Raw genomic sequence first — 115,343 nt, 5'->3', positions numbered from 1 at the left:
GGGGTTGCGCGGGAACTCCTCGCGGCGGGGCCGGTTCTGCCCGCTCACCGCCGGTCCTGCCCGTCGTCGGCCGCATCGTCGAAGCGGGCACCCGGGGCGGGTCGGGTGCCCCTGGCCCAGTCCGCCCCGCTCATGGCCTTCTTGCCGAAGCCCTGGACGCGGACGAGTTCGAGCACGCCGTCGCCGGTGCCCGCCCACAGGTGCCGGGGGTCGGCCTCGATCCGGCCCGGGCCGAGGTCGCCGGGGTGCGGGCCCGGGGCCGCCGGATCGTCGACGCGGGCCGCCAGCACCTTGAACCGGCGGCCCTCGAACAGGGTCCAGGCGCCGGGGTGCGGGCTGGTGCCCCGGATGACCCGCACCAGCTGCTCGGCCGGCGCGGACCAGTCCAGGCGGGCGTCGCCGACCTCGACCTTGGGGGCCAGCGTGACGGCCTCGTCGTCCTGCTCGACGGCGGGCAGCCCGGCCTCGATGTCGGCCATGGTGTCGACGAGCACGTCGGCGCCGATGCGGGCCAGCCGGTCGAGCAGTTCGCCGGCGGTCTCGTCGTCGGCGACGGGCACGCGCAGTTGGCGGTGGACGGGGCCGGCGTCGAGTTCCGGGACGAGTCTGAAGGTGGTGACCCCGGTGACGGTGTCACCGTTCATGAGGGCCCGCTGGACGGGGGCGGCGCCGCGCCAGGCGGGCAGCAGCGAGAAGTGCAGGTTCACCCAGCCGTGTTCGGGGATCGCCAGGACGTTTTCGGGCACGAGCGCGCCGTAGGCGACGACCGCGCAGACGTCGGGCGCGAGCCGGCTGAGACGCTCGACGAACTCCGCGTCGCGCGGGTGCGCGGGCTTGAGCACCTCGATGCCCAGCTCCTGGGCCGCGACGGCCACCGGGGACGGGGTGAGTCTCTTGCCCCGCCCGGCCGACGCGTCCGGCCGGGTGAGGACCGCCACGACGTCGTGCCCGGACCCGGCCAGTGCCCGCAGGCTCGGGACCGCCGCCTCGGGGGTCCCGGCGAAGACGATGCGCATGGAGTGCTCCTTCACGTTGCTGCCCGCCACAGCCTACTGCCGCGGACCGGCTCGCCTCTCAGGACAGCTCGACCGGGTCGATGCGCACCCGCACCGCCCCGGGCTCCTTCCGCGCGCTGCGCACCGCGAGGGCCTTCTTCGCGGCCCCGGCCAGCGCCCCGCCCGCCGCCCGTGGGGCCCGCACGAGCAGGCGCCAGAGCCGGTCGGCTCCCGGCTCGTCGGGCGGCAGTTCGACCCGGCCGAGAACCTCGGCCTGTTCCGGCCAGTCGGCGAGCCGGGCGAAGCCGGTGACGACGCCCTCGGCTCCCTCGACGGCGCACAGGGCGACGGCCGGGGGGAACCCGGCCTCGGCGCGCTGGGCCAGCTCGCGGGCGGCGAAGCCCGCCGGGTCGAGCCTGACGAGGGCCTGCACCGAGGCGTCCCAGGCCGGGCCGACGAGGCACACCGAGCCGCCCTCGGACGCCGGGCGGACGAGGGCGACGGCGGCGAGCCAGCGGCGCAGCGCCTCCTCGCCAGCCCGCAGGTCGGCGCGGTCCAGCAGCAGCGCGGCGTCGAGCAGGACGGCGGCGGCGTACCCGGCCGACGCGACCGGTTCGGCGCCCGGGGTGGCGACGACCAGGGCGGGCGTGTCCCCGACGCTCTCGCGCGGGGTCTGGCCCGAGCTGTCGACGAGCAAGACCCCCGGGAACGCCCTGCCCAGTTCCTCGGCGGTGCGCCGCGAACCCACCATCGGGGCCCTCAGCCGGGACGAGCCGCACCGGGGGCACTGCCAGGACGTCATGACCCGCCCGCACCAGCGGCACGAGAGTCTGCGGCCGCCGTCGGGCATGCGGTCGGCCCGTACCGGGCCGTTGCAGGTACGGCACCTGACCGGGGCTCGGCAGTCCCCGCAGGACAGCGCCTCCAGGTAGCCCGAACGTGGCACCTGGACGAGGACCGGGCCCGAGGCCAGGCCGGCCCTGATCGTCTCGAACGCGCGTCTCGGGACGCGCACGGCGCTCGCCAGCGGGTCCCGCCGCAGCGCCTCGTCGGAGTCGGCGGCCACCCGCACCAGCGCGCAGCCGTGCCGGACGAGGCCCGGCGGGCAGGCGAGGGCGGCCAGCCAGCCGGACTCGACCCAGCGCTCGACCTCGCTGGACCGCGCGTGGGAGGCCAGGAGCAGGGCGCAGGGCTGGATGGAGGCGCGCAGGGCGGCGACGTCGCGGGCGTGCGGGTAGGGGGCGCGGGGCTCGGCGTGCAGATCGTCGCCGTCGTCCCACAGGCAGATGAGCCCCAGGTCGTGCAGGGGGGCGTAGGCGGCGCCCCGCGTACCCACGAGGACCCGGGCCACGCCCCGGCTGGCCGCCAGGTAGTTGCGGTAGCGGGCGGCCGGGCCGAGCTCGGAGTGCAGCTCGGCGACGCAGCCCTCGCCGAGGCTTCCGGTGAGGGCGTCCCGCACCCGCCGCACGTCGCGCACGTCGGGCACGAGGACGAGGGCGCTGTGCCCGCCCTCGAGGGCGGCCGCGCAGGCCTGGACGAAGCCACGGCGCCAGTCGACGGCGCCCGAGCCGTCGGTGACGAACCGCGGCGGCACCTGCCAGTGCGCCCGCAGGTGCCGGCCCTGGCGCAGGCCGGTGAGGAACCGGTCGCCGCCGGGCGCCTGGTCGAGCGCCCCGGCCGGGATGCTCGACAGGTCCGGCCGGGGCCAGGGGTGCTGCTCGGCGGACTCGGTCGCCGCGTGGCGGGGCGGCACGGCCAGCCGCATGACGTCGGCGAAGGTGCCGGCGTAGTGGTCGGCGACGGCCCGGATGAGCCTGACCTGGTGGGCGTCAAGCACGGGTTCGGCGGAGACCACCTTCGACAGGGGCGTGAGTTTGTCGACCTCGGAGTCGCAGGGCAGCTCGACGATGAACCCGTCGACGGCGCGCCCGGCGAAACGCGCCCTGACGCGGGCGCCGACCACTGCCTCATCGGCCATGGCCTCGGGCACCGAGTAGTCGAAGAAACGGTCGAGGTGGGGCAGGTGGACGTCGAGGGCGACGCGCGCGATGCGGCGCGACGGCACCGGATCCGGGGCTGACGCCGGTGCCGCGATGAGCGCGTCGGTGGTCGTCATGGTGCCGATCCTAGAAGGGGCAGCCGACGTTTTCACCGGCCCGGGCAGGCCGGCCGGCAGGCCCGGCGATCAGCCGCGGACGGCCGCGGCGAGGGCGTCGGCCCGGTCGGTGCGCTCCCAGGTCGCCTCGGGGATCTCGCGGCCGAAGTGGCCGTTGTTGGTGAACCGCGAGTAGACCGGGCGCAGCAGGTCGAGGGTGCCGATGATCGCTCTGGGACGCAGGTCGAAGACCTGCTGGACGGCCTCGACGAGCTGGGCGTCCGGGACGGCGCCGGTTCCGAAGGAGTCGACGTGGAGGCTGGTCGGGTGGGCGCGTCCGATGGCGTAGCTCACCTGCACCTCGCAGCGTGCGGCCAGGCCCGCCGCGACGATGTTCTTGGCGACCCAGCGCAGGGCGTAGGCGGCCGAGCGGTCCACCTTGGAGGGATCCTTGCCGCTGAAGGCCCCGCCGCCGTGACGGGCCATCCCGCCATAGGTGTCGACGATGATCTTGCGGCCGGTGACCCCGGCGTCGCCCTGGGGGCCGCCGATGACGAAGCGCCCCGACGGGTTGACGAGCACCTGCACGGCGTCGGAGGCGACCTCGTACTCGGCGAGCACGGGGTCGATGACCTCGCGGCGGATCTCGGGGGCCAGCACCGAGTCGAGGTCGATCCCCTCGGCGTGCTGGGTCGAGACGACGATGTTCGTGACGGCCGCTGGGGTGATGCCGTCGTAGTCGATGGTGACCTGGGTCTTGCCGTCCGGGCCGAGGTGGTCCAGGACGCCGTCGCGGCGGACGGCCGAGAGCCGCTCGGACAGGCGGTGGGCCATGTGGATCGGCATCGGCATCAGTTCGGGCGTCTCGGTGCAGGCGTAGCCGAACATGAGCCCCTGGTCGCCGGCGCCCTGCTGGTCAGCCTCGTCGACGGCCGCGCCGGAGCGCACCTCCCAGGAGTTCGCGACGCCTCCGGCGATGTCGGGCGACTGGTTGTTGAGGGCGACCATGACACCGCACGTGGCGCCGTCCAGGCCCTTGTCGAAGGAGTCGTAGCCGATGTCGAGCATGCGCGCGCGGGCCACATTGGCGATGTCGACGTAGGACTCGGTGGTGGCCTCGCCCGCGACGATGGCGACGCCGTTGCTGATGAGGACCTCGATGGCGGTGTGCGAGGTGGGGTCCTGCGTCATCATGTCGTCGACGACCGCATCGGCGATCGCGTCGGCGACCTTGTCGGGGTGGCCTTCGGTGACCGACTCCGAGGTGAACAACCTGCTCATGGGTGCTGTCTGCTTTCCGCCCGACGAAGAGTCGGGCACGGCGCCGCGGCAGCCGTCCGGGCGCTGGGTCGGGGGCCGGTCACGCAGCGGGTGCTGAACGTCCCGGCCGACTGGTTCAGGCCAGGTCGATCCCCGGGTCGGTCAGGGCGTCGAGGTCGGCCAGCGGATCGCCGAAGTCGAACTCCGGGTCCTTGGCCGCCTCGGCACGGGCCGCCGCCTCGGCCGCCGGGTCGATCTCCGTGTACTCGAGGACACCGGCGTCGATCTCGCGCATGGCGATGGACAGCGGTTTCTCCTGAGGGCCGGTGTCGACGAGCGGCCCGACGTTCTCGAGCAGGCCCTCACCGAGCTGGGAGTAGTAGGCGTTGATCTGACGCGCGCGCTTTGCGGCGACGAGCACGAGACGGTACTTCGAGTCGACGTGCTCAAGCAGGTCGTCAACGGACGGTCCGATCGAGCCCTCAGGCGTCATGCTGGTCAAAATGCAATCCTCGTCTCATCCCTCGTGGGGAGGTCTGTGTCGTGACGGGCGCTCGTGCGCCCCTGTGCCTCGCGGCCCGGGTGGGGCGGGACCCGCGAGAAGGAATCCATTGCGAGCCCAGAACTCACAATCGCATCAACTCTACCAGCTTGTGCACAGTCGGATCGAGTTCGCCGTTGACGATGATCTCGTCGAACTCGGAGGTGGCCTCGAGCTCGCGCGCGGCGGTCTGCAGTCGACGCGCCTGCTGCTCACTGGTCTCCGTGCCGCGGGTCTGCAGGCGGCGCACGAGTTCGTCCCAGCTCGGGGGCGCGAGGAAGATGTGGGTGGCCTGCGGGTAGGTGGTGCGCACCTGGCGGGCGCCCTGCAGGTCGATCTCGAGGATGACGGTCTTTCCGGCCGCGACGGCCTCCTCGACCGGGCGCCGGGGCGTGCCGTAGCGGTGCATCCCGTGGACGACGGCCCACTCGAGGAGCCCGTCGTCGGCGATCATCCGGTCGAACTCGTCATCGGTGACGAACCAGTAGGCGACGCCGTTGCCCTCGCCGGGGCGCGGGGGCCGCGTCGTCGCCGAGACGGATACGAAGATCTCCGGGTAGAGCACCTTCAGCCTGTTGCAGACGGTGCCCTTCCCCACGGCGGTGGGCCCGGAGAGGACGAAGACACCCGGCTTCGAGGAGCCGATGCGGCCGCCCTGGGTTTCTGGGGTGGTGCCGCGGGCGGCCGATCGCGTCTCGCCCATGAGTCAGTGGAACTCCTTCTTGAGCCCTGCCACCTGGTGGCGTCCCAGACCGCGCAGACGACGGTTGGGTGCGATGTCGAAGCGTTCCATGATGGCGGCGGCACGCTTCTCGCCGACGCGCGGAAGTGCCTTGAGCAGGTCGACGACCTTGACGTGCGCGAGCACGTCGTCCTTGGCGGCCTCGTCGAGCGCCTGACTCAGGGTCAGCTCACCCCTGCGCACCTTGTCCTTGAAGTCCGCGCGGGCACGGCGGGCCTTCGTCGCAGCCGAACGGGCGGATTGGAGCTGTTCAGGTGAAAGAGTCGGAATAGCCATGGATCCTCTCCCCAATCAAGACATGCCGGTGACCCTGTTGTCCGGCCTTGGGAACAAGGTACCGCCAATCGGCCCGTTCCCGCCCTTTCATGCCTAGTTATTCGCCAATTTCTGGGCTATTTCTCATGAAAACGGGCCTCCGCGACCCCTGAGCGCCGCTCTCAGGGTCATTCCTGATGATCCCCTGAGGCTCATCCCAGCAGTCCCGCCCCAGGACACGCACAGTCCGGAGTTGACTCTGAGCACTTGAGCATAAATGATGGTTTCATCAGTTTCGATATTGTCATCATCCTTGAGGGGTTCACGTCATGTCCTCCCGCCTGTACCGCCTCGGCCGTGCCGCCTTCAGACGACGCAGGGCCGTCGTCCTCGTCTGGCTGCTGATCCTCGTCACCGGGTTCGCCCTCATGGGCGCACTGTCGAAGGGCACGGACGACACGGTGCGCATCCCCGGCGCGTCCTCGCAGAGCGCGCTGGACACGCTGGACCGGGTCTTCCCGCAGGTCTCGGGGGCCTCCGGGAAGATCGTGGTGGTCGTACCCGACCGGGTCTCGGTGCGTTCGCAGCCGGTACAAGACGCGATCGGTGAAGCCGTCGACGAGATCGACGCGCTCGACCAGGTGGCGACGGTCGCCTCACCGTTCTCCCCGCTCGTGAACGGCGCCATCTCCGCCGATGACACGGCGGCGATCATCACCATCCAGTTCGACGGGCAGCGCAACACCATCACGCCTGCGACGCTGGACGCGGTCCGGCAGTCGGCCGCCGACCTGCAGTCCAGGCTCGGCGCCGGCGCCCAGGTGGACGTCGGGGGTACCGCTTTCGACAACGTGATCCCGACCATCTCCGTGGTCGAGGCCATCGGCGTCGTCCTGGCCCTGATCTTCCTCACCATCTTCCTGCGCAATGTCCTGGCCGCCTTCGTGCCGATCGTCATGGCACTGGTCGGCGTGGCGGTCACCGAGTCCCTCGTCTACGCCGCCACCGGGTTCATGACCATCATGAGCACCACCGTGCTGTTGTCGGTGATGATCGGACTGGCGGTCGGCATCGACTACTCGCTGTTCATCATCTCCCGCTACCGAGACAACCTCGCCCAGCGGCTCGAACCGGAGGAGGCGGCGGCCCGCTCCATCGCGACGGCCGGCACGGCGGTGGTCTTCGCCGGGGTGACCGTGATCATCGCGCTGGTGGGCCTGTTCGTGGCACGCATCCCCTTCCTGACGATCATGGGCGTCGCCTCGGCGTTCGGCGTCGGCACGGCGGTGTGCGTGGCCACGACGCTGCTCCCGGCCACCCTGGGGTTCTTCGGAGCCCGGATCACACCGCGGACGCGGCGCCGTCGCGACGGCAGCGACTCCTTCTTCGGCCACTGGGTGAGGCTCGTCACGGCGCGTCCGCTCATCACCATCGTCCTCGTCGTCGCCGCCGTGACCGTTCTCGCGCTGCCGGCCAGGGGCCTGCGACTGTCGCTGCCGATGGAGAGCGCCGCCAAGCCGGGCAGCGAGGTGCGCACCACCTACGACACGATCAGCGAGAAGTTCGGGCCCGGCTACAACGGCCCGCTCATCGTCGTGGTGAACGTCCTCGACAGCACCGACCCCGTCCAGGGCATGACCGATCTCGGCGACGACCTGGCCACGATCGACGGGGTCGCCCGCATCGCCATGGACACCCCGAACGAGGCCGGCACCTATGGCATCGTCCAGGTCATCCCCACAGGCTCCCCCGACTCGGCGGCGACGGCCGACCTCGTGCAGGCGCTGCGCGCCCAAGGGCCGGCCATGGCCGAGAAGTACGACTTCCGGGACTTCGCGGTGACCGGCATCACCGCCGTCGCCGTCGACGTCTCGGCGAAACTGACACGCGCCCTGCTGCCCTACGGCGTCTTCGTCGTGGGCCTGTCACTGGTCCTGCTCGTCATGGTCTTCGGCTCGGTCGCGGTGCCGATCAAGGCGACCGTCGGCTACCTGCTGTCGATCCTGGCGTCCTTCGGCGTGACGACGAGCATCTTCGTCGACGGGCACCTGGCCGGGCTGCTCGGCGCCGACTTCACGGGCTCGCTGATCTGCTTCCTGCCGATCATCGTCATGGGCGTCCTGTTCGGCCTGGCCATGGACTACGAGGTCTTCCTCGTCTCGCGCACCGCCGAGGAGTACGCGCACAGCGGTGACCCCGTGCAGGCCATCCACGAGGGCTTCTGCAAGGCGGCCCCGGTGGTCACCACCGCCGCCCTCATCATGCTGAGCGTCTTCGCCATGTTCATTCCCGAGGGCAGCTCCGGCATCATCAAGCCGATCGCCACGGCCCTGACGGTGGGGGTCTTCGTCGACGCCTTCTGCGTGCGCATGACCCTGGTGCCCGCCGTTCTCAAGCTGCTCGGCCACCGCGCCTGGTCGATGCCCGAGCGGCTTGCCAGGGTGCTCCCCCACTTCGACGTCGAGGGCGCCGCACTGTCCCGGCAGCTCTCGCTCGAGGGCTGGCCGGCCGACAGCAGCGAGGCCGTGGCCGCGCGAGGGATGACCGTCCGCGACCGCGACGGCAGGGCACTCACCCGTCCGATCGACCTCGACCTGTACCCCGGTCAGGTGGTCGTCCTCACCGGGCCGGAGGGCTCGGGCAAGTCCGAGCTGCTGCTCGGGCTCACGGGCCGCCTGACCGGCTTCGACGGTGACGCCCGCGTCGCCGGCTACCTGCTGCCCGAGCGCAACGCCGCCGTCCGCGCCCGCAGCGTGCTCACCTCGGGCCGCGGGGACGTCATCGCCGTCCTCGCCGAGGGCCTGCACCGCCATGCGGTACTGGCCGCGGTCGACGACGCGGACGCCGTCATCGGTGCGAACCGCACGGCCGAGGTCAAGGATCTCATCGGCGAGCTGGCGGCGAGCGGAACCTGCGTCCTGCTGACGGGCACGAACCCCGGCGCCGTGGCCCACGTCCTGCCCGGCGGCATCGCGCCCGTCGCGATCCCGATGACCCCGCCCGTCCCGGCGCGACTCGGCGCGGGCCATCACCAGGGGACGGACGAACCGTCCGCCCCGCTCAGCACCATTCTCGAGGAGGCCTCCCGATGAGGGAACGAACGATCGGACATCTGCGCGGACGCACCTCCTGGCGCACCTGGGCGGCGATGCTGTGCGTGCCGGCCCTGCTCATGGGTCTGCTCGTACTCGCCTTCCACGACCCCGACTCCGAGATGGGCCAGGTGCGGGCCGCGGTCGTCAACGACGACACACCGGTCACGATCGACGGGCAGACCCGTCCGATGGGGCGCCAGCTGGTCAAGGAACTCGTCAACTCGAACAACGACGACTACGACTGGGTGCTCACCACGGCCGGTGACGCCGCCGATGGGCTGAGGAACGGCGAGTACACGGTGGCCGTCGAGATTCCTTCGGACTTCTCGGCCAAGGCCACCTCGGTCGCGGGCGATGATGCCGGTGCCGCCAGCCAGGCCTCGGTGACGATCACCACGGCCGAGGACTCCCCGCTGCTCGACGCCCGGGTCGGCACCGCCCTCGCCGAGGCCGCCGAACGCTCACTGGGCCAGCAGATCACCCAGACCTACGTCGACACCGTTCTGACGAGCATGGGAACCCTGCACGACAACCTGGCGACAGCCTCCGACGGCGCCGACACCCTCGCCGAGTCGATCGGGACCGCCGATGACGGCGCGGCCCAGCTGGCCACCGGTGCGGACACCCTCGCCACCGGAACGGACACGCTGGCATCGGGCCAGCGCAGCCTCGCCGCGGGGCTGTCCGAGTTGAAGACCCAGACCGCCGACCTGCCAACCCAGACCCAGGCACTCGCCGACGGCGCCACCCAGCTCGCCACCGGCGCGCACCAGGTGTCCGACGGCACGACGAGCGTCGCCGACGGCGCCACCCAGCTGGCCGGAGCCACCCAGACGATCGGCGACGGCGCGGACACGCTGTCCGCCAGCGCCTCGCAACTGTCCGACGCCCTGGCGAACGCCCAGTCGCAGACCGCCGACCTGCCCACTCGGACCCAGGCGCTCGCCGATGGTGCGAACAGCGTGAGCGCCGGTGTCGACGCCCTGGCGACCCAGCTCCAACAGCTGTCCGGCGCCTGCGCGCAGAGCGCCGAGGCCTGCCAGGCGGCCTCTGCCGGTCTGGGTGAGTTGAGCACGCAGCTGGGTGCGCTCCAGCAGGGCGCCTCCCAGGTCGCCGCCGGGGCATCGACACTCAACGACAACGCCGCCGACCTGTCGGCTGGCATCGGCGCGGCGGCCGCCGGGGCCGGTCAGATCTCCGACGGTGCGGCCTCACTCGCCACTGGCGCCCACGAGGCCGCGACCGGAGCGAACGACCTGGCCACCGGGGCGACCAACCTGCGGTCCGGGGCCCAGCAGGTGGCCTCCGGTGCGGACGACCTGTCCAGCGCCACGGGTTCCCTGGCCTCGTCGGCCCCGACGCTCACCGAGGCGATCGCCTCGGCATCGAGCGGCGCCGACCAACTCGTCACCGGCACCGAGTCGGCCGCCGACGGGGCGCACGACCTGGCCGATGGCGCCACGACCCTGCACGAGGGCACGACCCGTCTCAAGGATGGTTCGGGCACCCTCGCGAGCGGCCTGCGCAGCGCAGCCGGCCAGGTACCGAGCTACACCGCTGACCAGCGTGACCAGATCTCCCAGGTCGTCACCACTCCCCTGGTCTCCGCGACCAGCGGCCTGGGCTCCTACGCCCGTTCGGCCGTCGCCCTGTTCGGCGTCCTCGCCCTGTGGGTGGCAGCCATCGCGTTCAGCGTGAACAGCCCGGCGATCACCCGGACCGCCTTCGCGTCGAATCTGCCCACCTGGCAGCTGGCACTGCGCTCGCTCGGACCGACGTTGCTGTTCTCGGCGGGGTGCGCCCTGGTCGTCAGCACCATCGCGACGGTCGCGCTGCGTCCCGGGGCAGGAGCCTTCTTCACGGTTCTGGCGGCGGCCTTCCTCATCGAACTCGTCTTCCTCGCGATCAACCAGGCCCTCGGTTCGATCCACCGCATCGGCGGCCGCGTCGTGGCGCTGGCCGTACTCGTCCTGGCCGTCGTCGGTGGGGTCTGGTCGGCGCAGCCGGCCTGGCTCCAGTCGGTCGCATCGTTCCTGCCGACCGACCCCGCAGTGGCTCTCATCCGGGTCATGGCGGTACCCACGAGCGCGGGGCTGGTCTCGGCACTGGCCGCACTGATCGCATGGTGGGCCGCGGCGCTGGTCGTGCTCATCGCGTTGACCGGCAGGGCCCGCACGACGACTCTTCTACCGGACCGGTTCACCGCCCGGAACGGTGGTGCGGGACAATGGGTGTGATGAACATCGCCAGGGCAGCCGAGGGCGTCGGCCGCGTGGGCCGCCACGGCCGACGCAGGGCGGCGACTCGCGCCGCCCTCATCCAGGCCGCCCAGCAGCTGATCGCCGAAGGCCGCACCGACGTCTCGATCGCAACGATCACGGAACGCGCGGACGTCGGCTTCGGCTCGTTCTACAACCACTTCGCGACGAAGGAGCAGTTGTTCTCGGAGGCCTTCGCCGAGGCGATGGATGGTTTCAGTCTGAGTCTCGGCAGGCTGATCGAGGACGTCGCCGACACGGCCCGGGCGGTCTCGATCGGTTTCCGCATCATCGGCCGCGTCGCGCAGATCGCTCCTGGGTTCGCCTCGCTCGTCACCCAGTCCGGCGTGGCGACGCTGCAGTTCGGCGGCTCGCTCCACCAGGCCTCGGTGGACCTCATCGAGAGGGGAATCAGAGCGGGCCGGTTCAGCCTTCCGAACGCCGACGTCGCCTATTCGGCGATCGGCGGTGCGCTGCTGGGAGTGGTCTCCTATCTCCTGTCCGAATCCGACGAGGACATGGGCGCCCAGATCGACGCCCTGGCGGTCGGGGCCCTGCGCCTGCTCGGCCTCGCCGACGAGGAGGCCCGGCTCATCGCTCACGAGGAGCTCCCCGAGTTCGTCCCCGACGAGTCCTTGGCAGCGCTGGCCGAACGGTTGAAGCAGCCCGGACCGGCGCAGGCCGAACCCGAGGGCTCAGCGTAGGACCGTGGCGGCCGCCGCCTCACGGAGCGCCGAGGCGTCCGGGCCGGCTCGCAGGACGCCGCGGGATGTGCTGGGCAGGACACGGCCGACGGCGTCGCCGAAAATGGCGGCCAGACCCTCCACGGTGCCGCCCTGGGCGCCGATACCCGGTGCCAGGACCCAGCCGGTGAAACCGGTCAGGTCGACACCTGCGTCCTCGTGGGTGGCGCCGATGACCAGGCCCACGTCGTCGAGCCCGGTCGCGGTGTTCTCGGCCTGGGCGGCGTCGAGCACCTGTTGAGCGATGGTGCGTCCGGCTGACGTGGCGAGCTGGACGGCGGCGCCCTCCGGATTGCTCGTCCGACACAGGACGAACAGGCCCCGGCCGCTCTCGTGCGCCAGATCGATGGCGGGCCGCAGCGCCTCGAAACCGAGGTAGGGGCTGACGGTGATCGCATCGGCGGCCATTGGTGCGCCCTCGGACAGATGGGCACGGGCGTAGGCGCCCATGGTCGAGCCGATGTCGCCGCGTTTGACGTCGAGGATCGAGAGCGCACCGGTCTGGGCGATGTCCGCCAGGACGCGCTGCAGGGCCGCGACACCGGCGGGGCCGAAGACCTCGAAGAAGGCGCTCTGCGGTTTGAAGACTGCCACCTGGTCCGCGAGGGCCGCGACGGTCTCGCGGGCCATCCGTTCGATTCCCGATGCGTCGTAGGCCAGCCCCCAGTCGGCGACGAGCTGTTCGTGCGGGTCGAGGCCGACGCACAGGCGCCCCCGTTCGGCCGTCACGGCACCCAGGCGAGCGCTGAACGACCCGGTCATCGTGCGGCCCTGTCCGGTCGGCACAGCCTGTTGATGCCCATGACGAGGGCCGGGCCCTCGAAGATGAAACCCGTGTAGACCTGCACGAGCACGGCTCCCGCGTCGAACATGGCCTGCGCATCGGCCGGGGACATGATGCCGCCGACACCCATGACCGGAAGCTCGGTGTGCCGGGTGATCCAGCGCACCCGCTCCAGCGCCATGGCGGTGAGGGGCCTTCCCGACAGGCCGCCGGCCTGGCTCGCAAGATGCTGGTCGGCCGGGGCCAGGTGCTCGCGGCCGACGGTGGTGTTCGTGGCGATGATGCCGCTGACCCCGGCGTTCTCGCAGGCCATGAGGATGTCATCGACCTGGCCGGCGGACAGGTCGGGGGCCATCTTCACGAAGACCGGTACCGGAGCGGCCGGGTCGAGTTCGCGGGCGCGGGCGACGAGGGCGCCGGTCAGTTCCTCGATCCGGCGCTGGTCCTGCAGGCTGCGCAGGCCCGGGGTGTTCGGGCTGGAGACGTTGATGGCGACATAGTCGGCGTACGGCGCCAGGGTCTCGAGGCTGAACAGGTAATCGGGCACGGCCTCGGCGAGCGGGGTCTTCTTCGTCTTGCCGATGGAGACACCGATCGGCGCGCCCAGGCGGTTGTTGCCGCGTCTGACGCCGGCGTTGTCGAGCTTGGCGGCCATGGCCTCCGCGCCGTTGTTGTTGAAACCCATCCGGTTGATGATCGCCTCCGACCGGATCAACCGGAACAGGCGGGGACGGGGATTGCCGGGCTGGGCGTGGCGGGTGACGGTGCCGAGTTCGGCGAAACCGAAGCCGAGCGGCCCCCACACGCTGGCGGCCACCGCGTCCTTGTCGAGACCGGCGGCGACCCCCACCCGGCCCGGGAAATGGATGCCGGCGACGTCCACCGGGTCGCGTCCGGTCCCGATGAGACGTTCGATGACGCCCAGCAGCGACTCGGGGAGGTGACCCATTGCGGAGATGAGCTGGCCATGGATCTTCTCCGGGTCCCCGCCGTGCATGCGGAACAGCACGGGGCGTACGACGCCCCTGTAGCCCTGGCGGACGGCTCGCACGGACAGCTCGTCGACACTCGGCATGGCCTCTCCTCGTCCTCGTCGGCCGCCCGCGCGGTGGGGCCGCCTGGATTGATTGTGTCAGTGCGCCCGGGCGGAGGCGAAGTGCTCGTCCATGTCGGCGCCCCAGGCCTGCAGGGAGCGCACCTGGATGTCCCCGCTGCGCGCGGCCTGGATCGCCTGAACGGCGGACTCGAGTGCCTGGACGGTGGTGATGGAGGGCACGCCGTGCCCGATCGCCGCAGTACGGATCTCGTAGCCGTCGCCACGCGGCCTGCCACCACGGGTCTCGCCGGTGGGCGTGTTGAAGATCAGCGCGATCCGGTCGTCCTCGATGAGGTCGACGATGGTCGGCTCACCATCGGGACCTCGGCCCTCGGTGTACTTGCGCACCGTGGTCACGTCGATGTCGTGCATCATGAGCACGCTCGCGGTGCCCGCCGTGGCGAGGATCCTGAAACCCATCTGGGACAGCTCCTTGACGGGCAGGACGATGTGTCGCTTGTCGCGGTTGGCGGCCGAGACGAACACGGTTCCGCCGGTGGGCAACGAACCGTAGACGGCGTCCTGCGCCTTGGCGAAGGCCACCCCGAAACTGCGGTCGATGCCCATGACCTCGCCCGTGGAGCGCATCTCGGGTCCGAGCAGGGTGTCGACGCTGCGGCCCTGCTCGGTGAGGAACCGGCTGAAGGGCATGACGGCCTCCTTGACCGCGATGGGCATGCCGGGCCAGCGGGCGGCTCCGTCGTCGACCGGGCGCAGCAGGCCGGATGCCCGCAGCTCGGCGATCGAGGAGCCGAGCATGATGAGGGTCGCGGCCTTGGCCAGCTGGGTGTTGGTGACCTTCGAGACGAACGGGACCGTGCGCGAGGCCCGCGGATTGGCCTCGATGACGTACAGCGTGTCGGCCGACAGGGCGTACTGGATGTTGATGAGGCCGCGCACGCCGACTCCCCTCGCGATGGCCTCGGTGCTGGTCCGGATGTGTTCGAGAACGGCGTCGCCGAGGGTGGCCGGCGGCAGGGAGCAGGCCGAGTCACCGGAGTGGATGCCGGCCTCCTCGATGTGCTCCATGATGCCGCCGACGTACAGCTCGGTGCCGTCGTAGAGCGCATCGACGTCGATCTCGATGGCGTCGTCGAGGAAGCGGTCGACGAGCACCGGTGAGTCCGGGCCGACGAGCGCAGAGTTCTCGATGTACGAGGCCAGTGAGGGCTCGTCGTAGACGATCTCCATGCCGCGCCCGCCGAGCACGTAGCTGGGACGCACGAGCACCGGGTAGCCGATGCCCTCGGCGACGGCCTTGGCCTGCTCGAAACTGGTCGCCATGCCGTACTTGGGCGCGGGCAGGCCCGCGTCGTCGAGCACCTTCTCGAAGGCCTCGCGGTCCTCGGCGAGGAAGATCGCCTCCGGCGTGGTGCCGACGATCTGGACACCGGCGTCCTTGAGTCGCTGGCTCAGCCGCAGCGGGGTCTGCCCGCCGAGCTGGACGATGACGCCGGCGACGGGGCCGGCCTGGCACTCGGCGTGGTAGATCTCCAGCACGTCCTCAAGCGTCAGCGGCTCGAAGTACAGGCGGTCGGAGGTGTCGTAGTCGGTGGAGACGGTCTCGGGATTGCAGTTGATCATGATCGACTCGTAGCCGCTGGCGCTGAGCACCTGGGCGGCGTGGACGCAGGAGTAGTCGAACTCGATCCCCTGCCCGATGCGGTTGGGCCCGGAGCCGAGGATGAGCACGGCGGGCCTCTCGCGCGCGGCGACCTCGGTCTCCTCGTCGTAGCTCGAGTAGTGGTAGGGGGTGCGGGCCTCGAACTCGGCGGCGCAGGTGTCGACCGTCTTGAAGACCGGGCGGACGCCCAGCTCCCACCGCCTGGCGCGCACGTCCGCCTCGTCGACGCCGCGCAGGACCGCGAGCTGCTTGTCGGAGATGCCGTGCCGCTTGGCCTTGCGCAGCAGGCGTTCGTCGAGTTCGTCCGCGTCCCGCACCTGCTCGCCGATCTCGTGGACGAGGGCCAGCTGGTCGAGGAACCAGGGATCGATGTCGGTGGCCTCGGCGATCTGCTCGACGGTGGCCCCGGCCCGCAGCGCCTCGCCGATCTCCAGGATGCGGCTGTCATGGGGGCGGGCCAGGGACGTCAGGATCGCGTCGACGTCACCGTCGAAGGAGTCCGAAAGCCAGAAGCCCGAGCCCTGCTCGGTGGAGCGCAGGGCCTTGCCGAGGGCCTCGGTGAAGTTGCGGCCGATCCCCATGACCTCACCGACCGACTTCATGTGGGTGGTCAGGGTGGAGTCGGCGTAGGGGAACTTCTCGAAGGCGAAGCGCGGCACCTTGACGATGACGTAGTCGAGCGTGGGCTCGAAACTCGCCGGCGTCTGCCGGGTGATGTCGTTGGGGATCTCGTCGAGCGTGTAGCCGACGGCCAGTTTGGCGGCGATCTTGGCGATCGGGAAACCAGTGGCCTTCGAGGCCAGCGCCGAGGACCGCGAGACGCGCGGGTTCATCTCGATGACCACCAGGCGCCCGTCCTCGGGGTTGATCGCGAACTGGATGTTGCAGCCACCGGTGTCGACGCCGACGGCCCGGATGATCTCGATACCGACGTCGCGCATGCGCTGGTACTCCCGATCGGTCAGCGTCATCGCGGGGGCGACCGTGATCGAGTCGCCGGTGTGGACACCCATCGGGTCGAAGTTCTCGATGGAGCACACGACGACGACGTTGTCCGTCTTGTCGCGCATGACCTCGAGCTCGAGCTCCTTCCAGCCGAGCACCGACTCCTCGACCAGGACCTCGGTGGCGGGGCTCGCGTCGAGACCGATGGTGGCCATCGCGACGAGTTCGTCGTGGTCGTGCGCGAAACCGGAGCCGACGCCGCCCATCGTGTAGCTGGGGCGCAGGACGAGCGGGTACCCGAGGTCCTCGGCCGCGGCCTCGATCTCGGCGAGGGAGTGGCAGATGTGGGAACGGGCGACCTCGGCGTCACCGACGTCGAGCCCCTGGACGACGCGTTTGAACTGCTCCCGGTCCTCGCCGCGCTGGATCGCCTCGACACTGGCGCCGATGATTTCGACGCCGTAGCGTGCGAGCACGCCGGACTCGTGCAGCGCGACGGCGGTGTTGAGGGCGGTCTGCCCGCCGAGGGTCGCCAGCAGGGCGTCGGGGCGTTCGGCGGCGATCACCTTCTCCACGAACTCCGGGGTGATCGGTTCGATGTAGGTGGCATCGGCGAACTCGGGGTCGGTCATGATCGTGGCCGGGTTGGAGTTGACCAGGATGACCCGGTAGCCCTCGTCGCGCAGGACGCGGCAGGCCTGGGTGCCGGAGTAGTCGAACTCGGCGGCCTGGCCGATGACGATGGGGCCGGAGCCGATGACGAGAATGGATGAGATGTCGGTGCGCTTGGGCATCAGGCCTGCTCCCCCGCCTTGGTCGTGCTGGTGTTGTCGGCCATCATCGCGACGAACTCGTCGAAGAGATAGGCGGCGTCGTGCGGGCCCGCCGCGGCCTCTGGGTGGTACTGCACTGAGAAGGCGGCGAGCCGGCCGTCGCGGGTCAGCCGCAGCCCCTCGACGACGTCATCGTTGAGGCAGACGTGTGAGACCTCGACCCGCCCGTAGGGCGTGTCGACGGGGCGGTCGGTCGGTGCATCGACGGCGAAGCCGTGGTTGTGAGCGGTGATCCCGATCCGGCCCGAGGCCCGGTCGAGGACGGGCTGGTTGATGCCGCGGTGGCCGTACTTGAGTTTGTAGGTGTCGAACCCGAGCGCCCGGCCGAGCACCTGGTTGCCCATGCAGATGCCGAACAGCGGTATCCCGGCGGCCAGCGCCCGGCGGCACAGGGCGGCGGCGTTCTCGGCGGTGGACGGGTCGCCCGGGCCGTTGGACAGGAACAGGCCGTCCGGGGCGAGGGCCTCCACCTGCTCCCAGCTGATGGAGGCGGGCAGGACGTGCACCTCGATGCCGCGCTCGGCCAGTTGATGCGGGGTCATGGACTTGATGCCCAGGTCGAGGGCTGCCACGGTGAACTTCCTGGCGCCCTGGGCCGCAATGACGTAGGGCTCGGCGGTGGTGACGTACCCGATGAGGTCGGCGCCGGCCATCGGGGGGACACGACGGACCCTGGCGAGCAGGGCGTCGGCGTCGGTGCTGACCGAGCTGATGCCCACGCGCATGGCGCCGCGGTCACGCAGGTGACGGGTCAGCGCGCGCGTGTCGATGCCGCTGATGCCGACGACCCCCTGCGCAACGAGTTCCGCGTCGAGGCTGCGTTTGCTGCGCCAGTTCGAGGGCACCCGGGACGGGTCGCGCACGACGTAGCCCGCGACCCAGATACGACTGGACTCGTCGTCCTCGTCGTTCCAGCCGGTGTTGCCGATGTGGGGCGCCGTGGCCACGACCACCTGGCCGTAGTAGCTCGGATCGGTGAGGGTCTCCTGGTAGCCGGACATGCCGGTGGAGAACACCGCCTCGCCGAATGTCTCACCGATGGCCCCGAATGCCTGGCCGCGGAAGACACGGCCGTCCTCGAGAACCAGGATCGCGTCTTGTTCGTGCGCGCTCATGACCATCCTTCCCTGCCCTGAGCAGCCTGCGAGTGCCAGACCGCGGCAGATCCCTGAGGAACGATATCAGCGCCCGCATCGGTGGTCGGTCAGGACCGGTACCCGCGAGATGAATCACCGGGCGGTTCACTGCCGGCGAGCGGGCCGGGTTTCCAGCGCCTTGTTCAGCACGCCGTTGAGGAAGGCGACGGATTCGTCGCTGCTCAGCTCGTCGGCGAGCCCGAGGGCCTCGCTGATGGCCACCTTCGGTGCGATGTCGGTGAAGTCGAGCTCCCACATGGCGATACGGGCCAGGTTGCGATCGACCCGGGGCATGCGCTCCAGCGTCCAGTCACCGCTCATGCACTCGGCGATGCGCTGATCGATCTGGGAGGCATGGTCCCAGTAGCCGTGCAGGATCGCCGCCGCGTACTCGCGCACGTCCGGTTCGCCCTGCTGGGCCCTTCGCCGCAGGACCGCGTCGACCGACTCATCGCGCAGCTCGGCCTGAAACAGGACGTCGAGCGCCTGCTTGCGGGCCTTCGTCCGCGTGGAGTGCCGGGCGCCCTCATAGTTGGTGCTGGCCACCTTCACCGCGCCTGGCACCGGGGGGTGCTCCCCCGGTGCCAACGCGATGATCTCCTCGTCGGTCATCAGCCCTGGGCTCGGCCGAGATAGGAGCCGTCGGCAGTGCTGACCTTGATGCGCTCGCCGTTGTCGATGAACAGCGGTACCTGCACCTGCTTGCCGGTCTCGATGGTGGCGGGCTTGCTGCCGCCTGTGGAGCGGTCGCCCTGCAGGCCCGGCTCGGTGTAGGTCACCTCGACCTCGATGGAGGCCGGCAGGTCGATGTACAGCGGGTTGCCCTCGTTGGTGGCGACGGTGACGGTCATGCCCTCGAGCAGGTACTCCTTGTCGTCGCCGATGATGTCGTCGGCGACGACGAGCTGCTCGTAGGTGTCGGTGTCCATGAAGACGTAGCCGCTGGTGTCGCTGTACAGGTACTGCATGTCCCGGCGGTCGACCTGGGCCATCTCGATCTTGGTGTCGGCCGGGAAGGTGCGGTCCACGACCTTGCCGTTCAGCACATTCTTGATCTTGGTGCGCACGACGGTGTTGCCCTTGCCCGGTTTGTGGTGCTGGAACCACAGAACCTGCCAGAGCTGACCGTCGAGGTTCAGCACGGTGCCGTTCTTGATGTCATTGGTCGTAGCCACTGGTGAAAGCCTTTCTGCAGTTGTCAGCGGGCCACGGCGGCGCACGGCCCGCTGCCGGGGCAGGAGGGCCCGCCGCCTGGCACCGGCGACCGGTCGGGCGGCTCGCGGCCGCAGTCAGCCATCCTAGCCGATGGTTCGCCCCGGCCTCCTCGTGGTGCGTGCCCGCTCGGCGGCCCGCTCGCGGGCCAGGGCGTGGTCGCGGGAGGGGCCGCGCAGGTATGCGACGGCCTCGGGTGACGGGCGCCGGTAGCGGGGCTCCTCGGCCTGGCCGCGGCGCGCCTCGAGCGCGTCGGCCAGGGCGTCGATGTCACGGCTGGGGCGATTCTGACTCATCTTGGCCTTGCCGGTGATCGACTCGATGCGCAGTTCGACACCGACGATCGCGGCGGTCATGCCCCGGAGCCGTTCGGGGCTCATCTCGTCGATGCTCCACTCGGTGGGCTGGGCGCCGACCAATTCGTCGAGCGAGGCGATGATCCACTCCGGGTCCTCGTGGGCGACGAGGGTTCCGCGCACGTGCATGGTGATGTAGTTCCAGGTGGGCACCTGCCCGGGCTCCGCGTGATCGGCCGGGTCGATGTAGTCGTCCGGGCCGTGCAGGATGACCATCGCGGGGCCCTCGTCGCGCCACTGCGGGTTGACACGCGCCACGTGGGTGCGCAGGGCCCCGTGCTCGCCGACCGCCGGGTTCAGGCTCCAGGGCAGGAAGGTGGCGTCGAGGCCATCCGGCCCGTTCGTGACCAGATCGCCGGCACCGACGCGCTGCAGGAGGGCTCCCAGCTGGGCGGCGTCGAAGGAGAAGTGCTCGGGAACGTACACGGTGCGGCCCTCAACCGGTCAGGGCGTCCCAGGCCTCGAGCAGCGCCTGCTCGGGCGGGTCGACGATCATCGTGACGTCACCGGGTGCACGCAGCCCGACGAAACGCAGGGTACTGCCGCGTGTCTTCTTGTCGCGGGCCATGAGTGCGCGGGCCCGTTCCCAGCCGATGCCCCGGTAGCTCGTGGGCAGGCCGACGAGTTCGAGCATGCGACGGTGCCGGTCCACGTGCTCGGCCGCCAGGCCGATGGTGCGGTGGGCGAGCTCGGCGGCGAAGATCATGCCGAGCCCCACGCACTCGCCGTGGCGGCGGGTGAAGTGCTCGCCGGCCTCGATGGCGTGGCCCAGCGTGTGGCCGTAGTTGAGTTGCTCGCGTCCCACGTCGTCGCCCACCGACATGGATTCGCGCAGGTCCGCGCTCACGACACGAGCCTTGACCTGCACCGACCGGGTGATGAGTTCGGTGAGGAGGGGGCTGGTCGGGTCGAGGGCCTCGGACGGGGAGGCCGCGATGAGATCGAGGGTGCGTCCATCGGCGATGAAACCGTGCTTGATGACCTCGCCGAGTCCGGCGCGCAACTCGCCGACCGGCAGGGTGCCGAGCAGGCCGGTGTCCGCCAGGACGGCCGAGGGCTCCCAGAACGCGCCGATGAGGTTCTTCCCCTCGGGCAGGTCTGCGCCGGTCTTGCCGCCGATGCCCGCGTCGACCATGGCCAGGACCGTGGTTGGTGCGCTCACCCATCTGATGCCGCGCATCCAGGTGGCGGCGATGAAACCGGCCAGGTCCGTGGTCGCTCCCCCGCCGATGCCGACGATGAGGTCGCCGCGGGTGAAGCCCGCGACGGCGAGTGCGCTCCAGGTGTCGGCGAGCACCCGGGGGGTCTTGGCGCTCTCGCCCTCGGGAAGCTCGATGAGGACCGGTTCGGCTCCGGCGGCCCGCACGGTGTCGGCGGCCCGCTGGGCGGCTCCGGACAGCGGCGGGGCGTGCAGGACGCCGACCTTCGTGGCGGCGCCGAGATACCGGCCCAGCTGGTCGAGGACGCCGGGGCCGATGACGGCTTGGTAGGGCTTCTCGGTGGCGAACTCGACGACGCTCATGTTCAGTCCTCCCCTTCCAGGTCCTGGCCCCACCCGAGTGCGGCGGCCAGTTCTGTGGCGACCCGGCCTGGATGCTTCCGGTCGGTGTCGATGCGGATGGTCGCGACCTGACGGTACAGGGGGTCCCGTCCGGCCTTGAGACGGCGCAGGGTGCCGGCGATATCGCTGCCGGCCATGAGGGGACGGTGCGTCGAACTCCCGATGCGCTCCACGCCCTGGCCGACCGATTGCGTGAGCCAGACGACGTCGCGTCCGGCGAGTGCGGCACGGATCGCCTCGTTCGTCACCGCTCCCCCGCCGAGTGCGATGACGCCAGGACGGGACAGCAGCTCGATGACCGTGGCCGTCTCGATGGCGCGGAAACCGGCCTCGCCGTCCGTCGCGAAGATCTCGCTGATCGAACGGCCCTGCTGCTCTTCGAGACAGTCGTCCGCATCGAAGAAATCCAGCCCGTATTTCCTGGCGAGTAGAGCTCCGACGGTGCTCTTGCCGACACCGGGCAGACCGACCAGGACGACCTGGCGGCCCCGCGGCGGCCGTGCCGTACTCATCACCGGGGCACCGACAGGCCCCTGCCCGCCAGGTCCGCGAGATAGGACTGGTAGTTGCGCCGGCACTCGCCGAGCGAGTCACCGCCGAACTTCTCCAGGCAGGCGTCGGCGAGCGTCAGGGCGACCATGGCCTCGGCGACGACCCCGGCCGCCGGGACCGCGCAGACGTCCGAGCGCTGGTGGTGGGCGGCGGCCGCCTCGCCGGTGCGGACATCGATGGTGCGCAGGGCGCGCGGAACGGTGGCGATCGGTTTCATGGCGGCCCGCACGCGCAGCACCTCGCCGGTCGTCATACCGGCCTCGGTGCCACCGGAATGGCCGGTGGCCCGCCGGATCCCGCCCGGCCCGCGGACGATCTCGTCGTGGGCCCTGGAGCCGCGCAGCCGGGCCAGCTCGAAGCCGTCGCCGACCTCGACACCCTTGATGGCCTGGATGCCCATGAGCGCCAGCGCGAGCCTGGCGTCCAGCCGGGTGTCGCCCTCGCGCATCGCGCCCAACCCGGGTGGGCAGCCCCAGGCGAGCACCTCGACGACGCCACCGAGCGTGTCGCCGTCCTTGCGGCAGTCCTCGATCTCGGCCTGCATCGCCGACGATGCCTGCGGGTCGAAGCAGCGCACCGGGTCGGCGTCTATGAGTTCGAGATCGGCCATGCGCGGTGGTTCGTCGATCCGGGCGGCGATCCCGCCGAGCTCGACGACATGGCTCAGGACGGTGATGCCGAAGCCCTGGGCGAGGAAGTTCTTGGCCACCTGGCCGATGGCGACGCGGGCCGCGGTCTCGCGGGCGCTGGCGCGTTCGAGCAGCGGGCGGGCCTCGTCCCAGTCGTACTTCTGCATGCCCGCCAGATCGGCGTGACCGGGGCGCGGGCGGGTGAGCGGCTCGTTGCGGGCGAGGCCCTCGAGCTCGGACGGGTCGACCTCGTCCGGGTTCATCACGGTCCGCCACTTGGGCCATTCGGTGTTGCCGATGATGATCGAGACCGGCGAGCCCAGGGTCTCGCCGTGGCGCAGGCCGGCGACCATCGTCACCTCGTCCGCCTCGAAGCTCATGCGCGCGCCACGGCCCGCCCCCAGCCGACGGCGGGCCAGTGCCCGGCGGATGTCGGTGGAACTGACACGGACGTGGGCGGGGACGCCGTCAAGGGTGGCGACGAGCGCCTGACCATGGGACTCCCCGGCGGTGAGATAGCGCAGCATGAGGTCAAGTATCCCAGCCGATCCGGGGTCTGGGCGGGATCGGCTCGGATGTGGGCACGGCCGGTGCCGGCTCACCGCGCGGAGGGGTCAGTCCTCCTCGTCGCACCGGTCCGCGTTGGCCCGGCACCACTCCTGGAACTCCTCCACGTTGGCCGCGTGCTCCTCCTCGGTGGCGGCGAACTTGGTCTCGCCGGTGTCGGGGTTGACGGCGACGAAGAACATGTCGTCGCCGGTTGTCGGGTTGAGCGCCGAGTGCAGCGCGTCCCGACCGGGGTTGGAGATGGCGCCCGGCGGCAGGCCGTCCGTGACGTAGGTGTTGTAGGGCGAGTCGATGGCGCGTTCCTCGTCGGTCGTCGTGATGCGCCCGCTCATGTTGTTGGCGTAGATGACCGTCGCGTCGGACTGCAGCTTCACGCCCTTGTCGAGCCGGTTGTAGAAGACCTCGGCGATCTGGGGGCCGTAGTCGAAGTTCGTCGTCTCCTTCTCGATGATCGACGCCACGACGACCACGTCGTGCGGTGAGCGGCCCAGGGCCGCGGCCTTGTCGACGAGGTCCTCCTGGGCGGCGACCTGCTTGAACTGGTCGACCATCTTCGCCAGCACGTCGGTGGCGCTGTCCGCCGGGTCGTAGGTGTACGTCTCGGGGAACAGGTAGCCCTCGACGTTGTCCTGCGCGTAGTCGGGCAGGCCGAGCGCATCGGTGTCCTTCGCGGCGGCCTCGAAGTCCGAGACGGGAAGACCGGTCATCTGGCTCAGCTGGGTGAAGACCTCCGAGTCGCGCAGCCCCTCGGGCACGGTGACGAGGTTCGTCGCCAGGTTCGCCGGATCGACGAGGACGTCGAGCGCGGCCTGGGCCGACATGTGCTGGCGCATCTGGTAGGTGCCCGAATGGATGCTGTTCGAGCGGCCGTCCCCGCTGGCGACGCGCACGAAGGCCCTCGAGGAGGCGACCACCTGGTTCGCGGCCAGCGTGTCGCCGATCTCAGTGATCGTCATGCCCTCACGGATGGTCACCAGCACCGAGGTGGACTCGTCACCGGCGCCGTCGTAGTCGACGCCCCGGAAGCTCGTCCAGGCCTGGGACGCCTTCTGGAAGCCGAAGTAGCCGCCACCGCCGATGATGGCGATCGACAGCAGCACGGCGATGACGGACTTCCACCGGGAGCCGGCACCGCGCTGGGACTGCTCGCCGAGGCCGAGGATCGAGTCCTCGTCATCGTCGTCCGGCTGCTCCTCCGCGTCGAGCGACCGGGTCGCCTCCGGGTCGTCGTCGGGGTCATCCTCCGCGGCCCGGGCTGCCACCCGCTCACCGGGTTCGGCATCGAAGTCGTCCTCGCCCAACTCGTCGTCGGGGCCAAAGCGCCGCGAGGCGTGCCCAGGGTCCGGCTCTGCGAAGAAGTCATCGAGATCGTCGCTGTCGGCAGCTCGTTTCGGTTTCACCGAGTCACCTCCCCTCGTTGGCCTGCACTGTAGCGGACTCAGGCCCTGTCGATGACCTCGCCCGGCGCTGTTCCGCTGCGTTTCTCCATGTCGATGGCCTGCTCCAGGATCGCCACGGCGGCGGCCTGGTCGATGATGGGCCGGCGCGCCCGGGCGTCCTTGCCGGTGGCGGCAAGCCGCTGGGCCGCCGTGACGGTGGTGAGCCGTTCGTCGAGCATCCGCACCGGCAGGTTGGTCTCGGAGTTGACCCGCCGCGCGTTCTTGCGCATGGCGCGGGCCGCCACACCGGCGCGGTCGCCCCGCAGATCGGTGGGCAGGCCCATGACGATCTCGAGGGGCTCGTACTCGGCCACGAGGGCCCTGATCGAGACCATCACGTCGTCGTCATTGCGCACCGTGGCGACCGGGTAGGCGAGCACGCCATCGGGGTCGCAGGCCGCCACCCCGATGCGGGCCCTGCCCCAGTCGAGGCACAGCCGGACTCCGGGTCGCCACCGCGCAGTGCCACGGCCCGACGGCCCCTCAGCCGAGGATGACATGGCCGACGGCGTACTCGACGGCCTGGAGCGCGTCGGCGGCCCTGGCGGCGTCCGAGCCGCCGCCCTGGGCCAGGTCGTCCTTGCCGCCGCCGCGGCCGCCGAGCGCGGTGGCTCCCTCGCGCAGGAGCTCGCCCGCCCTCAGCCCCCTGTCACGGGCGGCCTGGTTGGTGGCCACGACGATGGTGGGCTTGCTGTCGCTGCCACCGATGAGGGCGACGACGGCCGGGCGGTCGTTGAAGCGGTCCCGGACGTCACCGGCCAGGGTGCGAAGCGACCCGCCGTCGACCCCGGACAGCTGCCGTGCCGCGAAGGCGACCCCCCACATGTCCTTGGCCGAGTCGACGATGGTCGCGGCGCCGGCGAGCAGCTGCGCCTTCTTCATGTCCTCGATCTGCTTCTGGGCCGCCTTCAGGTCGGTGACCAGGGAGCCGACGCGTTCGGTGAGCTGCTCGGGCCGCACGTGGAGCATCCCGGTGAGCTGGCTGACGAGTGTGCGCTCGGCGGCCATGTGATCGAACGCATCGGTGCTGACCAGGGCCTCGATGCGGCGGGTCCCCGCGCCGACGGACTGCTCGGTGAGCAGGTTCAGCAGGCCGATCTGGCTGGAGTGCGCCACATGGGTGCCGGCGCAGAGCTCACGGCTCCACGCGCCATCCATCTCGACGACGCGGACGATGTCGGGGTACTTCTCGCCGAACATCGCCAGGGCGCCCATCGACCTGGCCTTCTCGAGCGGCATCTGGGTGGCGCGCACCTCCAGGTCGTCACGGATGGCCTCGTTGCACCGGGCCTCGATCTCGGCGACCAGCTGGTCCGACAGGCCGTGCGTGGCGCCGAAGTCGAACCGCAGGTAGCCGGGTTTGTTGTACGAGCCGGCCTGGGTCGCGGTCGGGCCGACGAGCTGACGGAGCGCGGCGTGCAGGATGTGCGTCGCCGAGTGCGCCTGGCAGGAGCCCTGGCGGTGGAAGGCGTCGACGACGGCCTGGACCTCGTCCCCGACGGCGAGTTCGCTGTCGGCCTTGACGGTGTGGACGATGAGGCCGGGCACCGGACGCTGGACGTCGATGACCTCGAACTCGCCGCTGGCCGCCCTGATGACGCCCGCGTCGGAGTCCTGGCCGCCCATCTCGGCGTAGAAGGGGGTCTCGTCAAGGACGATCTCGACGGTCTGGCCGGGGGCGACCCGGTCGACCACCTGGCCGTCGGCGATGAGACCGCGCACGGTCGTGGGGATGTCGAGTTCGGAGTACCCGACGAAACCGGTCTCGCCATCGGCGCGCAGTTTCGCGTAGGCCTCGGTGCCCGCCTGGATGGACTTCTTGGACCGGGCATCGGCCTTCGCCCGGGCGCGCTGGGCGTCCATGAGGGTGCGGAAGGACTCCTCGTCCACCTTCAGACCCTGTTCGGCGGCCATCTCGAGGGTCAGGTCGATGGGGAAGCCGTAGGTGTCGTGCAGCTGGAAGGCCTTGTCGCCGGGCAGGACGAGGGCGCCGGCCGCCTTCGTCTCGGCGACGGCGCTCTCGAACAGCTGGGTGCCGGAGTTCAGGGTGCGGGCGAACGAGGCCTCCTCGGCCGCGGCGACGTCCGCGATGCGGTCCCAGGCCTCGTCGATCTCGGGGTAGGTGGCGTGCATGCACGACCGCGAGATGTCGAGCAGTTCGACGACCGTGGGCTGCTGGACCCCCAGCAGGCGCATGGAGCGGATGGAGCGGCGCAGCAGGCGGCGCAGCACGTAGCCGCGGGCCTCGTTGCCGGGGCTCACCCCATCGGTCATGAGCATGAGGGAGCTGCGGATGTGGTCGCCGACGACGCGCAGGCGCACGTCGGTGGTGCGGTCCTGGCCGTAGGTCACCGAGGCCAGCTGGGCCGCGCGTTCGATGACGGGGAAGACCTCGTCGGTCTCGTACATGTTGTCGACACCCTGCATCAGGTAGGCGATGCGCTCCAGGCCCGCCCCGGTGTCGATGTTGCGCATCGTCATGGGGCCGGCGATGTCGAAGTCGTCCTTGGCGCGGACGGCGCTGAGCTCCTCGGTCTCGAACACGAGGTTCCAGATCTCGAGGAAGCGGTCCTCGTCGGCGATCGGGCCGCCGTCGGGGCCGTACTCGGGGCCGCGGTCGATGTAGATCTCGGAGCAGGGGCCGCCGGGACCGGGGACGCCCATGTGCCAGTAGTTGTCCTTGAGGCCGCGGCCCTGGATGTGGTCCGCGGGCACGCCGACCGCGAGCCAGGCCTCGCGGGCCTCGACGTCGCCGTCCGGGTAGTCCGGGTGGTGGCCGGGGCCGAGGACGGTGACCCAGACCGTGGCGGGGTCGAAACCGAAGCAGCCGTCGTCGAGCGAGCCGGTGACCAACTCCCAGGCGTACTCGATGGCCTCCTTCTTGAAGTAGTCGCCGAAGCTGAAGTTGCCCAGCATCTGGAAGAAGGTGCCGTGCCGGGTGGTCTTGCCGACCTCGTCGATGTCGAGGGTGCGCAGGCACTTCTGGATGCTCGTGGCACGCTTCCACGGCGAGGGCTCCTCGCCCATGAGGTATGGCTTGAAGGGCACCATGCCGGCGTTGACGAACAGCAGCGTGGGATCGTTGTACAGCAGCGAGGCGCTGGGCACGGCGGCATGTCCCTTGGCGACGAAGAAGTCCTGGAATCGACGGCCGATCTCAGCAGCTTTCATGGGTGCCTTTCCCTCGTGATGCTCAGGGGTGGGACCCGCACCGTGCGTGGTCCGCGGACAAGATTACCGCGAACAGGCGAACCGCCCTTGCCGCAGCCCTTTCCCCGCAGCGATCAGGCCGGCGACGGGCCGTCTGCTCACTGTTCTGGGGGGTCTGAGGCGAGGATCGAGCGGATCGTCTCGAGCCTGGTGGCGATCGACTCCTCGTTGCCGTGGTCGGTCGGTTCGTAGTAGCGAACACCCGCGAGGTCGTCGGGCAGGTACTGCTGGGGGGCCACGCCGTGCGGCCAGTCGTGGGCGTAGCGGTAGCCGACTCCGTGGCCGTAATCGGATGCCGTCGCGTAGTGGGCGTCGCGCAGGTGGGCCGGGACGGGTCCGGTCCGGCCGGCACTCACGTCGGCCAGGGCCCTGTCGACGGCCGTGACCACGGCGTTCGACTTGGGGGCGGTGGCCGCCGCGATGGTCGCCTGGGCCAGGTTGATGCGGGCCTCGGGCATGCCGATGAGCTGCACGGCCTGCGCCGCCGCCACGGCGGTCTGCAGGACGCTCGGCGCAGCCATGCCGACGTCCTCGCTGGCCAGGATGATGAGCCTGCGCGCGATGAAGCGCGGGTCCTCCCCCGCCTCGATCATGCGTGCCAGCCAGTGCAGTGCGGCGTCCGGGTCGGAGCCGCGCACCGACTTGATGAAGGCGCTGATGACGTCGTAGTGCTGGTCACCGTCCTTGTCGTAGCGCACGGCCGCCCTGTCGACCGAGGCGGCGAGGATCTGGGCGGTTATCTGCCCGGTGTCCCGGGCGGTGGCCCCGGCGGCGGCCTCCTCCAGGTAGGTGAGCACCCGGCGGGCGTCCCCACCGCTCAGGCGCAGCAGGTCCTCGCGCGCCTCCTCGGTGATCGTGTAGTGCCCGCCGTCGGGGGTGCGCAGCCCGCGCTCGGTGCTCAGCGCCCGGTCGACGAGTTCGTTGATGTCCTCGGCCGACAGCGGCGTGAGGGTCAGCAGCAGTGAGCGGGACAGCAGCGGCGAGATGACCGAGAAGGACGGGTTCTCGGTGGTCGCCGCGATGAGGGTGACGATGCGGTTCTCGACGGCCGGCAGCAGGACGTCCTGCTGGGCCCTGCTGAACCGGTGGACCTCGTCGACGAACAGAACGGTGGGCCTGCCGCGGGCCAGTTCCCGGCGCGCGACGTCGAGTTCGCGGCGCACGTCCTTGACACCGGCGGTGACCGCGGAGAGCTCGACGAACCGGCGGTTGGTGACGTGCGAGACGACCGAGGCGATCGTCGTCTTGCCGACACCGGGCGGCCCCCACAGGAAGACGCTCATCGATGCGGTGCCCTCGACCAGCCTGCGCAGCGGTGAGCCGGGGGCGAGCAGCTGCTTCTGGCCGACGATCTCGTCGAGGGTGCGGGGGCGCATGCGCACCGCCAGCGGCGCGTCGGGGTTGACGGCGTCGCCCAGCGAGCCGCCCAGACCGTGGGACTGGTCGGCGGGCGTCACCGTTCCGAACAGGTCCTCGCTCACACCCCGACCTTAGCGCCGGGGCGCGACGCCCCCGGAAGGAGCACGACCGCTCAGTCCCCGGGCGTCTTCTCCCCTGTCTTGCCGGCCGGCTTGGCGTCGACGCCGGCCTCGCGGCGCTGGGCCGGGGTGATCGGGGCCGGGGCGCCGGTCAGCGGGTCGTAGCCGTTGCCCGTCTTCGGGAAGGCGATGACGTCGCGGATCGAGTCGAAGCCGCCGAGCAGCATGACGAGACGGTCCCAGCCGAAGGCGATGCCGCCGTGCGGCGGGGCGCCGAACCGGAACGCGTCGAGCAGGAAGCCGAACTTGCGCTGGGACTCCTCCGGCGACAGGCCCATCACCTTGAAGACCCGCTCCTGGACGTCGCGGCGGTGGATACGGATCGAACCGCCGCCCACCTCGTTGCCGTTGCACACGAAGTCGTAGGCGTAGGCGAGCGCCTGGCCGGGGTCGGTGTCGAAGGTTTCCATGCACTCGGGCTTGGGGCTGGTGAAGGCGTGGTGCACGGCAGTCCACGCGCCCTCGCCGACCGCCACGTCACCCTCGGCCCGGGCCTGGGAGGCGGGTTTGAACAGCGGGGCGTCGACGACCCAGCAGAACGCCCAGTCGGCGGGGTCGTACAGCCGGCAGCGCCTGCCGATCTCGAGGCGGGCGGCGCCGAGCAGTTCCTGGGAGCTGGTGCGCTCGCCGGCGGCGAAGAAGATCGCGTCGCCGGGCCGGGCCCCGACGGCCTCGGCGATGCCGGCCTTCTCGTGCTCCGCGATGTTCTTGGCGACGGGGCCGCCGGGGGTGCCGTCGTCGGCGATCGTGATGTAGGCCAGGCCCTTGGCCCCGCGCTGCTTCGCCCACTCCTGCCAGGCGTCGAACTGGCGGCGCGGCAGCGAGGCCCCGCCGGGCATGACGACGGCGCCGACATAGGGCGCCTGGAAGACGCGGAAGGGCGTGTCGGCGAAGAACTCGGTGACCTCGGTGAGCTGCAGGTCGAACCGCAGGTCGGGCTTGTCGGAACCGTACTTGTCCATCGCCTCGTGCCAGCTGATGCGCGGCACCGGGGTGACCATCTCGTAGCCGATGAGCCGCCAGCAGGCCTTCATGACCTCCTCGCCGAGGGTCATGACGTCGTCCTGGTCGACGAAGCTCATCTCGATGTCGAGCTGGGTGAACTCCGGCTGGCGGTCGGCTCGGAAGTCCTCGTCCCGGTAGCAGCGGGCGATCTGGTAGTACCGCTCCATGCCGGCCACCATGAGCAGCTGCTTGAACAGCTGGGGGCTCTGCGGCAGGGCGTACCAGGACCCGGGCGCCAGGCGGGCGGGCACCAGGAAGTCGCGGGCCCCCTCCGGGGTCGACCGGGTCAGGGTCGGGGTCTCGATCTCGACGAAGTCGTGTTCGGCCAGCACCGAGCGGGCCGCCTGGTTCACCTTGGAGCGCAGGGCGAGGGCGTCGTGCATGCGGGGGCGGCGCAGGTCGAGGTAGCGGTACCTCAGGCGGGCGTCCTCGCCGACGGTGGAGTGCTCGTCCAGCGGGAATGGCAGCGGCGCAGAGGGGTTGAGGACCTCGAGCTCGCTGATGTTGACCTCGATCTCGCCGGTCGGCATGTCGGGGTTCTCATTGCCCTCGGGGCGGTGCTCGACGACACCGGTCACGGCGATGCAGAACTCGTTGCGCAGCTCGTGCGCCCCCGAGTTCGCCAGCACCTCGTCCCGGACGACGACCTGGGCGATGCCGCTGGCGTCACGCAGGTCGATGAACGCCACCCCGCCGTGGTCGCGCCGGTGGGCGACCCAGCCGGCCAGGGTGACGGTCTTGCCTTCGTCGGATGCGCGCAGGCTGCCCGCTTCACGAGTTCGGATCACGATGTATTCCCTTCTGCGCCGCCGCATGGACGGTACGGCGGCCGGGGCCATTCTTCCACGAATGAACCCGCGGCGGCCGACCCGACCGGTGGTTGGTTCAGAAGACCTCGGGGAACCAGTCCCGTACCTTCTCCTGGATGGCCTTGTTGCCCGCCGAGCGGGCGTGGTGGGTGAGGATCCAGTCGCGGATGGAGCCTCCGGAGGCCTCGTCGACCCTGGCCTGAGCGGCCTGCGGGTCGCGCAGCACCTCCTCGAGCATGTCGGCGGCCTCCTCCTCTGAGCCGTACAGGTACGGGTAGGCGTCCGGGACGACGCCCTTGACCCACTCGCGGCGCGGCAGGACGCCGACGACCCCGGCCAGCAGCGCCTCGAGGTACTCCAGCGAGTAGGCCTCCTCGCGGGCGGTCGACAGGAAGGCGGTCATCTGGGACAGCGACTCCCAGTAGTTCTCGCGCCGGCCGAAGACCGGACCGACATGGGTCCACGAGTGCGAGCTCATGCGCATCGCGGCCATCGAGACGAGTTCGCGCTCGGCCAGGCTGGCCTCCATCCGCAGCTCCATGCGGGTGGCGACCTCGGCGACGATCGCCATGAAGACCCTGGGCTGCTTGTCCTCGGAGACGTGAATCGTCGGGTACAGCACAGTGGGGATCTCGGCGCCTCGGTGCGGCTGGACGAGGTCGTCCCGGACCCCGGGGTAGAACCACGAGATGGGCGCCTTCTCCCGGATGGCGGGGCTGCCCCAGCGGTGGCACAACTCGGTGACCTCGCTGGCGGTGCGTTCGCCGGCGCACAGGGTCGGGAAGAGCGCATAGCTCAGGCCGAGAGCGGCGAAGTTGACCCTGTGGTGGTAGTGCCGCGGGGGCAGCCACTGCAGGTTCATGATCTTGGGTTCGGCGCCGTGCCGGTGCAGTATCTGGAAGCTGCCGACGCTGTCCATGACGTCGAGGTTGATGACCAGGTCGGAGACCGGGTCGAGGCTCGTGATGCGCTTGACCTCGAAACCCTTGGCCTTCATGTCCTCGTAGCCGACCAGGCAGGACTCGGGGAAGATCTTCAACAACCGTTCGACGAGGGCGCCCCCGCTGCCCCTCGCGGCAAGATTGCCCTCCTCGTCGACCAGTTTCTCGTCGACCAGCGCGCCGTACTTGATGGCGATCGTCATTGTTTCTGCACTCCGTTGTCGCGATGGCCCGAAGGCCCGGTGGATGGCGGAACGAGCCCCGCCCCGGAGAGGACGGGCCGCCTGTACCGCCTCGCGTGCCGACGCCCATTGGCGGCACGCGGTGACCAGACCCACTGTAGAGCCGACGGACAGTGACCTGCCAGCCGCCCCGGTCTACTCGTGGGTCTCGGTCGCCCTCACCTGGGCGTCCAGGTCATCGGGGGCCAGGTCGGCGTCGGCGAACTCCTCGGTGAGTGGCAACGCCACGTGCAGGTCGGTGCCGAGGCAGACCTCGACCAGGCCCCGGTCGAGGACGAAGTCCATGACGTGCCCGCCACGGCTGCGGGAATCGTCGACGAAGTGCACGTGGCACCCGGCGACGTTGATGCCCTGCTCGAACAACGGCGTCCGGAACCCCACCATCACGCCCCCGGTCCGCTCGTGCCGTACGACGGCCTCACCGGCCGTGGCCTCGGCCATGGGCCGGTAGGGGCGCTCCTGGCGCCGGACCGTGCGGGTGCTCACCCACTCGAACTCGCCGGTGATGCGCAGCGCGTACAGGTAGTTCGTCGAGATCATCAGCTGGTCGATGATCTCGTGCAGCTGGGCCCTGGTGGTCGCCCCGTTGATCTCGCGGGAGACGTTCGGGACGAAGTTGGTGACGGTGGCGAAGGGGGTGCGGTCCTCGAGGCGGGCCCGGCTGACGCCGCCGTCGGCCCGCATCCGCCAGGGAACCGAGTCGATGATGATCATCTCGCCGTCCAGCCCCTGGAAGGTGCCGATGCCGAAATTCCCGTGGCCGAGCAGCTCGGCCAGCGTCATCTCGCCCTCGTACACGCCGTCGAGCAGGGCGCTCATGAGGCTGGTCTGGAAGACCTCGTGGCGCACCACGTGGTGACGCAGGTCCTGTCCGCTGCTCATCGCCGGCACCTGATCCTGAGGGCTCACTCGGCCGGCAGGACGCGCGGGTGCAGGTCGGCCTCGTCCGGCATCCAGTCTCCGGCATCGGCCGGCTGCTGGTCGCCGGACCGGATGTCCTTGACCTCGCCGACGATCGGGCCGAACCAGACGAACGGGATGCCGCGGCGGTCGGCATGGCGGATCTGCTTGCCGTACTTGTCCGCCTTCGGCGCGACCTCGGTGGGGATGCCCCGGGCACGCAGGGCGGCCGCCACGTCGAGAGCCTGGTCGCGGGTCTGCTCGGAGTCGACGGCCACGAGCACGCAGGTGGGCACGGGGCGCGAGACGACGAACTGCTTCCTCGCCAGCAGGGGTCCGAGCAGCCGGGTGACGCCCAGCGAGATGCCGACGCCCGGGTAGCTGGTGCGGCCGTCGGAGGCGAGGGAGTCGTAGCGGCCGCCGGAACTGATCGACCCCATCTGTTCGAAGCCGACGAGTTCGGTCTCGTAGACGCAGCCGGTGTAGTAGTCCAGGCCGCGGGCGATGGACAGGTCGGCGCAGATGCGGCCGGGAACGCGCTTGTTCGCCTCGACCACGAGGGCGGCGAGTTCTGCCAGTCCCTCGTCGAGCAGGTCGCCGGTGACTCCCAGGGCACGGACCTGGCCGACGAAATCCGTGTCGTCGCTGCGGATGGTGGCCAGCTGCACGCACTTGTCGGCGACCTCGGCGCTCAGGCCCAGCTCGCTGACCAGCAGCTCGGCGGTGGCCTGCGCGCCGATCTTGCCGTACTTGTCGACGACCTGCAGGACGGCCAGTGTGTCCTCGATGCCGAGGCCGCGGTAGAAGCCCTCGGACAGTTTGCGGTTGTTGACGTGCATGAGGACGGGCGGCAGACCGATCCGCTCGTGCAGCGTCTCGAGGGCCTCGAGCATGACCAGTGGGGCCTCGACGTCATGGTGGGACGCGAGGGACCCCTGGCCGAGGATGTCGATGTCGGCCTGGGTGAACTCGCGGTATCGGCCCTCCTGCGGCCGCTCCCCCCGCCAGACCTTCTGGATCTGGTACCTGCGGAACGGGAACTGCAGGCTGCCCGAGTGCTCGAGCACCCAGCGGGCCAGCGGAACGGTCAGGTCGAAGTGCAGCCCCAGTTCGTCCTTGTCGGCCTCGTCTGCGTGCAGACGGCGCACGACGTAGACCTCCTTGGTGATCTCGCCCTTGCGGGACAGCTGCGTCAGGGGCTCGACGGCGCGGGTCTCGATGCTGCTGAACCCGTGCAGTTCGAAGGTCTCGCGCAGGGTGTCGAGGACGGTCTGCTCGACGATCCTCTCCTCGGGCAGGAACTCCGGGAATCCGGACAACGGCTTGGGACGTGCCATCAGTTGAGCGCCTCCAGGTAGGCATCGGTCAGGTATGGGTTGTCGGCCAGTTCGGTGGCCATCGTGCTGAACGGACCGTGGCCCGGCAGCACGTGGACCTGGGGCGGCAGGGCCCGGACGACGTCGCGCAGGCTCGCGCGCATCGTCGGGTCGTCACCGCCGGGCAGGTCCGTGCGACCGATGCTACCGGCGAAGAGCACGTCCCCGGTGAACGCGATCTCCTGCTCGCCGGTACTCGTGCGCAGCAGCACGGACCCGGGTGTGTGACCGGGCGCGGGCAGAACGGTGAAGGTGAGGCCGCCGATCAGCAGCGGGCGGCTGGGTTCGTACGTCTCGACGCGCCGTGGCTCGGACAGCGGTTCGGGGAGCAGGTCGGTGAGCTGACCGGCCAGCTCGGGCGACAGGGCCGCCTCGGGGCGGGTGAGCAGCATCCGGTCCGCGGCCCCGATGAGAACCGGTGCGTCGTGGTCATCGGCGAGCCCGGCCGCCTCGGCGCAGTGGTCGAGGTGCCCGTGGGTGAGGAGCACCGCGGCCAGCTCCAGGCCGTGCTCGTCGAGGGCGTGCTCGATGGTCGCGGCCGAGCCCACCGGCGCGTCGACCACGACCGCAGACGTACCCCGGTCCGGCGCGAGGAGGTAGCAGTTGTTGCCCAGCGGGCCGGCCACGAAGTAGGCGATGAACACAAACGCCAGCCTATCGGGCAAGATAAGAAGCATGAGCGAAACACCGAGTCCGACCGATCACGGCCGCGTCGATGCCGATGGGACCGTCTACGTGGTCACCTCAGCCGGTGAGCGCCGCGTCGGTCAAGTCCCCGATGTCGGCCCCGACGAGGCCATGGCGTTCTTCGTCCGCCGTTACGAGTCACTGGAGACTGAGGTGAACCTGCTCAAGCAGCGCGTCGCCTCCGGGTCGGTGAGTCCCGAAGAGGCACGCAAGCAGGTAGGGGCCTTGCGCACGAGCATCCTCGAGGCGAACGCGGTGGGTGATCTCGACGCCCTCGCCGCCAGCCTCGACGAGGTGACCCCTGTTCTCGAGACGAAGGCCGCCGAACGCCGTGAGGCCCGTGCCCGCCAGCACGAGGAGACGAAGGCGGCGAAGGAGCAGATGGTGGCCGAGGCCGAGGCCCTGGCCGCGGGGAATGACTGGCGCGGCGGCGTCAACCGCTTCCGCGCCCTGCTGGAGCAGTGGAAGACCCTGCCCCGCATCGACCGGGCGACCGACGACGAGCTGTGGCACCGTTTCAGCTCTGCCCGCACCACGTACACGCGCCGCCGCAAGGCACAGTTCGCGCAGCAGGCCGAACAGCGCGAGGCGGCGCGCCGCACCAAGGAGAAGATCATCGTCGAGGCCGAGAGGCTCTCGACGAGCACCGAGTGGGGTCCCACGGCTCGCGCCTTCCGCGACCTGATGGCCCAGTGGAAGGCCGCGGGGCCGGCCCCGCGCGATGTCGACGACGAGTTGTGGAAGCGGTTCAGGGGACTGCAGGACGTCTTCTTCGACGCCCGCAACGCGGTCTTCCGCGAGCAGGACGCCGAGTTCGCCCAGAACCTGGCCGCGAAGCAGGAACTGCTCGACGAGGCGGAGCGGACGATCCTGCCGGTCACCGATGTCGAGCGGGCCCGCGGCCAGCTCCGTGACTTCCTCGAACGGTTCAACGCCTACGGCAAGGTGCCGCGCGAGGCGATCCGCACCGTCGACAACCGGGTCCGCGCCCTTGAGCAGGCCGTCAAGCAGGCAGCCGACAAGGAGTGGAAGCGCACCGACCCGCAGGCCAGGGAGCGTGCCGCCGGCACGGTGGCGATGCTCGGCTCACAGATCGAGAAGCTGACCGCCCAGGCCGAGTCAGCCCAGGCCAGGGGCGAGGAGCGGAAGGCCGAGCAGCTGCGCGAGTCGATCACCACCTACCAGGGCTGGCTCGACCAGGCGCAGAAGACGCTCGACGAGTTCAGCGCCTGACCGCGCGGCGGCCTGTTCCGCCTCGGGCGGCGGTGCCGTCCGTGCCCGCGTGCGTCACTGCTTGAGGCGGTAGGCGTCGTAGACCCCCGATACCTTGCGGATCGTCGACATGACGTGGTGCAGGTGCACCGGGTCGCTCGACTCGAAGGTGAGCTTGATCCTGGCCAAGTGGTCCTTGGTGACGTTGACCGTCGCCGAGGTGATGTTGACCTGCTGGTCGGCCATGGCCCTGGTGATGTCGGCCAGGGTGCCGGGACGGTCGAGCGCCTCGACCTGGACACTGACCAGATAGCCGCTCGAGACGTCCGGGGCCCAGCTGACCTCGACGATGCGTTCGGGGTGAGTCAACAGGTTCGCGGCGTTCGTGCAGTCACGACGGTGCACCGACACGCCGTTCTCCCGGGTGATGAAGCCGAGGATCTCGTCGCCGGGCAGCGGCGTGCAGCACTTGGCGAGCTTGACCCACATGTCGGGGTCCCCCTCGACGACGACCCCGGTCGTGCCCTTGCCGACTCGGCGGCGCCGCCGCCCGTCGGCGTTGGGGATGATCGCCGCCTCCTCGAGGCTCTCCTGCACGGTCTCCTCGAGACCGCCCTCGGCCGCGATGAGACGGGCGACGACCCCGGGAGCCCCCACGTTGCCCTCGCCGATCGCCGCGTACAGCGAGTCGACGTCGGGCAGCCGGAAGCTGTCCGCGACCTCGGTGAGGTGCTCGATGGTGAGCAGCCGCTGCATCGGCACTCCGGCGCGGCGCAGCTGCTTGGCGAGCGCGTCCTTGCCCTGGTCGATGGCCTCCTCGCGCCGTTCGCGGGTGAAGTAGGCCCGGATCTTGCTCTTGGCCCGGGGGCTGACGACGAAGTTCAGCCAGTCCCGGCTCGGACCGGCGTTCTCGGCCTTCGACGTGAGGATCTCCACCAGGTCGCCGTTGGACAGTTTCGATTCCAACGGGGCCAGCTTGCCGTTGACGCGGGCGCCGATGCAGTGGTGACCCACCTCGGTGTGGATCGAGTAGGCCAGGTCGACGGGTGTGGAGCCCTGCGGCAGGGCCAGCACGTCGCCCTTCGGCGTGAAGACGTAGACCTCGGTCGTGGCCAGTTCGAAGCGGAGGGTGTCGAGGAACTCCTCCGGGTCCTTCTCCTCCCTCGTCCACTGGTTCAGCTGGTGCACCCAGGCCAGATCCGTGCCCTCGGGGTCGACGTCGCCGTTGCGCTTGTTCGGGTCCTCCTTGTACTTCCAGTGGGCGGCGACGCCGTACTCGGCCCGGCGGTGCATGTCGTGGGTGCGGATCTGGAACTCGACCGGGTGCATTCCCGGACCCATGACCGTCGTGTGCAGTGACTGGTACATGTTGAACTTCGGCATGGCGATGTAGTCCTTGAACCTGCCGGGCAGCGGGTTCCAGTGGGTGTGGATCACACCGAGCGCCGCATAGCAGTCGCGTACCGTGTCGACGAGAATGCGCAGGCCGACGAGGTCGTAGATGTCGTTGAAGTCCCGCCCCCGCACGACCATCTTCTGGTAGATCGAGTAGTAGTGCTTCGGCCGGCCGTAGACGACGGCCTCCAGCCCGGATTCGGTGAGATAGCCCTTGACCAGGTCGATGACCTCGCGCAGCTGTTGCTCGCGTCGGGGAGCCGCCTGGGCGACGAGACGGACGATCTCGTCGTACACCTTGGGCTGCAGGATCGAGAAGCACAGGTCCTCGAGCTCCCACTTGATGGCGTTCATGCCCAGCCGGTGGGCCAGCGGCGCATAGATCTCGAGCGTCTCGCGAGCGATGCGGTTCTGCTTGTCGGGGCGGAGGAAACCCAGGGTGCGCATGTTGTGCAGCCGATCCGCCAGCTTGATGACGAGGACGCGGATGTCGCGGCTCATCGCGATGACCATCTTCCGGATGGTCTCGGCCTTGGCCGAGGCGCCGTACTGGACCTTGTCGAGCTTGGTGACACCGTCGACCAGCGCGGCGATCGTCTCGCCGAAGTCGGCGGTGAGCTGGTCCAGCGTGTAGCTGGTGTCCTCGACGGTGTCGTGCAGCAGGGCCGCGCAGAGGGTGGGCTCGGTCATGCCCAGCTCGGCGAGGATCGTGGCGACGGCCAGCGGATGCGTGATGTACGGGTCGCCGCTCTTGCGCGTCTGGCCTCGGTGGTAGTGCTCGGCGGTGCGGTAGGCCTTCTCGAGGATGGCCAGGTCGGCCCGCGGATGGTTCGCCCGGACGACCGAGAACAGCGGATCGAGCACGGCCAGCTGCGGGTTCTTGGTGTTCGAGCCGAGACGTGCGATGCGCTGGCGCATCCGCCGCCTGGGCTGCTCCGGCCCCGAGTTGACGCGCGCCAGGGCAGCCGCCGAGGTGGGAGAGGCGGGCGCCCCGCCCTTGCCCGTGCCGTAGGGCCCGTAGACTCCATCATCCGTCATCGCGGTAAGCCCCTTCGCTGTCCTGGTGCGCCAATCTTAGTGCGGGCGCGCACGGTTCAAGCGCACCCACGCAACAGTGGGGGCGAGGTATCGCCCGCCGGGGCCATCGTGTCGGGCCGTCCCGGGGCGCGTCGCACGGGAAGGAGGCTTAGAAGGTCAGCAGCGAGGAGAACGACTCGACGCCCTGCCGCGCCAGGTGTTCGCGTCCTCCCAGACCACTGAGCTCCAGGACCGTCTCGGTGTGGGTCAGGACCGCCCCCTCGCGCAGCACGAGCCGGGCCGCCGCCCCGAGGGTGCCGCCGGTGGCCAGGAGGTCGTCGATGAGCAGGACGCGCTGGCCCGGCTCGAGGGCGTCCTGGTGGATGCTCAACGTGCTGGAGCCGTACTCGAGCTCGAAGCTCTCCTCGTAGACGGCCGCCGGCAGCTTGCCGGGCTTGCGGATCGGCACGAAACCGATCCCCAGGGCGACAGCGATCGGCGAACCGAACAGGAAGCCGCGCGAGTCGACGCCCGCCACGACGTCGATCGTGCCGGGGATCTGGTTGATGAGCTCGTCGATCGTCGCGCCGAGGCCGGCCGGATCGCCCATGAGAGGGGTGATGTCTCGGAAGATGACGCCTGGTTTGGGGAAGTCAGGGACGGTACGGATGAGAGACTCGATGCGTTCGAGCCGGGCCTGATTCGCTGCCATCGGTCACTTCTTTCGCTGGGCACGGGTGGTACGGGCCGGCTGGGCGCGTCCGGCGGAGTTCTTCGAGCCGAGTGGCCTGTCGGGCCCCTCCTCGGAAGTCACCGGGACCGGGCCGGTGATCACGGTGGCCGGGTCGGCCGTCTCGTCGACCTCGGTCGTGGCGATCTGGACCCTGGCCTTGGCCCGTCGCGCGCGCTTGGCCAGGTTGGCGCGGTGCTTGACCATGTCGGGTTGGCGTTCACGCAGCTGGCTGAACAGCGGCGTGGCGATGAACAGCGAGGAGTAGGCCCCGGCCACCATGCCGAGAAGCAGCGCCAGGCCGAGGTCGGCCAGTGGACCGTCGCCGCCCATGAACACCACGCCGGCGATCAGCAGGGCCAGCACGGGCAGGACGCCGAGCAGTGTCGTGTTGATCGACCGGACGAGCACGTCGTTGATCGCGGTGTTCGCGGCATCGGAGAAGGTGCGGTTCTGCTTGGTGATGTTCACCGTCTTCTCGCGCACCTTGTCGAAGACCACCACCGTGTCGTAGAGCGAGTAGCCGAGGATCGTGAGCAGCCCGATGAGGGTCGCGGGCGTGAAGGTGAACCCGATGAGGGCGTAGAGGCCGACGGTGACGATCAGGTCGTGGGCCAGGGCGAGCAGGGCCGACACCGACATCCGCCAGTTCCTGAAGAAGATCCAGATCATCACGCCGACCAGGACGAGGAAGACCACCAGTGCCTGAATGGCCTTCACCGTGATCTGGGAGCCCCATGACGGGCCGATCAGCTGGTAGGTGACGTCATCGGAGGTGACACCCTCCTCCTGGCCGGCCAGCGCCTGTCGCAGCTGGACGACCTCCTCGGTCGACAGGCTGCGGGTCTGGACGCGGATGGAGTTGTCGCCGACGGTGGTCACCTGGGCGCCTGAGACGTCGGGAACACCCGAGTCGATGACGGTGCTGCGGACCTGGCTGACCGTGTCGTCGCCGACCTGGGAGACCGGGACGGTGAAGACCGAGCCACCGGTGAACTCGATACCGAGGTTGAGCCCCCGGACGGCGACGGCCAGCAGCGAGATGAGGATCAGCGCGATCGAGATGGCGTACCAGAGCCTGCGCCGGCCGACGAAGTCGATGGCGAACTGGCTGGTGTAGAGCTTGTGGAAGAAGCCACTGCCGGAGGCCTTCTCCTGCTCGGACGCCTGCGGCCCGGGGGTTGCAGCGGTGGTACTCATCACGACTCCTTCGAATCGTCGGCGGACCGGTCCCCGTCATCCCCCGTGGCCGCCGGGGCGCCACCGCGGGCACGGCGCAGGCCGGTGAGTGAGGCGCGGCTGACCCCCAGGTGTTCCGGCTCGAAACCGCTGAAGCGCTTGCCCTGGCCGAAGAAGGCGGTGCGGCCCAGCAGCGTGACGAGCGGATGAGTGAAGAAGAAGACGATGAACAGGTCGATGCCGGTCGTCACGCCGAGCGTGAAGGCGAAACCCTTGACCGTGCCCATCGCCAGGATGAACAGCACGACGGCGCTCAGCAGCTGGACGGCGTCGGCCATGGCGATGGTGCCGCGGGCCTTCGTCCAGCCGCTCTGGATCGAGTGCCGCAGGGAGTACCCGTCGCGGATCTCGTCCCGGATGCGTTCGAAGTAGACGATGAACGAGTCCGCCGTCACGCCGATGGCCACGATCGCGCCCGCGATGCCCGGGAGGTTCATGGCGAAACCGACGGCCGTGCCGAGCAGCACCAGCGTGGCCCAGGTGACGACGGCGGCCGCGATGAGCGAACCGGCCACCACGATGCCGAGGCCGCGGTAGTACACGAAGCTGTAGAGCAGGACGAGTCCCAGGCCGACGGCTCCGGCGATGAGGCCCGCGGTCAACTGGTCGCCGCCGAGGGTCGGCGAGACGGTGTTGACGCTGGAGACGTCGAAGGCGATCGGCAGGGCGCCGTACTTGAGCTGGTTGGCCAGCGTCGTGGCGGTCTCCTGGTTGATGTTGCCGCCGCTGATCTGCGCGGAGCCGGAGACGATGGCCTCGGAGACCTGCGGGGCAGAGATGACCTCGCCGTCGAGGACGATGGCGAACTCGTTGAGCGGACTCTGCTGGGTGGCCAGGTACGTGGTGGCCTGGCCGAACTCGTCTGCCCCGGTCTCGTCGAAGTCCAGGTTGACCACCCAGGAGACCTCGTTCTGGGGGACGCCGGCGGTGGCGTCGGTGACGTTCTCGCCGGAGATGAGCACCGGGCCCAGCAGGTACTTGTACTGGCCGTCCTCGCTGCAGGCGAAGAGGGGCTGGTCCTCGACGTCCGGCGTGGCCTGGTCGCAGTCCCACGACGCGAAGTCCGTGTAGTCCTGCTGGCTGGGCGTCCAGTTCAGCCGGCCCTCGAAGTCGGCCGGACCGGAACCGGCGGCGGTGGGTCGCTCGGTCGGGGCCGGTGAGGGGGAGGTCGGCAGTTCGGGCAGGACGCGTCCGGCCGGGCTCTGCGCGCTGCTGGGCTCGCCGCTCCCCTGGTCCGACGGCGCCGACTCATCGGCCGAACCGGTGTCCTGGGCACCGTCGGACTCGCCCTCCGTGCCGCTCTGCCCATCCGACGCGGGTTGCTGCGCGACGGCGCTGTAGTCCATGTAGTAGACGTTGCGGAACGCCAGCCTGGCCGTCGTACCGACGAGGTCGACGAGCTCGTCGCCACTCACGTTCGGCACGGAGACCTCGATCTGGCGGTCGCCCTGGAGAGTGACCGAGCTCTCGCCGACGCCGAGCGAGTCGACCCGGTTCTGGATGATCGTGCGGGCGGTCTCCATGTTCTCCTGGCTCGGGGTGGAGCCGTCGGCGTCATTCCTGGCCGTCAGGGTGATGGTGGTGCCGCCGCGCAGGTCCAGGCCCAGCCGTGGGGTCCATGAATCGGTCAGCGCCATCATCACGTAGAGCAGGACGACGACCAGGCCGAAGGCCCCCAGCCGCTTCCAGGGGGAGAAGTGTGTGGTGTTTCGAGCGGCCATTGATCAGGCTCTCCAGGGTTCGTGTCAGGTCAGTTCTTGTCGTCGTCACCGGCCACGGCGGCGCCGTCGGCGGCCTCCGTCGTCGTGCCGTCGTCGACGGCGTCCTGGGCATCACCGGACCGGTCCTGCTCGGTGCCGATGGGCTCGACGTCATCGGCCTCGCCGGCCTGCGCCGGCTGCCCCTCGCCACTGGCGGGTTCGGCGCTGGGATCGCTGGGCGCCTCGTCGGCGGAGGGCTCCTGGTCCTCGGCGATGTCATCGGCGAACTCGAACTCCTCGTCCTCGGGCTTGACGACCCTGCTGATCGCCTGCTTGAGGACGGTGATGTCGACGCCGGGTGCCAGCTCGATGACCGCCTGGTTGTCCCCGGTGGCGCGGACGGTGCCGAACAGGCCGCTGGTGAGCATGACGCGGGTGCCCTCGCCCATCTGGTTGAGCATTTCTCGCTGCTTCTCCATCTGCTTGCGCTGGGGACGCATCACCATGAAGTACATGAGGGCGAACATCACCACGATCATGATGATGAGATAGGAGCTACTCATTGCAATCCTCACTTAGTCGAGCCGTGCCCGGCATGGCACGCCGTGGCGAGTTTACCGGCTCGGTCCAGCATCACAGGACCGTGGCACGGCCTGCGAGCCGATTCCGGACGAATGTGCCCAGGAGCGCTCTCAGGAGAACAGGTCGTCCCCCGCCCCCTGGGGCGGGGTCAGCCCCAGATGGGCCCAGCCGGCGGCGGTTGCGACCCGCCCGCGGGGGGTGCGCATGATGAAGCCCTTGCGCACGAGGAACGGTTCAGCGACCTCCTCGACGGTCTCGGTCTCCTCGCCGACACTGATCGCCAGCGTCGACAGCCCGACCGGGCCACCACCGAACTTGAGGCAGATCGACTCGAGCACTCCCCTGTCGAGCCTGTCGAGACCCAGCTCGTCCACCTCGTAGAGCTCCAGCGCGGCCCGGGCCAGTGTCGCGGTCACCTCGCCCCCGTTGTTGACCTGGGCGTAGTCGCGCACGCGACGCAGCAGACGGTTGGCGATGCGCGGCGTGCCGCGGGAGCGCGAGGCGATCACCTGGGCGGACTCGTCGTCGAGGCTGAACCCGAGCTTGTCCGCCGAGCGCTGCGCGATCTGCGCCAGGTCCTCGGTCTCGTAGAAGTCGAGCTGCGCGGTGAACCCGAAACGGTCGCGCAGCGGGCCCGGGAGCAGGCCGGCGCGCGTCGTCGCGCCGACGAGCGTAAACGGCGGGATGTCGATCGGGATGGCCGTTGCGCCCGGGCCCTTGCCGACAACGACGTCGACCCGGAAGTCCTCCATGGCGAGATACAGCATCTCCTCGGCCGGACGCGACATCCGGTGGATCTCGTCCAGGAAGAGCACCTCGCCGGTGACCAGCCCGGACAGGATCGCCGCCAGATCGCCGGCGTGCTGGATCGCCGGACCGGAGGTGATGTGGAGCGGCACACCCATCTCGGCGGCAATGATCATCGCCAGCGTCGTCTTGCCCAGGCCGGGGGGCCCCGAGAGCAGGACGTGGTCGGGGACGGCACCGCGGTGCCTGGCTGCGGCCAGGACGAGACCGAGCTGCTCGCGGACGCGCGGCTGGCCCTCGAACTCCGACAGGGTGGAGGGACGCAGCGCCGCCTCGGCGGCCCGCTCGGCGGGCTCGGCCTGAGGACTGACCGGTGAGTACTCCATGATCAGTCCAGCCTAGAGCCAGGAACGGCGAGCGGGAACGCCGACACCGCCGATCGGCGCCCGCCTCGCGGCGCACGACCGCACGTGCCGCTCATGCGCGAACTCGTCGGAACCGCGCTCATGCGCGGGCCAACGACGCGAGGGCGGCCTTCATGAGGACCGAGACCGACGGCGCCGGCTCGGATCCGGCGAGCTCGGCAACCGATTCGATGGCGGCCTCGGCGTCCCGGCTGGACCAGCCGAGCGACTCCAGGCCCTCGCGAACCTGCTCGCGCCACGGCTCCGCCTCCGGGGTCTGGGGCGCCGGGACGTCCTGGACACCGAGCGCCGCCACCTTGTCCTTGAGCTCGAGGACGATCTTGCGGGCGCCCTTCGGGCCGATACCCGGCACCTGCGTGAGCTGGCCGATGTCCTCGGCCCGCACCGCGGCGGCCAGCTGGGCCGGGCTCAGCACACTGACGATGGCCAGCGCCAGTTTCGGCCCGACGCCGGAGGCCGACAGGCACAGGGCGAAGCACTCACGCTCGTCACGGTCGGCGAACCCGTACAGGCTCATCTCGTCCTCGCGGACGATCATGACGGTGTGCAGCAGGGCGTCGCCGCCGATGCGCAGTGCGGAAACGGTGGCGGGGGTCGTGGCGACGCGCAGCCCGAGCCCGTTCACGTCGACGACGACCCACGTGGCGCCGATGGCTGCGACGGTCCCATGCACCTGTGCGATCACGAGGCCCTCCTCCGCGCCGCAGCCGCGGCGGCCTCGGTGTACCTGGCCTGGACCCCGCCGCGCCACAGGTGCGTGATGGCCAGCGCCACGGCGTCAGCCGCATCGGCGGGTCTTGGGGGTGTGGCGAGTCCGAGGATCCGGGCGACCATGGTTGCGACCTGCTTCTTGTCGGCCCGTCCCGAGCCGGTGATGGTGGCCTTCGCCTCGCTCGGGGTGTGCAGCGCGACGGGCGTGTCGTGCCGGGCGCCGATGAGCATGGCGATGCCGGCGGCCTGCGCGATACCGGTGACCGAGTGCAGATTGTGCTGGGCGAAGACCCGTTCGATCGCCAGGGTCTCGGGGTGGTACGCGTCGTACCACCCCGTGAGGCCCTCCTCCAGCCGCAGCAGGCGGTACTCGTGCGGCATGTCGGGGCTGGTGCGCACCACGCCGACAGCGACGAGCCCGGGGCGGGCACCGGGGCGCCCCTCGACAATGGCCACCCCGCACCGGGTCAGTCCCGGGTCGACTCCCATGACGCGCACTGGCGCTCCTTAGCATCCGGGCCGGGCCGGCCCTGGCACCGGATCCGGCCGGGGGATGGTGAACACCCGCAGCCGGATCCGAACATCAGTTCGAGAACCGAGTGTATCCCGTCCCCGGCCGGGGCCGGGCGGGAACACTCCGGGGCGCTCAGTCCTGCCCGGCGAGCGCCTTCTCGACGGCCTCGGAGTACTCGACGTTGGTGTACACGTTCTGCACGTCGTCGAGGTCCTCGAGGGCGTCGAGGATCTTCTCAAGCTTCGTGGCGTCCTCGGCACTGTCGACCCCCTGGTCGAAGCTGGCGACGAAGCTGACCTCGGCGGAGTCGTAGTCGATGCCGGCGGCCTGGACGGCCTTGCGCACCTCGACCAGGTCGTTCGGGTCGCAGACCAGTTCGAAGACCTCGCCCTGGTCCTGGAGGTCCTCGACGGCCGCGTCGATGGTGGCTTCCAGCACCTGGTCCTCGTCGACGGTGTGCTCGACCGTCTTGCGCCCCTCCTCGACCTGGAAGGTCTTGGGGACCGTGACGATGCCCTTGCGGCTGAACAGGCGCTGCACCGAACCGCCATCGGCCATGGTCGCCCCGTTGCGGGTGACGGCGGTCCGCACATCGGAGACGGCCCGGTTGCGGTTGTCCGTCAGGCACTCGATGAGGATCGCCACGCCGGCGGGCCCGTAGGCCTCGTACATGATCTCCTCGTAGCTGACCGCGTCGGCGCCCTCACCCGAGCCGCGCTTGACCGCGCGGTCGATGTTGTCGTTGGGGACGGAGTTCTTCTTCGCCTTCTGGATCGCGTCGTACAGGGTCGGGTTACCGGTGGGGTCGCCACCGCCCACGCGGGCCGAAACCTCGATGTTCTTGATCAGCTTGGCGAAGAGCTTCCCGCGCTTGGCGTCGATCGCCGCCTTCTTGTGCTTCGTGGTGGCCCACTTGGAGTGACCGCTCATACGCAGATCCCCTCTTGATTGACTCGTTCGTTCCTCATGCTCGGTGACGGGCGCGCCGACTCGGCGGCGCCACAACCTCATCGATTCTACTCACCGCGATGAAGCCGGCGGCAGGATCCGGCCGGACAGCCGTCCGCCAGGCCGGGTCAGCCGGTGCGTTTGGCGAGGAGCTCCTCGTAGCTGCTGGTGCGTCCGTAGACGATGAGGCTCTCGGTGGCCTCGAAACCCATCGAGGCGAAGTAGTCCTTCGCGACCTGCGGCATGACCGTGTCGACACCGATACCGGCGCTCTCCAGGCCGGCCTCGACGAACCCGCGCATCGAGGTGACCATCAACGCGCGGCCGATGCCCTTGCCGTGGCACCAGGGGCACACGCCGATGCGCTCGGTCCACCCCTCCAGGACCTCGTCCTCGTAGGCGCGGTTGATGGCGTAGCCGACGACCCTGCCGTGCGGGGCGTCGGTGTGGCTGGGCTGGGGGCTGTTGACGATGGCCAGCCACGACAGCCTGGCCCGGGCCCCCTCCGAGTCCAGGGAGCGTTCCCAGTCCTCGCGACTCGTCTCGTGGGCCCCGGGGCGCGATGCGAAGGCCTCGTTGTGGGCGGCCCGGGCCTGCTCGGAGTACTTCTCCTCGAAGGGCACGATCGTGACCTCAGGGGGGATGACCAGCTCCGGCAGCTCGGCCCCCGCCAGGTCGCGGTGCATGTCGAACTGCCAGCGTTCCGGGGCCAGGCCGGCGCTCACGATGGAATCGGTCAGGCCGATGCGTTTCTCGTCGACCATCGAACCGATCCACAGCGGACCGGTGCCCTCCTCGTACACGTGCAGGTACCACTGCTCGGCGCGGGAGATGAGCCACAGCGAGAGATTGTGACGGATTCCCTGGTGCCGCCACGCGGGATGGACACCGACGTCGAACCACACCCTGGGCAGCGACAGGTCGCTGAGGTCCGGATGGTTCCAGCCGTAGGCGACGATGCGCCCGCTCTTCTCGCGCCCCACGACCGCATGGTGACTGGCATGGGCGCCCGGCCGGTTCCAGTCGGCCACGAGATCGTCGTAGCCCATGGTCTGCAGGGGGTCGTCGTAGTACTCCATGGCGGCCCGCAGCTCGGCCAGCTCGGGCAGGTCGTCGAAGCTCAGGAAACTCCAGTCGAGGAGGTCATCGACGAAGGTCTCGGCCCACTCCGGAGTCACCGCGCCACCGCCAGGGCCTCGGACAGGGTGAACCTGCCGATGTACAGGGCGGTACCGATGATGGCGCCCTCGATGCCCTGATCGACCATCGCCCGGAGGGCCTGGACGTCCTCGAGTGAGGTGATGCCCCCGGAGGCGACGACCGGCGCGTCGGTGTGGGCGCAGACGGTGGTCAGCAGTTCCAGGTTCGGTCCCGACAGCATGCCGTCCGAGGTGACGTCGGTGACGACGTACCGCGCGCAGCCGGCCGCATTCATGACCTCGAGAGTGTCGAGCAGCTCGCCGCCCTCGGACACCCAGCCGCGGGCCGCGAGCCTGGTGCCGCGCACGTCGAGGCCGATGGCGATGCGATCCCCGTAGCTCGCGATGACCTCGGCGCACCAGCCGGGGTTCTCCAGCGCCGCGGTCCCGATGTTGACCCGGCGGCAGCCGGTGGACAGGGCGCGCTCGAGGCTGGCGTCGTCGCGGATGCCGCCGGACAACTCGACGTCGACGTCGAGCTCGCTGATGAGCCCGGCGAGAAGGTCGGCGTTCGAGCCGCGGCCGAAGGCCGCGTCCAGGTCGACCAGGTGAAGCCAGGTCGTCCCGGCCTCCACCCAGCGCTTGGCGGCCTCGTGCGGGTCGCCGAAGACCTTCTCCGAGCCGGCTACTCCCTGAACCAGCTGGACCGCCTGCCCGTTCTGGACATCGACGGCGGGAAGGAGCTGAAGGGTCTCGCTGTGTTCAATGCTCACGGGAAAACCCTAGCCCACCCGGCCGGCCGGCCCAGGCCCTCGACACAGCGCCGAGCCTCTCAGTGGCTCAGGACCGTTCGACGATGTCGAGCCAGTTGCGCAGCAGCCGGGCCCCGGCCCTTCCGGATTTCTCGGGGTGGAACTGGGTGGAGCAGACCACGCCCCGCTCGACGGCTGCCACGCAGCGATCGCCCCCGTGCTCGACCCAGCTGACGAGCGCGCCCGACGGGGCGCTGTGGGCGGCGTAGGAGTGGACGAAGTAGAAGCGTTCGGCCGCCAGATGGGCGAAGAGCCGGCTGTCGGCGGCCGGCTCGACCACGTTCCAGCCCATGTGCGGCAGGCGGGCGCTGGTCAGCTCGGTGACGGTGCCGTCGAAGACGCCGATGCCCTCACTCACCTGCCCGTGCTCGTCCCCGGAGGCGAACAGCACCTGGTGGCCGACGCAGATCCCCAGCAGCGGACGAGACCGGTCCGCCCAGGACCTGACCAGGTCGGCTCCCCCGCCGGCCCGCAGCTGCGCCATGCAGGCGGCGAACGCGCCGACACCCGGCACGACGAGGCCCTGGCAGTTCTCGAATCCGGTCGGGGACGAGGACAGGTGCACCTGCGCCCCGGCGGCGTCGAGCGCACGGCTGACCGAGTGCAGATTCCCCGAGCCGTAGTCCAGGACGCCGATCAGCGGGCCGGACCCGCTCACAGCGCGCCCTTCGTGCTCGGGATGCCCGTGACCCTCGGGTCGGGTTCGATGGCGGCGCGCAGGGCGCGAGCAACGGCCTTGAACTGGGCCTCGACGATGTGATGCGGCTCGCGGCCGGCCAGCAGACGCAGGTGCAGGCAGATGCCCGCGTTCGAGGCCAGCGACTCCATGACGTGGTAGGTCATCGACCCGGCGTACAGCACCCCGGAGCCCCCGATGCGAGCGGTGACCTGCGACTCGGGTTCGCCGGTGCACACCGTGTAGGACCGGCCGGCGACGTCGACGACCGCCTGGGCCAGCGCCTCGTCGAGGGGGACGAGGGCGTCGCCGAAACGGCGGATGCCCGACTTGTCGCCAAGTGCCTCACGCAGCCCCTGGCCGATGGCGATGGCGGTGTCCTCGACGCTGTGGTGCCCGTCGATCCAGGTGTCTCCGGTGGTGGTGACGTCGAGGTCGATGAGCGAGTGCCTGCTCAGCGCGGTGAGCATGTGATCGTAGAAGCCCACACCGGTGCTGATGTGCGAGGCGCCGGTGCCGTCCAGGTCGAGGCTGACCTGGACGTCGGACTCGCTCGTGACCCGATGGATGCGTGCCGTGCGGCTCATGTTCGTCCTTTCCGGAGACAACGTGCAGCGGGATTCGGGGGTTCTCAGCGGACCAGCACGCCGGGGCGGGCGATGACCGGGCTGATGGCCTCGCGGAAGGCCCTCATCTCGTCCGGCGTGCCGGCGTTGAGCCGCAGGAAGCCCTCGGGGCCGACCTCGCGGATGAGGACGCCGGCGTCCAGGACCTCCTGCCAGACCGCGTGGCGGTCCGCGAACCTGCCGAACAGGATGAAGTTCGCCTGGCTGGGCACGACCTCGAGACCGGCACGCCGCAGCCATTCCTGCAGCTCCTGGCACTCCTGGCGCAGGGCGTCGACCTGGGCGAGCATCTCGTTCCTGTGGGCCAGGGCGACCCTGGCGATGGCCTGGGTCTGCGCGCTCATGTGGTAGGGCAGACGCACGATGCGGCAGGCGTCGACGACCGCCGGAGCCGCGGCGAAGTAGCCGACGCGCCCGCCTGCCAGGGCGAAGGCCTTCGACATGGTGCGCGAGACGATGAGGCGGCCGAAACGGGCGAGCAGGGCCAGCGAGGAGTCCGCGGGGAACTCCGTGAACTCCTGGTAGGCCTCGTCGACCACGACGATGCAGTCGACGCGCTCGCAGATCTCCTCGATCACCTTGACCGGGGTGATGGTGCCCGTCGGGTTGTTCGGCGTCGTGATGAGCAGCACGTCGGGCCGGTGCTCGGCGACGGCCGCCACGACGAGGTCGGCATCGAGCGTGTAGTCGTCCCTGCGGGGCACGGCGACATACCTCGTGTGGGTGTTGCGCGCGTACTCGGGATACATCGAGTAGGTGGGGGTGAAGCTCAGCACCGTGCGGCCCGGGCCGCCGAAGGCCTGCAGGATGTGCGTCATGACCTCGTTGGAGCCATTGGCAACCCAGATGTTCGAACTGGTGAGCCCGAAACCGAGGTAGGCGGCCAGATCGGCGCGCAGCGCCAGGGCCTCGCGGTCGGGGTAGCGGTTGATCGACGCGGTGATCTGATCGATCTGACGGGCCATGTGAGCCCGCACGCGCGCGCTGGGCGGGTACGGGTTCTCGTTGGTGTTGAGCCGCACCGGCACGTCGAGCTGCGGGGCGCCGTAGGGCTGCGATCCGACGAGTTCGGGGCGCAGCGGCAACTCGTCGAGGGTTATCGCCGGGCCCGGGATGCGTGGGGTCTCGCTCATGCCTGCACCTGGCTTCCCGTGCGCGCGGCGATGGCGGCGGCGTGGCCGGGAAGGTTCTCGGCGTGCGCGAACCGCTGGACGCCGTCCCCCAGGTCGGCCAGCGCCTGCGGGGTGTACTCGATGACGTGCACCGACTTCATGAAGCTGCGCGTGGTGAGACCGGACGCGTAGTGGGCCGCTCCCCCGGTCGGCAGGACGTGCGTGGAGCCCGCCGAGTAGTCGCCGAGCGTCACGGGCGCTGAGCCGCCGACGAAGACCGCCCCGGCGTTGCGCACGCGCCGGGCGAGCGCCGCCGCCTCGGCCGTCTGGATCTCCAGGTGCTCGGGCGCGTAGTCGTTGGTGACGGCCAGGCCCTGTTCCATGTCGTCGACGAGCACGACGCCGGACTGCTCGCCGGTCAGCGAGATGCGCAGGCGGTCGGCGGTGTCCAGCCGGGCGACCTGGCCGGCCAGCTCGGCCTCGACGGCTTCGAGCAGCGCCGTCGAGTCGGTGACGAGCACGGCGCCCGCCATGGGATCGTGCTCGGCCTGGCTGATGAGGTCGGCCGCCACGTGGACCGGATCGGCGGTGCCGTCGGCGAGCACGAGGATCTCGGTGGGGCCGGCCTCGGCGTCGATGCCGATGAGCCCGCGCAGATGGCGTTTGGCGGCCACGACGTAGATGTTGCCCGGGCCGGTGACCATGTCGACGCGGCGGCACAGGCCCGGCACGCCGTAGGCGAACATGGCGATGGCCTGGGCTCCGCCGACGGCGTAGACCTCGTCGACGCCGAGCAGCCTGCACACGGCGAGGATGGTCGGGTTCGGCAGGCCCCCGTACTCGGCCTGGGGCGGGGTGGCGACCGCCACCTGGCCGACACCGGCGACCTGGGCCGGCACGACGTTCATGAGGACGGTGGAGGCGAGCGGGGCCAGGCCGCCGGGCACGTACAGGCCGACGCGTTCGACGGGGACCAGGCGGTTGCCGACGACGGCCCCGGGGGCGACCTCGACCTGCCGGTAGGGCTCCTCGGTCTCGACGGTCTCGGCGACGACACGGCGACGACGGATCGACTCCTCGACGGCGGCGCGCAGGGCCGGGTCGAGCCGGTCGAGGGCATCGTCCAGCGCCTCGGCCGGCACGCGCAGCTGCTCGGGCACGACGTGGTCGAACTGCTCGGCGAAACGCAGGAGCGCGGCCTGTCCCTCGTCCCTGACGGCCCGGCACAGGGGCTCGACGGCTGTCAGGGCATGCTCGACGTCGAAGGTGCCGCGCGGCAGCACGGCCGTGTAGTCGTCCAGTCGTCGTCCACGTAGGTCAGTGATCCGCAGCATGGCATCAGCCTAGTCGCGGCCTCCGCCCGGGCGCGCGGCCGCACACGGGCGTGAGACCGCTCCCGCGACGGATCCGGGCCTGGACGATGCCACGCCCGGCCGGCCGTCGGTGGTGGAATGGGACGGTGACCCCTCAGATCTTCATCGGAGCCGGAACGGTCATCAACGTGTCGTCGATCCTCGTCGGCTCGGTCATCGGCCTGCTCATCGGCCAGCGCCTGTCGAAGGAGGCACGCACCGCCATCACCACCGTGCTGAGCCTGGTCGTCATCGTCATCGGCGTCGACTCGGGCATGGACTTCTCCGACGCCGCCCTGGCCGAGGTCGTCGGGGACTTCGGCATGGTCGTCGTCATGCTCAGCCTGGTCGTCGGCACGCTCATCGGGCGGGGGCTGCGACTGCCCGAACGGCTCGACCGGCTCGGCCAGTGGGGCCGGCGCATGGTCATGCGGATGCGCCGCAAGGACCCGGCGCCGGGCGACCGGGACGACCTGGAGGGTTTCGTCACGGCGGTCCTCATCTTCTGTGTCGGCCCGCTGGGTCTGCTCGGGGCCCTGCAGGACGGCCTCGGCAACGGCCCCAGCCAGCTGTGCATCAACGCCGTCCTCGACGGCTTCACGTCCATCGCGCTGGCGTCGACCTTCGGCGCCTCGGTGATGGGTTCGGCCGTCGTGCAGTTCATCTACCTCGGTACGGTCACGTTCATCGGCTACCTCGCCGGCGGCATGCTGCCCGACCCCGAGGTGGCCGCGTTGAACTCCGCCGGCGGCATCATCCTGCTCTCACTGGGGTTCACGATGACCGGCATCAGGAAGCTGCCGGTCGTCGAGGTGCTGCCCGCGCTGGTCCTGGCCCCGGCCGCCGTGTGGGTCATCTCGCTGCTGTGACCACACCGATCCGCCCCACCCGAGCGGGGCAGACTTGAGCCATGACCCGCAGGTCCACCGGGACGCCCGCGACAACGGCCCTCACGAGGGCCGGGGTGGCGTTCACGCTGCACTCGTACGAGCATGATCCCCGGGCCGAGCACTACGGCCTGGAGGGGGCGAGGGCGCTCGGCGTCGAACCGGGCCGCGCCTTCAAGACGCTCGTCGTCGAGCTCGACGACGATCCCCGCCGGCTCGTCACCGCCGTCATCGGCTCGGACCGGCTGCTCGACCTGAAGGCGACCGCCGCGGCGGCTGGGGGCAAGCACGCCGCCCTGGCCAGTCCCGGCCTGGCGCAGCGGGCAACCGGATTCGTCGTCGGCGGGATCTCCCCGTTCGGGCAGAAACGCCGGATGAGAACCTTCATCGACGCCAGCGCGATGGGCTACGAGACCGTTTTCGTCTCGGCCGGCCGCCGCGGGCTGAGCGTCGAACTGAGCCCGGCGGCCCTGCTGACGGCCACCCGGGGCACGTTGGCGGGACTGACCCGCTGACCGGGGATCCTCGCGGCGAGCGCGTGTCAGGCCCCGGTCCGCCCGTCGTCCGGGGCCGGTACCGTCGTGCGCTGGCCGTGCAGGAAGCGCAGCAGGCTGTGACCGCTGCCGGTCCGTCCCTCCTCCGCCCAGCGCGGGGAGTGGTCGTCCTCGCCGTCCCCGGTGGCCCCCTCCTCGGCCCGGGTGCGCGCCCGCCGGTCGTCGCCGTCATGGGTGAGGGAGCTGTAGACGAGCACCGGGATGACGGCCGCGAAGGGCCAGACGACCCAGGCCGTCGGGGTCGTCAGGGCCAGGTCGAAGACGACCGTCTCACCGGCGCCTGCACCGGCCAGGCGGGTGTCGAAGCCGCTCGGCCCGATGATGGCCCCGAAACGTGCCGCGAGGAGCGCACACAGGCCGGCGGCGGCCACGGCGAGGAGGACGACGGGCCATCCCGCGTGCCTGAACCAGTGCCAGGCGAAGAAGCCGAGGACGAGACCGACGACGAGACCGATCATGACGAAGACGGCATCGGGGCTGAAACTCTCCACGGCGGCGTGATTCGTCATCGTGGCGGTGCCGTCGGAGCTGACGGTGACCGACTGCAGCGGTGTCACCACCGACCAGCAGAGCCCGGCCAGGAGACCGAGGACGAGGACGAGCCCCGCGAAGAGGGCGATGAGGACGCCGTCTCGTCTGCTGATGTGCGGGCGCCACAGGCTGACGCGGTGCAGCTCGGAGGCGACCGGCTCGGCGATCGCCTTCTGGGGACCGGTCGTCTCGGTGGAGGCGACGACCGCCGGGACGCGGCCATCCGGCGTGCGCAGCGGTTGCTCACTCATGACGTGCCCCCTCGAGTTCGACGACTCCCACAGGTTAGCCGCACCCGCCGGACCGGGCCGAACCGGTCAGACCGCGATGCAGCCGGGGCCGAGCAGTGCCTTGAGGTCGGCGATGAGCGGCTGCTCGTTGCTGACCCGCAGTGAGTCGCCGAGCCTCATGAGGGTGCTCTTCTGGGGGCCGACCAGCTTGACCCGCACCTCGGTGCCGCCCGGATGGGCGGTGAGCACCTGCCGCAGCTCCTGCACCACCGGCGGGATGCACCGCACGACGGGCATCTGGATCGTCACGGGCCCGTCGGAGCTCATCCGCACGTCCGGCACCGTCAGCTCGTTGGCCTGGATCTCGATGGACTCGTCCTTGTTGGCCACGCGGCCGGTGATGCGCACCACGGTATCGGGCACGAGCTGGGTCAGGCAGGTCTGGTAGACCTTCGGGAAGACGAGGACCTGGACGCTGGCGTCGAGGTCCTCGACGGTGACGGTCGCCCAGAAGGCACCCGACTTGGACTGCCGGCGCTGGACCTGGGTGATCATGCCGCAGATGGTCTCCACCCGGCCGTCGAGCTCGGAGCCGGTCTCGATGAGCGTGCCGATGCCGATCGAGCTCTCGGCGCTGAGCACGTGCTCGAGCCCCTGCAGCGGATGGTCCGAGACGTACAGGCCGAGCATCTCCCGTTCGAAGGCCAGCTTGGTGCGCTTGTCCCAGTCGGGGGTCTCGGGAACGCTGCGGGACAGGCCGGTGTCCGCGGCGTCGCCGCCGCCCATCAGGTCGCCGAAGAGATCGTCCTGGCCGTTGGCCTGGTTGCGTTTGAGGTCGATGACGTCGTCGACGGCGCTCTCGAAGACATCCATGAGCGCACGGCGCGAGTGCCCCATCGAATCGAAGGATCCCGCCTTGATGAGCGACTCGATGCAGCGCTTGTTGCACACGCTGAGCGGCACCTGGTCGAGGAACTCGTAGAAGTCCTTGGCCGGCCCGTGCTCCTGGCGCGCCTCGGCGATACCGGCCACGACCGACTCGCCGACGTTGCGGATGGCGCCCAGCCCGAACCGGATGTCCTCGCCGACGGCCGTGAACTCGTTCTGCGAGGCGTTGACGTCGGGCGGCAGCACCTTGATGTGCTGGGCCCGCATGTCGGCCAGGTAGAGGGCCATCTTGTCCTTGTCGTCGCCGACGCTGGTCAGCAGGGCGGCGCCGTACTCGGCCGGGTAGTTGGCCTTGAGATAGGCCGTCCAGTAGCTGACGAGCGCATAGCCGGTGGCATGGGACTTGTTGAAGGCGTATCCGGCGAACGGCACCATGACGTCCCACAGCGCCTGGATCGACTCGTCCGAGTACCCGTTGGCGCGCATGCCGGCCTGGAAGGGCGTGAAGTTCTGGTCCAGGATGTACTTCTTCTTCTTGCCCATGGCCCGGCGCAGCAGGTCCGCGCCGCCGAGGGTGTAGCCCGCCAGTTTGCGGGCGATCGCCATGATCTGTTCCTGGTAGACGATGAGGTGGTAGGTCGGCGCCAGGATCTCGTCCAGGTCCTCCTTGAGTTCGGGATGGATCGGGGTGACCGGGCGGCGGCCGTTCTTGCGGTCGGCGTACTCGATGTGGGCGTTCGCGCCCATCGGGCCGGGCCGGTACAGGGCCAGGACGGCGATGATGTCGTCGAAGACGTTCGGGCCCATCTGTCGGAGCAGGGCACGCATGGCCGTCCCGTCGAGCTGGAAGACACCGAGCGTGTCGCCCCGCGACAGCAGCTCGTAGGTGGCCTTGTCGTCCAGCGGAACCGCGGTGAGGTCGACGTCCTCGCCCCGGTTCTGCTTGATGATCTTCAGGCAGTGGTCCATGATGCCGAGGTTGCGCAGCCCCAGGAAGTCCATCTTCATGAGGCCCATCTCCTCGAGCTGAGGGTAGGCGAAACCGGCGATGATCATGCCGTCCTTGTCCCTCTTGTGCATGGGGACGAGGTCGAGCAGCTTCTCGTTGGACAGGATGAAGGCGCAGGCGTGCACGCCGGTGCCGCGGATCAGACCCTCCAGGCCCTTGCCGGTGTCGACGACGCGGTGCACGTCCGGGTCTGCCTCGTACAACTCGCGGAACTCCCCGCCCTCCGCGTACCGCGGGTGCTCGGGGTCGAACAGGTCGTTGAGCGGGACGCCCTTGCCCATGATGTCGGGCGGCATCGCCTTGGTGATCCGGTCGCCGAGGCTGAAGGGATAACCGAGGATGCGGTTGGCGTCCTTGACGGCGGCCTTCGCCTTGATCGTGCTGAAGGTGTTCACCTGGCTGGTGTACTCGGCCCCGTACTTGGCGGTGACGTAGTCGATGACCTTGTCCCGCTGGCGGTCGTCGAAGTCGAGGTCGATGTCGGGCGGGTTGACGCGCTCGGGGTTGAGGAAGCGTTCGAACAGCAGGTCGTGCTCGAGCGGGTCGATGGCGATGATGTCGGTCAGATAGGCGATCATCGAACCGGCGGCCGAGCCACGCCCCGGACCGACCGGCACACCCATCCGGCGGGCGGCGTCGCAGATGTCGGAGACGACGAGGAAGTACGAGCTGAAACCCAGCGGTTCGATGGTCGCCAGCTCGGTCTCGACGCGTTCCAGCACCTGCCTGCTGGGGTTGTCGCCGTAGTGCTTCTTCAGACCCACCTGGATCTTCTTGCGCAGCCAGCTCTCCTGGGTCTCGCCCTCCGGCACGTCGAACTGCGGCATCCGGTCGACGTGGGCGAAGACCTCGTCGTAGGGCTCGATCATCTCGGACAGGAGCAGCGTGTTGTCGGCGGCCTCGGCCGGGAACAGGGCCCGCATCTCCTCATTCGTCTTGATGTAGTAGCCCGAGCCGTTGAAGCGGAAACGGTTCGGGTCGTCCTTGTTGCGCCCCACGCCGACGCACAGCAGGTTGTCATGCGCATCGGCCTGGTCCTCGGTGACGTAGTGGGAGTCGTTGGTGGCCAGCAGGGGCAGGTCGAGCCGCTTGGCCAGGCGCAGCAGGTCGTCGCGCACCTCCCGTTCGATGGGCACCCCGTGGTCCATCAGCTCGCAGTAGTAGTTCTCCTTGCCGAAGATCTCCTGGTAGGCGGCCGCGGCCTCGCAGGCCGCCTCGAACTGGCCGAGCCTCAGCCGGGTCTGCACCTCGCCCGAGGGGCAGCCGGTGGCGCCGATGATGCCCTCGGCGTGCTCGGCGATGAGTTCGCGGTCCATGCGGGGCTTCATGTAGTAGCCCTCGTAGCTGGCCAGCGAACTCAGCTTGAACAGGTTGCGCAGGCCGGTCGGGTTGCGAGCCCACATCGTCATGTGCGTGTAGCGCCCGCCGCCGGAGACGTCCTTGCCGCCCTCGACCTCCGGCGCATCCGAGTCGCGTCCCACGCCCCAGAACTCCTGCTTGCGGGAGAACCGGCTGCTGGGAGCCACGTACGCCTCGATGCCGATGATCGGTTTGACGGCCGGGTTCTCGGTGCCGTCGTACTTCTTGGCGGTCTGGAAGAACTCGTAGGCGCCGAACATGTTGCCGTGGTCGGTCATGGCCACGGCGGGCATGCGCTGCCGGGCGACCTCGGCGAACAGCTTCGCATTGCTGGCGGCACCGTCGAGCATCGAGTACTCGGTGTGCACGTGCAGATGGACGAAGTTGCTCCTGCTCATCTCGCTCCCCTCACCACGCCTCCCATCACGGGCCTGGAGGCTCCGGCACCGACCCGTCACAGGCTACCCCGCCCGCGTCACGGGCAACGCCCGGCGGCGCCCCGTCCGCCGGTGCGGCCCAGGGCGAACAACGTCCAGCGTTTCACCTTGATGGGTGAGCCGTCCTCGCTCAGGATTGGTTCATCACATCTGGTTCAGGAGTCACCATGAGCATCTCCGGAATGCACGTCCCCGGCATGGGTCAGGACCGGTTCGCGCGCCGCGCGCCCTCCGGGCGTGGTTGGCTCGCCTGCCTGGTCGCCGGCATCGTCATCACGGCCGCCGGCCTGGCCTGCATGATCTGGCCCGGTCACTCGGTGAACGCGCTCGTCCGCATCATCGCCCTCGCCATGATCGTCTCGGCACTCGGCTCGGTCGTCACCGGTCTGCGTTCGCGCGGCCGGGTCGGCTCGGGCATGATGGTTCTCTCCGGCGTCCTGCTGGCGCTGGCCGCCGTCTTCATGCTCTGGCACCCCGGGCTGACCGGTGAGCTCATCATCATGGCGATGGGTGGGGCGATCCTCGTGTGCTCCCTCGCGGCCGGTGCTCTCGGCACGGTTCTGCACGGCTCGTTCGGCAGCACCCGCTGGCTGCAGGTCATCGGGCTGATAGGGATCGTCATCGGCATCGTCCTGCTCGTCCATCCGCAGTTCGGCACCGCTGCCGCAGGCATCGTCATCGGCCTTCTCATGGCCCTGTTCGGCGCCTCCCTCATCGCATTCGCCGTGCGCCTGCGCGGGTACGCCATCGGCGCGAGGGCCGCCTCCATACCCCACGAGACGATGGCCGCCCGGCGGGCGGCGGACCGTGTCCGGCGTCGGCGTGGCGGCCGCGACGAGGACGGGGGCGATGATGTCATCATCGAGGGCGACGTCATCGACTGAACATCGCGCCGCTCCGGCGCCGGGGAGGGGGCTCCATGAGGAACGACCAGCGAGCCGGGACCGGACCGGTGGGCGGGACGGTCACCATCAGTCTTTTCGACGAGGGACGCTGGATCCTCCGCGACGGGACGGGCGAACTCTCCGATGCGCTCGACTTCCTGGCCGACCATCCCGAGCGTACGGCGCTGGTCACCTACTCCGACCCGGCCCCGTCGCAGATCCGCGGCCTGGAGCAGGCGATGAACCTGCATCCGCTGCTCGTCGAGGATCTGCGCAAGGGGCACCAGCGGCCGAAGCTGGAACGCTACGACGACGCCCTGTTCATGGTCGTCGAGCCGGTCTTCTACCTGGATGACATCGAGGACGTCGACGTCGCCGAGGTGCACGTCCTCAAGCGGGAGAATCTCGTCGTCATGCTGGTGCGCCCGACCGCGCACGGCCTCATCTGGCCCGGCTCACCGCTCCGCTACCCGCCGGACTTCCTCGCCCTGGGATCGGAGGCCCTGCTCTACGGCATCCTCGACGCGGTGGTCGACTCGGTCTTCCCGGTCGTGCGTGGTGTGCAGACCGATCTGCACCAGATCGAACGACAGGTGTTCAGCGGCGACACGGCCGCCCCGGAACGCATCTACCGGCTGGGCCGCGAGGCCCTGGACCTGCAGCAGGCCGTCGCCCCGATATCGGACATCATCGAGGCGCTGCGGGCCGGGTTCGACAAGCACGGCGTCGCCGCCGAACTGCGCGCCCACCTCGGCGACGTGGCCGACCACGTACGCCGCGTCGGCGAGCAGATCAGTCAGGTGCGCGAACTGCTGACGCAGATCCTGACGGTCAACGCGACCCTCGCCGACCAGCGACGCAACGACAACATGAAGACGGTCTCCTCGTGGGGCGCCATCCTGCTCGTCCCGACCCTCATCGGCTCGATCTACGGCATGAACTTCTCCCACATGCCCGAACTGGACTGGCGCTACGGCTACCCGATGGCCCTCGGACTCATGGCCGCCTCGGCCATGGTGCTCTACATCGTCTTCAAACGGCGGGACTGGCTGTGAGCCCCAGAAGATTCGCTCAGGGCTCACCAGCACGGAACCACTCACCACTTCCCAACAGGTCGACAGTCCCGCAATGAGGATGACGGCGATCAGTGGCAGAGAGTCGACAATGAGCGTCCACTGTATCGAGTGGCCCACAAGCAATAGCCGATGAGAAGCGCTCGAAGCATACTCGCCGCACGGCCTGCTCCTCCGGTTCTCAGCCCAGCCGACACCACGTACGTCGGCTCCACCGGGGACACGTCCTCGAACAGGAGAGCCCCGCCATCCTCGAACGACGCGACCGGCTGTGAGGCCAGATTCCGCACACTGCCAGGCATCAGGAGCGGTCAAGCAGGGTCGCGAGCTCCGCACTGAGGGAGCCTGTGTCGTAGCCATCGATGAGTGACATCTGGAGGATCTGCGCGTAGATGAGACTGACCATCAGATGAGCGCGAGCGGGTGCCTCACGTCGGGCTGTGGGCAGACCTTTCCCTTCGCCAGAGAGCATCCAGGCCACGCAGTACTCGCGGAGGGTGTCAAGCGCCTGCTCATAGACGGAGTTCGCCGCCCTCCGGACCTCCTGGTTTGACACGGCCTCACCCCAGACTTGGATCAAGAGCCCTGAGGGGATGTCGGCGGTGGCGATGCGTGAGGTGATCAGGTCAATCAGCTCGCTTGGCCGCGGCGGCGGCTCCGTGGTGACAGCAGCCTCCACCTCAGCGAACAGACCGCTGAAGGTCGTCCGGGCGACGTAAGCGATAATCTCGTTCTTTCCCTTGAAATGGATATAGATCGTACCGGCCGACAGTTCGGAAGCCTCGATGATGTTGGCCATCGAGGTCAGGTGAATTCCTCGTCGCGAGAACTGCTCAATGGCGGCGCGGGCGATCTGGTCTCGCTTCGCCTGCATGTACTCGCTGCTGACCTTCACCACGACAATCCTCACTTCAGAGAACGAATGATCATACGGTAACAGACCACGTGCTAACGACGCGCACTTGCCCAAGTGAGAGCGCTCGATAGGAACCCATCGGGACACGCGAAGAGCCGGTCGGGCCGGGGCAGTCCCCCGGCCCGACCCGCCGCCTCTCAGGCTTCCGCCCGCATCCGTGCGGTGGAACGACGCCCGAGCGCGAGCAGCACGACATCGACGAGAAGCCATGCACACAGCACACACCACTGGCCCGCTGCACTGGCATCAGGGAAGTAGCTGACGATCCGGAGCAGCGTTGTCGTCGAACCGGGGATGAGACATTGTCCGATGCAACCCAGACCGGCGGGAAGGAACTTGTAGGGAACGGCAAATGCAGCCCATGGCATCGCGGCGAACAGGGTGATCCCCGCAGCGATCCCTATGCCCACCTCGCCGAAGGCTGCGTGCAGACCGGAGAACAGCCCGCTCGTCGCCATGAGGGACAGCCCTAGGGCCAGCCAGAGGGCACCGAAGGATCCCGGGTACACCTGAAGCCACGTATCCAGGATCAGGGCGAGCAGCAGGCCCCCGCCGACCCCGAGTCCAAGCACAGCGGCTGCCTTGCGCCACACGCCCTTGACCAGATAAGCGATCGTCAGCCCGGCGAGCAGGGCGCCAACCGTGAGCGGAATACCAGCGGCTGTGGCGCCAGCCCCACTCGGGTCATCCGAGGAATAGGGCACCAGGTCTGTCACGGCCACCTGGGGAAGCGACTCGGGCAGCTGTCCGGCCACGGCCGCTGGATCGATCCCACGCTCTGCTGCAGCATCGATCCCGCTGCGGATCCCGTCGTAGATCTGCGCGTCCAGCATGGTCTGCAATCGCCCAGAGACCTCGGTCATGACTGCAGTCGGCACCTGCCCGTTTGCTGACGCGGTCAGTACCTCAGGGGCTCCGTCAACGAGCACGACGGCACCTATGAAATCTCGCTTCAGCACGCCCGCGACAGCCGCGTCCCGATCGCTGACCTGCTCCAAGTCTGCGATCCCGCTCAGGCCACCACTGACATTGGACATGAACTGTTCGACCAGCTCAGCATCCCCAGTCACCGCAATCGTCTGCCCCGACATCTCAGCACGGGAGCTCGGCCAAGCAAAGGTGAGGATCAGCAAGGACAGCACAGCCGACACGAGCACCGTGATCCAGGTCACCCTACTCCAGCTACTCACGACAGGTGGGGGTGTTAGCTCTTGACCAGTCATCTCTCCTCCTTGAATGAATGATCATTCATCATAGTCTTCAAGATGGCCAACTACAAGAGCAGCACGATCAGGCCCCGCCCAGATTTTGGGTGGATCAGGATCTTAGGTGAGTGAACCGAAGGATGGTTAGCAGCCATCGGCCGTGAAGCCGCGTCGGATCCATGCTCCGATCTGGTCCCTGACCAGGCGGTAGCATTAGGGGAGATGATTCGCGCGGCGTCACGGCGCATATCCTGGAGCGTTTGATGTTGTTGGAAGGTAACTGAAATGATCATGAGACAGAAATAGATCATATCGACACCGAAATACAGTGTGGAGTTCATCGAACCAGTTGGTTTAGAATCACTAAAACCCCAAGTCGATTTCCGAGGCTTCCAGATCCTATGGGGCATGTGACGCCGACCGACAAGACGCCGGGTCAGGAATGACAGACAGAACGCCCCATCCCCAGCACTGATAAGTATGACCGGGGAGGAACATGTCACTGTTTACCCATGTGCCCGGTCGGCATCCGATGTCGGTGATGCTGGCCCTGCTGTCGCAGCCGTGGCCCGGCGCGAAATCGGTGCACGCGATCGGACGACTACGCTGCCGACACCAGACCAGGCTCTTGGCCCGACTCGACCATCCCACCAATGTGGTCAGCGGGGCCACGCTTCTCCGGGTGATCGAGTGGCTGGAGGCCGAGACCCTCTTCCTGATCCGGAAGCATGGCCACGGCTACGCGCGCAGACCACCGGCGGCAAGCTGACCCTCGCCCTCGACGACAAAACCATGCACGGGCCCACGACGCTGATGCCCCGCATCTGGTAGCAACCCACCCCCGCATGACCCGGCACTGGGCCAGCCCACGTCACGGATCGAGCCGAACGAAATCTCAGCCACCTGCCACCTACCAGCCCTGATGGATCTGGGGGCGGTCATGGGCGATGGACGCACTACTCATCCAGGCCATGACCGCCCAAACAGGTCGCAGATCAGCATGGCGACTACCTATCCCGTGAAGCTCAACCAGCCGAGTCCCTACCGCGTTCTGGAGCACCTGCTCTGGAAACACGTCCCGCAGGATTCCCAACCCAATTTCCACGCGGTCTGAAGGTCACGCGCACGATCCATGCAGTTGTGACCCCGGCCTGGATCGGCTCCCCAGCGCCCGTCAAATCGTCAAGATCCGGCGCGCCCGCATCATCAACGGGAAGAAGACCGTCGAGGATCGCCCACCTGATCATCTCGGCCCCGATGAATCAGGCCCAGCCCGCAGCCATCGTGGCCTGGGGCCGAGGGCACCGGGGCACCAGGAACCAGCGCCACCAAGCCCGCAACGTCACCTTCACCGAAGGCCCTCACCGACCAGCAACGCACCGAGAGCATGAAGACGGTCTCCTCGTGGGGCGCCATCCTGCTCGTCCCGACCCTCATCGGCTCGATCTACGGCATGAACTTCTCCCACATGCCCGAACTGGACTGGCGCTACGGCTACCCGATGGCCCTCGGACTCATGGCCGCCTCGGCCATGGTGCTCTACATCGTCTTCAAACGGCGGGACTGGCTGTGAGCAGGCGCCTCACCCGTCGGTGACGTCCTGGTCCGCTGCTCGGCTCACCGGGGCACCGCCGTCCTCCCCTCGCCGGGAACCCGAACCGGAGGGATTCTCACCGGTGATGTCCCCGCCGGCCCGGGCCGGGGTCTCGGCGTGCTCGCCGTCCTGCTCGGCCTCTGGCCCCGGCCTGTCGGCGTCGAGCCTGGGACCGCAGCCGGGACGGTACCGCAGCTGCCAGGCGAGCAGCGCCAGCGCGGCGAGGAAACAGATCGCGCTGGTGTAGTTGTTGACCCGGAGCCCGCCGATCTGGTTGGCCGGGTCGATGCGAAGGAGTTCGATGAAGAAGCGGCCCAGGCAGTAGTAGGCGACATAGGCGGTGAAGGTCTTCCCGCGGCCCAGCCTGAACCGCGAGGACGCCCACAGCAGGAGAATGCCGCCCGCGACGTCCCAGATCAGTTCGTAGAGGAAGGTCGGGTGGAAGGTCGCGTACTGCACGTAGCCGCTCGGCCGGTGCGCCACGTCGATCTCCAGGCCCCACGGCAGCGAGGTCGGGCGTCCGAAGAGTTCCTGGTTGAACCAGTTGCCGACCCGGCCGATGCCCTGGGCGAGCAGCAGTGCCGGGGCGATCGCATCGGCCACCGCCCCGAAACGCACCCGGTGCACGCGGCACCACACGAGGACCGCCAGACCACCGCCGAGGACGGCGCCCCAGACGCCCAGGCCCCCGTTCCAGATCTTGAGGGCGTCGACCGGGTCGCGCCCGGGGCCGAAGTAGAACTGGTGATCGGTGACGACGTGGTAGGCGCGGGCGCCGACGATGCCCGCCACGACGGCCCAGCCCATCATGGAGTCGAACTGGCCGGGCTCGGCCCCCCGCGCGCGAAGCCTGCGCGCGCTGAGCCACCAGGCCACGAAGATGCCGGCCAGGATGCACAGGGCGTAGTAGTGCACAGTGACCGGGCCGATCGAGAAGGAACTGGCGGCCGGGCTGGGGAGGAACAGCGTCGTCACCGGGAGTTCCTCACCCCGGCCGCCAGATCGTCGACGAGGGCGCGCAGGCCGTCGAGGGAGTTGGTTCCCGAGTCCTCGGCCGCGATGAGCTCCTTCACCAGCGCCGAACCGACGATGGCCAGATCGGCGAACGCGCCGATCTGGCCGGCCTGGGTCCCGTTGGAGATGCCCAGCCCGACGCCGACCGGAAGGTCCGGGGCGAGGGAGCGGACCCGGGCGACGAGTCGTGGCGCCGCGTCGGAGGTCTGTGCCCGGGCGCCCGTGACGCCCATGACCGAGGTCGAGTAGATCCAGCCCCGGCACGCCGAGGCAGTCCGGGCGACACGCTCGTCGGTGGAGGAGGGGGCGACCAGGTAGATGCGGTCGAGCCCGAACTCGTCCGACGCGGCGGTCCAGAACTCGGCGTCATCGGGCGTCAGGTCGGGCGTGATGAGCCCCGCGCCCCCGGCGTTCGCCAGGTCCCGGGCGAAGGCCCGCACGGAGGCGGCCGGATCGGTGCTGCGCCCTCTGGCGCCGTAGTGTTCGACGAGGTTGTAGTAGATCATCACGAGGGGGGTGGCACCGGTCGCGGCGACCGCCTCGACGGCCGAGAAGACGTCGTGGGTCCGCACGCCGCGCTCAATGGCCCTGGTGTCGGCGTGCTGGATGGCCAGACCGTCCATCATCGGGTCCGAGTAGGGCATGCCGATCTCGACGGCGTCCACTCCCCTGCCCTGGGTTCCCTGGGTGAGGGCGACCATCGCTGCGATGGAACCGGGCACGTCGGGGTAGCCGACGGGCAGGTAGCCGACGAGCGCGGCCCGGTTCTCGGCCCGGCAGGCGGCCACCATGCGCCCCGAGACACCCAATCGGGACTCGTCATCGAAGGGCCTGGTCAGATCGGTCATGACATCCTCCCGGTGGTGGCATCCACGTCGCCGTGCACGCCGAAGTAGCGCATCGCCGTGTCAGCGTCCTTGTCGCCGCGGCCCGAGACGGTCACCAGGATCGTCGGCCGGTGATCGGGCCGTTCGGCGAGCATGCGCAGGGCCAGACGGCGGGCGCCGGCGATCGCATGGGCGGACTCGATGGCCGGCATGATCCCCTCGCACCGGGTCAGCTGGTCCAGGGCGGTCATGGCCTCGTCGTCGTTGACCGGCTCGTAGTGGGCGCGGCCGGTCTGGGCGAGGTAGGCGTGCTCCGGGCCGACACCCGGGTAGTCCAGGCCGGCCGAGATGGAGTGCGACTCCACCGTCTGCCCATCGTCGTCCTGCAGGACGAAGGTGCGTGTGCCGTGCAGGACGCCCACCGAGCCGCCGTTGATCGAGGCGGCGTGCTCGCCGGTCTCGACACCGGACCCACCGGCCTCGAAGCCGTAGAGGGCCACGTCGTCGTCCCCGATGTACTCGGCGAAGGAGCCAATGGCGTTGGAGCCGCCCCCGACGCAGGCGCAGACCGCATCGGGCAGGACGCCGAAGCGGTCGAGCATCTGGGCGCGGGACTCGGCCGAGATGACCGACTGGAACTGCTTGACCATCTTCGGGAAGGGGTACGGCCCCGAGGCCGAGCCGATGAGGTAGTGCGTGGTGTCCACGTTCGTAACCCAGTCGCGCATGGCCTCGTTCATCGCGTCCTTGAGGGTGGCGCTGCCGGCCTCGACGGCCACGACCTCGGCCCCCAGGAGCTGCATGCGCGCCACGTTGAGCGCCTGCCGGTCGGTGTCGACCCTGCCCATGTAGACGCGGCACTCGAAGCCCATGAGCGCAGCGATCGTCGCGGTGGCCACGCCATGCTGGCCGGCTCCGGTCTCGGCGATGACGCGTTTCTTGCCCATGCGCCTGGTGAGCAGCCCCTGGCCCAGCACGTTGTTGATCTTGTGGCTGCCGGTGTGGTTGAGGTCCTCGCGTTTGAGCAGGATCCGCGCACCGCCGCAGCAGCGTTCGCCGAAGTTGCGGGCCTCGCTGATCGGACTGGGACGGCCGGCGTAGTTGACCTGCAGGTCGGCGAGCTCGGCTGCGAACTCGGGATCATTCCGGGAGGCCTCGAAGGCCTCGGACAGTTCCTGCAGCGCCGCCATCAGCGCCTCGGGCACGAATCGGCCCCCGAACGGGCCGTAGTGCCCCAGGGCATCGGGCAGCGCTCCCGACACGATCTCACTCATCGCGACTCCCCATCTCCGTCTCTCGCACCGGTCGGTCGCCGCCCGGTGGCCTCCATCATGGCGCGTACTGCGGCAGCGGGGTCGCCGCTGCGCACGAGCATCTCCCCGACGAGTACCGTATCGGCTCCGGCATCGTGCACGCGCACGACATCTGCCACGGTACCGATGCCCGACTCGCAGACCCTGATCGCCTCGTCCGGAATGAGGCCGACGAGCCGCTCGAACTGGGCGAGGTCGACATCGAGGGTCCTCAGGTTGCGGTTGTTGACGCCGATCAACTCGGCGCCGAGATCGACGGCCCTGCGGGCCTCGTCGGGGGTGTGCACCTCGACGAGCGGCAGCAGGCCGAGGCCGGTGGCCAGGTCGTACAGCTCCCGCAGCGTCGCGTCGTCGAGGGCGGCGACGATGAGCAGGATCAGGTCGGCCCCTGCGGCACGGGCCTCGAGCACCTGATAGGGGTCGACAACGAAGTCCTTGCGCAGCACCGGGACCTCAACACCGGTGCGCACGGCGACCAGGTCGGCGAGCCGGCCGCCGAAGCGGCGCTGCTCGGTGAGCACCGAAATGGCACCGGCCCCGCCCCGCTCGTAGGCGCGGGCCTGGGCCGCCGGATCGGGGATCTCGGCCAGGGCGCCCTTGGAGGGGCTGGAGCGCTTGACCTCTGCGATGACCCGAACGGACTCGGCACTGCGCAGGTGGGGACGCGGATCGATCGTCGGTCCCCTCTGCTCGATGGCCGCCTCCAGCTGGCTGGGGGTCGTGCGGATCATGCGGGCCGCCATGTCGGCGCGGACGCCGACGATGATCTCGTCCAGGACGGTGCCGCTCATGCTCGTGTCCTCCCCTCGTCGTTGCCGCCCGGGCCGTCCTCGGGTACCGGGACCAGCGGGACGCTGGCCTGGGCCCTGCCCAGGGCGGCGATCATCGCGGCGGCCTTGTTGCGGGTCTCCGCGTCCTCGGCGTCCGGCACCGAATCCGCCACGATCCCGGCGCCGGCCTGCACGTGGGCGACACCGTCCTTGAGGACTGCGGAGCGGATCGTGATGGCCGCGTCGGCATTGCCGGCGAAGTCGAAGTAGCCGACCACCCCGCCGTACGGGCCCCGGCGGGTCGTCTCGAGTTCGTCGATGATCTGCATGGCGCGCAGTTTCGGGGCGCCCGACAGGGTGCCGGCGGGGAAGCACGCCATCGTCACGTCCAGGCCCGAGACGCCGGGCCGGACGGTTCCGGTGACGGAGGCCTCCAGGTGCATGACGTGCGAGTAGCGGCCGACGTGCATGAACCGGGTGACGGCGACGGTGCCGGGAACGCAGACCCGCCCCAGGTCGTTGCGGCCCAGGTCGACGAGCATGAGGTGCTCGGCGCGCTCCTTCTCGTCGGCCAGCAGCTCGTCGGCGAGCCGGCGGTCCTCGGCCTCGTCCCTCCCCCTGGGCCGGGTGCCGGCGATCGGATGGGTCGTCGCCACGCCGTCCTTGACGGTGACGAGGGCCTCGGGGCTCGACCCGACCAGGTCGAATCCGGGCAGGCGCAGCAGGAACAGGTACGGGCTGGGGTTGGTGACCCGCAGTTCACGGTAGACGTCGAGGGCCGAGGCGGTGCAGGGCACGTCGAAACGCTGGGAGGGCACCACCTGGAAGATGTCGCCGGCTCGCACGTGCTCCTTTGCGGCCTCGACGAGTCCCTGGAACTCCCCGCGGGCCCGCTGGTCTCGGACCCGCGGCGGAGCCGCCGCCACCTGTCTGGCCAGCATCGCCGGACGGGGTTCGCACAATCTGGCCGCCATGGCGCGCACCCGGCGGGCCGCGTCGGCCCAGGCCTGTTCGGCGCGTTCGGGGCTGCCGTCGAAGTTGATGGCGTTGGCGATGAGCCAGACCTCGCCCTGGTCGTGGTCGAGGACCGCCATGTCCGACGCCAGCATCATGACCATGTCCGGCACGCCCAGGTCGTCGGGCAGCGGCGGCCCCAGGGTGGGTTCCTGCTCACGCTTCATGTCGTAACCCAGGTAGCCGACCATGCCGGAGCTGAATGGCGGCAGCCCGGGATCGGATGGCGTGTGCAGCGCCTTCAGCGTCTCCCCCAGGACCGTCAGCGGGGCACCACGGGTCGGAAGGCCGGCGACCGGGCGGCCGAGCCAGTGACTCCGACCCGCCGCGCCGATGAGGGTCGAGGGGCAGTCCACGCCGACGAACGACCAGCGGGACCACACGCCCCGCTCGACCGACTCGAACAGGAAACTGCCCTGGCGCCCCCCGGTGAGCTGCTGGTAGAGCGCGACCGGGGTCAGGTCGTCGGCGCGCAGGCGGGCGTGGACGCCGATGACGCGGCGCTCAACGGCCTGGGCGACGAATTCGTCCAGGCCCGGGGTGACCTCGAGTTCGCGTGTCATGCCCGGCTCCCCTCGGACTCATCACCCATCGGCAGCGGTCCGCCGGCATCGAAGCAGGACTGCGCTCCGGTGTGGCAGGCGCCGCCGACCTGGTCGACGCTCAGCAGGAGCGTGTCGCCGTCGCAGTCGAGCCAGGCCCGTCGTACGTGCTGCGTGTGGCCGCTCGTGGCGCCCTTGACCCACAGTTCGGACCGCGAGCGCGACCAGTAGGTCGCACGTCGGGTGGCGAGGGTCATCGCGAGTGAGGTGGCGTTCATCCAGGCCATCATGAGCACCCGTCCGCTCGTGGCGTCCTGCGCGATGGCGGGGACGAGTCCGGCCTCGTTGAAACGCAGGCGCGAGGCGATCTCTGCCGGCAGTTCCGGGGCATCGGGTGAATCGAGGGCATCAGAGTGCATGGCACCATTCTCCCCGCATGTCCACAGGGAGAATCGCAACCGCCGAATGCCGGTCTGCCAATAAACTCGCAGCCATGAGCCTCATCCTTGCCGGTTTCTATCGCTCGGCCATCTGCGATCTGTTCGACCAGGTCGGCCCGCAGGCACCCACGCTCTGCACTGGCTGGGACGCGAAGGACCTGGCGGCGCACCTGTTCCTGCGCGAGAACGATGTGCTCTCCCTGCCCGGCATGCTGATCCCGGCCCTCGAGCCCATCACCGTCGCCCGCACCCACACGCTGCTGGCGCGGCAGAACTTCGACCAGATCGTCTCCGCCCTGCGCCGTGGACCCTTCGGGCCGACGATCATGCGCATGAGGGCCGTCGACAGGCGGGTCAACGGGCTGGAGTATCTCGTTCACTACGAGGACCTCTTCCGCGCACAGCCGACTGGCTCCGTGGAACGTCCCGAGCTGCTCGCCGAGGAGCGGTTCGCGCTGTCGGACCAGGTCTGGGGCGCCATCGGCGGTGTCGGCAGGCTGATCGGCCGCCGGAGCCAGGTCGGTCTCCGACTCGCCCGCAACGACGGGGCCGCCGAGGAACGCGTCCTGGCCAAGGGCAGCCCCGCGGTGCTCGTCCGGGGGAACCCGACCGAGCTGGCCATGTGGCTGTACGGACGTGAGGCCGATGTGGAGCTGATCGGGGAGGCGGGACCGCTCGCCCTCGTCAACGAGGCGGTCTCGCGGGGCATGTGAGCCGTGAAGATCGATCCCCGACGTCTGGAGGTGCTCCTCGCCGTGCACCGTGAGGGCGGTGTCACCGGGGCCGCCGGGAGGCTGTCCATCTCGGCCTCGGCGGTGTCCCAGCAGCTCGCCCGGCTCGAACGCGAGGTGGGCGTCGCCGTCATCGAACGCACCGTTTCCGGTGCGGTGCTCACGCCCGCGGGGCGCGCCCTGGCCGCCGGCGCCGAACGCATCGAGAACGAGCTGGTCGAGTTGTCGAGCACCCTGCGCAGCTATGCCGACGGCGTCACCGGGACGATCCGCGTGGGGGCCTTCCCCACGTTCATCAATGCGATCCTGTTGCCCTACCGCCGGGACCTGACCGCGACGACGCCAGGCATCGATGTCCGGATCGCCGAGATCGAGGAGCCCGAGGGCATGACGCTGCTGCGTTCGGGCCGCCTGGACGTCCTGTGCCTGGAACGCGACACCAACCCCGAGACGGCGCCGCAGGGCTACACGGACGCCCCCGTCTACGACGAGCCGTGGGTGCTCATCACCCATGTCGGCAACGGCCCGATCGCCTCGCGCCGCGACCTGGACGGGCTCACGTGGCTGCGCCAGCCCCCCGGCTCGGCCGGCAACCACGCCATGGAACGCATCACGGCGTCGATGGCCCGCCCGATCCGCAGCCCGCACATGCACTACTCGTACTCGACGGGCGTGGCCATGGTCGCCGAGGGGCTCGGCGCCACCGTGCTGCCGCAGCTGGCCCTGACCGACGTGAACCGGCCGGAGGTACGTGTCACGGCGCTGCCCGGGCTGGGGGTGCGCCGGCTGCTCGTGCGGCACCGCACCAGGGCCGTCCAGTCCGAACCGGCGCTGGCGCAGTTCCTCGACCAGTTGTGCACGTGGTGCGGCCGGCTGCCGGCCCGAGTCCGGACCGGGCCAGGCCTCGGGCATGCCGAACAACGGCCCCACCCCGGGCAGACCAGCCCATAGGCGGCGAGGACCGCACCACGCATGCCGGGGCAGCCGGGTCGGTGTGTCATCGGCCACCAGAACCCGGGGGAACTGGGGGTACCCATTTCGGCTTCGGATTGATACGCTATTAGCGCGCTCCAATAGAGCATTCGACAAAGACCCTCAATGAGGAGGAAGAGACGACAATGGCCTCACGAGCACGCAACACCAACGACCCGAAGTACTCGAAGCTCACCATCGGCGTGTGCCCTGACCAGTGGGGTGTGTGGTTCGCCGACGACCCGAAGCAGATGGATCCCCGCCAGGCCTGGCAGGAGATGGCCGAGGCCGGCTTCGAGGTCATCGAGACCGGCCCCTGGGGATACTTCCCCACCGATCCCAAGGAGCTCCAGAAGTGGTGCGACGAGTACGGCATGCGCGTCGTCGCCGGCACCGGCTGGGGCATCCTGCACAAGGAGGAGGCCTGGCCCGAGACGCTGCGGCACTTCCGCGAGATCGCCGAGACCCACGCGGCCGTCGGCGCCGAGTACATGGTGCACCTGCCCCCGCTCTACCGCGACGACAAGACCTGGGAGTGGACCGATGACCGCGTCCTGAGCGACGATGCCTGGAAGCTCTACGTCGAGCACGCCAACGCGCTCGGTCAGATGCTGCTGGACGAGTACGGCCTCAAGATGGTGCTCCACCCCCACGGCGACTCCCACATCGAGACCCCCGAGGAGATCGCCCGCATCTTCGACGCGACGGACCCGAAGTACGTCAACCTGTGCCTCGATTCCGGCCACGTCGTCTACGGCGGTGGCGACCCGGTCGAGCTGTGCCGCAAGTACCCCGAGCGCATCACCTATGTGCACATCAAGGCCTTCGACGAGGCGATCACGAAGGAGGCCCACGAGAAGGACTGGCCCTTCGGTGAGGCCGTCACCAAGGGCGCGTCGGTCTGCCCGCCCGCCGGCCTGCCCGAGATGCATGCCTTCGTCGACGCGCTCGCCGAGCTCGACAAGCCGATCTACTGCATCTGCGAACAGGACTGCTACCCCTGCGATCCGTCCTTCCCGAAGCCCAACGCCATCAACATGCGCACCTACCTGGCCGAGTGCGGCCTGGGTCTGGCCTGACTCACCGTCACATCACTCGAAGAGGAGAACCCATCATGACTGTTCGCATCGGACTCATCGGCGCCGGCGGCATGGGCCGGGCCCATCTCGCCCGCATCACCAACGAGCTGTCCGGCGGCCAGATCGTCGCCGTCGCCGACATCAACCACGACGCCGCGGTCTCTGCCGCCGAGCCCTACGGGGCCAAGGCCTACGACACCTCCGATGAGCTCATCAACGACCCCGAGGTCGACGCCGTCATCATCGCGACCTTCGGCAAGGTCCACGCGCCCGACGTCATCAAGTGCATCGAGGCCGGCAAGTACGTGCTGTGTGAGAAGCCCCTGGCCACGACGGCCGAGGACTGCATCGCGATCATGGAGGCGGAGCAGAAGGCCGGCAAGAAGCTCGTCACCGTCGGCTTCATGCGCCGCTTCGACGCCGCGTACAACGAGATGAAGGCCGTCCTGGAGGCGGGCGAGAACGGCCAGGCCCTCCTGGTGCACAACCGCCACCGCAATCCCTCCGTCCCGGAGTCGTACACCTCGCGCATGGCCATCGACGACACCGCCATCCACGAGATCGACACGATGCGCTGGCTGCTCGGCGAGGAGATCGTCAGGGTCCGCGTCGAGCGTCCGAAGTCGACGACGCACCGCTTCGACCACCTCATCGACCCGGTCGTCGTGGTCATGTACACCGAGTCCGGCGTTCGTATCGACGACGAGGTCAACGTCAATCTCCAGTGGGCCTACTCGATCGAGTGCGAGCTCGTGCTCGAGACCGCCGCGGTGCGTCTCGGTGACCAGGAGAAGATCCACATCCGCGACTCCCAGGGCAACCGCAACGCGATGTGCCAGTCGCACATCGATCGTTTCCAGGGGGCCTTCAACCGCGAGTTCCAGGAGTGGATCAACGCCGTGGCCCGCGACGAGCACACCGGTTCGACCTCGTGGGACGGCTACGCCGCCACCTCCGTCGTCGACGCCGCGGTCTCCTCGCTCGAGGACGAGACCTCGCCGATGGTCGAGGTGACCCTCATGGAGAAGCCGGCGTTCTACGCCTGATCGTCCGGCGCCGCATCAGTGGCCGGGAGCCCCGCGGGGCTCCCGGCCCGGGCGCCATCGACGGGCTCCCCTCGCCTCGGTACGCTGTCTTCTCCGTCCGGCGACGGCGAAAGGGTGGGTCATGGTCAAGCCGCACAGGCCGACGCAGGTTGATGTCGCGCGTCTGGCGGGTACGTCCCGGCAGACCGTCTCACTGGTGGCGCTCGACGACCCGAGGGTCTCACCGGCCACCCGTGAACGAGTGCTCGCCGCGATGCGTGAACTCGACTACCAGCCGAACATCGCCGCCCGGGCCCTGGCCGCGCACAATTCCCGGTTCATCGGCATCGTCCTCACCGACATCACGAACCCCTTCTACGCGGACCTGTGCGGCGAGTTGCGCAACCGCTGCGAGATGCTGAACCTGGTGCCACTGATCGCGGTGTCGGGCCACGACCGCGACACCTGCCTCATGTCCGCCGAACGTTTCATCCACATGGGGATCGAGGGCCTGGCACTGGTCTCCCCGCCGCTGGACACCGACGATCTGCACCGGATCGGCGCCCAGGTACCCACGACCCTGCTCACGCACAACGAAGGCCCCGAGCAGGTCGATCTCGTCCACTGCGACGACGAGGCAGGTGCCCGCATGGCCACCGGCCATCTCCTGTCGCAGGGCTACGACCCCGTCGTCTACCTCGGCTTCGACCGTGCCGTCCCGGGCGACTCGGCGGCGGCCCGCCGGCTCGGATTCTGCCAGGAGATGCGGCACCAGGGTCGTGAACCGCTGGTCATCGACCTGCTCTCGACCAGCGCCGAGAACGCCGTTGCAGGCGTTCTCGACACCTTCGGCGCCGGAACCGGTTTCTGCTGCCACAATGACGACATCGCCCTCGCTGCCATGGGCGTCCTCGTCGATCGGGGGCTGCGGGTCGGGGGCGACTGCGGCGTCACCGGGTTCGACGACTCCCGGATCGCCTCCCACCCCGCCGTCTCGCTCACCAGCATCGACCCGCGGACCACTGAGCTGGCCGAGGCCGCGATGGTGCTGCTCAGCGAGCGCATCGCCGGACGAGCCGAGCAGGCCGAGCAGGTGTTCGCCCCGTCGCTGGTGCCGCGCGGTTCGAGCAACCCCGGAACAGCATGACCGATTCCGCGGTGAAATAATTTGTTCTTACAATTGTTCTTTACAAGCTGAACGCCGTCAGCTACTGTCAGAAGCGAACTCATGACACCAGCATGGGTTGTTCATGGCGACTTTGATCCACCGGAGGATGAAATGTCAGTACAAATTCCCGCAACGATGCGCGCGGCTGTCCTGCGTGATGTCTCACGCGGTCTGGAGATTGAGGAGATCCGCACGCCAAGGCCCCGTACGGGCGAAGTCCTCGTCAAGACCAGCGCCTGCGGGTTGTGCCACTCCGATCTCCATGTCATCGCGGGGGCCATCGCCTTCCCCCTGCCCTGCGTGCTGGGGCACGAGGTGGCGGGTGAGATCGTCGAGGTCGGCCCCGGCAATGAGCACACCGGACTCGCCGTCGGCCAGCGGGTCGCCGGCGCCTTCCTCATGCCCTGCGGCCAGTGCCCCGCGTGCGCGGAGGGCCGCGACGACCTGTGTGGCCCCTTCTTCGACCTGAACCGTCTCCAGGGCAAGCTCTACGACGGCGAGACCCGCCTGTTCGACCAGGACGGGTCGCCCATCGCGATGTACTCCATGGGCGGACTGGCCCAGTACTGCGTCATTCCCTCCACATCGGTCACTCCCCTGCCCGATTCGGTCGACCCGGTCGCCGGGGCCATCCTGGGCTGCGCGGCAATGACGGCCTATGGCGCGGTACGCCGAGGCGCCGATCTGCGCCACGGCGAGTCGGTCGCCGTCGTGGCGACCGGCGGCGTGGGCTCCAACATCATCCAGGTCTGCCGGGCATTCGGCGCGAAGCAGATCATCGCGATCGATGTCGACGACGACAAGCTGGCGGCGACCCGTGCGCTGGGCGCCACGGACGTCGTCAACTCGACGAAGCAGGACGTGCATGAAGCGGTCTTCGGGCTCACGGGGGGCCGCGGCGTCGACGTCGCCTTCGAGGCACTCGGACGTCCCCAGACCTGGACGTCGGCCCTCGATGCCCTCAGGGACGGCGGGCGGATGGTGCCGATCGGGCTGGGCGCCGGCGTGCAGACCGCGGAGGTCGAGATCAACCGGACGGTGCGGCGCTCCCAGTCGATCCTGGGTTCCTACGGGGCCCGGACCCGGCAGGACCTGCCCGAGGTCGTCCGTCTCGCCGCGGAGGGCACGATCCGTTACCAGGACATCGTCACGCGGAGGTTCGCGCTCGACGAGGTGGCCGAGGGCTATGACCTGCTGCGGCAGGGCAAGGTGCAGGGCCGCGGCGTCGCCGACATGTCGCTGTGACGCGCACTCCTCGAACTCACCGGCCCGGGGGCGGCTCCGTTCGTGCCGCGCCCCGGGCTCAGCCGTCCTGGACGAGGTTGAACTGGAACGAGTACAGACCGCTGTTGTAGACGTGGTTGCCGTACTCGATGACATTGCCCTCCTTGTCGAAGGCGGTCCTCTCCATGACGAGCACGGCGGCGCCCTCGTCGACGGCGAGCAGCCGCGCCTCCTCGGGGGAGGCGAGCCGCGCCCCGATGGACTGCTGGGCCATGGCCGGGCGGATGCCGTGTGCGGCGAGGCTCTCGTAGAGGCCCTGCCCGGACAGCTGCGTGACGGTGGGGGCCTTCGCCCCGGCGGGAAGCAGATTGGTCATGACGGCCAGCGGCTCGTTCTCGATGAAGCGCAGCCTCCTCACCTGGATGATCTCGGTCCCCTCATCGCAGTGCAGACGGCGGGCCGCCTCCTCATCGGCGAGCATCACCTCGTAGAACAGGACCTCGGTACGGGGGGCGAAACCGGCGGCGACCAGATCGTCGTTGAGCGAGGTCAGCCCCAGCGAACGACGCACGTGCATCGGGGTCACCCGGGTGCCGACGCCACGGCGGCGGGTGAGCATTCCTCTCGTGACGAGATCGCGCAGCGCCCTGCGGGTCGTGGGACGCGACACCTGGAGTCGCTTCGCCATGGACACCTCGTCCTCGATGAGACGGCCGGGAGCGAGTTCACCGGCCAGGATGAGTTCCTCGATCGGCCGGGCGATCTGCTGGTACAGCGGGACATCGGACTCCCGATCCAGCACGATCTGCGGAACGAAGGGCACGTCGAGATTCACGGTGCCGTCGGTCTCCTCCATCGACTCACCTCGGTGTTGCCGCCGGCAGGTCACCGCCCACCGCGCTGAGTGTCATCAAGCCATCGCAGTGTACATCGCCCACCTGAACCCAGCAGCCGCGCTGATTTGTCAGGACAAAAGATTGACGTTCGACCTCCCGACCGCATAGATTCAGAACTGTACGGGGCAGCGCCCGTACTCACGAGAAGGAACGATGATGTCCAGTCTTTCCGGAACAATGATGTCCAACCAGACCGGCGCCGAGAACGGCGAACTCGATCTACTCACCATCGGACGCAGTGGTATCGACGTCTACCCCTTCCAGACCGGGATCGGGCTCGAGGACGTGACCAGCTTCGGCAAGTTCCTCGGGGGTTCCCCGACGAACGTCGCGGTGGCGGCCGCCCGCCAAGGCGCACGCGCCGCGGTGATCACTGCGGTGGGCGATGATCCATTCGGCCGATTCATCTGTCGCGAGATGAGGAGACTCGGCGTCTCCGACAAGTTCGTCGTACGCAACGAGGAGTACAACACCCCCGTGACCTTCTGCGAGATCTTCCCGCCCGACGACTTCCCCCTCTACTTCTACCGCCAGCCCAAGGCGCCCGACCTGGAGCTCACGGAGCAGGACATCCCCATCGACGCCGTGCGCAGCGCCAAGATCTTCTGGTTCTCGGTCACCGGTCTGTCGGTCGAACCGTCCCGCTCGGCGCACCACGCGGCGCTCGACGCCCGCGAACGCGGTCAGTGGACCATCGCCGACCTGGACTACCGTCCGATGTTCTGGCAGGACGAGGAGACCGCCACTCGTGAGGTCGAGCGAGTCCTCGGCAAGGTCAACGTGGCGATCGGCAACAAGGAGGAGTGCCGCATCGCCGTGGGCGAGACCGAACCCGATCGGGCCGCCGACGCGCTCCTGGACCGGGGAGTGGAGATCGCCATCGTCAAGCAGGGCCCCCTGGGGACCCTCGCCAAGACCCGCACCGAGCGGATCGTCATGCCCGTCACCCCCGTCGAGGTCTGCAACGGCCTCGGAGCGGGGGATGCCTTCGGCGGCGCCTTCTGCCATGCGATCCTCGAGGGTTTCGACCTTGCCAGGGCCGTACAGTTCGCCTCGACGGCAGGCGCGATCGTCGCCTCACGCCTGGAGTGCTCCACCGCGATGCCGACCTCCTACGAGGTCGAGCACGCCATCAGTGAGCACCCCGACATCCAGCCAGTCATCGAGAAAAGGTGAGACCGATGGGCATCCTGATTGAACAGCTCGCCGAGATCAGGGCGAGCGAGCCGGAACGAATCTCCCGCGCCCTCGCCCTGCGTCCGCGCGCTGATCTGGCCGCCACCAACCGGCTCCTCGTCATCGCCTGCGACCATCCCGCCCGGGGTGCACTCGGCGCCGGCTCCGATCCCATGGCGATGGCCTCGCGCGAGGATCTGCTGCGGCGCTGCGTCACAGCGCTGTCCCGCCCCGGTGTCAATGGTTTCCTGGGTTCCGCCGATCTCATCGAGGACCTCGCCCTGCTCGGGGCTCTCGACGGCAAGCTCGTGTGGGGGTCCATGAACCGGATCGGCCTGCAGGGGGCGGCATTCGAGATCGATGACCGTTTCGGGGGATACGACGCCAGGGGCATCGTCACCGCGGGGCTCAACGGCGGCAAGATGCTCACCAGGATCGACTACGACGACCCGGCCACTGCCAGGACTCTCGAGGCAAGCGCTCATGCCATCGATGCGCTGGCGGACCGGGGACTCAACGCCATGATCGAGCCCTTCATCTCGCGTCGTGAGGACGGACGTGTCGTCAACGACCTGTCCACCGACGCGGTCATCCGCTCGATCGCGGTGGCCCAGGGGCTCGGTCACAGCTCGGCGCACACCTGGTTGAAGCTGCCGAGCGTGGCGGACATGGATCGCGTCATGGAGTCCACCACCCTGCCCAGTCTCATCCTCGGTGGTGAGGTCTCCGAGAATCCCGAGGCCGCGCGGGCCTCATGGGGCAGGGCCCTGGCCCTGCCCAACGTCAGGGGCCTGGTCATCGGCCGGTCCCTGCTCTATCCGCCGGACGACAACGTCGAGGCGGCCGTCGACAATGCAGTGGAGTTGCTGTGAACGAAGAGAAGTACATCATCCGCTCGGGTCAGCTCGCCCATGATGCGTACGAGACCGACCTGGATCCTGAGCGCGCAGGCTGGGAATGGTCCTCCCTGCGCGTACTGAACCTGGCACCGGGCCAGGACGTCCACGTGCCCGGCGGCGAGGCGGAGTTCCTCGTGCTGCCCCTCTCGGGCGGCTGTACCGTCGAGGTCAATGGCCGCTCCTACGAGATCAGCGGCCGGGAGTCCGTGTTCACCGACATCACGGACTACATGTACATTCCGCGCGCCACCGACATCGCCCTGTCCAGCGACAAGGGCGCACGCGTCGCCCTGCCCGGCGCCAAGGCGACGAGGGACCTGCCCGTGCGCTACTGCGGACGCGACGAGGTCGGTACGGGACTGCGCGGAGCCGGTCCGTCCTCTCGCCAGGTGAACAACTACGCGCTGGGCAATGACGTGGAGACCTCTCACCTCCTGGCGTGCGAGGTCCTGACCCCGGGCGGCAACTGGTCCTCCTATCCCCCGCACAAGCACGACGAGCACAACGACGTCGAGCGGGTCCTCGAGGAGATCTACTACTACGAGGTGCGCCCCGGCAACGAGGGCGCCGAGCCGGGCTTCGCCCTGCAGCGGATCTACCCGTCCCCCGGCCACGAGATCGACGTGTGCACCGAGGTGCGCAGCGGCGACATCGTCGTCATGCCCTACGGCTACCACGGCCCCTCCGTGGCAGCGCCCGGCTACGATCTCTACTACCTCAACGTCATGGCCGGCCCGGCCGAGGACTCGGTCTGGCTGATGACCGATGACCCCCACCACACCTGGATCCGTCAGTCCTGGCAGACCCAGGAGGTCGACCCCAGGCTGCCGATGACACCGATGAACTGACACCCCATCGAAAACCCGACGCGACCACCATCGTTCGCGTCCCGAGCAGGAGAAACAATGACCAGTCCCGTACCCACGGTTCGTCTGACGGTGGCTCAGGCGACCATCCGATTCCTCGTCAACCAGTACTCCGAGCGCGACGGCCGTGAACAGCGCCTCATCGCCGGCGCCTTCGGCATCTTCGGGCACGGCAACGTCGCCGGAATCGGTCAGGCGCTGCTGCAGAACGAACTCGATCCCGAACCGGACGGCGGCTCGATGCCCTACATCATGCCCCGCAACGAGCAGGGCCAGGTGCACGCGGCATCCGCGTACGCGAAGAGCACGAATCGTCTGCAGACGATGATGTGCACCGCGTCCATCGGCCCGGGGTCCCTCAACATGGTCACGGGCGCGGCCCTGGCGACGACGAACCGGCTCCCGGTGCTGCTCTTCCCGTCCGACCAGTTCTCCACCCGCTACCCCGACCCGGTCCTGCAGCAGATCGAGAACGCCCAGACCCTCGACACCACGTGCAATGATGCGTTCCGCCCGGTCTCGGCCTTCTTCGACCGCATCAACCGCCCCGAGCAGCTGTTGCCCTCGCTCATGCAGGCGATGCGCACCCTGACCGACCCGGCCGACACCGGTGCGGTCGTCCTGGCGATGCCGCAGGACGTCCAGGCGGAGGCCTTCGACTTCCCCGTCGAGATGTTCCGCAAGCGCGTGTGGCACGTGCGCCGCACACCCGTCGACCCCGCCTCCCTCGAGCGCGCGGTGGAGCTCATCAAGGCCTCGAAGCGACCGATGGTCATCGCCGGTGGCGGCGCCATCTACTCCGAGGCCTCCGAGCAGCTGCGACAGTTCGCCACCGCGACCGGCATCCCGGTCGCCGACACCCAGGCGGGCAAGGGCGCCATCAACTTCGACCACCCCCAGTCGATCGGCGGCGTCGGGTCGACCGGCGGTGACTCGGGCAACCACATCGCCGACAAGACCGACCTGGTCATCGGCGTGGGCACGCGCTACTCCGACTTCACGACGGCCTCACGGACGCAGTTCAAGAACCCGGACGTGCGTTTCGTCAACATCAACGTCAAGGCCTTCGACGCCGTCAAGAACAGCGGCGAGATGCTCGTGGCGGATGCCCGCGAGACCCTCACCGCGCTGACCGAGGCTCTTGACGGCTACTCGGTCAGCAGCGAGTACGCCGCTGAGATCGCCCAGGAGAAGGCGGCGTGGGACAAGCGGGTGGACGAGTGCTACCACCTCGGCCATGGTCCGCTGCCGGCCCAGACCGAGGTCTTCGGCGCCCTGAACGAGCTCATGGGTGACGAGGACGTCGTCATCAACGCCGCCGGGTCCATGCCCGGCGACCTGCAGGCGCTGTGGCGTGCCCGCACCCCGGTCCAGTACCACGTTGAGTACGCCTTCTCATGCATGGGTTACGAGATCCCGGCGGCGATGGGCGTCAAGCTCGCGCTGCCCGACTCCGAGGTCGTCTCGATCGTCGGTGACGGCACCTACCAGATGCTCCCGATGGAACTGGCCACGGTCGCCCAGGAGGGCATCAAGGTCATCTACGTGCTGCTGCAGAACTACGGCTTCTCCTCGATCGGTTCGCTGTCGGAGTCGCGTGGCTCCCAGCGTTTCGGCACCCGCTACCGTCAGGGCGGCGCCGGGGCCTCGCACACGGCCGATGGCAAGCTGCTCGACGTCGACATCGCCGCCAACGCCCGCTCGTGGGGCATCGACGTCATCGAGGCGCACGGCATCGATGAGTTCAAGGACGCCTACCGCCGGGCCACCGAGTCCGACCGTCCGACGATGATCCACATCGAGACCGATCTGTACGGCCCGAACCCGCCCGGCTCGTCCTGGTGGGACGTGCCCGTCTCCCAGGTCTCGCGCATCGAGAGCACGCAGGAGGCCTACCAGGACTACCTGCGCGACCGCGCACCGCAGCGCCACTACCTGTGAGAAGCGGCCGCCACCGATGCGGGAGGACCCGCGCCACAGTCCCCACCGGACTGGGCCGCGGGCCCTCTCGCATTCCAGGACAAGGCACCCACAAGGACGATCATTTGTTAGAACAAATATCGAGTGATGGGTTACAAATCGAACAGCGCAGGGTAAACTGACCAACGGGTGGCGAGTGACATCCATCTGCCCCCAGACAGGGTCCGAAGGGTGGCCCGTGGGTGGCCGGGCGACGCCCGGCCGCCGATCACTCGCTCATACACACAAACACACTCCAGAGGAGTTCACGGACAATGAAGACGATTGAGCACTGGATCAATGGTGCGCCGTACACCGGCACGCCGGCGGGGCGCATCCCCGTCGAGAACCCCGGAACCGGTGAGGTCGAGGCGGAGCTGCTCCAGGCCTCGGCGGCCGATCTCGACCATGCCGTCGAGGTGGCCACCGAGGCCCAGAAGAAGTGGGCGAAGTTCTCCCTGGCCAAGCGCGTCGAGATCATGTTCCGCATGCGCCAGCTGGTCCTGGACCACCAGGACGAGATGGCCGAGCTGATCGTCGCCGAGCACGGCAAGAACTACTCCGATGCCATCGGCGAGATCCAGCGGGGCCGTGAGACCCTCGACTTCGCGACCGCCATCAATGTGGCCCTCAAGGGCGAGTACTCCTACGACATCTCCACCGGCGTCGACATCCACACGCTGCGCCAGCCGGTCGGCGTCGTCGCCGGCATCTGCCCCTTCAACTTCCCGGCCATGGTCCCGATGTGGATGCACCCGCTGGCCATCGCCACCGGCAACGCGTTCATCCTCAAGCCGGCATCGCCGACGCCCTCCGCGTCCCTGCTCACGGCACAGCTCTACAAGGAGGCCGGTCTGCCCGACGGCGTCTTCAACGTCGTGGCCGGCCGGCGTGACATGGTCACCCAGATCCTGGAGCACCCTGGTATCAACGCGATCTCCTTCGTCGGGTCGACACCGGTGGCGCACATCATCCAGGACACGGGCGTGGCGCACGGCAAGCGCGTCCAGGCGCTCGGCGGGGCAAACAACCATGCGATCGTCATGCCCGACGCCGATCTGGACTTCGCCGCCCAGCACATCTCGGCCGCCGCCTTCGGCGCCGCCGGTGAGCGCTGCATGGCGCTGCCGGTCGTCGTCGCCGTGGGCGGCATCGGCCCGGACCTGGCCCAGCGGGTCAAGGCCAACGCCGAGAAGATCAAGGTCGGTTACGGCATGGACGAGGGCGTCGAGATGGGCCCGGTCATCGATGCGAAGGCCAAGCAGCGCATCACCGGTCTCATCGACGACGCCGAGCAGCGGGGCGCCAATGTGGTGCTCGACGGGCGTTCCCTGGTGATCCCGGGGCACGAGAACGGCCACTTCCTCGGCCCGACCATCATCGACGACGTGCCGCTCGATGCCCCGGCCTACACCGAGGAGGTGTTCGGCCCGGTCCTGACCATCGTCCACGCCGACAACTACGACGAGGCCATCAAGATCGTCAACGCCTCGCCCTACGGCAACGGTTCGGCGATCTTCACGAACGACGGTGGCGTCGCCCGCCGCTTCACGCTGGACACCGAGGCCGGCATGGTCGGCGTCAACGTGCCGATTCCGACCCCGGTCGCCTACTACTCCTTCGGCGGCTGGAAGGAGTCGCTGCTCGGCGACACCCACATCCATGGCCCCGAGGGCGTCAAGTTCTACACCCGCGCCAAGGCGATCACCTCTCGCTGGCCTTCTGAGAAGACCTACGCGGCGACGATGTCCTTCCAGCGCGAGGAGTGACGTCCCTGTCGCTTCCGGCCCGATGAGCACACCTGAGGGCCGGGTGAGTGACTCTCCAAGGGTGGTGGCCCACGGCACGACGCCGTGGGCCACCACCCTTTTCTCGCGGCCGGACAGCTGCTCTCGCTCGGATGTTGACGGGAACGCACCGACGGCGTGTCACGGCCGCCCGTCTCGCTGACCAGGCGGTTTCGAACACGTCGCGGCCGAAAGCGCCAGAAGATCCTCGAGGCGGTGACCTCGTTCGGTTACCTCAGCAACCAGATCGCCACCTCATCGGCCGGCAATCGCTCGCACTGCATCATCGGTTTCCTGGCACAATCGCTGGCCAACCCGGTCTTCATCGATGTCTTCGAGAGTCTTGCCGGTCTTGTGCGCGAACAGGGTCACCGGGTCATCGTCATGCAGGGCGGTTTCGACATCGCCTGGGAGGACCGCAGGCTGCGTGACCTTGTCACCCTGAGGCCCGACGGGATCGTCCTGGCGGGTCATGCCGGGTTGACGACGGCCCTCGGGGCCGCCGTCAACTCGCTGCCCGTGGTCGCAGTCACCCGGAAGATCGAGATGAACGGGGTCACCAGCATCTACTGCAACGACCCGCTGAGGGGCTGAGCCGGCCGTCGACCATCTTGCGGGGCTCGTACACCGTGACATCGTCCACTTGGCCCTGCCCGCCGACATTCCCTATGAGGAACGCGCCGCAGGTTTCCGGTCTGCCCATGGCCAATCGCGGCTTGCGGGGCCGTGTGGTGTTCTCCCCTGTCACTGCCGATGGGGCCGCCGATGCGACCGCTGGCCTCATCGATGAGGGACGGCTGCCCACCGCGATCTTCTGCGCAACGATGTCCAGGCCATGGGGCCCTCAACGCGTTGTCTCAGCACGGGCTGTCGGTGCCCCGCGATGTCTCGGTCGTCAGCCACGACGACACCGTCATCGCCGCCCGGATGGGATCTCACGTCAGTCAACCAGAACGCCGCACACCAGGACGTCCTCGCCGTCGATGTGTTCTCGCGCAGATCGCGCAGGATGACCCACAGGAGACGCCAGAGGCACTGCCTCACGCCTCACCTGGTCGCCCGCGGTTCGACCTCACCGCCACGCGCGGCGTGAGCCCGTCGGCGAGAACTCGCCCGCGGACGGCCTTGCGAGCGATTCGTCGCCCCGATGCGCCGGGAAGAGGGACCACCGCGCCCAACGTGTGCGTCACCGGCGGCGGTTCCGTCCCGGCAGCGGTGGGCCCAGCGGGCCCACGCGAGCGACCTCGTGGCGGCGATGGGACGAGTTCGCCCCGTGTCCCTCGGGGACACGGGGCGAACCGATTGCGCTCGGGCGGTCAGACCCGGGTCAGGCCAGTACCGTCAGCTGTACTCCTTCTCGAAGCGCTCCTCGAGTTCCTCCAGGGAGTCGTACTTCGTCTCGGGGACGAACTTGATGTAGAAGATGAGCGAGAGCACGTTGACCAGGGCGAAGATGAGGTAGGTCAGGGCACCGCCCAGGCCCTTCATCATGATCGGGAAGACGGCCGAGACGATGGCGTTGGCGATCCACAGCGCGCCGACGGCCAGGCCCATGGCAGTGCCGCGGATCTTGCTGGGGAAGATCTCGGCGACAAGGACCCAGGTGACCGTGCCCGACTGCTTGGCGAAGACGAACAGGCTCACGATGATGAGCACGAGGAAGGGCGCGAAGGTCGGGGCGCCGATGATGTCGCCGTCCTCGTTCTGGAAGGGCTGGATGAGGAAGAAGAACACCGCGGCCAGCAGGCTCAGCGAGATGACGATGCTGGTCTCCTGGTAGATGCCGACGTGCCGACGGGCGAACTTCGTGACCATCCACAGGCCGACGGCCGAGCCGATGAAGGACACACCGCCGGAGACGACGTTGAGCGAGATGGCATCGCTCATGGGCAGGCCGGCGGCCGACAGCACCTTCGGCGTGTAGTACATGGCCGTGTTGATGCCGGTCATCTGGTCTGCCAGACCCAGAATGATGCCGATGATGAGCAGCCGCCGGGTCCACTTGGTGTTCCAGATCTGGGACAGCTTCCACTTCTCCTGGTTGGCCTCCTTGCGCTGGATCTCGAGCATCTCGTCGACCTCGTCGGCGATGGGGCCGTCCTTGGCCTCGTTGCGCACGCGCTTGAGGGAGCCGATGGCCTCCGGAATGCGCAGATTGGCCACGTACCAGCGGGAGGATTCGGGCATGAGGCGGATGCCGATCCACAGGGCGATGGCGGGGATGGAGGCCAGTACGAGCATGTAGCGCCAGGTCATGCCGTTGCCGGACGTGACCGCGACATTGGCCAGGTTCTGGACGGTCTCCCAGGAGACGGTCTGGCCGGCCCTGGCGACGGTCTCACCGGCGCTGTTGACGACGTCGTTCGCCATCGTCGCCTCCGGGCCGCCGTGCACCTGGGCGAGGATGGCGTTCATCCCGTAGGCGAGGAACTGGCCGAAGACGATCATCATCTGGTCGACGGCGACCAGCGTGCCGCGGATGCGTTTCGGCGCCGTCTCGCCGAGGAAGACCGGAACAGTGGCGGAGGCGCCGCCGACGGCGAAGCCGAGGATGATGCGGAAGGCGTACAGGATCCAGATGTTCGGCGAGATGGTGCAGCCCAGCGCACCGACGAGGAAGACGACCGCCAGCATGGTGATGTTGTGCCGGCGTCCGTACTTGTCGGAGAGCTTGCCGCCGATCGAGGCGCCCAGCGCGGCACCGATGCACAGGAAGGTGCCGACCAGGCCCTCCTCCCAGGTCTTCAGGGCGAGACCGCCGGCATCGGTGGGCAGGTACATGTAGGGAAGGGCGCCGGAGATGACGCCGGTGTCGTAGCCGAACAGCAGCGAGCCGAGTGTGGCCACCAGCGCGATGAGCCCCAGCGAGCGTTTCTTGCCCGACGGAGGGGTCTTGTCGACCAGCTCCTGGAGCTTCTCGCGGCTGTAATCCGCCGCCGCGACGGGTGATGAGGACATGTTTTCTCCTTGAAGGGCCTGTCGTCATGGACAGGTTAGGGGACGCGCCGCGAGAGGGGCTGCCCCTCCCAACGATGGGAAGGAAGCAGAGGGATCGGTCGCCTTCGCGGCGCACAAGGCGACCGATCCGGGAATCAGGCGCCGAGTTCGGCGGTCAGGCGCTCCAGCGCAGCCTTGTTGTACTCGTCGGCGTACTCGTGCCAGCCGAAGATGCACACGGACATGATGCCGTCGAAACCGACCTCGCGCAGTGTCTGGAAGACCTCGCCCCAAGGGACCTCGCCCTGACCGATGGCGTTGTGCTGGTGGACCGTGACATCGGCACCCGGCGGGTTCACGATGTAGCGGTTGCCGTCATTGGCGCGATGGTTGAAGGCGTCGGAGACGTGCACCTCGCGCAGCTTGCCCGCCGCAGCCGCGGAACGGATCATCCGGGCGGCGTCGCCGGCGCCGTCGGACAGGTGGAAGGTGTGCGGGCAGCAGTACTCGTAACCGATCCAGTCCTTGTCGACGCCGCGAACGATCTCCAGGGCACGGTCGTGCAGTTCGACGAAGTCGTAGGGGTGCGCCTCCATGATGAGGTTGATCCCGTAGCGCTCGAAGGCGGGCGTGAGTTCCTCGATGGAGTGGTACCACTGGTGCTCGGACTCGCGGGCCCGGTTGCGGTCACCCGAGAACTCCGAGACGATGTCGCGCACGTCCAGCTGGTCGGCGATCTCCAGCAGCCGGCGCCAGTTGCGCACCTGGGCCTGCCGTTCCTGCTCGTCGACGGCGGACCAGTTGAAGACCGGGTTGAGGGTGCGGATGGTGACGCCGGTCTCCTTCTGCGTCTTGTTCAACTCGTCGATGTAGGCCCTGTCGGCCTTCGGGTAGTGGTGCCAGAAGTGGAAGTCCGAGCGGGGCGAGAGCTCCACGTACGAGAAGCCGAGCTCAGCTGCCTTGCGCAGGGTGTCCGGCGCCGACATGGTCATGTAGTACATGTTCGGGTCTAGGGCGATGTCAACCACAGGTGCTGCTCCTGTTCAATCAACGGCGGTGTCGATGTTTCCCTCATATTGTCATGACAATCAGGATTTGGGAAGGCCCGTCCACGAACTTTTTTGGAACGCGCCAATACCGTGGCTCAACGAACCATCACGGCCGATGACTCACTATACGACCCACCCAGCCGGGCAAGCTCCACACCTTGCCCGAAGCGACGCTCCAGCCGGATCATTTGTCATGACATTAGTTGACATCCCACCCCCGGAGGGGCTTCAATGAATGTCAGACGCACCCCGGCACCGACGGCGGGGCGCGAGGTCCAACCGCATAGGAGAAGCAGCGCATGACCATTGAATACACTCCAGGCCCCCTCCTCGACGCGTCGCGGAACACCCCGACCGCTCTGTGGAACGACTCGGCCGATCCCGATGAACTGAGCCAGTCGATCTCCTTCGGCGCCGTGGGCGCAACCTGCAACCCGGCGATTGCCTTCACCTGCATCAACCAGCGCAAGGACGTATGGCTCCCCCGCATCGCCGAGCTGGCCGAGGAGATGCCCGAGGCCACCGAGTCCGAGATCGGCTGGCAGGTCGTGCGCGAGCTGAGCATCGAGGCCGCCAAGCTGCTCGAGCCCATCTTCGACGAGCAGAACGGACGCAACGGTCGGCTCTCCATCCAGACCGACCCGCGTCTGGCTCGCAATGCGAAGGCCCTGGCCGACCAGGCCGAGGAGTTCTCCAAGCTGGCCAAGAACATCATCGTCAAGATCCCCGCCACCTCGGTGGGCATCAAGGCGATCGAGGACGCCACCTACCGTGGCGTCTCGGTCAACGTGACGGTCTCCTTCTCCGTTCCGCAGGCGGTCGCCACCGGCGAGGCCATCGAGCGTGGTCTCAAGCGCCGTGAGGCAGAGGGCAAGGACGTCTCCACGATGGGCCCGGTCGTCACCCTCATGGGCGGGCGTCTGGACGACTGGATCAAGATCGTCGCCAAGAAGAACGACCTGTTCATCGACCCCGGTCACCTCGAGTGGGCCGGCGTGGCGGCGCTCAAGCGCGCCTACCAGGAGTTCCAGTCCCGCGGGCTGCGTGCCCGCGTGCTGTCGGCCGCCTTCCGCAATGTCATGCACTGGTCCGAACTGGTCGGCGGCGACCTGGTCGTCTCCCCGCCGTTCAAGTGGCAGCAGCTCATCAACAACTCCGGTTACAAGGCCGTCAGCCGCATCGACGTGCCGGTCGCTCCCGAGATCATGAAGACCCTCCAGAGCATCCCCGAGTTCGTCCGCGCCTACGAGCCCGACGGCATGACCCCGGAGGAGTTCGACACCTTCGGCGCCACCGTCCGTACGCTGCGTGGCTTCCTCCAGGCCGATGCCGACCTGGATGCCCTCGTGCGGGACGTCATCATGCCCCAGCCGTCCACTGTGATGTCATCGACATCGGCAGCCAATCACCCAGTCCATCCGATCAGACAAGGAACACCATGCTCAACATCGCCGTCATCGGCGCCGGCCGCATCGGTCATGTCCATGCGCGCACCATCGCGGGGCACCCCAAGGCCTCACTCGCCCTCGTCTGCGATCCCGTCGGCGACGCCGCCGAGCAGCTCGCAGCACCTTACGGGGCCAGGGCGGCCAAGGACGCCGAGGAGGCCTTCGCCGATCCGAAGGTCGACGCGGTCATCGTCGGCTCCCCCACCCCGTTGCACATCCCCCACCTCGTCGCGGCGGCGAAGGCCGGCAAGGCCGTTCTGTGCGAGAAGCCGATCGCCCTGGACATGGCCGATGTCGAGGCCGCACAGACCGATCTTGACGCCATCAGCACGCCCGTCATGTTCGGTTTCAACCGCCGCTTCGACCCCTCGTTCGCCGCGGTTCGCGCCGCCGTGCAAGAAGGCCGGATCGGTGCGCTGGAGCAGCTGACCATCATCAGCCGTGACCCGGCCGCGCCCCCGGTCGAGTACATCAAGGTGTCCGGCGGCATCTTCCGCGACATGACGATCCACGACTTCGACACCGCACGCTTCTTCCTGGGCGACATCGTCGAGCTGCACGCGGTGGGTCAGAACCTCGACCCGGCCATCAAGGAGACCGGCGACTTCGACGCCGCCGTCGTCACCCTCAAGGCGGCGTCCGGTGCCGTGGCGACGATCATCAACAACCGCCACTGCGCCTCCGGATACGACCAGCGGCTGGAGGCATCGGGCAGGAACGGCGCCCTGTTCGCCGAGAACATCCGCGGCACGACGGTACGGCTGTCCAACGCCGAGGTGACCGACGCCCAGGAGCCCTACCTGGACTTCTTCCTCGAACGCTACGCCGACGCCTACCGCCTGGAGCTGTCCGCCTTCATCGAGGCCGTCGAGGCCGGCACCACGCCTCCCACCGGCATCGCTGACGCCGTCGAGGCCCTGCGGCTGGCCGAGGCGGCCACGACGTCCGCCCGCACCGGCGAGGTCATCCGCCTCGCCTCCTGAACCGCGATCGATCCCTGACCCCTGCCACGACATGGGCCGGGTTCTGCTCACCGGACAGCCGTGAGCAGAACCCGGCCCTGTTCCTTCCGCCGCAGCGTGGGCGCGGCGAAGCGGTCCACGTCGATTCACCCGATCGCCGGCGGGTCCGCTCATTCCTGCGGGGAAGTCCGCTCAGGTGGACAGGGCCGCTTCACGGATCGCCTCGGCAAGGTCTGTGGAACGGCTCCACATCGGCCAGTGGCCCGTGGGCAGGTCGATGACCTCCACGTGTTCGAGCCTGGCCACCTCAGCGAACATGGGATCGCCCACCTGGGCCAGCTCCAGTACCCGCGGGCCGGGGATGGAGCAGCACACCAGTGTGGTCGGAACCCTCAGCCGGGCGTCATTGGTCAGTTGGACAGCCGCCCGCAGCACGGGACCAGGCTCGGGGACGGCCCTGGCACGGAAGCGATCGAGGTCGTCGGTGCTGAGACCTTCGAGACTGGCCCGCTCCCCCAGCGCGTCGAAGGAGGGCAACGGCAGCTCTTCGACGGACTCGGCAAGATCCGGAGCGAACACGTTCCCGGGCGCAACCGGGCCGGAATCGACCCACACGACGCGCCGAATCAGTTCCGGGGTTCGATCCAGGACGAGGCTGACCGGAGCATTGGCGCCGCTGTGGCCGACGAGGACGACGCCTTCGGGCACGGACTCGACGACTGCCTGAATCGCTGCGGCCTGCTCCTCGAGGGTCCTCGAGGAGCGCCGCGGGTCCTGGTCGTCAAGCCCGGGAAGGGTCAACGCAACGGCTCGGAGGCCTGCGGTTCTGAGGTGAGCGAGCACCTCGTCCCAGGCCCAGGCCCCCAGCCAGTGGCCGGGAACCAACACGATCAGGGGCAGGACTGAACGCTGTGGTGTTGACATCATGGCACGATGCTTCCAGCCCTCGTGGACAACGGTGTGTCACTATTTCTGGCATGAATTTCTTCCAGGTTGGATCGTGAAGCGGTCCGAGCGGCTCCACGCCCTCTCGGAGGCCTTGCGCCGCAGTGGAAAACAAGGGTGCAGCGCCAAGCGACTGGCCGACGAGTTCGAGGTGTCGGTTCGCACGATCAAACGAGACATGACAGCCCTGGAGAGCGCCGGCCTTCCCATCTGGTCGCGTCCTGGCCCCGGCGGCGGGTACGGACTGGCTCAGGGCGCCTCGCTCCCGCCCGTGAACCTGTCCCCAGTCCAGGCGATGGCCCTGCTGGCGGCGGTTGCCGCATCGCCCGATGCACCGTACTCCGACCTGGCCGCCACGGGAGCCCGCAAGATCGTCGATGTCCTGGACCCGCGAACCCGAGAACGGGCCGAGCAGTTGGCCAGTCGCGTCTGGGTCAACCGCGCCGGCGTCCCGTCGAGAGCGATCCGATCCGCCTTGGAACAGGCGATGGCCGACCAGCGCGTGGTCCGCATCGACTACACATCCGGCGAAGGAGTGACCAGCCACCGTGACGTGGAGCCCATCCTGTTCGCCTCCACCGGTGGCCGCTGGTACCTCATCGGGTGGTGTCGTCTGCGATCCGCCGTCCGCTGGTTCGCAGTGGCTCGCATCCAGGAGGCCAACGTCACCTGCGAAGCATGTGCCGGTCACGAGATCCATGAGATCGGCACACCACCGTCAACGGCCAGGAGCGCAGCTCCTCACCCGTGGAACACCTGAGCGCCGCTACCGGGCAGCGCCGACTGGGATCAGCGCCGCAACAGCGCTCCCGTGTAACCTGCTGACGGTGGGGCGGACCGCCCCACCGTCAGACAGGGAGGACCCGTGGCGACGAGCGGACAGGACGTCACCCAGGACGACGTGGCGCGTGCCGCCGGGGTCTCGCGCAGCCTGGTCTCCCTGGCGCTGAACGGCTCCCCCAAGGTCGCCGAGGAGACGCGGCGGCGCATCGCCGAGACCGCCGACCGGCTCGGCTACCGAGTCAACGCCGCCGCGGCCTCCCTGGCCCGCCAGCAGTCCAGGACCATCGGCCTGGTCCTGCCCAACCTGCGCAACGCCTTCTTCGAGCAGATCGCCCACACCCTGGGCGACGCCACGAGCGCCGGGGACCTCGCCCTCTTCGTCACGGTTGGCTCCGAGCAGCCCGAGGTCCTCCACCGCGCCATCGAGAGCCTGCTGAGCGTCCGCGTCATGGGGCTCATCCTCGTCTCCCCCTGGCTACCGGACGAGGACCTCATCGCCATCGGTGAGGAGGTGCCCGTCTGCCTCATCGGACGGCGCAGCCCCGGCGGAAGAGTGGACTCGGTCCGTGTGGACGAGGAGGCCGCCGCCCGGCTGCTCATCGGCCACCTCACCGGGCTCGGCATGCGCTCGGTCGGCTACGTCGGACCGCGCGTCGTGAACGACACCTCCCGTTTCGAGCGGGAGTCAGCGCTGCGTCGCGCCGCCCGGGCGACCGGACTGACCCTGGACGTCCGCGAGTGCGACGAGGACGCCGGTCCGGCCGTGCGCGACCTGCTGCAGGCCCACCCCGAACCGCTCGGCCTCGTCATCCACAACGACATCCTCGCCATCGACGCCGTCCCGGTGCTGCGCGAGACGGACCGGCACCCGGGCACCGACGTCGCCCTCGTCTCCTACGACAACACCTACCTGGCGAGGCGCGGGGAGTTCTCCCTCACCAGCGTCGACCAGCCCGAGGACGTGCTGGGGACGACTGCCGTGCGCCTGCTGCGCGAGCGCGCCGACGATGCGACCACGCGTTCCCGCGACGTCGTGCTGGAGCCCACCCTCGCCATCAGGGACTCCTCGGACCCGGCCGGGTCCGCCAGCGGGCATTGAACCCCGAACCAGCAGTGGGTCAAGGTCCAGGCTCACCCGGCATTGTCTGCCCCTCGCGACGCGCACGGACCAGGCCGCTCGCCGTGAACCCGGCCGCCCGACCGGGTGCAGCGTGCAGGGCGCAGAAAACCAGGGAACCAAGGGGTTGACACTTCTTCGGCGCTCGGCCCATACTCGTAACAACACGTTATTCACGCGCGTTAATTCCCCTGGACTAGCTTCGTCACTGAAGACGAGAAGAGGTTCGACATGACCACGAAAACCCTTTCCGTAGCCGTCATCGGTGCCGGTATGGCCGGCACGACCCATGCCAACGCGTGGCGCCAGGTCGGCACCGTCTACGACCTGGGACTGCCCAAGATCCGGCTCGCCACCATCGCCGACGCCTACCTGCCCTTCGCCGAGGACGCGGCCGAGCGCTACGGCTATGAGAAGGCCGTCGAGGACTGGCGCGACGTCGCCGACGATTCGAACATCGACATCGTCTCGATCGTCGTCGGCAATGCGCTGCATCGTGAGATCGCCGAGGCCATGATCCGGGCGGGCAAGCACGTCCTGTGCGAGAAGCCGCTCGCCGACACCCTCGAGAACGCCAAGGCAATGGCCGAGGCCGAGGCCCAGGCCGGAGTCGTCACATCCGTCGGCTTCACCTACCGGCGCAACGCCGCCGTCGCCGAGATCGCGAAGCTCGTCGCAGAGGGCCATCTGGGCGAGATCAACCACTTCGAGGGCCGCTACTGGTGCGACTACGGCGTCGACCCGAACACCCCGATGGCCTGGCGCTACCGCGGCCCGATGGGATCCGGTGCCCTGGGCGACGTCGGCAGCCACCTCATCGACACGGCCGAGACGATCTGCGGCCCGCTCGTCTCCGTCGCCGGGGGCGCCATGACCACCGCCATCAAGGAGCGCCCCGTCGCCAAGGGCCACGTCACCCGCGGCACGACCCTGGACACCTCGGAGCTTGAGATGGAGGCGGTCACCAACGACGACGTCGCCACCTTCACCGGCCACTTCGCGAACGGCGCGGTCGGCACCTTCTCGGTCTCCCGGGTCGCCTGGAACATGCCGAATGCGATGATGATCGACGTGCTCGGCACGAAGGGCCGTGCCTCCTGGGATCTCGCCCGCTGCGGCGAGATCAAGGTCGACGACACCAACTCTCCTGCCGGCCTGGGCGGCGCCCGCCAGGTGCTGGTCAACCCCGACTTCCCCTACTTCGCCCGTGGCTCCTCCATGGCCTTCGGCGGTGTCGGGCTCACCCAGATCGAGCAGTTCACCTACCAGGCATACGCCTTCCTGCAGCAGGTCGCCGGCGTCGAGGGCCTGCCCCCGTGCGCGTCCTTCGCCGACGGATACCGCGAGATGCAGATCATGGACGCCATCTCCCGCTCCGCCGCCGCCAACGGTGCAGCCGTCGACGTCTCCCACCTCAACTGACCCACTGAAGAACAAAGGAGTTTTGCCATGTCACTCACCTACGGCGCCTACACCGCGTGCCTCCAGGACCGTCCGCTCGAAGCGGCTCTCGACATCCTCAAGGAAGCCGGCCTGACCGGCGCCGAGGTCAACGTCGGCGGTTTCATCCCCTCGCCACACTGCCCCGTCGACGCCCTGCTCGCCTCGAAGGCGGCCCGCGATGACTACCTGGGCGTCTTCGCATCCAAGGGCATGGTCCTGTCGGGCCTCAACACCTCGGGCAACCCGGTCTCGCCCCTGCCGAACGAGGGCCTCAAGCACGCCGAGGACATCCGCAACGCCATCAAGCTGGCCGGGCTGCTCGGCGTCAAGGAGATCGTCACGATGTCGGGCACCCCCGGCACCGACCCCACCGCCAAGTACGCCTCCTGGGTCGTCAACCCGTGGAACGGGATCGACCTGGAGATCCTCGACTACCAGTGGTCCGTCGTCGTGCCCTTCTTCAAGGAGATCGACGCACTGGCCCGCGACAATGACGTCAAGGTCTGCCTGGAGCTGCACCCGCGCAACCTCGTCTTCAACATCCCCGCCTTCGAACGTCTCGTCGAGGAGACCGGTTCCACGAACCTGCGAGTGAACATGGACCCCTCGCACCTCTTCTGGCAGCAGATGGACCCGATCACCGCAACCAAGCGACTGGGCAGTCTTGTCGGGCACGTCCACGCCAAGGACACGAAGATCTTCCCGGGCGTCGCCTACCGCGGCGTGCTCGACACCGACTTCGGCCATGTGCCCGCCGACGCCGAGAACAAGACACCGACGGCCTATGGCTACTGGTGCTCCGCATGGCCCCAGGACCCGGCCTGGCGGTTCGTCGCCTTCGGCCTGGGACACGACACCGACTACTGGGCCGAGTTCCTGCGTGCCATTCAGGACGCCGATCCCGACATGAACGTCAACATCGAGCACGAGGACGCCGAGTACGGCAATGTCGAAGGCCTGCAGGTGTCCGCATCCAACCTGTTGGCCGCCGTCGCCAAGATCTGACCGTCAGGACCGAGACGGCCGACCCGCTCCCCGGGGGTCCGGCCAGAGGGCTGTGCGCACGGGTCAACCCGTGCGCACAGCCCTCACCGGCAATCCCGTGACTCCCCGTGCGCACGGCGGGCCGAAGCCCCAATCGGCGGGCACGAGCACGCCTCCGCAGCCACCGCAACACTAGGATGAACCCCGTGCCCGCTCCATTCGACCTGATGATCATGCAGTGGGCCGTCCTGGCGATGGCCTCGTTCTTCGTCGGCATCGCGAAGACCGCCCTGCCCGGGCTCGCCACCTTGTCGGTCGCCCTGTTCGCGGCCGTCCTACCGGCCCGCGAGTCCACCGCGGCGATGGTCGTCCTCCTCATCGCCGGTGACCTGTACGCGATCTGGATGTACCGCCACGACGTCGACTGGTCGACACTGCGCCGGCTGGCGCCGGCGATCCTGGTCGGGCTCGGCGCCGGGACACTCGTCCTGTGGCGCATCGACGATGCGAACATGAAACGGATGATCGGTGTCATCCTGCTCCTGCTCACCGCGGTGACGCTGTGGATGATGTGGCGCCGCAGTCGTCCAGGGCACGGCGGGACGGCTCATTCCTTCTCGCAGAACCCCGCGGCACGCTGGATCTACGGGTCGCTGGGGGGTTTCACCACAATGGTCGCCAATGCCGGCGGCCCGCCCATGACGATGTACTTCGTGGCCTCGGGCTTCGACGTCATGCGCTTCATGGGGACGCAGGCCTACTTCTTCTTCTTCGTCAACCTGGCGAAGGTGCCCTTCCAGGCCGGGCTCGGACTGTTCTCGGCGCGCTCGCTGAGCATCGACGCCCTGCTACTGGTGCCGCTGGCCCTGGGGACACTCCTCGGCAGGTTCGTCATCCGCCGCATCCGGACCACCGTCTTCGACGTTCTCGTGATCATCCTGACGATCGTCTCCTCGGTCTTCCTGCTCCTGTGAGGCCGATCGGCAAGGACCCGGCGTTCGATGACGATCTCTCGCGAGAGCCGGCGACGAACCACGGCCACCGGCCTTTTGTTCCCTGATGCCAACCGTGAGCAACACCAGACGATCCCATTTGTTCTAACAAATACCCACACCTATAGTGGATCTCGTCAGCAGGACCAGGGCGTCCCTGGGACTGAGTACACCGTCGTGCATGTCGCGGCTGGTGTCGCGGCATGCACTCCATCACGAAGGAGAACATCATGACCGCCATCGACACCATCGCCACCCAGGCCTCGACGATCCGCCACGAGACCACCACCATCCCCTCGGCCATCGTCGGCACCCTCGTCGCCGGCGCCCTCGTCGCCGCGAGCATCCTCATGATCATCGTCGGCCTCGCCACCACGACGACCGCCATGATGCTCACCGGCACCCTCGTCTTCAGCGCCGCCACCCTCCTGAGCGTCTACACCGGCATCAACGCGCTCGCCCAGAACTGACCACCGCCGACAGCACCACGGCAAGACCCGAAGGGAGCCCACCGACACCCAAAACGATTCTTCCCGGACACACCGAGCCATCGCAGCGCCACCGCAGCACGCACGATGGCTCTTTTGCTGTCAGAATGCGGAAGAGTTCCATCGACGACCCGAGGATCAGCACCCATGACCGTTCCCGACCGTGAGACCCACGCCACGCAGCAGGACGTCGCGGCCCGTGCAGGGGTCTCACGGGGACTCGTCTCACTCGCACTCAAGGGCGAGGGACGCATGTCGGAGCAGACGCGCCGGCGCATTCTCGATGCCGCCCGAGACCTCGACTACCACCCGAACGCCGCCGCGGCCGAGCTGGCGGCCCGGCGCTCGCGACGCCTGGCGGTCATCCTGCCCTATCTCGACAATCCCTTCTTCGATCGTCTGTTGCGGCGCCTGCGCCACCATGCCCGTGCCGCCGGGTACCTCCTGATCGTCCTCGTCTCCGATCTGGAGGAGCAACTCGAGCAGGCGACGGTGGACGACGTCCTGTCGATGCGCCCCGCCGGGTTGATCCTGCCCGGCACCTCGATGAGCCAGTCGGAACTCCTGGCCCTGTCCGAGCAGGTGCCGCTGTGCGTCCTGGACCGTGCCCTCGACGAGCCGTCCATCCCAACGGTCCGCCTCGACGAGGCGGATGCCGCCGCGCAGATCACCGACCATCTCGCCGACCAGGGGTTCCGCCGGATGGTCTTCTTCTCACCCGCCCGCAGCCGGTTCGAATCGCTGCTCAACGAGCGGCGCGAGGCCTGCCGCGCGGCATCGGCGGGCAGAGGCCTCGACTTCGCCGAGATCGTCTGCGACGACGGCGCGGGCCAGGCCCTGGCGATGGCCCGCGCCACCTCGACGGAGCCTTTCGGCGCCGTCGCCTACAACGATGTGCTCGGCATCGATCTCATCGCGGCGGTGTTGTCGGCCCGCCTCGCACCCGGTTCCGACATCGGGATCGTCTCCTACGACAACTCATCACTGGCGGCGCGCCAGGAGATCTCGCTCACGAGCGTGGACCAGTCACCGGACCGGCTGGCCGAGGCCTCCGTCGCGGCTGTGCTCGCCCCCGCTGACGCCCCGGTGGCGCATGTGACGGTTCCGGCCACACTCGTCGTCCGCAGCTCGAGTCTGCGGACGTCACCACAGGACTGAATCCCCAGGGCTCACACGACGTCCTCGTCCCGGACGCAAGAAATCGGATGGACCAGGATCTTGCGGCGCCCCGATGACTGTTGCTACCTTTGTCATGTCATTGATGACGCGCGTTAGCACATCTTTCATGGCACCTCACGTTCCACACCTCGAACACATCGTGCGGCGCAGGTCGGAAACTGCGCGACCGGTCACTGCTGACCGGGAAGGAGAACACCCATGAGCAGCAAGAAGCAGATCGGAGTCGGCGTCGTCTCCCTGGGATGGATGGGACGCCTCCACGCCCGCAGCTACCGCTCGGTCTCGGAACGCTTCCCCGAACTGGGCGTCGCGGCCCGTCTCGTGGCGGCGGCCGACCCCATCGACGAGGCACGGCGGGCGGCCGTCGAGGATCTCGGTTTCGAACGGGCCTTCTCCGACTACCACGAACTGCTCGCCGACCCACAGGTGGAGGCCGTGTCCATCTGTTCCCCGAACTACCTGCACCAGGAGATCGCGCTGGCCGCCATCGAGGCCGGCAAGCCCTTCTGGATCGAGAAGCCGATGGGTGTCAACGCCGACCAGTCCCGGACCATTGCGCAGGCCGCGGCCCGGGCCGACCTCGTCACCGCCGTCGGGTTCAACTACCGTCATGTCCCGGCCATCGAGTACCTGCGCACCCTCGTCCGCTCCGGGGAACTCGGCCGGATCACCAATGTGCGCGTCTGGTTCATCGCCGACTACAACGCCTCCCCCAAGGGGCCACTCACCTGGCGTGCCTCTCGTGAGAAGGCCGGTGCCGGTGTCGTCCCCGATCTCATGAGCCACGGCGCCGATCTCGCCCAGTACATCGTCGGACGCATCGCCTCGGTCACCGCCACCACCGACACCTTCATCACTGAACGCCCGATCCCCACGAAAATGGGCGTGGGGCACTCCGGTTTTGAGATCGGCGACGAGACCGGCCCCGTGGAGAACGAGGACTACGTCGGCATGCTCGTCCGTTTCGAGAACGGTGTTATCGGCACGATGGAGTCCTCCCGCGTGAGCGTGGGCCCGCGCGCCGAGTACGTCGTCGAGGTCTACGGGACGAACGGCTCGGCCCGGTGGAACTTCGAGCGTCTCAACGAACTCGAGGTCTGCACCACCGTCGATGGCGGCCCCACCCACGGCTACACCCGAGCCATGGCCAACCCGGCCTGGGGAGAGTGGAGCCGGTACCAGCCCGCCATCGGCACCTCCATGGGATTCGACGACATGAAGTCCATCGAGGCCGCCCAGTTCATCCGCTCGATCCTCACCGGAGAACAGCTCGCTCCCTCGGCCGCTGACGCCTGGTGCGCCGCTGAGGTCGACGAGGCCATCGTGGCCTCCGCGGCCGATGGTGCTTGGCATGACGTCGCCCGCGTCGAGGGCACGACGACCTTCGACCTCTGAACATCACCGTGCGGTCCCGGCGACCGGCAGACCACCACCCGTTGGGCCATGAAACCAGCGGATCCCACGACGAATGGAGAACCATGAGCGAAGAAGCTCACGGAACCGCGCTGAAGAACATCACCGCGGACCAGATGAAACAGGCAGTTGCGGCCACCCCCGCCTCGGGCAAGCACCGGGGCATCATCGCCATCGCCGGCGTGGCCACCCTCGGCTCTCTGCTGTTCGGCTACGACACCGGCGTCATCTCCGGCGCACTCCCCTTCATGTACATGCCCCAGGCCGCCGAGGGCTTCCAGCTCACCAGCCTCGAGGAGGGCGCCATCGGCGGGACCCTCCTCATCGGCGCTGCCTTCGGGGCCCTCTTCGGCGGCCGGCTCTCCGACCGGTACGGCAGGCGGCACAACATCACGCTGCTCGCCATCGTGTTCCTGATCGGCGCCCTGGGCACCACCTTCGCCCCGAACATCTGGGTCATGTACCCGTTCCGCGTCGTCCTCGGTTTCGCCGTCGGCGGCGCCAGCGCCACCGTGCCCGTCTATCTCGCCGAGACCGCCCCCAAACGCATCCGGGGCTCGATCGTCGCCATCGACCAGCTCATGATCGTCACCGGGCAGCTGCTCGCCTTCACGATGAACGCCATCATCAGCAACATCCAGGGCGGCCCCCGGATCACGATCGAGGCCGATCCCTCGGGCACACTCGCCCCGGGCGAGTACGCATATGACACCGTCCAGGCCCTCCAGGCCTCCCAGGGCGGCACGATGAACACCGAGCAGTACCACGCCTTCCTCGATCAGCTCGTCATCGCGGGCGGCAACGGCGAGACCTGGCGCTACATGCTCGTCCTGTGCTCGATCCCGGCCGTCGCGCTGTGGATCGGGATCCGGCTCATGCCCGAGTCCTCCCGCTGGTACATCGCCAAGGAGCGGCTCTATGACGCCATCGGCTCCCTCAAGCGCGTGCGCGACCCGCACCGCGATGGCCCGCTCGAGGACGAGCTCATGGAAATGGCCGAGGCCCGCCAGCACGAACTGGCCGAGGAGGCCCAGAAGAGAGGACTGGGATACGTTCTCGCCACACCCTGGCTGCGCAAACTGCTCTTCGTCGGCATCTTCCTGGCCATCATCAACCAGACCACCGGCGTCAACACGATCATGTACTACGCGCCCAAGGTGCTGGAGTACGCGGGCATGTCCACCTCGACCTCGATCACCGCTCAGGTGGCCAACGGTGTCATGAGCGTCATCGGTTCGGCCATCGGCATCTGGCTCATCCTCCAGTTCCGCCGCCGTCAGATCCTCATCGCCGACGTCACGGGCGTGGGCATCTGCCTGCTCGGCATCGCCGCCACCTTCCAGCTGGCCATCGCCCCGCACATGGCGGACGGCAGCACGCCGCCGTCCTGGGCCGCCTTCCTCGTCCTCGGCCTCATGGCCGTGTTCATGCTCATCGTCCAGTCCTCAAATGGCACCGTCGTGTGGACGATGCTGGGCGAGATCTTCCCGGCCAACGTCCGCGGCGTCATGAACGGCACCGCCGTCTTCTGCATGTGGATCGCCAACGCGATCATCACCTGGACCTTCCCCACCATGATGGAGGGTCTGGGCGGCGGACTGACCTATGCGATCTACGGGGTGCTCAACCTCGTCATCGCGGTGGTGCTGTTCCGCATCATGCCCGAGACCTCCGGCCGTTCGCTCGAGCAGATCGAGCACGACATGGAGGAGCGCTACTCCTGATGCCTCGGCATCGGAACGATCGACGACCACTTTCTCTTCGCACCTCGCACCCACGAGTAATTCGACACCAAGAATGGAGACACACCATGGCCTTCCGGCTCGACCCCACCACGGCGATCAAGGATCCGCACGGCATCAACTGGGGCATGCACCCCATCGCCTGGCGCAACGACGACATCCCGGAGGTCGGGGCCTTCAACACCCTCGACGACATGCTGCTCGACCTCGCCGACGTCGGCTACGCCGGCACCGAGTGCGCCGGTTTCTTCCCCCCGAAGGAGGAGGTGAAGGAACGCATCGAGGCGCGCGGCATCCGGATCGTCGCCCAGTGGTTCTCCTCCTTCATCCTGCGGGACGGCATCGACGCCGTCGTCCCCGTCTTCGAGGAGAACTGTCGCTACCTGGAGTACCTGGGCGCCACTCGCATCGTCGTCTCGGAACAGACCGGATCGGTGCAGGGCGTCCGCGACGTCAGCATCTTCACGAACAAGCCGGTCCTCACCGAGGAGCAGTGGCCGGTGCTGGCAGAGGGCCTGAACCGGCTCGGCGATGTCGCCCACGAACACGGCCTCGACCTCGTCTACCACCACCACCTCGGAACCGTCATCCAGACCACCGAGGAGACCATCCGACTCATGGAGATGACCGACCCCGCCAAGGTCTCCCTGCTGTTCGACAGCGGCCACGCCTTCGTCGGGGCAGGCACCGTCATGGGGCTGCTGGAGGCCACCATCGACCGTGTCAAGCACGTCCACTTCAAGGACGTCCGCCCGGACAAGATGGCCGAGTCCCGGGACGCCGAGCGCTCCTTCCTCGACTCCTTCCTGGCCGGCATGTTCACGGTTCCGGGTGACGGCTGCATCGATTTCACCGAGCCCTACCGGCTCCTCGTCGACCACGGCTATGACCAGTGGATCCTCGTCGAGGCCGAGCAGGACCCGGCGATCGCGAACCCGCACGAGTACGCCGTCAAGGCCCGCAACTACATCGAGAGCACGCTCTTCACGATCTGACCGGAAGGGTCCACCCGGCCCCGCTGCTGCCTGGTCCCCACGAGCAGCAGCGGGGCCTGCTCCCCCACCGAGCGTCTTGCCGCCGGTGCCCGAGCCGAGCCCATGACATGCCGACGACCAGCCCGGGCGCCGACGGCGCATGGCCATGGCGCGACATCAGCCATTACCCGGCGACGGGTGGTGGGGACGAACCGGCCCTCAGCAGGGGTCCCTCAGGCCCTCTTCGCCGCCCTCGCGCCCTTCGCCGCCTTGCGCTGCAGGGCCGCCCACTCGTCGCGCAGGCCGACCGTGCGGTGGAACAGGCCCGGACGGTCAGGGTCGGCGGCGAAGTAGCCGAGGCGCTCGAACTGGACGACCTGGCCCGGCTCGACATCGGTGATCGCGGCCTCGCCCTTGGCCGACAGCAGTTCACGTGAGTCGGGGTTGAGGTCGTCGAGCGGCTCCCCGGTGCTCTCCCCGGGGTTGGGCGTGGTGAACAGGCGGTCGTAGAGGGCCACGTCGAGATCGACGGCGTGAGGGACGCTGACCCAGTGCATCGTCGACTTCACCTTGCGCCCATCGGGGGCGTCGCCCCCGCGGGTGGCCGGGTCGTAGGTGGCGTGCACCTCGACGACCTGTCCGTTCTCGTCCTTGACCACACCGGTGGCGGTGACGAGATAGGCGCCGCGCAGACGCACCTCGCGGCCGGGTGCCAGGCGGAAGAACTTCGGCGGGGGCGTCTCGGCGAAGTCCTCCTGCTCGATGAACAGGTCACCGGTGAAGGCCGCCAGCCGGGTGCCCTCGTCCGGGTTCTCGGGGTTGTTCGTCAGCGGGAAGTACTCGACGACGGGGCTGCCGTTCTCGTCGGTGGGCCAGTTGTCGATCACCAGGTGCAGTGGCCGGGTGACGACCATGCGCCGCCGGCTCGTCGTGTTGAGTTCGCGGCGGACGAAGGACTCGAGTTCCTCGATGTTGTGCCGTGCATTGGTGCGCGTGGTGCCCAGGTAGGCGCAGAAGTCGCGGACCGCCTTGGCGGGGTAGCCGCGACGCCGCAGACCACGCAGCGTCGGCATGCGCGGATCGTCCCACCCGTCCACGATGCCGTCACGGACGAGCCTCGCCAGGCGGCGCTTGGATGTGATCGTGTACGTGAGTTCGAGCCGCGCGAACTCGATCTGGCGTGGTTTCTCCGTCGGCAGGGGCAGGTGGTTGAGGTACCAGTCGTACAGCGGACGGTGGGTGTCGAATTCGAGGGTGCACAGCGAGTGGGTGACGCCCTCGATGGCGTCGCTCTGGCCGTGCGCCCAGTCGTAGGTCGGGTAGATCGGCCACTGCATGCCCGTCTGGTGATGTTCGGCGTGACGGATGCGGTACATCACCGGGTCGCGCAGCACCATGTTGTCCGAGGCCATGTCGATCTTGGCCCGCAGCACGCGGGAGCCGTCGGGGAACTCGCCGGCGCGCATGCGGGTGAACAGGTCGAGGTTCTCCTCGACGGAACGGTCCCGGAAGGGGCTCTCGACGCCGGGCCGCCCGTACCCGCCGCGCTGGGCCGAGATGGTCTCGTTGTCCTGGTCGTCGACGTAGGCCAGACCCTGCTCGATCAGGTACCGCGCCCACTGGTAGAGCTGCTCGAAGTAGCCGGAGGCGTGCAGGACGGCGGCCGGTTCGTACCCGAGCCAGGCGATGTCGTCGAGGATCGACTGCACGAACTCCGGGTTCTCGGCCACCGGATTGGTGTCATCGAGGCGCACATTGCACACGCCGCCGAACTTCTCGGCCGTACCGAAGTCGACAGTGATGGCCTTCGCATGACCGATGTGCAGGTATCCGTTCGGTTCGGGGGGAAAACGAGTCTGGACACGCCCCTTGTAGACGCCGCCGTCGATGTCATGCCCGATCGCGTCGCTGATGAAGTCACCGGCGCCGCTCGTCCCCTCCGCATTCGCCATGGCGGTCAAAGTAGCACGTGTCGCTCGTCATGCCCCCACTGCGGTGAGGCGTTGAAGTGATCGAGACGCCACCCGGCGCTCGTGGCCACCAGGCCGGTCGAGCAGCAGTTGCCCACCGAACCGAGACGCCATGCCCCCTCGATCCCCCATCCGAGCATGGCCGCAGAGCCCATGCGGATGGCCGTGCCGTGCGTGAAGACGAGCACGACGCCGTCGGGCGCCGACTGGTCGATCTGTGAGAGTGCCCCGCCCATGCGCCGCTGGACGAGCGAGCCGGACTCGCCGCCCGGCCACAGCACGTCCTGCCCGGTCCGCCACTCGGCGATGGTCGGATCGAGGGCCAGGACCTCCTCCCAGACGCGCCCCTCGGCCTCGCCGAAGTCCATCTCCTTGAGACGATCATCGGTGTGGACCTCGAGCCCCGCCAGTGCGGCGACCTCGCTTGCCGTGTCAATGGCGCGGCTCAGCGGGGAACTCCAGATCGCCACCGGCCCGAGCGAGGCGTAGAAGGGCGCGGCCGATCTCGCCTGCCGCCTCCCGGTCTCGTTGAGGGGAATGTCCGTGGCCCCCTGCCAGCGCTGCTGGGTGTTCCACTCGGTCTGGCCGTGTCGCACCAGGACCAGGCGAGGACTGACCGGCATTGTTCCCCCTTCCCCCAGGACCGGCCCGGTCCGGCCGGCCCGTACAATCCTAGTTAGCCGACAGGCTGTCCCGACTGCCATGGCACCACACGATCTTTCGTTCGCGACCCGGTTCCACCGCCGCGACGGGAGAATGTCCAGCGGTCGGGCACGGGCGGAGCGCACCTGCGTCGAGCGTTAACGTGAAGCCCTCAAAAATTTTCTTTCATCATGGCAAGGACAATCATGAATCGACGAACCCTGCTCTCCGCTGCCGGTCTCGCTGCCCTGGCCGGTCCGCTGGCCGCCTGTTCCTCCGACTCGAGCAGTTCGGGTTCCTCGTCCACCAGCTACTCGATCGGCATCATGCAGATCCTCACCCACAGCTCGCTGGACGCCGCCCGTGAGGGCTTCAAGTCCGCCTTCGAGGAGGCCGGCATCTCCTGCGAGTTCGACGAGCAGAACGCCCAGGGCGACCAGGGCACCGCGACGAACATCGCCTCGAAGTTCTCCTCCCAGGGACTCGACCTGGTTCTTGCCATCGGCACCCCGGCCGCTCAGGCCGCCGCCCAGACCATCACCCAGACCCCGGTCCTGTTCACCGCCGTGACCGACCCGACGACGGCCCAGCTCGTCGAGTCCGAGGACGCCCCCGGCGGCAATGTCACCGGCACGAGCGACATGAACCCGGTCGCCGAGCAGATCGGCCTCATCAAGCAGATCAAGCCCGACGCCGCCTCGGTCGGCTTCCTCTACTCCTCCGGCGAGGTCAACTCACAGGTCCAGATCGACCTGGCCCGTGAGGCCGCCGATGACCAGGGACTGACGGTCCAGGAGAAGACGATCACCAACACCGCCGAACTCCAGCAGGCGGCCGAGGCCCTCGACGTCGACGCGATCTACCTGCCCACCGACAACAACGTCATCTCCGGTCTGGCCACTGTCGTCGCGCTGTGCGAGGACCGCAAGATCCCCCTGATCGTCGGCGAGGGCGACTCCGTGCGCAACGGCGGTGTCATCACCTACGGCATCGACTACACCAAGCTGGGGCGCCAGACGGGCGAGATGGCAATCCGGATCCTGCGCGACGGCGCGGACCCGGCGACCATGCCCGTGGAGACCCAGTCCGACCTGACCGTCTACGTCAACGAGGCGGCCGCGCAGGCCATGGACGTCACGATCCCCGATGACCTGCTCGACGGCGCCGAGAAGGTCGGCTGAACGTTCATGCCCGGTGCCATCGAACTGGGCCTGTTGTACGGGCTCATGGCCCTGGGGGTCTACCTCACCTTCAGGATCCTCGACTTCGCCGACCTGACGGTCGACGGCAGCTTCACCACCGGGGCGGGGCTCTGCGCCCTCATCATCACCCACGGGGGCAACCCGGTGTTGGCAACCGCCGCCGGTTTCGGCGGCGGCCTGCTCGCCGGCATGGTGACGGGGCTGCTGAACACCATGGGCAAGATCCACCCGCTGCTGGCCGGCATCCTCACCCAGATCGCGCTCTACTCGATCAACCTGCGCATCATGGGCAGGGCGAACCTGCCGTTGCTGCGCGCCACGACGGTGTTCACCCCGCTGTCCGACCGCGCCCTGCTGGGCACGCTGACCTCCATCGTGCTCTTCGCGCTGGTCCTCGCCCTGTTCGTCCTCGCCATGAACTGGTTCCTGTCGACGAATCTCGGTTTCGCGATGCGCGCCACGGGCGACAACGAGTCGATGGCCAGGGCCAACGGCATCAACACGAACACGACGAAGATCATCGGGCTGGCGCTGTCGAACGGGCTGGTCGCAGCCTCCGGGGCCCTCATCGCCCAGTACCAGGGCTACGCCGACATCTCGATGGGCATCGGCCTCATCGTCGCGGGCCTGGCCTCGGTCATCATCGGCACGGCGATCTTCAGCTCGTCGCGGGTCGCGGTGGCCACCGCCGCCGTCTGCTTCGGTTCGATCATCTACCGCGTCATCATCCAGCTGGCCCTCATGGTGGGGCTGCAGCCCAATGACATGAAGCTCGTCAGCGCCGTCATCGTCGTCCTGGCCCTGCTCATCCCGCGCTGGGGCGTGTTCGCCAATGTCCGCGCCCGCCGGCGGGCCCGCAACCTGCCCGCCGAGCCCGACGTGACGGCGCCGATCGAGGACCGTGACCCCGTGTCCGGTCTGGTGAAACCAGGAGCCTGACATGCTTGACGTGGTGAACATTCACAAGGCCTTCTTCCCCGGGACGATCAACGAGAAGGTCGCCCTGGCAGGAGTGGACCTGCACCTGGACGAAGGCGATTTCTGCACCGTCATCGGCTCGAACGGCGCCGGGAAGTCGACCCTGCTGAACACGATCTCAGGACGCTACCGGCCCGACGGCGGCGCGGTGAAGATCGACGGCCAGCGCGTCGACCGCCTCCCCGACTACAAGGTCGCCCGCCATGTGGCGCGGGTCTTCCAGGACCCGATGGCGGGCACCGCCGCGCACATGACGATCGAGGAGAACCTCGCACTGGCCCTGGGCCGCGGCACGACCCGCGGCCTCGGCCCCGGCATCACCCAGGCCAAGCGCTCCTTCTTCCGCGAGCGGCTCGCGGTGCTCGAACAGGGGCTCGAGGACCGTCTGACCACCAAGGTCGGTCTGCTCTCGGGCGGGCAGCGGCAGGCACTGTCACTGGTCATGGCGACCTTCAGTAATCCGAAGATGCTGCTGCTGGACGAGCACACCGCGGCCCTCGACCCACAGCGCGCCGAACTCATCACGCGCCTGACACGTGAGCTCGTCGCGGAGAAGGGCCTGACCACCCTGATGGTCACGCACAACATGGGCCAGGCCCTGCGGCTGGGCAACAAACTCATCATGATGCACGAGGGACGCATCATCCTTGAGCTGGGCGGCGAGGACAAGGCGGCGGCCAGCGTCGAGGACCTGATGGCCGAGTTCGACAAGATCAAGGGCGTCCAGCTGTCCGACCGGACGCTGCTCGCCTGAGGCCGTGTCCTGGCCCGGGGCACAGCGCGGTTCGGGATCTCCCAGCGTGTCACGTAAAGTTGAGTCAGGGCCGCTGAAGTTTCTGGAATGAATCGCGTCTCACAGGTGTTGCACCTTATGTGTCGTGATCGCGCCCGCACGCGACGCAAGCGCAGGAGGAAGAAGACATGCCCGATCCCACATCACTGTTCCACTACGAGAGCTCCATCGACCAGCGCACCATTCACGACCGCGTGCTGGTGATCACCCTGGGCAGCTATGCAGACGCGGGTTCGGCTCAGGCGCAGTTGGACGAGCACCTGCTCAACACTCTCGCCCACCGCAAGCTCGGTTCCTTTGACGTCGATCAGATCATGGACTACCGGGAGCACCGCCCCATGATCGACCTGGACGTCGACCACTACACCAACTATCAGACACCGGCGATCGAGTTGCACGAGGTCACCGACAAGTCCGGCGCGCCCTTCCTGCTGCTGACCGGCCCCGAGCCGTCGCTGCAGTGGGAGCGTGTCACGAGTTCGATCGAGCGCATCGTCGACGAGCTCGACGTGCAGCTCGTGATAACCGCGCAGGGCGTGCCGATGCCGGTTCCCCACACCAGGCCGGCGTCGCTGACGAAGCTGTCCACCCGGCCGGAGTTGCTGCCCGGTAATCAGGGCATCGGGTCGTTCCGCATGAGCGCCTCCTTCTCGTCGATGATGACCCAGCGTTTCGGCGAGAAGAACCTCGACGTCATCAACCTGGCCGTTCACGTGCCCCAGTACCTGGCGGAGAACGAGTACCCGCCGGCCGCGATAGCCCTCGTGCACGGGCTGAACCTCAACGCCGGTCTCGACGTGCCGATGGGTGACCTGGAGCAGGCCGCCCGGCTGGTGCGCGGCCAGATCGACGCCCAGGTGAACGCCTCCGAGCAGCTGCAGCAGATCGTCACCCAACTGGAGACCCAGTACGACAGGTTCATGGCCGACCGTTCCCTGCCGACCAACGGCGAGGGCCTGCCCAACGCCGAAGAGATCGGTCAGGCAGTCGAGGACTTCCTCGCGAGCCTGGACGACGAGAGTACTCCCGGGGAGGGCTTCGGCCAGGCCAACGGGTCCACCCAGGCCGGTGGCCCGGACACTCCGCCGCAGGAGGCGGGACCGCAGGACGACACCGGGCCCGAGCAGGGGCAGGACCCTCAGTGACATCAAGAACTCACTGACGGTCCAATACTGGCGCAAGTCCCAAACTGACGGTCCGTACGGCGGTACAGGCCAAGGGAGAGGCATGGACGGGTTGATTTGAATCGGTCCCCACCAATCGCGCCAGCGCTGCACCCTTGAAGAAGGTACGAGACGACAGTTGTCCGGTGCATCATCCGATGCACCGGACAACTGTCGTCTCGGCCAGGCGGAACCGCCTCAGGACGAGCGCCTGGTAGGTTGCCGGCTATGAGTGGTGCTGGCGTTGATTGGCAATTCCCCGGAGTCACTGAAACCATTCTCACCAGAGAACTCCAGGAGAGCCTGCGGCAGAGCTCCGCAGCGATCGAACCTTGTCTGGACAAGATTGATGACGCTGAGGTCCCCGAGCGGTATGCCCGACATGTGGCAAACATCGTGCGGGCCCATCTGAGCAGTCTTCCCAGGGAACAACGAGCGCTGATCATCGAGCAGCTCTTGACCGCGATCGGCCAAGTGTCAAAGACACCTGTTGACCAAACCGAGATCACTGCTCTCATGCCACGTAGTGAAATCATCGACAAGCATTACTTTCATACTCGCCCTGAGACCCCACTCAATGATGCCGCGCTTTTGACCAACGCCTCGCACGATCCGACACTCAACTCAGAGTTGCGAGCTGAACTGGCCTCAGCAGACAACGTGGATCTGCTCTGCGCATTCCTTAAATGGACCGGCCTGCGTCTCCTCGAGGATGAACTCGCTGCGCTGCGCGCGCGTGGCGGACGTTTGCGCGTTATCACTACCACGTATATCGGTGCGACTGAGCGCAGGGCGATCGACCGGCTGGTCCGTGAGTTCGGCGCCGAGGTTCGGGTCCAATACGACACCAAACGCACCCGGTTGCACGCAAAGTCCTGGTATTTTCACCGCAACACTGGCTGGGACACGGCTTATGTGGGTTCGTCGAATCTTTCCAGGGCTGCACTACTGGATGGCGTTGAATGGAATGTACGACTGTCCAAGGAACAGACGGGACCTCTACTGGCCAAGTTCCGTAGAACCTTCGAAACCTATTGGAATGACCCCTCATATGAAATCTACAACCCAACCCGGGATGCAAATCGCCTCGACGAACAACTCGATTTGGCCAGCGGTGGCTCGGCACGTTTCAGCGATGTCATCCCAGTGAACCTGGACGTACGCCCCTATCCCCACCAACAGGAGGCACTGGAAGCCCTGCGCATCGAGCGTGAGATGCATGAGCACCACCGTAACCTGGTCATAGCAGCCACGGGAACTGGAAAGACCGTGATCTCCGCGTTTGATTATCGCAGTCTGTGCAGTGATGGACGGCTTCCCACCATGCTCTTCGTGGCCCATCGCATCGAAATCTTGAAGCAGGCTCGCAGTACTTTCCGAGCTGTACTCAAAGATGGTTCCTTCGGTGAACTGTTGGGTAATGGCCATGAACCATTACGCTGGCGACACGTCTTCGCCACCGTGCAGTCTTTGAGCCCGCGCTTGGACATGATCAGACAAGATCTCTTCGACTATGTCGTGATCGACGAGTTCCACCACGCGCATGCGACGAGCTATCGGAAACTCTTGAGCCGGCTTAAACCAAAGGAGTTGCTTGGACTGACTGCCACTCCTGAGCGTGCTGATGGCGTCGACATCCGCAGCTTCTTCGATGGCCGCAGTGCCTACGAGATCAGGCTGTGGGATGCCCTCGAGGCCGATCTGTTATGCCCCTTCCACTACTTCGCGATATCGGACAACACAGACCTCCGAGGGCTGTCCTGGAATCGTGGACGCTACGACCCGGAGGCGCTGAGCGAGCTGTACGTCCAGGACGAAGCGCGGAGTGCACTCATCTTGACACAGCTTCATCGGCTGGTAATCGATCCACGGGGTATGCGAGCCATCGGGTTCTGCGTCAGCGTCCGCCATGCCCGCTACATGAGCAGGGTTTTCAACCAAGCCGGCGTGCCTGCTCTCGCCGTGACAGGCCAGAGCTCGGACGAGGAACGTGCACATGCCTTAGACCAGCTGCGAGGACGAACGACGAACATCATCTTCACCGTTGACCTGTACAACGAAGGCATCGACCTACCCGAGATCGACACGGTCCTCTTCCTGCGCCCTACCGAGTCCTCGACTCTTTTCCTACAACAACTTGGCAGAGGACTGCGCAAGTCCCGGGACAAGGCAGCCCTGACCGTGCTGGACTTTGTCGGGATGCAACACGCAGAGTTCCGATTCGACAAGAAGTTGTGTGCGCTGACAGGCTCCACAAAAAGCGAGCTACGTCAGCGCATCAGCGAAGGTTTTCATGTCTTGCCAGCTGGGACCGAGATAAGCATTGACCAGATGAGCCAAGAGATCATCCTTGATAATCTTAAAAGCCAGCTGAACCCGAGGTGGAATCAGAAGGTCATCGACCTGAGACAGCTCGTTTCGTCGCGCGGGGACTGTGATCTTGGAACGTTCCTACAAGAATCAGAGCACGAGCTGAGTTCGGTGATCTCGACATCATCGACGGCCAGAAACAGCTGGACCAAGCTCCGCGAGGATGCTGGTCTTCCGGTACGGCGAAAAGGCCCGCGACATGACACGATCATTCGACGCGCCCGCGCTCTCTCCCACGTCGATGACCAGGAACGACTGGACGTCTACCGTCAGGCGCTCGCCGGTGAACTCCCGCCCCTCAGTACCCTCAACCGACGCGAGCTGACGCTCCTCAGGATGCTGGTCTTCACCATCTGGCCAGATGGCGGCAAGTTCGCCAACCTTGGCCAGGCGCTGGCGGCGCTCACCGACGAGCCGGCTGCCTGCGACGAGTTCAGCCAAGTGCTCGACGTGGCAGCGCGGCGCATCCGACACATCACCCGCCCCCTTTCCGGTCGTCTTCACGACGAGGCCCTGCGCGTCCACGCCCGCTATACCAGGGAGGAAATCGTCGTCGGTATGAGGCATGGCGGTTTTGACCGACACCCGAACTCGATCCGCGAGGGCGTCTTCTTCAGCAAAAAGCTCAATGCGGATGCCCTACTCATCACATTGCGCAAGAATGAGAAAGGGTATTCCCCGACGACCATGTACAACGACGTGGCGATCTCCGAGTCAATCTTCCATTGGGAGTCCCAGTCGACTACCTCTGTGGAATCTCCAACGGCTCGCCGATATCTAGGACTTGACGGATCTGGCAGCGAGAGAGTGCTGTTCGTACGTGAGGACAAAAAGAGCGAGTACGGCGCCGGGGCACCTTATCTGTGTCTGGGAACGGCTGACTACATATCCCATGAAGGCAGCCGCCCGATCGGTATCGACTGGCGTCTGCGAGTTCCCATGCCGGCGGAGGTGTGGAAGATGGCGGCGGCCGCTCGCCCCTGACGGCCCTCGACCATGATGACCACGTCCGGTCTCACATGGGCCAGGCGTGCCTCATCGGGCCCGGGTCGGCGGGTTCGCGGTAGTACTCGATGCCGAACATGAGGGCGAAGGCGTCGGCCGGGAGCGACAGCATGACACCCACGTCGCTCGCCTGGCTGGAATGGGCCTCCAGGGCACGGTGCTTGGTGATGATGATGTGGTCGGGCAGGTCGACGGCCCAGCGGATCAACGACTGCGGCGAACCGATCAGTTCGCCGTCGTCACCGACCGCCTCTGGACCCCACATGTTGCTGTCGAGACCCATCACACGGGCCTTCTCGTAACTGTCGATCATGGCGTCCTGGTTGACCGTCTCCTCGAGCACACGCAGCTGTGGATCGCACAGGGCCGCCGCAGCGGCACCGACACGGTGCACCATGACGTGGTCGGGATGGCCGTAGTTGCCGCGCGGGTCGTAGTGGACGAACACGTCGGCGTCCTCCTCGCGCAGGATCCTCGCGACCTGTTCGGCCACCAGTTCCCGATCCGCGTTGCAGAAGGCCGCGGGGTTCCGGTTGGAGTCCCAGCCGGCCATGCCCGAGTCCGCAAAACCCAGGCGGACGATTCGGTCGATGCCGATGACCTCGGCGGCTCGCTCGTGCTCGGCCCGGCGGTGCCCGGCCAGTTCTTCCGGGCCGAGACCGTCGGGGACGACACCGAGTGCACCATCGGTGGCGAGGATCTCGACGACCCGGTCACCCCTCTCGTGTGCCATGGCCATGGTGCCGGAGGTCTGACTCGCCTCGTCGTCGGGATGCGCATGGAAGAAGACCCAGTTCGTCACCGAGCCATCATCCCCCAGTTTTCCCCGGTCCGGGGCCGTCAAGCCTTGAGCTGAACAGTCCCGCAGGATCACCTCCGCGCTTGTCACTGGCTTGTCTCTTCGCGCATGTGTCCTCGCGAGGGCGGGGCTGCCCGCATGCGCGCGAAGAAGGCGGTCTGCTGCACGCCCGTAGACTGGTTGGGTGAGTGACGAGACGAACAAGGACGGCGGCACCGAGGCGACTCCCCCGCCCGGGATGCCTGATTTCACCGCCCCTGATTCCGCATGGCCCTCGCTCGAAGAGCCTGGCTTCGACGGGACCAGCCCCGGTCCCGTGCCCGGGCAGCCCCCTCGGGTGCCCTTGACACCGATGTGGTCACAGCCCGGGCAGCCGACAGACAACCAGGCACCGGCCTTCGATGCCGGCACCGCATCGCCTCTGCCGCAGGAGTGGGCCCCGGCAGGACCGGACGGTGGCGGCCCCGCTCCAGCCTCACCCCAGTCACAGGGATGGACCTCCACGGCAGGCGACAGCAGCCGGTCCCGGGGAGCCGACACGTCTCGGGCCGACGCCCGTCCCGGAGCGGGACCGCAGAACCCCTCCTGGGATCCACAAAGATCGCACGGCTACACGCCGCCTGCCTCCGAACAGAACCCCTACGGAACGGGCACTCCCCAGCCGGTGCAGAACCCCTACGCGGCAGGCGGTCAGCCGGGCCCCGGGATGGGCGGGGGCTCCGCCATGCCGGTCTGGGGCCAGCAGCCGGCCCAGATGCCGAGCGCCCCGCAGTACGTGGAGACGCCTGACGGTGGCGTCGTCACTGCAGGTCAGCCGATACCGCGGGAGCCCCAGCCGCTCGTCACCTACATCGTGATGGCGATCAATGCGGCCCTGTGGTTCTTCTCGATCTTCGCCCCCCAGGTGGCCGGGGCCCTCGAGATGAGCCCCGATCTGGCGTTCAGCCAACCATGGCGGCTCATCACCGGCGGGTTCGTCTACACGAATGTGAGCCTGTTCAGCCTCATCTTCGCCCTGCTCATGATCTGGATCATGGGCCGCAGCCTGGAACCGGCCCTGGGCCACATCGACTTCCTGCTGGTCTACCTGCTGCTGATCGCCGCCGGTTCGGCGACGGTCGTCCTGTGGTGCCGCGTCTTCGACGTGTACCTCATCCCCACCGGCGCATCGGCCGTGATCCTCGGCACGTTCGGTCTGCTCATCACCCTCCTGCCGAGGGACCAGCTGCGCTCCATGAGCGGTTTCTGGACCATCCTCGTCATCAACCTCCTCCTGGTGTTCATGTACCCGTGGATCCCCTGGCAGCAGAAACTGGGGGGATTCCTCATGGGGCTGGCGGCCGGCTGGCTGCTCCGGCGAAGGAAGAACGGGCGGACCGTCACCACACAGATGTGGGTGCTGCTCGTCCCGGTCGTCCTGATGCTGCTGATCGCCGCCCTGCTCTGAGGCCCGCGCCCCTGCCAGTCTCAGCCGGAGGGTACTCCCCCGTCGCTCCCTCACGCACGAATCCGTCACGGTGATGCCCCTTGCATCGTCGCTCCGGCGGCGCGCCGCCCACGGTTCAGCCGCTCAGGGGCACCGACCGGGTCACTCGAACAGCTCGGTGCTTCCACCGCCACGGCGCACGATCTCGGGTTCGTCACCGGTCAGGTCGATGACGGTGGTCGGCAGGTACCCGGCGTCACCGGAGTCGAGGACGGCATCGATGTCGCTGTCGAGAGCCTCCTTGATCTGCCAGCCGTCGGCCATGGGTCCCTCCTCGCCGGGAAGGATGAGCGTGGACGAGACGATCGGCTCACCGAGTGCCTCGATGAGCGCCAGCGCCGTCACGTGATCGGGCACCCTTGCCCCCACCGTGCGGTGGCTCGGGTGCAGCATGGTACGCGGCACGTCACGGCTGGCGCGCAGGATGAACGTGTACGGGCCGGGCGTTGCCGCCTTGATGGCCCGGAACTGGCGGTTGCCCATCTCAACGTACGTACCGAGCTGGGCGAAGTCGCTGACGACGACCGACAAGTGGTGTCTCTCGTCGAGTTCACGAATACGGCGGATGCGGTCGATCCCTGCCTTGTTGCCATAGGCCGCGCCCAGCGCGAACCCGGAATCGGTCGGGTACGCGATGACGGCTCCCTCGCGGAGCAGGTCGGCTGTCTGGTTGATCGAGCGCTGCTGCGGGTTCACCGGGTGAACCGGGTAATAACGAGCCATGGGACCAGCTTAGATGTTGTGGGTCATGACGTTGTGGGCGCTGGGGGTGGGGAACGGGTCTCTGTCCGGCACGATGGGTGGTGCTGAAACCGTTCATCTGTTGACAGGAGACCCGTTCCATGAC

The 115,343-nt window shown here is 68.5% G+C and carries 98 protein-coding genes and 1 pseudogene (1 of these 99 running past the window's edge); 40 read left to right on the top strand and 59 right to left on the bottom strand.

Translation table 11 applies throughout. From position 1 onward, the window contains the following. The 7 genes from PROPJV5_RS00495 to mihF form a co-directional block, all read right to left on the bottom strand. A protein-coding gene (locus PROPJV5_RS00495; protein ID WP_119714396.1) for an RsmB/NOP family class I SAM-dependent RNA methyltransferase crosses the window boundary here: on the bottom strand, positions 1-48 show its 5' end (the start). The gene continues 1,389 nt to the left of window position 1, outside the view; the window shows 48 of its 1,437 coding nt (coding positions 1-48); the start codon lies at positions 46-48; the stop codon falls past the left edge of the window. Then, positions 45-1,016 (bottom strand): methionyl-tRNA formyltransferase, encoded by a 972-nt coding sequence (gene fmt / locus PROPJV5_RS00490; protein WP_119714395.1) that lies wholly within the window; start codon positions 1,014-1,016, stop codon positions 45-47. The genes PROPJV5_RS00495 and fmt overlap by 4 nt, the downstream gene beginning before the upstream one ends. 58 nt (positions 1,017-1,074) lie before the next feature. Next, on the bottom strand, positions 1,075-3,111 hold the full coding sequence (locus tag PROPJV5_RS00485; RefSeq protein ID WP_182858501.1) for a primosomal protein N': 2,037 nt from the start codon (positions 3,109-3,111) through the stop codon (positions 1,075-1,077). Between the two features lie 69 nt (positions 3,112-3,180). Continuing rightward, entirely contained in the window at positions 3,181-4,371 is a 1,191-nt protein-coding gene (gene metK / locus PROPJV5_RS00480; protein ID WP_119714394.1) for a methionine adenosyltransferase, read from the bottom strand. A gap of 115 nt (positions 4,372-4,486) precedes the next feature. Further along, complete coding sequence (gene rpoZ, locus PROPJV5_RS00475) at positions 4,487-4,852, bottom strand: DNA-directed RNA polymerase subunit omega (RefSeq protein WP_119714393.1); 366 nt, start codon at positions 4,850-4,852, stop codon at positions 4,487-4,489. Positions 4,853-4,976: 124 nt separating this feature from the next. Then, positions 4,977-5,594 carry a guanylate kinase gene (gmk, locus tag PROPJV5_RS00470; protein WP_119714392.1) on the bottom strand — a complete coding sequence of 206 codons (618 nt, stop codon included), beginning with the start codon at positions 5,592-5,594 and terminating at the stop codon, positions 4,977-4,979. Positions 5,595-5,597: 3 nt separating this feature from the next. Beyond that, complete coding sequence (gene mihF / locus PROPJV5_RS00465; protein WP_119714391.1) at positions 5,598-5,909, bottom strand: integration host factor, actinobacterial type; 312 nt, start codon at positions 5,907-5,909, stop codon at positions 5,598-5,600. Positions 5,910-6,217: 308 nt separating this feature from the next. Between mihF and PROPJV5_RS00460 the strand changes: the two genes are divergently transcribed. The 3 genes from PROPJV5_RS00460 to PROPJV5_RS00450 are packed head-to-tail and all read left to right on the top strand — an operon-like array spanning position 6,218 to position 11,945. Then, entirely contained in the window at positions 6,218-8,980 is a 2,763-nt protein-coding gene (locus PROPJV5_RS00460; RefSeq protein ID WP_119714390.1) for an MMPL family transporter, read from the top strand. Beyond that, positions 8,977-11,220 (top strand): YhgE/Pip domain-containing protein, encoded by a 2,244-nt coding sequence (locus tag PROPJV5_RS00455; RefSeq protein WP_119714389.1) that lies wholly within the window; start codon positions 8,977-8,979, stop codon positions 11,218-11,220. The genes PROPJV5_RS00460 and PROPJV5_RS00455 overlap by 4 nt, the downstream gene beginning before the upstream one ends. After that, positions 11,220-11,945, top strand: a complete 726-nt coding sequence (locus tag PROPJV5_RS00450) for a TetR/AcrR family transcriptional regulator (RefSeq protein WP_182858500.1) — start codon at positions 11,220-11,222, stop codon at positions 11,943-11,945. Before PROPJV5_RS00455 ends, PROPJV5_RS00450 begins: the two co-directional genes overlap by 1 nt. Here the strand turns inward: PROPJV5_RS00450 and pyrF are convergent. The 19 genes from pyrF to PROPJV5_RS00355 all read right to left on the bottom strand — a co-directional run bounded on the left by pyrF (position 11,937) and on the right by PROPJV5_RS00355 (position 35,383). Further along, positions 11,937-12,770, bottom strand: a complete 834-nt coding sequence (gene pyrF / locus PROPJV5_RS00445; protein ID WP_338047460.1) for an orotidine-5'-phosphate decarboxylase — start codon at positions 12,768-12,770, stop codon at positions 11,937-11,939. The genes PROPJV5_RS00450 and pyrF overlap by 9 nt on opposite strands. Continuing rightward, a complete protein-coding gene (locus tag PROPJV5_RS00440) occupies positions 12,743-13,843 on the bottom strand; it encodes a quinone-dependent dihydroorotate dehydrogenase (RefSeq protein WP_119714387.1) in 1,101 nt (366 codons plus the stop codon). Before PROPJV5_RS00440 ends, pyrF begins: the two co-directional genes overlap by 28 nt. A gap of 57 nt (positions 13,844-13,900) precedes the next feature. After that, the gene (gene carB / locus PROPJV5_RS00435; protein WP_119714386.1) at positions 13,901-17,227 is read right to left on the bottom strand and encodes a carbamoyl-phosphate synthase large subunit; all 3,327 of its coding nucleotides are present in this window, start codon (positions 17,225-17,227) and stop codon (positions 13,901-13,903) included. Continuing rightward, a complete protein-coding gene (carA, locus tag PROPJV5_RS00430; protein ID WP_119714385.1) occupies positions 17,227-18,381 on the bottom strand; it encodes a glutamine-hydrolyzing carbamoyl-phosphate synthase small subunit in 1,155 nt (384 codons plus the stop codon). Before carA ends, carB begins: the two co-directional genes overlap by 1 nt. Positions 18,382-18,507: 126 nt before the next feature. Then, positions 18,508-19,014, bottom strand: a complete 507-nt coding sequence (gene nusB / locus PROPJV5_RS00425; RefSeq protein WP_119714384.1) for a transcription antitermination factor NusB — start codon at positions 19,012-19,014, stop codon at positions 18,508-18,510. Then, positions 19,014-19,577, bottom strand: coding sequence for an elongation factor P (efp, locus tag PROPJV5_RS00420; protein ID WP_119714383.1), 564 nt, complete (start codon positions 19,575-19,577; stop codon positions 19,014-19,016). The genes nusB and efp overlap by 1 nt, the downstream gene beginning before the upstream one ends. A 123-nt stretch (positions 19,578-19,700) precedes the next feature. Beyond that, positions 19,701-20,396 carry an FMN-binding negative transcriptional regulator gene (locus PROPJV5_RS00415; RefSeq protein WP_119714382.1) on the bottom strand — a complete coding sequence of 232 codons (696 nt, stop codon included), beginning with the start codon at positions 20,394-20,396 and terminating at the stop codon, positions 19,701-19,703. Positions 20,397-20,406: 10 nt separating this feature from the next. Continuing rightward, on the bottom strand, positions 20,407-21,492 hold the full coding sequence (aroB, locus tag PROPJV5_RS00410; protein WP_119714381.1) for a 3-dehydroquinate synthase: 1,086 nt from the start codon (positions 21,490-21,492) through the stop codon (positions 20,407-20,409). 2 nt (positions 21,493-21,494) lie between these two features. Continuing rightward, on the bottom strand, positions 21,495-22,043 hold the full coding sequence (locus PROPJV5_RS00405; protein ID WP_119714380.1) for a shikimate kinase: 549 nt from the start codon (positions 22,041-22,043) through the stop codon (positions 21,495-21,497). After that, a complete protein-coding gene (gene aroC / locus PROPJV5_RS00400; RefSeq protein WP_119714379.1) occupies positions 22,043-23,239 on the bottom strand; it encodes a chorismate synthase in 1,197 nt (398 codons plus the stop codon). The genes PROPJV5_RS00405 and aroC overlap by 1 nt, the downstream gene beginning before the upstream one ends. Before the next feature lie 87 nt (positions 23,240-23,326). Then, positions 23,327-24,679, bottom strand: a complete 1,353-nt coding sequence (mltG, locus tag PROPJV5_RS00395; protein ID WP_119714378.1) for an endolytic transglycosylase MltG — start codon at positions 24,677-24,679, stop codon at positions 23,327-23,329. 38 nt (positions 24,680-24,717) lie between these two features. Continuing rightward, positions 24,718-25,218 carry a Holliday junction resolvase RuvX gene (ruvX, locus tag PROPJV5_RS00390; RefSeq protein WP_119714377.1) on the bottom strand — a complete coding sequence of 167 codons (501 nt, stop codon included), beginning with the start codon at positions 25,216-25,218 and terminating at the stop codon, positions 24,718-24,720. Then, complete coding sequence (alaS, locus tag PROPJV5_RS00385; protein ID WP_119714376.1) at positions 25,202-27,889, bottom strand: alanine--tRNA ligase; 2,688 nt, start codon at positions 27,887-27,889, stop codon at positions 25,202-25,204. Before alaS ends, ruvX begins: the two co-directional genes overlap by 17 nt. Positions 27,890-28,026: 137 nt before the next feature. After that, positions 28,027-29,409, bottom strand: a complete 1,383-nt coding sequence (locus tag PROPJV5_RS00380) for a replication-associated recombination protein A (RefSeq protein ID WP_119714375.1) — start codon at positions 29,407-29,409, stop codon at positions 28,027-28,029. Positions 29,410-29,459: 50 nt separating this feature from the next. Beyond that, positions 29,460-31,259 (bottom strand): aspartate--tRNA ligase, encoded by a 1,800-nt coding sequence (gene aspS, locus PROPJV5_RS00375; RefSeq protein WP_119714374.1) that lies wholly within the window; start codon positions 31,257-31,259, stop codon positions 29,460-29,462. 97 nt (positions 31,260-31,356) lie between these two features. Then, positions 31,357-32,424, bottom strand: coding sequence for a glycosyltransferase (locus PROPJV5_RS00370; RefSeq protein ID WP_119714373.1), 1,068 nt, complete (start codon positions 32,422-32,424; stop codon positions 31,357-31,359). Positions 32,425-32,598: 174 nt separating this feature from the next. Beyond that, on the bottom strand, positions 32,599-33,345 hold the full coding sequence (gene budA / locus PROPJV5_RS00365) for an acetolactate decarboxylase (RefSeq protein ID WP_119714372.1): 747 nt from the start codon (positions 33,343-33,345) through the stop codon (positions 32,599-32,601). Positions 33,346-33,368: 23 nt separating this feature from the next. Further along, positions 33,369-34,700, bottom strand: a complete 1,332-nt coding sequence (hisS, locus tag PROPJV5_RS00360; protein WP_119714371.1) for a histidine--tRNA ligase — start codon at positions 34,698-34,700, stop codon at positions 33,369-33,371. Continuing rightward, on the bottom strand, positions 34,700-35,383 hold the full coding sequence (locus tag PROPJV5_RS00355) for an MBL fold metallo-hydrolase (protein WP_119714370.1): 684 nt from the start codon (positions 35,381-35,383) through the stop codon (positions 34,700-34,702). The genes hisS and PROPJV5_RS00355 overlap by 1 nt, the downstream gene beginning before the upstream one ends. On the opposite strand from PROPJV5_RS00355, the gene PROPJV5_RS00350 reads away from it, so the two are divergent. Next, positions 35,376-36,659 carry a DUF349 domain-containing protein gene (locus PROPJV5_RS00350; RefSeq protein ID WP_119714369.1) on the top strand — a complete coding sequence of 428 codons (1,284 nt, stop codon included), beginning with the start codon at positions 35,376-35,378 and terminating at the stop codon, positions 36,657-36,659. The genes PROPJV5_RS00355 and PROPJV5_RS00350 overlap by 8 nt on opposite strands. Before the next feature lie 54 nt (positions 36,660-36,713). Here PROPJV5_RS00350 and PROPJV5_RS00345 read toward each other — a convergent pair whose 3' ends face one another. The 15 genes from PROPJV5_RS00345 to hisD all read right to left on the bottom strand — a co-directional run bounded on the left by PROPJV5_RS00345 (position 36,714) and on the right by hisD (position 52,345). Continuing rightward, positions 36,714-39,071 (bottom strand): RelA/SpoT family protein, encoded by a 2,358-nt coding sequence (locus PROPJV5_RS00345; protein WP_119714368.1) that lies wholly within the window; start codon positions 39,069-39,071, stop codon positions 36,714-36,716. A 148-nt stretch (positions 39,072-39,219) separates the two neighbouring features. Next, positions 39,220-39,762: an adenine phosphoribosyltransferase gene (locus tag PROPJV5_RS00340; RefSeq protein WP_119714367.1), complete on the bottom strand. Its 543-nt coding sequence runs from the start codon at positions 39,760-39,762 to the stop codon at positions 39,220-39,222. Between the two features lie 3 nt (positions 39,763-39,765). Then, complete coding sequence (gene secF, locus PROPJV5_RS00335) at positions 39,766-40,980, bottom strand: protein translocase subunit SecF (RefSeq protein ID WP_119714366.1); 1,215 nt, start codon at positions 40,978-40,980, stop codon at positions 39,766-39,768. After that, the gene (gene secD / locus PROPJV5_RS00330) at positions 40,980-42,740 is read right to left on the bottom strand and encodes a protein translocase subunit SecD (RefSeq protein ID WP_119714365.1); all 1,761 of its coding nucleotides are present in this window, start codon (positions 42,738-42,740) and stop codon (positions 40,980-40,982) included. Before secD ends, secF begins: the two co-directional genes overlap by 1 nt. A gap of 29 nt (positions 42,741-42,769) precedes the next feature. Beyond that, positions 42,770-43,282 carry a preprotein translocase subunit YajC gene (gene yajC, locus PROPJV5_RS00325; protein WP_119714364.1) on the bottom strand — a complete coding sequence of 171 codons (513 nt, stop codon included), beginning with the start codon at positions 43,280-43,282 and terminating at the stop codon, positions 42,770-42,772. A gap of 129 nt (positions 43,283-43,411) precedes the next feature. Beyond that, complete coding sequence (gene ruvB, locus PROPJV5_RS00320; RefSeq protein ID WP_182858529.1) at positions 43,412-44,440, bottom strand: Holliday junction branch migration DNA helicase RuvB; 1,029 nt, start codon at positions 44,438-44,440, stop codon at positions 43,412-43,414. A gap of 112 nt (positions 44,441-44,552) precedes the next feature. Further along, positions 44,553-45,158, bottom strand: a complete 606-nt coding sequence (gene ruvA / locus PROPJV5_RS00315; RefSeq protein ID WP_119714362.1) for a Holliday junction branch migration protein RuvA — start codon at positions 45,156-45,158, stop codon at positions 44,553-44,555. After that, a complete protein-coding gene (gene ruvC / locus PROPJV5_RS00310; protein WP_119714641.1) occupies positions 45,155-45,673 on the bottom strand; it encodes a crossover junction endodeoxyribonuclease RuvC in 519 nt (172 codons plus the stop codon). Before ruvC ends, ruvA begins: the two co-directional genes overlap by 4 nt. Positions 45,674-45,830: 157 nt before the next feature. Then, entirely contained in the window at positions 45,831-46,628 is a 798-nt protein-coding gene (locus tag PROPJV5_RS00305) for a YebC/PmpR family DNA-binding transcriptional regulator (RefSeq protein ID WP_119714361.1), read from the bottom strand. Between the two features lie 146 nt (positions 46,629-46,774). Beyond that, positions 46,775-47,824 carry a GNAT family N-acetyltransferase gene (locus PROPJV5_RS00300; protein WP_119714360.1) on the bottom strand — a complete coding sequence of 350 codons (1,050 nt, stop codon included), beginning with the start codon at positions 47,822-47,824 and terminating at the stop codon, positions 46,775-46,777. Then, on the bottom strand, positions 47,821-48,558 hold the full coding sequence (priA, locus tag PROPJV5_RS00295) for a bifunctional 1-(5-phosphoribosyl)-5-((5-phosphoribosylamino)methylideneamino)imidazole-4-carboxamide isomerase/phosphoribosylanthranilate isomerase PriA (RefSeq protein ID WP_119714359.1): 738 nt from the start codon (positions 48,556-48,558) through the stop codon (positions 47,821-47,823). Before priA ends, PROPJV5_RS00300 begins: the two co-directional genes overlap by 4 nt. Positions 48,559-48,625: 67 nt before the next feature. Continuing rightward, positions 48,626-49,255 (bottom strand): imidazole glycerol phosphate synthase subunit HisH, encoded by a 630-nt coding sequence (gene hisH / locus PROPJV5_RS00290; protein ID WP_239018331.1) that lies wholly within the window; start codon positions 49,253-49,255, stop codon positions 48,626-48,628. Next, positions 49,252-49,860: an imidazoleglycerol-phosphate dehydratase HisB gene (gene hisB / locus PROPJV5_RS00285; RefSeq protein ID WP_119714358.1), complete on the bottom strand. Its 609-nt coding sequence runs from the start codon at positions 49,858-49,860 to the stop codon at positions 49,252-49,254. The genes hisH and hisB overlap by 4 nt, the downstream gene beginning before the upstream one ends. A 44-nt stretch (positions 49,861-49,904) precedes the next feature. Next, on the bottom strand, positions 49,905-51,032 hold the full coding sequence (locus tag PROPJV5_RS00280; protein WP_119714357.1) for a histidinol-phosphate transaminase: 1,128 nt from the start codon (positions 51,030-51,032) through the stop codon (positions 49,905-49,907). Then, positions 51,029-52,345: a histidinol dehydrogenase gene (gene hisD, locus PROPJV5_RS00275; protein ID WP_119714356.1), complete on the bottom strand. Its 1,317-nt coding sequence runs from the start codon at positions 52,343-52,345 to the stop codon at positions 51,029-51,031. Before hisD ends, PROPJV5_RS00280 begins: the two co-directional genes overlap by 4 nt. 125 nt (positions 52,346-52,470) lie before the next feature. Here hisD and PROPJV5_RS00270 point away from each other — a divergent pair, with 125 nt between their 5' ends. Both PROPJV5_RS00270 and PROPJV5_RS00265 read left to right on the top strand, forming a co-directional pair. Further along, complete coding sequence (locus PROPJV5_RS00270; protein ID WP_182858499.1) at positions 52,471-53,232, top strand: DUF554 domain-containing protein; 762 nt, start codon at positions 52,471-52,473, stop codon at positions 53,230-53,232. A 41-nt stretch (positions 53,233-53,273) separates the two neighbouring features. After that, positions 53,274-53,765, top strand: a complete 492-nt coding sequence (locus tag PROPJV5_RS00265) for an aminoacyl-tRNA deacylase (RefSeq protein WP_119714354.1) — start codon at positions 53,274-53,276, stop codon at positions 53,763-53,765. A 26-nt stretch (positions 53,766-53,791) separates the two neighbouring features. On the opposite strand, the gene PROPJV5_RS00260 is transcribed toward PROPJV5_RS00265, so the two are convergent. Together PROPJV5_RS00260 and dnaE are read right to left on the bottom strand one after the other, a co-directional pair. After that, a complete protein-coding gene (locus tag PROPJV5_RS00260; protein WP_119714353.1) occupies positions 53,792-54,586 on the bottom strand; it encodes a hypothetical protein in 795 nt (264 codons plus the stop codon). A gap of 66 nt (positions 54,587-54,652) precedes the next feature. Continuing rightward, positions 54,653-58,219, bottom strand: coding sequence for a DNA polymerase III subunit alpha (gene dnaE / locus PROPJV5_RS00255; RefSeq protein ID WP_119714352.1), 3,567 nt, complete (start codon positions 58,217-58,219; stop codon positions 54,653-54,655). A 206-nt stretch (positions 58,220-58,425) separates the two neighbouring features. On the opposite strand from dnaE, the gene PROPJV5_RS00250 reads away from it, so the two are divergent. Continuing rightward, positions 58,426-59,142 carry an HdeD family acid-resistance protein gene (locus tag PROPJV5_RS00250; protein ID WP_119714351.1) on the top strand — a complete coding sequence of 239 codons (717 nt, stop codon included), beginning with the start codon at positions 58,426-58,428 and terminating at the stop codon, positions 59,140-59,142. Positions 59,143-59,177: 35 nt separating this feature from the next. Then, the gene (locus PROPJV5_RS00245; protein WP_119714350.1) at positions 59,178-60,197 is read left to right on the top strand and encodes a magnesium and cobalt transport protein CorA; all 1,020 of its coding nucleotides are present in this window, start codon (positions 59,178-59,180) and stop codon (positions 60,195-60,197) included. Between the two features lie 319 nt (positions 60,198-60,516). Here the strand turns inward: PROPJV5_RS00245 and PROPJV5_RS00240 are convergent, their stop codons facing one another. Further along, positions 60,517-61,110, bottom strand: coding sequence for a TetR/AcrR family transcriptional regulator (locus tag PROPJV5_RS00240; protein WP_182858498.1), 594 nt, complete (start codon positions 61,108-61,110; stop codon positions 60,517-60,519). A 158-nt stretch (positions 61,111-61,268) separates the two neighbouring features. Continuing rightward, positions 61,269-62,303 (bottom strand): V-type proton ATPase subunit F family protein, encoded by a 1,035-nt coding sequence (locus PROPJV5_RS00235; protein WP_119714348.1) that lies wholly within the window; start codon positions 62,301-62,303, stop codon positions 61,269-61,271. A gap of 529 nt (positions 62,304-62,832) precedes the next feature. Between PROPJV5_RS00235 and PROPJV5_RS00230 the strand changes: the two genes are divergently transcribed. Together PROPJV5_RS00230 and PROPJV5_RS12980 are read left to right on the top strand one after the other, a co-directional pair. After that, the gene (locus PROPJV5_RS00230) at positions 62,833-63,105 is read left to right on the top strand and encodes a transposase family protein (RefSeq protein ID WP_147385305.1); all 273 of its coding nucleotides are present in this window, start codon (positions 62,833-62,835) and stop codon (positions 63,103-63,105) included. Positions 63,106-63,597: 492 nt separating this feature from the next. After that, positions 63,598-63,909: a CorA family divalent cation transporter gene (locus PROPJV5_RS12980; protein ID WP_275403687.1), complete on the top strand. Its 312-nt coding sequence runs from the start codon at positions 63,598-63,600 to the stop codon at positions 63,907-63,909. A gap of 9 nt (positions 63,910-63,918) precedes the next feature. On the opposite strand, the gene lgt is transcribed toward PROPJV5_RS12980, so the two are convergent. From lgt to hisI, 6 genes are read right to left on the bottom strand one after another with little or no spacing between them, the layout of a single operon-like run. Further along, positions 63,919-64,905, bottom strand: coding sequence for a prolipoprotein diacylglyceryl transferase (gene lgt / locus PROPJV5_RS00220; protein WP_119714345.1), 987 nt, complete (start codon positions 64,903-64,905; stop codon positions 63,919-63,921). Beyond that, entirely contained in the window at positions 64,902-65,735 is an 834-nt protein-coding gene (gene trpA, locus PROPJV5_RS00215) for a tryptophan synthase subunit alpha (RefSeq protein WP_119714639.1), read from the bottom strand. Before trpA ends, lgt begins: the two co-directional genes overlap by 4 nt. A gap of 53 nt (positions 65,736-65,788) precedes the next feature. Beyond that, the gene (trpB, locus tag PROPJV5_RS00210) at positions 65,789-67,045 is read right to left on the bottom strand and encodes a tryptophan synthase subunit beta (protein ID WP_182858497.1); all 1,257 of its coding nucleotides are present in this window, start codon (positions 67,043-67,045) and stop codon (positions 65,789-65,791) included. Then, positions 67,042-67,875 (bottom strand): indole-3-glycerol phosphate synthase TrpC, encoded by an 834-nt coding sequence (gene trpC / locus PROPJV5_RS00205; RefSeq protein ID WP_119714344.1) that lies wholly within the window; start codon positions 67,873-67,875, stop codon positions 67,042-67,044. Before trpC ends, trpB begins: the two co-directional genes overlap by 4 nt. Then, positions 67,872-69,431: an anthranilate synthase component I gene (locus PROPJV5_RS00200; RefSeq protein WP_119714343.1), complete on the bottom strand. Its 1,560-nt coding sequence runs from the start codon at positions 69,429-69,431 to the stop codon at positions 67,872-67,874. Before PROPJV5_RS00200 ends, trpC begins: the two co-directional genes overlap by 4 nt. After that, complete coding sequence (hisI, locus tag PROPJV5_RS00195) at positions 69,428-69,829, bottom strand: phosphoribosyl-AMP cyclohydrolase (RefSeq protein WP_119714342.1); 402 nt, start codon at positions 69,827-69,829, stop codon at positions 69,428-69,430. The genes PROPJV5_RS00200 and hisI overlap by 4 nt, the downstream gene beginning before the upstream one ends. Before the next feature lie 74 nt (positions 69,830-69,903). Between hisI and PROPJV5_RS00190 the strand changes: the two genes are divergently transcribed. The 6 genes from PROPJV5_RS00190 (at position 69,904) to PROPJV5_RS00165 (ending at position 76,070) form a co-directional block, all read left to right on the top strand. Next, positions 69,904-70,563 carry a TIGR03085 family metal-binding protein gene (locus PROPJV5_RS00190; protein ID WP_182858496.1) on the top strand — a complete coding sequence of 220 codons (660 nt, stop codon included), beginning with the start codon at positions 69,904-69,906 and terminating at the stop codon, positions 70,561-70,563. A 3-nt stretch (positions 70,564-70,566) separates the two neighbouring features. Continuing rightward, entirely contained in the window at positions 70,567-71,532 is a 966-nt protein-coding gene (locus PROPJV5_RS00185) for a LysR family transcriptional regulator (RefSeq protein WP_119714340.1), read from the top strand. A gap of 167 nt (positions 71,533-71,699) precedes the next feature. Next, entirely contained in the window at positions 71,700-72,632 is a 933-nt protein-coding gene (locus tag PROPJV5_RS00180) for a sugar phosphate isomerase/epimerase family protein (RefSeq protein WP_119714339.1), read from the top strand. A 35-nt stretch (positions 72,633-72,667) separates the two neighbouring features. After that, positions 72,668-73,678, top strand: a complete 1,011-nt coding sequence (locus PROPJV5_RS00175; RefSeq protein WP_119714338.1) for a Gfo/Idh/MocA family oxidoreductase — start codon at positions 72,668-72,670, stop codon at positions 73,676-73,678. A 121-nt stretch (positions 73,679-73,799) separates the two neighbouring features. Then, a complete protein-coding gene (locus PROPJV5_RS00170) occupies positions 73,800-74,804 on the top strand; it encodes a LacI family DNA-binding transcriptional regulator (RefSeq protein WP_119714337.1) in 1,005 nt (334 codons plus the stop codon). Between the two features lie 156 nt (positions 74,805-74,960). Next, complete coding sequence (locus PROPJV5_RS00165; protein ID WP_119714336.1) at positions 74,961-76,070, top strand: zinc-binding dehydrogenase; 1,110 nt, start codon at positions 74,961-74,963, stop codon at positions 76,068-76,070. Positions 76,071-76,128: 58 nt separating this feature from the next. Here PROPJV5_RS00165 and PROPJV5_RS00160 read toward each other — a convergent pair whose 3' ends face one another. Continuing rightward, positions 76,129-76,905, bottom strand: coding sequence for a GntR family transcriptional regulator (locus PROPJV5_RS00160; protein WP_119714335.1), 777 nt, complete (start codon positions 76,903-76,905; stop codon positions 76,129-76,131). Positions 76,906-77,125: 220 nt separating this feature from the next. Between PROPJV5_RS00160 and iolC the strand changes: the two genes are divergently transcribed. The 6 genes from iolC (at position 77,126) to PROPJV5_RS00130 (ending at position 84,226) form a co-directional block, all read left to right on the top strand. Further along, a complete protein-coding gene (iolC, locus tag PROPJV5_RS00155) occupies positions 77,126-78,121 on the top strand; it encodes a 5-dehydro-2-deoxygluconokinase (RefSeq protein WP_420812706.1) in 996 nt (331 codons plus the stop codon). A gap of 5 nt (positions 78,122-78,126) precedes the next feature. Then, positions 78,127-78,993, top strand: a complete 867-nt coding sequence (locus PROPJV5_RS00150; RefSeq protein ID WP_119714333.1) for a Cgl0159 family (beta/alpha)8-fold protein — start codon at positions 78,127-78,129, stop codon at positions 78,991-78,993. Further along, a complete protein-coding gene (iolB, locus tag PROPJV5_RS00145) occupies positions 78,990-79,868 on the top strand; it encodes a 5-deoxy-glucuronate isomerase (protein WP_420812703.1) in 879 nt (292 codons plus the stop codon). The genes PROPJV5_RS00150 and iolB overlap by 4 nt, the downstream gene beginning before the upstream one ends. Positions 79,869-79,925: 57 nt before the next feature. Beyond that, positions 79,926-81,827 (top strand): 3D-(3,5/4)-trihydroxycyclohexane-1,2-dione acylhydrolase (decyclizing), encoded by a 1,902-nt coding sequence (gene iolD / locus PROPJV5_RS00140; protein ID WP_119714331.1) that lies wholly within the window; start codon positions 79,926-79,928, stop codon positions 81,825-81,827. A gap of 293 nt (positions 81,828-82,120) precedes the next feature. After that, complete coding sequence (locus PROPJV5_RS00135; protein ID WP_119714330.1) at positions 82,121-83,614, top strand: CoA-acylating methylmalonate-semialdehyde dehydrogenase; 1,494 nt, start codon at positions 82,121-82,123, stop codon at positions 83,612-83,614. Between the two features lie 234 nt (positions 83,615-83,848). Beyond that, on the top strand, positions 83,849-84,226 hold the full coding sequence (locus PROPJV5_RS00130) for a LacI family DNA-binding transcriptional regulator (protein ID WP_182858494.1): 378 nt from the start codon (positions 83,849-83,851) through the stop codon (positions 84,224-84,226). Positions 84,227-84,973: 747 nt separating this feature from the next. On the opposite strand, the gene PROPJV5_RS00125 is transcribed toward PROPJV5_RS00130, so the two are convergent. Then, a complete protein-coding gene (locus PROPJV5_RS00125; RefSeq protein ID WP_220474293.1) occupies positions 84,974-86,536 on the bottom strand; it encodes an MFS transporter in 1,563 nt (520 codons plus the stop codon). 188 nt (positions 86,537-86,724) lie between these two features. Then, a complete protein-coding gene (locus PROPJV5_RS00120) occupies positions 86,725-87,570 on the bottom strand; it encodes a sugar phosphate isomerase/epimerase family protein (protein ID WP_119714637.1) in 846 nt (281 codons plus the stop codon). 347 nt (positions 87,571-87,917) lie between these two features. On the opposite strand from PROPJV5_RS00120, the pseudogene PROPJV5_RS00115 reads away from it, so the two are divergent. Together PROPJV5_RS00115 and iolG are read left to right on the top strand one after the other, a co-directional pair. Continuing rightward, positions 87,918-88,985, top strand: a pseudogene (locus tag PROPJV5_RS00115) (transaldolase family protein); the annotation flags it as partial. Between the two features lie 71 nt (positions 88,986-89,056). Continuing rightward, positions 89,057-90,049, top strand: a complete 993-nt coding sequence (gene iolG / locus PROPJV5_RS00110) for an inositol 2-dehydrogenase (RefSeq protein ID WP_119714327.1) — start codon at positions 89,057-89,059, stop codon at positions 90,047-90,049. A gap of 171 nt (positions 90,050-90,220) precedes the next feature. Here iolG and PROPJV5_RS00105 read toward each other — a convergent pair whose 3' ends face one another. Continuing rightward, positions 90,221-90,955 (bottom strand): alpha/beta fold hydrolase, encoded by a 735-nt coding sequence (locus PROPJV5_RS00105; RefSeq protein ID WP_220474271.1) that lies wholly within the window; start codon positions 90,953-90,955, stop codon positions 90,221-90,223. A 73-nt stretch (positions 90,956-91,028) separates the two neighbouring features. On the opposite strand from PROPJV5_RS00105, the gene PROPJV5_RS00100 reads away from it, so the two are divergent. The 10 genes from PROPJV5_RS00100 (at position 91,029) to iolE (ending at position 102,109) form a co-directional block, all read left to right on the top strand. Continuing rightward, positions 91,029-91,733, top strand: coding sequence for a helix-turn-helix transcriptional regulator (locus PROPJV5_RS00100; RefSeq protein WP_119714326.1), 705 nt, complete (start codon positions 91,029-91,031; stop codon positions 91,731-91,733). A gap of 105 nt (positions 91,734-91,838) precedes the next feature. After that, positions 91,839-92,855, top strand: coding sequence for a LacI family DNA-binding transcriptional regulator (locus PROPJV5_RS00095; RefSeq protein WP_119714325.1), 1,017 nt, complete (start codon positions 91,839-91,841; stop codon positions 92,853-92,855). Positions 92,856-93,104: 249 nt separating this feature from the next. After that, positions 93,105-94,295, top strand: coding sequence for a Gfo/Idh/MocA family protein (locus PROPJV5_RS00090; protein ID WP_119714324.1), 1,191 nt, complete (start codon positions 93,105-93,107; stop codon positions 94,293-94,295). A 27-nt stretch (positions 94,296-94,322) separates the two neighbouring features. Continuing rightward, on the top strand, positions 94,323-95,321 hold the full coding sequence (locus PROPJV5_RS00085) for a sugar phosphate isomerase/epimerase family protein (RefSeq protein WP_119714323.1): 999 nt from the start codon (positions 94,323-94,325) through the stop codon (positions 95,319-95,321). Positions 95,322-95,506: 185 nt separating this feature from the next. Then, positions 95,507-96,274 carry a sulfite exporter TauE/SafE family protein gene (locus PROPJV5_RS00080; RefSeq protein ID WP_420812702.1) on the top strand — a complete coding sequence of 256 codons (768 nt, stop codon included), beginning with the start codon at positions 95,507-95,509 and terminating at the stop codon, positions 96,272-96,274. A 221-nt stretch (positions 96,275-96,495) separates the two neighbouring features. After that, entirely contained in the window at positions 96,496-96,762 is a 267-nt protein-coding gene (locus PROPJV5_RS00075) for a hypothetical protein (protein ID WP_119714321.1), read from the top strand. A 165-nt stretch (positions 96,763-96,927) separates the two neighbouring features. Further along, positions 96,928-97,938 (top strand): LacI family DNA-binding transcriptional regulator, encoded by a 1,011-nt coding sequence (locus PROPJV5_RS00070; protein WP_119714320.1) that lies wholly within the window; start codon positions 96,928-96,930, stop codon positions 97,936-97,938. A gap of 219 nt (positions 97,939-98,157) precedes the next feature. Then, complete coding sequence (locus PROPJV5_RS00065) at positions 98,158-99,354, top strand: Gfo/Idh/MocA family protein (RefSeq protein WP_119714319.1); 1,197 nt, start codon at positions 98,158-98,160, stop codon at positions 99,352-99,354. Between the two features lie 134 nt (positions 99,355-99,488). Further along, positions 99,489-101,096, top strand: a complete 1,608-nt coding sequence (locus PROPJV5_RS00060) for an MFS transporter (protein WP_220474292.1) — start codon at positions 99,489-99,491, stop codon at positions 101,094-101,096. 86 nt (positions 101,097-101,182) lie between these two features. Further along, positions 101,183-102,109 carry a myo-inosose-2 dehydratase gene (gene iolE, locus PROPJV5_RS00055; protein ID WP_119714317.1) on the top strand — a complete coding sequence of 309 codons (927 nt, stop codon included), beginning with the start codon at positions 101,183-101,185 and terminating at the stop codon, positions 102,107-102,109. 212 nt (positions 102,110-102,321) lie between these two features. On the opposite strand, the gene PROPJV5_RS00050 is transcribed toward iolE, so the two are convergent. After that, the gene (locus tag PROPJV5_RS00050; RefSeq protein WP_119714316.1) at positions 102,322-104,040 is read right to left on the bottom strand and encodes a glutamine--tRNA ligase/YqeY domain fusion protein; all 1,719 of its coding nucleotides are present in this window, start codon (positions 104,038-104,040) and stop codon (positions 102,322-102,324) included. A 5-nt stretch (positions 104,041-104,045) separates the two neighbouring features. Further along, on the bottom strand, positions 104,046-104,681 hold the full coding sequence (locus tag PROPJV5_RS00045) for a histidine phosphatase family protein (protein WP_182858493.1): 636 nt from the start codon (positions 104,679-104,681) through the stop codon (positions 104,046-104,048). A gap of 225 nt (positions 104,682-104,906) precedes the next feature. Here PROPJV5_RS00045 and PROPJV5_RS00040 point away from each other — a divergent pair, with 225 nt between their 5' ends. The 5 genes from PROPJV5_RS00040 to PROPJV5_RS00020 all read left to right on the top strand — a co-directional run bounded on the left by PROPJV5_RS00040 (position 104,907) and on the right by PROPJV5_RS00020 (position 112,190). Beyond that, positions 104,907-105,881: an ABC transporter substrate-binding protein gene (locus PROPJV5_RS00040; RefSeq protein ID WP_119714314.1), complete on the top strand. Its 975-nt coding sequence runs from the start codon at positions 104,907-104,909 to the stop codon at positions 105,879-105,881. Positions 105,882-105,887: 6 nt separating this feature from the next. After that, positions 105,888-106,841 (top strand): ABC transporter permease, encoded by a 954-nt coding sequence (locus tag PROPJV5_RS00035; RefSeq protein ID WP_119714313.1) that lies wholly within the window; start codon positions 105,888-105,890, stop codon positions 106,839-106,841. A gap of 1 nt (position 106,842) precedes the next feature. Next, positions 106,843-107,634 (top strand): ABC transporter ATP-binding protein, encoded by a 792-nt coding sequence (locus PROPJV5_RS00030; RefSeq protein ID WP_119714312.1) that lies wholly within the window; start codon positions 106,843-106,845, stop codon positions 107,632-107,634. Positions 107,635-107,801: 167 nt separating this feature from the next. After that, entirely contained in the window at positions 107,802-108,818 is a 1,017-nt protein-coding gene (locus tag PROPJV5_RS00025; RefSeq protein WP_119714311.1) for a PAC2 family protein, read from the top strand. A 246-nt stretch (positions 108,819-109,064) separates the two neighbouring features. After that, positions 109,065-112,190 (top strand): DEAD/DEAH box helicase, encoded by a 3,126-nt coding sequence (locus PROPJV5_RS00020; protein ID WP_119714310.1) that lies wholly within the window; start codon positions 109,065-109,067, stop codon positions 112,188-112,190. 31 nt (positions 112,191-112,221) lie between these two features. On the opposite strand, the gene PROPJV5_RS00015 is transcribed toward PROPJV5_RS00020, so the two are convergent. Further along, positions 112,222-113,013 (bottom strand): PIG-L deacetylase family protein, encoded by a 792-nt coding sequence (locus PROPJV5_RS00015; protein ID WP_119714309.1) that lies wholly within the window; start codon positions 113,011-113,013, stop codon positions 112,222-112,224. 661 nt (positions 113,014-113,674) lie between these two features. Here PROPJV5_RS00015 and PROPJV5_RS12475 point away from each other — a divergent pair. Continuing rightward, positions 113,675-114,457, top strand: a complete 783-nt coding sequence (locus PROPJV5_RS12475; protein ID WP_182858492.1) for a rhomboid family intramembrane serine protease — start codon at positions 113,675-113,677, stop codon at positions 114,455-114,457. A 141-nt stretch (positions 114,458-114,598) separates the two neighbouring features. Here the strand turns inward: PROPJV5_RS12475 and PROPJV5_RS00005 are convergent, their stop codons facing one another. Continuing rightward, on the bottom strand, positions 114,599-115,219 hold the full coding sequence (locus tag PROPJV5_RS00005; RefSeq protein ID WP_119714307.1) for an L-threonylcarbamoyladenylate synthase: 621 nt from the start codon (positions 115,217-115,219) through the stop codon (positions 114,599-114,601). Positions 115,220-115,343: the final 124 nt, after the last annotated feature.

Origin of the sequence: Propionibacterium ruminifibrarum (assembly GCF_900289195.1) — a bacterium.
Classification (GTDB): Bacteria; Actinomycetota; Actinomycetes; order Propionibacteriales; family Propionibacteriaceae; genus Propionibacterium; species Propionibacterium ruminifibrarum.
This window is presented reverse-complemented; position numbering and strand designations above follow the sequence as displayed.

What these genes read in the sequence shown, in the direction of transcription:
- PROPJV5_RS00170 (WP_119714337.1), top strand. Translation starts at nt 73,800, where the DNA reads ATGGTCAAGCCGCACAGGCCGACGCAGGTTGATGTCGCGCGTCTGGCG.
- PROPJV5_RS00180 (WP_119714339.1), top strand. Translation starts at nt 71,700, where the DNA reads ATGGCCTCACGAGCACGCAACACCAACGACCCGAAGTACTCGAAGCTC.
- hisS (WP_119714371.1), bottom strand. Translation starts at nt 34,700, where the DNA reads ATGGCACGTCCCAAGCCGTTGTCCGGATTCCCGGAGTTCCTGCCCGAG.
- PROPJV5_RS00230 (WP_147385305.1), top strand. Translation starts at nt 62,833, where the DNA reads ATGTCACTGTTTACCCATGTGCCCGGTCGGCATCCGATGTCGGTGATG.
- PROPJV5_RS00165 (WP_119714336.1), top strand. Translation starts at nt 74,961, where the DNA reads ATGCGCGCGGCTGTCCTGCGTGATGTCTCACGCGGTCTGGAGATTGAG.
- PROPJV5_RS00455 (WP_119714389.1), top strand. Translation starts at nt 8,977, where the DNA reads ATGAGGGAACGAACGATCGGACATCTGCGCGGACGCACCTCCTGGCGC.
- ruvX (WP_119714377.1), bottom strand. Translation starts at nt 25,218, where the DNA reads ATGTCATCCTCGGCTGAGGGGCCGTCGGGCCGTGGCACTGCGCGGTGG.
- PROPJV5_RS00250 (WP_119714351.1), top strand. Translation starts at nt 58,426, where the DNA reads ATGAGCATCTCCGGAATGCACGTCCCCGGCATGGGTCAGGACCGGTTC.
- PROPJV5_RS00350 (WP_119714369.1), top strand. Translation starts at nt 35,376, where the DNA reads ATGAACACAAACGCCAGCCTATCGGGCAAGATAAGAAGCATGAGCGAA.
- PROPJV5_RS00075 (WP_119714321.1), top strand. Translation starts at nt 96,496, where the DNA reads ATGCACTCCATCACGAAGGAGAACATCATGACCGCCATCGACACCATC.
- PROPJV5_RS00370 (WP_119714373.1), bottom strand. Translation starts at nt 32,424, where the DNA reads ATGACGATCGCCATCAAGTACGGCGCGCTGGTCGACGAGAAACTGGTC.
- PROPJV5_RS00025 (WP_119714311.1), top strand. Translation starts at nt 107,802, where the DNA reads ATGCCCGATCCCACATCACTGTTCCACTACGAGAGCTCCATCGACCAG.
- PROPJV5_RS00090 (WP_119714324.1), top strand. Translation starts at nt 93,105, where the DNA reads ATGACCACGAAAACCCTTTCCGTAGCCGTCATCGGTGCCGGTATGGCC.
- iolG (WP_119714327.1), top strand. Translation starts at nt 89,057, where the DNA reads ATGCTCAACATCGCCGTCATCGGCGCCGGCCGCATCGGTCATGTCCAT.
- PROPJV5_RS00040 (WP_119714314.1), top strand. Translation starts at nt 104,907, where the DNA reads ATGAATCGACGAACCCTGCTCTCCGCTGCCGGTCTCGCTGCCCTGGCC.
- PROPJV5_RS00070 (WP_119714320.1), top strand. Translation starts at nt 96,928, where the DNA reads ATGACCGTTCCCGACCGTGAGACCCACGCCACGCAGCAGGACGTCGCG.
- PROPJV5_RS00105 (WP_220474271.1), bottom strand. Translation starts at nt 90,955, where the DNA reads ATGATGTCAACACCACAGCGTTCAGTCCTGCCCCTGATCGTGTTGGTT.
- PROPJV5_RS00060 (WP_220474292.1), top strand. Translation starts at nt 99,489, where the DNA reads ATGAAACAGGCAGTTGCGGCCACCCCCGCCTCGGGCAAGCACCGGGGC.
- aroC (WP_119714379.1), bottom strand. Translation starts at nt 23,239, where the DNA reads ATGCTGCGCTATCTCACCGCCGGGGAGTCCCATGGTCAGGCGCTCGTC.
- metK (WP_119714394.1), bottom strand. Translation starts at nt 4,371, where the DNA reads ATGAGCAGGTTGTTCACCTCGGAGTCGGTCACCGAAGGCCACCCCGAC.
- iolC (WP_420812706.1), top strand. Translation starts at nt 77,126, where the DNA reads ATGTCCAACCAGACCGGCGCCGAGAACGGCGAACTCGATCTACTCACC.
- PROPJV5_RS00280 (WP_119714357.1), bottom strand. Translation starts at nt 51,032, where the DNA reads ATGAGCGAGACCCCACGCATCCCGGGCCCGGCGATAACCCTCGACGAG.
- nusB (WP_119714384.1), bottom strand. Translation starts at nt 19,014, where the DNA reads ATGACCGACGAGGAGATCATCGCGTTGGCACCGGGGGAGCACCCCCCG.
- budA (WP_119714372.1), bottom strand. Translation starts at nt 33,345, where the DNA reads ATGAGCAGCGGACAGGACCTGCGTCACCACGTGGTGCGCCACGAGGTC.
- PROPJV5_RS00460 (WP_119714390.1), top strand. Translation starts at nt 6,218, where the DNA reads ATGTCCTCCCGCCTGTACCGCCTCGGCCGTGCCGCCTTCAGACGACGC.
- gmk (WP_119714392.1), bottom strand. Translation starts at nt 5,594, where the DNA reads ATGGGCGAGACGCGATCGGCCGCCCGCGGCACCACCCCAGAAACCCAG.
- hisB (WP_119714358.1), bottom strand. Translation starts at nt 49,860, where the DNA reads ATGAGCCGCACGGCACGCATCCATCGGGTCACGAGCGAGTCCGACGTC.
- PROPJV5_RS00305 (WP_119714361.1), bottom strand. Translation starts at nt 46,628, where the DNA reads ATGAGCGGTCACTCCAAGTGGGCCACCACGAAGCACAAGAAGGCGGCG.
- PROPJV5_RS00135 (WP_119714330.1), top strand. Translation starts at nt 82,121, where the DNA reads ATGAAGACGATTGAGCACTGGATCAATGGTGCGCCGTACACCGGCACG.
- PROPJV5_RS00160 (WP_119714335.1), bottom strand. Translation starts at nt 76,905, where the DNA reads ATGGAGGAGACCGACGGCACCGTGAATCTCGACGTGCCCTTCGTTCCG.
- fmt (WP_119714395.1), bottom strand. Translation starts at nt 1,016, where the DNA reads ATGCGCATCGTCTTCGCCGGGACCCCCGAGGCGGCGGTCCCGAGCCTG.
- PROPJV5_RS00345 (WP_119714368.1), bottom strand. Translation starts at nt 39,071, where the DNA reads ATGACGGATGATGGAGTCTACGGGCCCTACGGCACGGGCAAGGGCGGG.
- aroB (WP_119714381.1), bottom strand. Translation starts at nt 21,492, where the DNA reads ATGAGCGTCGTCGAGTTCGCCACCGAGAAGCCCTACCAAGCCGTCATC.
- trpA (WP_119714639.1), bottom strand. Translation starts at nt 65,735, where the DNA reads ATGGTGGCCGCCTGCCGGGCCGAGAACCGGGCCGCGCTCGTCGGCTAC.
- PROPJV5_RS00045 (WP_182858493.1), bottom strand. Translation starts at nt 104,681, where the DNA reads ATGCCGGTCAGTCCTCGCCTGGTCCTGGTGCGACACGGCCAGACCGAG.
- PROPJV5_RS00150 (WP_119714333.1), top strand. Translation starts at nt 78,127, where the DNA reads ATGGGCATCCTGATTGAACAGCTCGCCGAGATCAGGGCGAGCGAGCCG.
- yajC (WP_119714364.1), bottom strand. Translation starts at nt 43,282, where the DNA reads ATGAGTAGCTCCTATCTCATCATCATGATCGTGGTGATGTTCGCCCTC.
- PROPJV5_RS00065 (WP_119714319.1), top strand. Translation starts at nt 98,158, where the DNA reads ATGAGCAGCAAGAAGCAGATCGGAGTCGGCGTCGTCTCCCTGGGATGG.
- PROPJV5_RS00020 (WP_119714310.1), top strand. Translation starts at nt 109,065, where the DNA reads ATGAGTGGTGCTGGCGTTGATTGGCAATTCCCCGGAGTCACTGAAACC.
- trpB (WP_182858497.1), bottom strand. Translation starts at nt 67,045, where the DNA reads ATGAGTGAGATCGTGTCGGGAGCGCTGCCCGATGCCCTGGGGCACTAC.
- hisD (WP_119714356.1), bottom strand. Translation starts at nt 52,345, where the DNA reads ATGCTGCGGATCACTGACCTACGTGGACGACGACTGGACGACTACACG.
- PROPJV5_RS00450 (WP_182858500.1), top strand. Translation starts at nt 11,220, where the DNA reads ATGAACATCGCCAGGGCAGCCGAGGGCGTCGGCCGCGTGGGCCGCCAC.
- PROPJV5_RS00265 (WP_119714354.1), top strand. Translation starts at nt 53,274, where the DNA reads ATGACCCGCAGGTCCACCGGGACGCCCGCGACAACGGCCCTCACGAGG.
- PROPJV5_RS00120 (WP_119714637.1), bottom strand. Translation starts at nt 87,570, where the DNA reads ATGTACTACATGACCATGTCGGCGCCGGACACCCTGCGCAAGGCAGCT.
- PROPJV5_RS00340 (WP_119714367.1), bottom strand. Translation starts at nt 39,762, where the DNA reads ATGGCAGCGAATCAGGCCCGGCTCGAACGCATCGAGTCTCTCATCCGT.
- secD (WP_119714365.1), bottom strand. Translation starts at nt 42,740, where the DNA reads ATGGCCGCTCGAAACACCACACACTTCTCCCCCTGGAAGCGGCTGGGG.
- PROPJV5_RS00035 (WP_119714313.1), top strand. Translation starts at nt 105,888, where the DNA reads ATGCCCGGTGCCATCGAACTGGGCCTGTTGTACGGGCTCATGGCCCTG.
- PROPJV5_RS00085 (WP_119714323.1), top strand. Translation starts at nt 94,323, where the DNA reads ATGTCACTCACCTACGGCGCCTACACCGCGTGCCTCCAGGACCGTCCG.
- PROPJV5_RS00030 (WP_119714312.1), top strand. Translation starts at nt 106,843, where the DNA reads ATGCTTGACGTGGTGAACATTCACAAGGCCTTCTTCCCCGGGACGATC.
- PROPJV5_RS00175 (WP_119714338.1), top strand. Translation starts at nt 72,668, where the DNA reads ATGACTGTTCGCATCGGACTCATCGGCGCCGGCGGCATGGGCCGGGCC.
- PROPJV5_RS00050 (WP_119714316.1), bottom strand. Translation starts at nt 104,040, where the DNA reads ATGGCGAATGCGGAGGGGACGAGCGGCGCCGGTGACTTCATCAGCGAC.
- trpC (WP_119714344.1), bottom strand. Translation starts at nt 67,875, where the DNA reads ATGAGCGGCACCGTCCTGGACGAGATCATCGTCGGCGTCCGCGCCGAC.
- alaS (WP_119714376.1), bottom strand. Translation starts at nt 27,889, where the DNA reads ATGAAAGCTGCTGAGATCGGCCGTCGATTCCAGGACTTCTTCGTCGCC.
- PROPJV5_RS00190 (WP_182858496.1), top strand. Translation starts at nt 69,904, where the DNA reads ATGAGCCTCATCCTTGCCGGTTTCTATCGCTCGGCCATCTGCGATCTG.
- carB (WP_119714386.1), bottom strand. Translation starts at nt 17,227, where the DNA reads ATGCCCAAGCGCACCGACATCTCATCCATTCTCGTCATCGGCTCCGGC.
- PROPJV5_RS00440 (WP_119714387.1), bottom strand. Translation starts at nt 13,843, where the DNA reads ATGCCGAGTGTCGACGAGCTGTCCGTGCGAGCCGTCCGCCAGGGCTAC.
- iolE (WP_119714317.1), top strand. Translation starts at nt 101,183, where the DNA reads ATGGCCTTCCGGCTCGACCCCACCACGGCGATCAAGGATCCGCACGGC.
- ruvC (WP_119714641.1), bottom strand. Translation starts at nt 45,673, where the DNA reads ATGGGAGTCGACCCGGGACTGACCCGGTGCGGGGTGGCCATTGTCGAG.
- iolD (WP_119714331.1), top strand. Translation starts at nt 79,926, where the DNA reads ATGACCAGTCCCGTACCCACGGTTCGTCTGACGGTGGCTCAGGCGACC.
- PROPJV5_RS00200 (WP_119714343.1), bottom strand. Translation starts at nt 69,431, where the DNA reads ATGACACGCGAACTCGAGGTCACCCCGGGCCTGGACGAATTCGTCGCC.
- PROPJV5_RS00260 (WP_119714353.1), bottom strand. Translation starts at nt 54,586, where the DNA reads ATGAGTGAGCAACCGCTGCGCACGCCGGATGGCCGCGTCCCGGCGGTC.
- PROPJV5_RS00005 (WP_119714307.1), bottom strand. Translation starts at nt 115,219, where the DNA reads ATGGCTCGTTATTACCCGGTTCACCCGGTGAACCCGCAGCAGCGCTCG.
- PROPJV5_RS00405 (WP_119714380.1), bottom strand. Translation starts at nt 22,043, where the DNA reads ATGAGTACGGCACGGCCGCCGCGGGGCCGCCAGGTCGTCCTGGTCGGT.
- hisI (WP_119714342.1), bottom strand. Translation starts at nt 69,829, where the DNA reads ATGCACTCTGATGCCCTCGATTCACCCGATGCCCCGGAACTGCCGGCA.
- mihF (WP_119714391.1), bottom strand. Translation starts at nt 5,909, where the DNA reads ATGGCTATTCCGACTCTTTCACCTGAACAGCTCCAATCCGCCCGTTCG.
- PROPJV5_RS00245 (WP_119714350.1), top strand. Translation starts at nt 59,178, where the DNA reads ATGAGGAACGACCAGCGAGCCGGGACCGGACCGGTGGGCGGGACGGTC.
- PROPJV5_RS00485 (WP_182858501.1), bottom strand. Translation starts at nt 3,111, where the DNA reads ATGACGACCACCGACGCGCTCATCGCGGCACCGGCGTCAGCCCCGGAT.
- carA (WP_119714385.1), bottom strand. Translation starts at nt 18,381, where the DNA reads ATGAGCGCGCACGAACAAGACGCGATCCTGGTTCTCGAGGACGGCCGT.
- secF (WP_119714366.1), bottom strand. Translation starts at nt 40,980, where the DNA reads ATGAGTACCACCGCTGCAACCCCCGGGCCGCAGGCGTCCGAGCAGGAG.
- dnaE (WP_119714352.1), bottom strand. Translation starts at nt 58,219, where the DNA reads ATGAGCAGGAGCAACTTCGTCCATCTGCACGTGCACACCGAGTACTCG.